The sequence below is a fragment of the Paenibacillus sp. DS2015 genome, assembly GCF_050433705.1.
GTDB lineage: Bacteria > Bacillota > Bacilli > Paenibacillales > Paenibacillaceae > Paenibacillus_AQ.
The window spans coordinates 173015-288357 of record NZ_JBNPWS010000002.1 but is presented as its reverse complement, the minus strand read 5'-3'; the positions used below and the strand labels follow the sequence as shown (position 1 = coordinate 288357).

The following is a 115343-nucleotide window of genomic DNA, read 5'->3' as shown; positions in this document are numbered from 1 at the left end:
CAATTTATCGAGCGCCTTATGAAGTAGCTTACGGTCTACTTGTTCTTCTATATTTCGATAAATCGTATCATTCTCTGTGCCAAGTACATCCGATAGTAGTAGCTCGTTCCCATCCCAATCAATGTTTAATGGTTCATCAAAAGAAACCTCACTACGAATTTTATTATTGCGACGTAAATACATTAATATCTCATTCTCAATGCAACGTGACGCATATGTTGCTAATTTAATTTTTTTCTCAGGGTCGAACGTATTTACAGCTTTAATCAGACCAATAGCACCAATAGATACTAAATCCTCAATGTTAATCCCTGTATTCTCAAATTTGCGAGCTATATAAACTACCAATCGAAGATTCCGTTCAATCAGCATGGCGCGAATAGCCGCATCACCCGTCGAAAGTCTTTGCAGTAAATATTCCTCTTCCTCACGAGTTAACGGTGGTGGGAGTGCTTCGCTTCCTCCTATGTAATAGACTTCATCACTTTTCATTCCTAAATAAAAGAGCACCCGATAATATTGAACCTGTAATACTAATCTCCATTTGACCACCATATTTACTCCTCCTAAAGTTTTCCGTAGGAAAACTGACTTCGTAAGCATGTGTTTAGTTTTCCGTAGAAAGATCGACTTTGCAATAGTTACGGTTCTTAGAGCTATCTATTCTTATAGAATATTAAATCGGGGGAACATGCACTGGCTTCGTGTGTTGCCCCTCTAAGGATGCACTGTCCTCCTGTACTAGATCAGGATGAATAATAGCCCTATATGCTCTCTCCGCCGATAAAATCCCACTATCCAGGCCTACAAGAACCCTAGAAGTCACCGTTACCTTCCCCTCCATTACAACCTCAACAGAATCAGGTTTCAGCGCAAGCATAAAAGCTGTTCCCCGGTTAACACCCCGGTATGGAACAAGCCTTAGGCGATCTTGCCAAGCAAAATGATCGTCTTCTCCAAGTTCGACCACTAGTTTGTCCGCTTCTCCTTCAGCTAATTTCCCTCTCCAAGAAGCAGGTAGATAATCTTCCCAAAGTGACACTTCCATGATCATTACGGGCATCCGAGTTAATGGATCACTCAATTGATTGCCTGTATCCAATAGTCCTGTACAATTTACACTTTGACCACCAATATGAACCGTCACTTCTCCTAAATAGGTGTGCCTATTAACTAGTTTATTTCTTGAAGACTGAACAATTTTGAACCAAATTATAACGATAAAAAAAACAATAAATATGAACCAAAACCCAATTTTCAATTCAAAAGAAAGACCCCCTGATGTTGTAAACCAAATTCCACTCCATAGCTCACTAGAATTTTGCAACAAATAATGTATCCCAATAATTCCACCAGCCGCTGCAAAATTGATAATATAGAAAGCACCTATATTACGAATATAGTTCTGAAGACTTCTAAAACCAAAAGCTATCCATAACATAATCAATGAAAGACCAAACTTTATTAGAAAGGTATACATAAAAGAAAGCTGTGGCACAAACATCATCATGACATACAGCGCCCCTAGTATTGCCGATAACAGTATACGCCACCACTGCATTGGGGTCTTACGCATCCAGCCTGTAAGCCATAAAAGGGTACCATCGATAAGTAGGTTAGTTATAAAGATAAGATCAATATAGACAATCATTGTCTTCACCTATCAACTTGGAATCTTCAAAGATGCCTCAAAATTGCTGAATCCAACTCGTTCTCTTTTGAATTTTGGGAGATGTGTTTAGTATAAGAAGTTTATGTTTCAAAGTCTGTCAGAACCTAGGAGGGAACATGGAACTTTTTTTGTCGTTTGATGTTATGAGGTTGTACAAAAAGAGGAGTAATCTTAGAAGAACAATGGACAACAAAAATCCCAGTATTTCTTTTAGAAAGAAATACTGGGATTTTCCATTGAACTATATAGATTGGACTAAAGAAGAACGGTCAGTTATATTCTAGTCTTACCATGAAAACAACACACTATCGCTCACTTTAGTTCAATCTATCTATCTTTCAATTAGTCATTATTCTGACGGGAACGATTGCGCAAGAACGTCGGAATATCCAACTGTTCATTACTTGGCTGATTACCAAAAGGTCGTAAAGTATTACTACGATTGTCTGTGGCTTCAGTCTCAGGTGTTCCTGTTGCCGGTTTACGAACGGGTGTATGTTGCATAGCTTGTTTGTGCTCAAATCCAGTAGCTATCACCGTCACCTTAATCTCATCCTTCATATCTTCTTCAATGATAGCACCGAAGATCATATTCACATCAGGATCTGAAGCAGAAGTGACAATTTCTGCAGCCTCATTCACTTCATACAGGGATAAATTAGAACCCCCTGTTATATTCATAATCACACCGCGAGCTCCTTCGATAGAAGTCTCTAGTAATGGACTCATGATTGCCTTACGTGCCGCTTCAGCTGCACGATTCTCGCCTGAAGCTTCTCCTATACCCATTAAAGCAGATCCACGCTCTGTCATGATTGTCTTAACGTCTGCAAAGTCAAGGTTGATAAGACCTGGAACTGCGATGAGGTCAGAGATACCTTGCACAGCTTGACGAAGAACATTATCCGCTTCACGAAATGCTTCGAGCATTGGTGTCTTCTTATCTACAATTTCCAACAAGCGATCATTTGGAATGACTATTAGAGTGTCAACTTTTTCTTTTAGAGCTTCAATCCCTAGTTCTGCTTGAGAGAAACGTTTACGACCTTCAAACGTAAAAGGACGTGTAACTACTCCGACTGTTAACGCTCCACACTCTCTAGCAATCTCAGCAATAACCGGCGCTGCACCCGTACCCGTACCGCCACCCATTCCTGCAGTTACGAATACCATATCGGCACCTTTTAATGTATTCGAGATCAATTCACGAGACTCTTCTGCTGCTTTCTTTCCTACCTCAGGGTTGGCTCCAGCTCCGAGACCTCTCGTAAGCTTGTCCCCAATCTGTAATTTGTGTTCTGATTTAGCCATGTGTAAAGCTTGAGCGTCGGTATTTACAGTAATGAATTCTACACCCTGTACACCATTCTCGATCATTCGGTTTACAGCATTACTGCCTCCACCACCTACGCCAATCACTTTTATTTGGGCTAAACTCTCCATTTCAAAGTCAAATTCCAACATACTATTCCATCTCCCCCTCTTTGTACATGGACGGACCGTTCACTGTTATATGAATGCCTTATATAAATTCACTAAACATGTTTTTAAAGCGTTCTACCAAACCCGGTTTTTGAGGTTTCCCTTGATTGGACGCAGGATTTGCTTTATTGTTGCGGTTTGGTGGTTTTTTATTACTCACATTAGTATTACTACGCACGCGAATATTACGTATCACATTATGGAGTACACCCACACCGCTAGTAAATCCTGGATCTCTCACCCCGATATAATCTGGTACAGCAATACGGACAGAAGCAGCAAGTTCCACTTGTGCTACCTGCAGAACGCCAGGCATAGAAACCGTTCCCCCCGTTAGTATATAACCTCCCGGAAGCTCGTTGTAACCTAGACGTTTCACTTCTTGATGAAGGAGATGGAATATTTCTTGGATTCGAGGCTCCACAATGGCGGCCAGATCCTGCTGTGTAAATTCCTTTTCTACGTTACTACCAATTCGAGTTACTTTAAAAATAACATCTGGAGCAGCGTCTTCAATTACAGCACATCCATATTTCAACTTCACTTTCTCAGCTTGATCCGTCAACGTCCTTAGCCCATAAGCAATATCGTTGGTTACATATTCTCCTCCAATAGGGAGTGTAGAAGTTGCTACCATCGTTCCGCCTTCAAAAATAGCAATACTCGTCGTACCTGCTCCGATATCTACAAGAACAGATCCCATCGTTTTCTCATCCTTGGATAAGGCCATTTGTCCTGCACCCAATGACATCAAGACTAAATCCTTGATCTTCAGACCCGATTTCTCTACACAACGCAAAAGATTATGTATGGCCGTCTTAGCACCCGTAATAATGATGGCTTCCACTTCTAGACGAACACCAATCATACCCCGCGGATCTTGAATTCCTTCAAGACCGTCCACTACGTACTGCTTAGCGACAACATCGATAATTTCCCGATCTGGAGGAAGTGCAACAACTTCAGCCGCTTTAAGCACACGTTCAATATCTTCTTCTCCAATTTCCCGATCCTCGTTCGACACAGCCACTACTCCGTGGCTAGATTGAAGTCCGATATGATTCCCAGAAATGCCGACATATACTTCAGATATTTGAATACCAACCATACGTTCCGCATGTTCAACTGCACTACGGATGGATTGTACGGTATGATCAATATCTACAATTGCGCCTTTGCGTATTCCTTCTGAGTCGGCAGATCCAACTCCAATAATATTAAAGGTTCCATTATTTACTTCCCCAATAATAGCACGAACTTTGGATGTACCGATGTCCAAACTAACAATGATGTCATTGTTGCTCAACTGTGGCACCTCCTATTTATCAAAGTAACTAACAGATTAAAGAATAAATGACTACAGCAGTATAGCTAGCTGCACGTTTACCTTCAGTAAAATTTAGAATGTATGACTTAAAAATCATACTTTCAAGTCTATTTAATAACACACTTAGTACCTATTCAACAAGCTTCTAATCTTTTCCTCTTTTTTCAACATTTTTTTTAATATTAGCGATAATTTTCTACTTATTTAAAATTCATAGAAACTAGAAAATTAGAATACTCTTATCCATAATTGTCATTGTAGCATTATTTGTTATTCATTAGTAGTACCTTCCTCATCTAGAACTTCAATTTTTGAAGATGGAAACGGTTCATAAGTATCCGCTTCGAGCATAGTGATGAGGCCAGCCTCTTGTGTTTCAATCACTTGATTGAGATATTCTACTTTGTCACTAAGTAATGATATCGCGGTAATCACTTCAAAACCAGACCTAGTATAGATCTTTATTCTGTCTGAAAAAGATGTTGTAGGTGAGGGTATGATTTCAGATATATCAGAAGTTAGTTGATCTGGAATTTGTCCAAGCGCCTGACTTAACTTGACTTTGTTAGGATCTTCAGGGCTCCACTGGGTCAATATAGGTTTCTCTACGGCAATACCCGTACTCCCTACTGAAACTAATGCTCCATTCGCTAGAATAGCTTCAAGTGACCCATCTTTTCCCAGTTCATAGGCAACCGTTTGGTATTCTTCAATTTGCACATGAATCTTACCTGGAAACTGCTTGTCCACTTTAACTAACTTAATTGAATTAATTCCCTCCAAACGTTGTGACACTGTAGATGTAGAAATACCAAAGAACTGATCTCCGACTGTAAGTTGGCTTTGTTGAAGCAATTGATCACGAGTGGTAAATGTATTTCCCTGAAAATTAATTTCAGAGATTTGGCTTATAGGAGAACGAAAAAAAAGTACAGCAAGCAACGCGATAAAAAGAAACATCAAAATGATAATGATTTTGCGGCTTGTCTTCATTTTTTTTGATTTTTTTTCTTTCAAAACTGGAATATGCGATCGTGTCATAGCAACTCTCCATAAAATGTCCCTATCCCCTCCTCATGTCGAAGGGGATAACTTAGGACGTTAATTGGCCAAATCTAACTGTTTGAGTACCGGAGTATGCCTCTGAATATCGGCTCCCAACTTCTGGAACAGCTTCTCAATATGATCATATCCTCGGTCAATGTGATGCACCTGTTCCACAATGGTTTTACCTTGTGCGGCTAAACCTGCAATAACCAATGCAGCACCTGCTCTAAGATCGGTAGCTTCCACGGTTGCACCATATAACCTTTGCACACCCCTTATGAAAGCACAATTGAGGTCAATGGAAATGTCAGCCCCCATCACTGCAAGCTCATTCACATGCTTAAAGCGTCCTTCAAACACTGTCTCTTTCATAACGCTGAATCCATCGGCCAAGGACAATAGGACCATGACTTGGGATTGCAGATCTGTTGGAAAAGATGGATAAGGCGAAGTAATAATCCGTTCTACCGCTTTAGGACGACTCATGCAGCTAATGTTCATTATATCATTGCAGACACCAATTTGAACACCAGCGCGTTTGAGGACATGAATAAGAGATGTGAGGTGAGCTGGATTACAATGCGTTAGTGTCACACAACCACGTGTTACTGCTGCAGCGATCATAACAGTACCCGCAACAATTCGATCAGGTATCACTTCATAACTACAGGGGAATAAGTGAGTAACCCCTTGTATAGTTATCGTATCTGTTCCAGCGCCGATAATGTTAGCGCCCATCTGATTCAGGAAATTCTGAAGGTCCTGTATCTCGGGTTCTCTTGCAGCATTAGTAATAGTCGTTGTTCCTTGAGCTGTGGCTGCTGCCATCATGATATTCTCAGTCGCACCTACACTTGGAAAATCCATATGGACATCCGCCCCTATAAGCTTGCTAGCTTTGCAATGGATTTGACCATCTACTTCTTGAATCTCCGCCCCTAGAGCTTTTAATCCCTGCAAATGAAGGTCAATTTTACGTTCTCCAATCGCGCAACCACCCGGTTGGTAAATATTAACTTCCCCGAAACGGGCAAGCAAAGGTCCCATTAGAAAAATGGATGATCGCATCTGCTTCATTAAATCATCTGGTACATGAAACGAATTGGCGGACGACGTATCCACAATGACATTCTCTTGTTCATGCCGTGTCTGACAACCAAGCCGACTCAGGATATTCAACATGACCTCAATGTCCAATAAATGTGGTACATTCGTCAAGTTAACTTCACCATCAGCTAGCAAACTTGCCGCTAATATAGGCAGTGCGGCATTCTTTGCTCCATGGATACGTACGGTTCCTGATAGAGATTTGCCTCCCTCAATCACCAATTTGTCCAATGTATCACCTCCGAGTTTACCGCTCACCCACTACGAACACTTCGGGTTCCAACGAGATACCTTGTTCAGCAAAAATTTTTGCCTGAATTTCGTGTATGAGGGTGAGCACGTCCTCTGCTGTAGCTTGACCAGTGTTTACAATGAAATTGGCATGCTGCACGGATACTTCTGCTCCACCAACACCATAACCTTTAAGATTAGCAGCCTCTATAAGTCTGGCCGCATGATCGCCTGGCGGATTACGGAACACACTTCCTGCACAAGGCAGTTGCAGCGGTTGAGTGCGGCGACGTCGGTCCTTGTTACAAGCCATAGCTGCTGCTATCTCCGTACGCACGCCGTGATTAAGCTCAAATGTAGCTTCAACTACAATTCCCTTGCGCTCATGCAGAATAGAATGACGATACGCAAAAGTCATATCCTCAGCAGCATAAGATACCATTTCACCTGTATTTAGTACAATCTCAGCGGACTTGAATATGCGTGACACATCAGACCCATGGGCTCCGGCATTCATATATACGGCTCCACCGACGGAACCGGGAATACCCGCTGCGAACTCCAAACCCGTTAACCCTCGCTTACCTGCCATGATGCTCAATTTCACAAAAGAGCAACCACCCCCCGCAGTTACAACATCCTCCTGAAAATCAGCGTATTCCAAATCCCCGCCTAGCTTGATGACTGCTCCACGTATCCCTTTATCAGACACAAGCATATTGGAGCCGCGACCCATCTGCATCCAGGGAATTTCATGCTGATGTAGTAGCTTAATAAGCTCCTGTAGCTGTTCTCTGGTCTCAGGGATGATCAGCGCATCGGCTGGTCCACCGATTTTCCATGTCGTATGTCTTGCGAGTGCTTCATCCAGGTAAATTGCCCCGACGTTTAACTCCGATAATAGCGATGTCCATTGCTGCAACGTAATACCTCCTAACTTCTAATCGAATAATGCCATCTCTCAGTAAATTAGGAGAAGATTGGGGTTCCTAGTGCGATATTGCCGTGTCCTTGGGCGATTGTCACGATTATATGATATCTTATGTAATCCCACATAGGTGTGTGACAATCTCCAATGTCTTTTAAACTCTTCTTGACAAACGTCGCATTTCTTCAACGATTAGATTGGCGGATTCCGGTTTGCCGAGCTTGCGAGAAGACTCAGACATTGTTCTATGAACGTCCAAATCTCCCATAATATTTGAAATGGCCTGAAAAAGCCGGTCGCCTGTTAATTCTTTCTCCACGATCACTTCGGCCGCTCCTGCCTTCTCCAACTGCCTAGCGTTAGCCTCTTGATGATTATTGGTCACATTAGGAGATGGAATAAGTATAGAGGGTATACCCAATGAATTAATTTCTGCCAAGAATGAAGCCCCCGCACGATTCACGATTAGGGAAGTAGCTGCAAGTACTTCCGGCATATTATGCACATAGGGAAGGACATGAAGATGATTAGGCAACCTTCCAAGCTTACTGCGGATTTCTTCACACGTTACATCAAAATAACGATCTCCCGTAACATATACGAATTGAAGATGCTTTAACGTATCTAAAAGGGGGGCCATTTGAATCATCGCTTCATTGATGGCTTTAGCCCCACGGCTCCCCCCTACAATCAGTACTACAGAACTGTCCATAGGAATACCTAAAGTTGCAAATCCTCTGTCTCTATTAGCTAAGTACACCGTTGTAGCTCTAGGATTCCCAGTATAAATAACACTCTTAGCCTTAGGAAAAAATGATTTTGAATCAGAGAAACTCACCGCAACCACACTAACATAGCGACTCAAGAAAGAGTTAGTCAGTCCCGGAATCGCATTCTGCTCATGAATCATTGTTGGAATACCCAATTTAGCAGCAGCATATACAACAGGCCCACATACATAACCCCCTGTGCCTACAACGATATCTGGCTTGAACTTAGATAAGAGACGCTTGGATGTTCTAACCCCTTTTAAAAATCGGAATACCGTCTTAACATTATCCAATGACAACTTCCGTCGAAAGCCCGTGATATCGATCGATTGGAAAGCAATATTCTCCTGAGGAATCAATTTACTCTCTAAACCTCTCTGTCCACCAATATATAGAAATTGTGAATGATCATCCTCTTGTTCACATTGTCTTACTATAGCAAGGGCTGGATAGATATGTCCGCCAGTTCCGCCACCGGTTAGAACAATTCGCATGCTGTTCACCTCGCATAACGGGATAAATTTAGTAGAATACCAAGAGCTGTTAACATGAGCGTTAAGGAAGACCCTCCATAACTAATTAAAGGAAGCGTGATACCCGTCACTGGCATTAAACCAATAACAACCCCGATATTAATGATTACCTGAACAGCAACCATCCCAGCTATGCCAACGGCTAGTAAGCTACCAAAACTATTCTGTATTGTCATAGCTATACGCATGCCACGCCACACTAGAATGAGAAACAATAAGAGTACAATCAATCCGCCAACAAATCCAAGCTCCTCAGCCAATATGGAGAAGATAAAGTCCGTTTGTGGTTCTGGGACATAGCTATATTTCTGTCTACTCATACCAAGCCCAAGCCCACCAAGACCTCCAGGACCAATAGCATACAGAGATTGAATAATTTGATATCCTGCCCCTAAAGGATCAGACCACGGATCGAGGAAAGCTGTAATTCTAAGCAAACGATAAGGTGCAGCGATAATTAATCCGGCAAAACCAACAGCGCCAGCTAAACCTAAGAATGCCAAATGTTTAAGCTTCGCACCTGCCGTAAATACAATCATGAGTGAAGCACCTAACATAACAGTACCTGTACCTAGATCTGGTTGTAACATAATGAGCCCAAAGGCCATTCCAATTAGACCCAAGGGAGGGAGTAGCCCTTTTGTAAAAAAAGTAATATTAAACTGCTCTTGACTAAGCCATTTAGCCAGAAATAGAATCATACCTAATTTCATAAATTCAGAAGGCTGAATACCAAAGGAACTGATTCCAAGCCAACTTCGAGCTCCGCCTCGAACATTGCCAATCCCCGGAATAAGCACAATTATCAGAAGAACAAAGCATACCATGAGTCCAATCTTCGCATACTTATGCCAAAAATGGTAATCGACGTTAGCTGTTATATACATGGAGATGAGTCCTAATCCGGCAAATAATAACTGACGTTTAACGAAATAGTAAGAATCTCCATAGTCATGGAAACCAAGTACTGAACCCGCGCTATAGACCATAACAATTCCAATCGTAAGTAAAGCCAAAATACATATAAGGAGCCATAAATCTGGCGCCGGGCGTGTCTTGTTCATGGAGAGGCCACCTCTTGCATTAAAGTAGGGGCTTATCCACACACCCCCCTACTTAAGATTATGCACCGCCTCTTTAAAAATGCGTCCACGCTCTTCATACGAAGCAAACATATCCCAGCTTGCACATGCGGGAGACAAAAGTACAGTGTCTCCCTCTTCCGCAAAGGCCTCTGCTTCCTTCACAGCTAGTATAAGTGTGGTGGCGGCGTCCTCATCAGTATCGACGAGGGAAATTTTCTTTAATCCTGCAAGCTCCGCTACTTTAGCTATTTTTTCTTTGGTCTCCCCAAGTAACACTACAGCCTTGACACGTTCACTAAAGACACCCAGAAGTTCCATATAATCAGAACCACGGTCGAGTCCCCCCGCGATAAGCACGATTGGATTATTAAAAGAAGTTAAAGCCATCGTCGTAGCTTTTGAATTGGTTGCTTTGGAGTTGTTGTAATAGGCTACTTTCTTACTATGCTTCACATACTCTAACCGATGTTCGACACCACGAAAAGAAGCAAGTGGACCCGACAACTGATGAATTTCAACACCCGCTGCTATAGCGATTGCGCAAGCTGCCAGTGCGTTCTCCACATTGAAACGTCCTGGGATACCAATCTCTGCAACAGAGATGATCTGATGGGTTATTCCTTGACGATCACGATACACAATATGACGTGACAACGTGTCCTCCGTATTCACAATGAAAGGCGGACTAACATACACACCCTCCACTAATTCTTCACTCATCGAAATAGGTAGAATGGTTGCTTTTACATAAGGCACAAGACTGCGACAGTAAGGATCATCCCAGTTGAGGATTGCGATATCTTCCGCTGTCTGATTGACAAACATATTCGCTTTAGAAGACACATAGTCTTCCATGCCTCCATGATAATCTAGATGTGTCTCTGCTACATTCAACAAGCACCCAATTCGAGGGCGAAACTGCTGCGTTCCTTTTAATTGAAAGCTACTTAGTTCAACTACCATCCAGTTGTCTTCCGATGCTTCAAGGGCAGCCTCACATAGTGGTGTTCCGATGTTTCCAGCTACAATAGGTGATAACCCCGCGGCTTCAAGAATATTACCCACCCAAGTTGTCGTTGTTGTTTTGCCATTTGAGCCCGTTATTCCAATAATAGGAGCTTTGCAAAGATAATAAGCGATCTCAACCTCTGTCACAACCTCAATATCTAATTCGATTGCTTTTTGCACAGGAGGGACTGAATAAGGGATACCCGGATTCTTAACGACTAGTGAAACCCCTTCATGAATAAGGTCATCCGGATGACCTCCGTATATAACACAAATTCCCAAAGCCTCTAACTCAGATGCTTCGGAACATTCTTCCTTTTCTTTACGATCATTAACAGTCACCAATGCACCTAACTTATGCAATACTTTGGCGACTTGTACGCCACTTTTGGCGAGACCAAGAACGATGACTTTTTTACCTCTGTATGACTCTAGATGATCCATAATTACAACCCCTTGTTAATATAAAGTCCAAGACCGGCAAGCACCAGACCTACAGCCCAGAATGTAATGACTACACGCCATTCCGACCATCCCGTAAGTTCAAAGTGGTGATGAATCGGACTCATTTTAAAAATACGTTTGCCTCGAGTCTTAAACGAAGCTACCTGTAATACAACGGATAGCATTTCAATAACAAATACGCCACCGATAATAAGGAACAATAACTCACTCTTCGTAACAATCGCAATCCCTGCAATAGCACCACCAATACCGAGTGATCCTGTATCTCCCATAAAGACTTTGGCAGGATGTGCATTAAATACAAGAAATCCTAGTACTGCCCCAATCATCGCCGCTGCTGCAAAGGCTGCTGGAAGCGATGTGGCTTGCATAGCAACCACAGCGAATGCGGCTAATGCAATGGCACTTACCCCAGACAATAACCCATCCAATCCATCCGTGAAATTAACAGCGTTACTAATAGCGAGCAACATAATCACAATAAAAGGATAATAGAAAAAGCCGCCCCAGTCCCAAGATAAAGATGTACCCGGAATACTGATCGAGGTATCATGACCATTTTGAAATAATAAATAACAGATCACAGCGGAACATAGTAATTGTCCCAACAATTTCTGACGTGCCGTTAAACCTAATGAACGCTTGAAGACCACTTTAATATAGTCATCTAGAAAACCAATCAATCCAAATCCTAGTGTGGCAACTAACAAAACATAGAAATCCGTATTAATAACAGAAAATTTCAAATAAGACAATGTAAATGCTAATAATATGACTATTCCACCCATTGTTGGAGTGCCCGATTTTTTCAAATGACTTTGTGGTCCATCATCTCTAACTTGTTGTCCAAACTTCATACGCCGTAACAAGGGTATGAGTAATGGTGCGGCTATAACCGCTAGAATAAAAGATACACCGATTGTAAGTAATAATAATTGAATATCCATGGATTCACCCCTTCATGACGTCACATCTGCTAATATTTCTCTTTTAGTGCATCTACTACTTCTTCCAGTTTCATTCCACGCGAGGCCTTCATTAGAATAATATCTCTAGGTTGCAGATGGTCCTTAAGGTGTCTTATCAGTTCCTGCTTATCTTCAAATGCATGTATGCTGGATTCCGGTAAATGGACTTTTGCTGCCTCAGCTGTATTCCGAGACAAAGGACCATATGTATACAGCAGATTCACTTTGTCTGCGGTCAGATAGCGCCCAATTTCGGCATGAAATTCCTGCTCTTGCAACCCAAGTTCAAGCATGTCCCCAAGCACTGCAATTTTTGTGCGATAACCCTTCATACTTTGAAGTACATCAATTGCCGCCTTCATTGAAGATGGACTAGCGTTATAAGCATCATTCAGCACTGTTAACCCGGTCGGCAGTACAATTTGCTCTATTCGCATCGCTGATAAACGTAACTGAGATAACCCTTTATGAATGTTCTCCTCACTTACACTGAAATGACGAGCAACAGCAAGTGCTGCTAAACAGTTCACAACATTGTGTCGTCCAAGCAGAGGCAAATCAATCCCTTGTTCCTTATATATATTCGTTGTGAATATAACGCCCTTATTGTGATTTAACATTCCCGTAGGGTATTCGTCGTTATCTGGATTCATACCAAAAGTATATGTCTTCATGTCGATGGGCTTAATGGTAGTGGACTCTGCGAGCACTTCCGAAATCAACGGCTCATCGCCATTATATATAAGCAGACCTCCTGACTTAAGTCCACTAGAAATTTCCACCTTAGCTCGGGCAATTTCCTCCCGGGATCCTAACTGAAGCAAATGTGCCTCACCAATATTTGTTATAACCGCTACATCTGGACTTGCAATAGCCGCAAGAACTTCAATTTCATGACGTTCACTCATGCCCATTTCAAGCACAATAATATCGACATCCCTATCCATAGCTAAAATAGTGAGGGGTAGACCAATGTGGTTATTGTAGTTCCCAACGGTTTTATGCACCTTGTAAGTTGTTTCAAGTAGAGCCGCTACCATATCTTTGGTCGTAGTCTTACCATTGCTACCTGTAATACCAATAACCTTACTACCCACTTCACGTAAATAGGCTTCGGAAAGCATCTGTAAAGCTACCAGTGTGTCATCTACTTCAATAACAGCGCCTTGTGGAGGCGTGCCCCGATCGCGTTGCCAAAGGGCTCCTCCAGCTCCTGTACGTAACCCTTCTGCGACAAAAACATGTCCATCATAGTTTTCTCCGACTAACGGAATGAATAAACATCCCTCCGACATATGACGTGAGTCTCGAATCACTCCGTGAATCACGATGTCACTGTCCTGTTGATGTACGAGATTCCCCCCGCACATCACAGCGATTTCTCTCAACGTTTTTGTAATCACATTAATATGCCCCTTATCGCTTCTTTGGCGACGATACGGTCATCAAATTCATGAATCGTCTGTCCAATCAATTGGTAGGTCTCATGACCTTTCCCCGCAATCAATACTACATCGTCAGGGCTTGCCATTTCAATAGCCTTTTGGATTGCAGTTCTCCGGTCCATAATCATTTGATATTTATCCTGAGATACCTGATCTTCCAGAAGTCCCGCTTCGATATCCTTCAATATCAATTCTGGATCCTCAGTCCGAGGATTATCTGAAGTCACGAATACAACATCACTATATTTAGCGGCAATTTTACCCATAATAGGTCGCTTTGTTTTATCACGGTCCCCACCACAGCCAAACACAGTCAAGATTCGCCCTTTGGCAAATTCATTAACTGTCTTCAATACATTCTCAAGCCCATCTGGACTATGCGCATAGTCAACGATCACTGCAAAGGGTTGCCCCGCATCAACAGATTCAACCCGTCCATCGACCCCCGAGATCGACTCAAGACTACGTTTAATTTCTTCTAGACTAACTTCTTCTAGTAAAGCAGCCGTAATCGCACCTAATGCATTATACACATTAAATTTACCAACCATTTTTAGTTGAATGTCTATACTTCCCTTGAAAGAATCAACATGAAAGTTCGTACCCTGTGCTGTAATAGATATTTGAGTGGCGCGCACATTCGCCCCGTCTTCCAAACCATACGTAATAACTTCAGCCGCTGTGATCTGGGCAAAGTAGTTGGAAGCTGGATCATCTGCATTAAGTACAACATACTTTCGCTTGTCAGGATTACTTATGAACGAGTTGCCCATACGAGAGAACAATAAGCCTTTAACTCTTTGATATTCCTCCATCGTGTTATGATAATCCAAATGGTCCTGGGTCAAGTTCGTAAAAATAACTGTCCGGAAATCGGTCCCTTTCACCCGACCCTGCTCTAAAGCATGTGAAGATACCTCCATTACACAGCACCGAGTCCCACTAGCTGCCATATCATGTAATGATCGTTGTAAATCTAACGATTCAGGTGTCGTTCCTGACATTGGAAATGTCCGTCCACCATAGCGCATCTGAATCGTTCCGATCAGCCCCGTCTTCACGCCATGATCATTCATAATTTTCTCTATGAGATAGGTTGTTGTTGTCTTTCCATTCGTCCCTGTTACTCCAATCACCTTCAATTGGCTACTTGGTGATCCGAGAAAGGCATTAGCAAACACAGCCATTGCATATCTACAATCCTTAACAATGACTTGAGGCAATTCTACGTCGAGCTCTCTTTCTACAACAAGTGCAGATGCTCCCCGCTCTGCTGCTTGGGAAGCATAATCATGTCCATCAACGGTATGTCCTGGTAAACAGATGAATAAATCGCCTGGTGTTACCTTGCGAGAATCAATCTGGATACCCGACACTGTTATATCCCCACTACCCATAATCTCTTTAATCGCTATCGATGAAGCCAATTCATTAAGTCTCATTAGTAATCCCTCGCTCTATTTCAATTGTCGTCCGAATTCCAGATACACTAAGGTACCTTGTTCACTTCATCATCTTCTGCAGAAGTGCCCATATAAATACGAATCGTTGAACCGCGTTCCACCCTGCTACCTGCCTTAGGTGCTTGACTAACTACAGTCTTTCCGCTTCCTGATTTAGTCAGCATGAAATTCATATTCAAATCCTCATAGAGATCCTGTATCGTCGCGCCGACTAAATCAGGCACCGTCTCTATAGGAGTCTCGCCATACTTGTATTCTTTCGTCAGTTGATCTTTGCGCTCTGGAACATTCATATACCGCAATGAATCCTCTAATATATTCTGGACAATAGGCGCAGCAACTACACCCCCAAATTGAATCCCCTTCGGATTATCTACAGCGGTATACACGACGATCTGAGGATCATCAGCAGGTGCGAATCCAATAAAAGAAACAATATGTTCTGTAGCGGAGTAACGCCCATTAACTACAATCTGTGCCGTACCTGTCTTCCCACCTACACGATATCCATCGATAAAGGCAGGACGCCCTGTGCCTTTAGCTACAACACTTTCTAAAGCCTCTCTTACCTTCTTCGATGTCTCTTCTGAAATAACCTGTCTTATAAGTTCAGGTTGCATTTCTTCAACCGTAGCACCTGTCTCGGAATTAATCCATGCCTTAGAGACATAAGGCTTATACAACTTACCACCATTAATAGCAGCAGATACAGCGGCTACCTGCTGAATCGGTGTAACAGATACACCTTGACCAAATGAGGTCGTAGCCAACTCCACAGGCCCTACTTGAGACAACTTAAATAATATCCCATTCTCTTCTCCATTAAGGTCTATACCGGTCTTAGAACCGAAGCCGAAATCACGAATATATTTAAATAGTGATTCTTTCCCAAGCTTCTGTCCGAGTAATACAAATCCAGGGTTACAAGAGTTCTCAACAACCTCAAGGAATGTTTCACTACCATGCCCCCCCCTTTTCCAGCATTTCAAGGTGGCGCCACCCACTTTGATATACCCTGGATCAAAAAAAGTATCCCGTTCTAGATCCACTTTCCCTTCTTGAAGTGCGGCAGCTAATGTAATGATCTTAAATGTCGAACCCGGCTCATATGTCATCCAGATCGGTAAATTCCGGTTATAGACCTCAGAAGCATATTCTTTGTATTTTCCTGGTTCATATCCAGGCCGACTTGCCATAGCTAGTATCTCGCCTGTCTTAGGATTCATTGCAATAGACCAACTACCCCGTGCTTGAAACTGCACCATTGCTTGGTCTAACTCACGTTCCATAATAGACTGAATAGACTTGTCAATCGTAAGTTCTAAATTCAATCCATCTTTGGGTTCAACATACTTCTCAGATGAACCAGGCATTAGCCTGCCCGCAGCATCAGAAAGGTAGGAAATACTACCGTTCATACCTAATAGTTTATCATTATATTTTTTCTCGACTCCTGTTATCCCTTGATTATCAATTCCTGTGAATCCTAAAATGTGTGCAGCGAGATCTCCATACGGATAATATCTTTTGTTATCTTCTGCAACAACAATGCCAGGTAGATCCAGATCCCGAATTTTTTGAGCAAGGTCCATTGTAATTTTGCGACCACCCGGCTGTAATTTTTCAATCATAGAACCTTTTTTAGTTATGACTTTGAATATTTTTTCTTGCGTCATCCCAAGCAGAGGGGACAACGCCTGCGCTATAGCCTCTGGCTCTTTAACCTGAACGGGTATCGCCATGATGGTTGGAGAGCTGATATTAAAGGCTAGAGGTGTTCCGTTCCGATCAAGAATTTCCCCTCTTTTTGCTGAATAAGGAATGTTTCTTCTCCATGAATCTTCTGCTTTAGCGGAGAGTTCACTACCCAACCCCAGCTGAACGTAAGCTAGTCTTATGATTAAAGCACCGAACAACACACAAAAGAACAGCAAGCTCCACAGTAGCCTCCGTCTAAGTGTCAAATTTGAAACTTTCATTGTATACCCTCCCTACTTGTCCTGAGCTCATGACATTGTTGTTATCATGAGTATTCAGGACAGCCAGGGGTTAGAACAAGCCCTGCAACTAATACACAGCACGTTACGGGTCTTCTTTCTCTGTCTCATTCTCATCCTTAAGCATAGTAGCCATCTCATCAGCAGGCGAAAGAATCAATAGCACTTTACGTTTATTACCTTCTTTTGTCTCCGTTTGCTCTGTAACATAACCTTCACCTTCTACGCTAGCTGTCAATTTCATTAAAGTCAACACTTGCAGTGCATCTCGCAAAGATTCTCCCTTTAAATTAGGAACTTCCATTTGATCATTTTCTTCAGTCAGAAGATAAATTCGCTGTCCCGAGCTCATTACTGAACCTTTAGCTGGGTATTGATTAACAACTGTACTACCGCTACCTAGTGTCTCAAATGCGATTCCGGTATTTAGAAGCTCTTTCTTAGCTTTGCCAATGGCTTTACCCACCATATTCGGTGTTGTATAACTTACCGTTACCGACGTAGCTTTCTCACTCGTGTTCTCTTTCGTTTGCTCACTTGTTACTATCTTCGGAACATTCATGTACTGCAAAGATTGAGATACAATTTTCTTGAAAACGGGAGCAGCAGCTCTTCCCCCACCCACTGTACCATCCATAGGTTCATCCATGATGACAATGACTGCAATTTTCGGATCATTTACGGGGGCAAATCCAGTAAAAGAAATAACTTGCTTCGTTTTATTATATACCCCATCCACCAATTTGACCGCGGTTCCTGTCTTGCCTGCAACACGATAACCTTCAATGAAAGCATTTTTCCCTGTACCTATGACCTGATCTGATACGACCTGTTCAAGATAACCACTTGTTTCTTTCGCTGATTCAGCAGAGATGACTTGTCGAATCATTACCGGGGAAATCTTCCGCGACTCTCCAGTATTAGGATCATCAATTTCTTTAATAATATGGGGCTTCATCAATTTCCCGCCATTTGCAACCGCAGCAATTGCAGCGATCTGTTGAATGGGAGTGACTAAAACACCGTAACCGTAAGAAGCTGTAGCGACCTCCGCAGGACCGGGTAAATTAATAGGCCAAGTAGACTCTCCCGGCAACTCAATCCCCGTTTTTTGGCCAAACCCAAAATTTGTAATATATTTCAATAATCTTTCTTTTCCTAACATTTCTGAACCTAGCTTAATAAAAGCTACATTACTAGAATGCTTGACTCCATCAAGATAAGAGATGGTTCCCCATCCCCCCCGCACAATATCAGAGAAAATCCGATTGGTTCCTTTAACTGATGTTTGACCCGAAACATATTTGTCATTAGGATTGAATAAATTCTCCTGTACAGCACCTGCAAGGGTAACAATTTTGAAAGTAGAACCAGGTTCATACAGTGATTTAACAGCATGGTTAGTAAAATTATCTGGCGTTTCCCAGTACGTATTCGGATCAAAGGTTGGAAGATTAGCCATCCCCAATATTTCCATCGTATTCGGATCCGCCGCAATAACCGTCATACTCACAGGCTTGTACTTCTCATAGGCCTCTTTCATCGCTTCCTCAATATAATACTGGATCGTCGAGTCAATTGTCAGTTGAACATTTTTACCATTGACAGCCGGAACATATAACTCATCCGCATTTGGAAGCTTATCCAATTGCCCATCACTCTGATAATTGCTTGAACCTGGCGTTCCTTTGAGGAACTCATCATAGAAGGCTTCAAAGCCCATAACAGCCTTACCATCACGATCTGTATATCCTAGAATATGGGCAGCTAAACTGTTCTTAGGATAGATTCGTTTCTTCTGACTAAGTGTACCAATACCAGCATCAGGAGTTTTCTTCTCATCCTTCAATTTCTTCTTCATTTCTTTCACTAATACATCAATCTGATCCTTCTTATCCTGATCAACCATCAAGCCCTCTGGCCGAACTTCACGACTTGTTAGATACTCTTTCCCTTTATCATCCTTAGCGGTAACGAGTGCGCGAAGTTCTTCTTCTGGCTTCCCTAGAATTTTATTTAGTTCTGTAACCACTTCATCCTCGATCCCATTTTCTTGAATGACTTTCGGATTAACAGTTACCGTATACGCGGGTGCATCAAGTGCCAATGCATCACCTTTGCGGTCTGTTATAGTTCCTCGAGTTGCCGAGATCACTTTTGTCCTAGACCAGCTAGATACTGCCTCTTCATGCCAAAAATCTCCATTCACAATTTGAATCCAAAATAATTTAGTAATTAAAACAACAAAGAGGAGGGTTATGCATCCTCCTATAAACAGTGTTCGAAGTTTTATTTTTTTTACCATATATCAACCCTCACAGACACTATTTTTGTGCTGAATCTATATTCGATATTTCTTTCTCCGGTGTAACCATAGAACGAGGCACATAAACGGTATCGTGCTCAGTCGGCTCCACATAACCCTCTTTGATTGCCGTAGCTAAGATTGTATTCTTTAATGTTTCTTTCTTAACTTCCAACTGCGTCACTAACAATTGGTTTTTTCTAATTTCTTCACCAAGCTTTTCGCTTTGTTTATTTATATCGTAGATATTCGCGTAGCGTGAAATAATAAGACCAGCCACAGCAACACAAATAACTACAGTTAACAAATACAGCATCTTCTCTTTCATAGGAAGTGTTGCACGTCGTGTGATTACTTTTGTCTGCTCGCGATATCCTGGAGATACGCGTTCTATCGGTTTAGGTTTAACTGCTAAATTACCCCGCGTATAAGCCATTGTATTTCTCTCACTCCTTCTCTTGTGCTACAGTTTCTCCGCTATTCTCAATTTGGCTGAACGCGCGCGAGAATTCTGTTCTAATTCCAATTCACTAGGAACCAATGGCTTTCGGTTCACAAGTTTCATTTGTCCTGTACCTCCACACACACACATGGGGAAATCAGTTGGACATGTACATTTCTCTAAATAACTCGCTAATATTTGTTTACAAATTCTATCTTCTAAGGAATGGAACGTAATGACTGATACTCTTCCGCCCGGTGCTAAGCATCGTACTGCTTGATGTAATCCTTCTTCAAAAGCACCTAGCTCATCATTTACTGCAATGCGCAAAGCTTGGAAACTACGTTTCGCAGGATGTCCACCTGTTCTGCGGGCAGCAGCTGGAATCCCCTCTTTAATAATTTCGACCAACTCACCTGTTGTTTTAATAGGCTCCTTGATTCGACGCTCCACAATGATTCTAGCGATTCGACGAGAAAATTTCTCCTCACCATACTTAAACAATATTTTGGCAATCTCATCCGCTGACCATTCATTAATAATCTCAGCAGCTGTGAGTTTAGCAGACTGATCCATTCGCATATCTAACGGAGCATCGTGATTGTAGCTGAATCCTCGGTCTCCTTCATCAAACTGTGGGGATGATACCCCGAGATCAAACAATATTCCATCTACCTGAGGAACACCATCCTTCTGCGGGACAGCGAGCTCCTTCAGTGCTTCTTCCAAGTATCGAAAGTTTGTCTTCATTAATGATATTCGATCACTATAAGGAGATAGCAATTCCTTCGCATGATCTAAAGCCCAATCATCTTGATCGAGTCCAATTAATCTTCCATATTCTCCAAGCTTAGATGCGATCAATGAGCTATGTCCTGCGCCTCCCAAAGTACAGTCGACATAAATGCCGTCTCTTTTGATGCGCAGCCCTTCTGTCGCTTCTTCTTTTAGTACCGTGATGTGATGAAACAAGCTGCAGCCCTCCAGACTATTATAAATCAAAGTTTAAATCGACTAATTTTTCAGCAATATCATTAAATGTTTGTTCGGATTGTTGGAAATACTCATTCCACATATTCTTACTCCAAATCTCCATTCGGTTCGATACGCCTAGCACGATACAATCTTTCTCAAGCTTAGCGTACTCCCGTAAATTTCCCGGTAGATTTACCCTGCCCTGTTTGTCCCATTCACATTCAGTTGCACCCGAGAAAAAAAATCGAGTAAACGCACGTGCATCAGATTTCATCAAGGATAGAGATTTGAGCTTCTGTTCCATAACAGCCCATTCTTCCTTAGGGTAAGCAAATAGACATTGGTCCAAGCCACGGGTAACAACGAATGAGGTTCCAAGAAGGTCGCGGAATTTAACCGGTATAATAATTCGGCCCTTATCATCAATGCTATGTTGATACTCTCCCATAAACATTGGCCCACTCACTCCTTTAACCTATTTCCCCCACTTTGCACCACTATTCACCACTAATAATATTAAATTCGCCACTTATGTTCAATATCCTTTTTCTAAAACCTATATTTTTTTGTTAATAAATAACAAGAGCCCCTCGAATGGATATCGAGGAGCTCCTAATTACAACCGTTTATAATCACAAGAGTTAGTTTGTATCCCAGCTCTTCACATATAATGCCTGTTCTTCACTCAAAGTATCAATGCTAATTCCAAGACTTTCTAACTTATACTTGGCAACTTGTTCATCCAACTCATAAGGTACATTAATGACATGTTTCCCTAATTCACGATAATGATCGTTCACGTATTTCAATGACATAGCCTGCAGCGCAAAGGTCATATCCATAATTTCTGCTGGATGACCATCCCCTGCACCTAAATTTACAAGACGCCCTTCTGCAATTAGATACATCTTACGACCATCGTTGAAATGATATTCTTCAATATTACGGCGTACAGTTCGTACAGATTGAGATCGACTTAAAAGTTCAGGCTTGTTTACTTCAACATCAAAATGGCCTGCATTTGCAAGAATAGCCCCATCCTTCATTACATCATAATGCTCGCCTGTAATAACGTCACGGTTACCTGTAACCGTAACGAAGAAATCCCCAAGCTTAGCAGCCTCAACCATAGACATGACATGAAAACCATCCATGTGCGCTTCAACAGCCTTAATTGCATTTACCTCTGTCACAATAACTTTAGCCCCTAGACCCTTTGCACGCATAGCGACACCTTTACCACACCAACCGTACCCAACAACGACAACCGTTTTACCCGCGACGACCAAGTTGGTTGTACGGTTAATAGCGTCAAATACAGATTGTCCGGTACCATAACGATTATCAAATAGATACTTGCAATAGGCATCATTCACAGCGACCATTGGCAATTTAAGCATGTTATCGTTATCCATAGCTTTAAGTCGTAATATACCCGTTGTGGTCTCTTCGGCTCCACCTCTGAGATTTTCGAGCAGGTCTGGACGTTCGGAATGAAGGATCGTCACTAGATCTCCACCATCATCGATAATAAGATCTGGTTTAATTTCAAGTAATTTAATCAGCATTTCTTTGAACTCTTTAGGGTCAGGATTATGTCGTGCCAACACGGTAACACCATCTTCTACCAACGCGGCGCACACATCATCTTGCGTAGACAATGGATTACTCCCTGCAATGGTAACCTCTGCCCCACCCGCCTGTACCACTTTAGCTAGATAAGCCGTTTTGGCCTCTAAGTGGAGTGAAATAGCCACTTTCAACCCTTTGAATGGTTGTTCTGCTTCGAATTGTTTACGAATCCTATTCAACACGGGCATATGAGCCTCTACCCAATCAATTTTCAAATGTCCTTCTGGTGCCAACCCCATGTCTTTAACGATACTATCCTTTAATGATCTAGCATTCATATTATTCCTCCTATTTTAGCTGTGTTCTCATAAATAAATTATCCGATGCTCCCCTGAATAATCAACAGGAATTTCCATCAAATTTCTAATGATAGATAATCCATAGCGATTCACATAATTGTATACATTATAGACTCTCTCCTGTGGTTGGCCTAAAGGGTATAGTAACGTACCTATTCTATCCCATTGACTTAATGCAGCTTCATGTCTCTGTTCTAATGCTTCCTTTGCTTTTCGTTCCATATAAGTAATCTGATCTAGAATCTTAGACTTATTCTTCTGTCCGAGTGTATGAAGACCCGCTTGTAAATCACCTAACTTATGAATCAAGGGCTCATAAAGTTGTTCAAAAGCTTTCCTAGTTGCCTCAAATTGCGTATCTAAATGCAAGACATCTTGTTCAGAGAGCCATTGGCTCCGGCGCTCTTGAAGATGATATTGTACATCCTGAAAGGATAACCCATACTTATCCATATATTTCAACTGTGTACCTTCTATAATTGTGAAAGACATCCGGGGTAATAGCATAGGCATCTTCAATCCAAGCACTTCAAATGCTTGACGTGTTATGGCCCAGTAAGAGATTTCTCCCTGACCCAGTACACTCGCAAGCACAGGTAATAAAGAGTCCTGCATGAGCGGTCTTGTTAGCACATTGTTACTAAAGCGCTCAGGATGACTGTGCAGCATGTCTAACAGTTGTTCTCGTGTGAAAGCTACTAGACCTTTACGATCCATAAAACGGCCTTCTACTCTTGTTAAGAGCAGTCTATTACCTTCATGAATATAAAATAAATTAGCCCCTTCATCTGCCACCTCAGCTTGCAACCCATATCCAAGTGCCGTAATCTGATCCGCTGAAGCTTGATAGGCCCGTCCCAGTTCTTCATTCTTTTCTATCATTGAATGAAATATAGGTTGTTCCAGTTTACGTAGATCCGGATCTGCTGAATCTAGTAAGACTAGACCATATTGACCAAACAACTCACATAGTAATTTAGCAAAAGCATCACTTAGATTATCGCTACTCTCAGTCGCTTGTCTGATTATGGCTATAATATCAGCTTTGAACTCACTGTCTTGAAGCGTAGCTATAACCATCTTTATTGTACGGTCCCATTCTTTATCCGATACAGGGGTCTGAGTAACAGAAGATCGAGTTTGCTTATGCTTATCCATTCTAATCTTCGTTAAGTTCATATCCCCTGTGAGTAAGTAAGTATGGTTCACTTCGTCCCAATCATGGTCCTCACCTGCAATCCAGAACACGGGCACTACGGACCGATTCAAACGCTTCTCGGCTTCTCTCGCTGCTTGTATAATGGTGATTGCCTTATATACAACTAGCATGGAACCCGTAAACAGTCCACTTTGTTGTCCACCCGCTATAACAAGCGTTCCTGGCTTCTCCAGCATATCAAGCGATGTATGTACAGCATCATGGGCATTATGCTTCCCGTTATATACTCTCAATATTTCAACCAAGGAATGACGATCAACCCGTCTATCTTCGGTATCATCGAGCCATTGTGCCCGTTCATTCCAAGTTGTCTCATGGCGATAATCTTTACCATACAAATGTTCAACTTTCTCGTAATGGTGAATATAATCATTTGCCAGAGCCGACCCACTCTTTAATGGATCTATAACCACATTCATGAGGTCTGCCTCCTATTCTGCTCCCAAAAAACCTACAATCTAGATTTATATCTAAAATTCTTTCTTGATTGTACCCAATAAATTCTTCTCAGTCAAAGGAAGTTAGATACTTCTGTAAACTTAAAAAGCCGTCGAATCTACCCGACGGCTTTTCCTTATATGAATCATTCGAAAGGCATTGCAACCCAATGTCCTTTAGAAACTTCAACTAGCTTAGGTTCTATTCTATTCCCCGAACTATCTTTACCAGAGAATATCGCACCCGATTTATCATCTGGCATAATAATACGTTTCTTATTAGCTTCGATTTCAGGATCTGGAATCGGTATAGCTGACAAAAGTGTTTTGGTATAAGGATGAATTGGATTATTATATAGTTCTTCACTATCCGCTAATTCAACCATTTTTCCAAGATACATCACAGCAACTCGATCACTGATATGTTTAACCATAGACAGATCATGCGCTATGAATAAATAGGTCAACCCTAGTCGATTCTGAAGATCCTTAAGCAAGTTAACCACTTGTGCCTGGATGGATACATCTAGAGCTGAGATCGGTTCATCACATATAATGAATTTCGGATTCACAGCAAGCGAACGAGCAATCCCAATACGTTGGCGTTGACCACCAGAGAATTCATGCGGGTAACGCGTAGCATGATCAGAATTTAGTCCAACCGTATCAAGTAACTCTTCAATTCTTTTTTTTCGTTCTTTCCGGCTTCCGGCTAAATTATGAATATCCAGAGCTTCACCGATAATATCAGAGACTGTAAAGCGCGGATTTAGCGATGCATAAGGATCTTGAAATATCATTTGCATATCGCGGCGCATAGCTTTCATTTTATTAGGAGGGAGCTTGTAGATATCTGTCCCGTTAAATTTGACGCTTCCACCAGTAGGTTCATATAAACGAAGAATTGTACGACCCGCAGTGGATTTACCACACCCAGATTCTCCAACCAACCCTAGCGTTTCACCTTCTTGAATAGAGAAGCTAATATCATCAACAGCTTTGACAACATTTCCTTTACCCACATTAAAATATTTCTTAAGACCACTTACCTCTATCAATGGTTGACTCATGATATTTGTCCCTCCTGCGCCATGGGATGCAAATTCCAGCATCTTGCCATCTGCGTTTCACTAAACACGGTAGCACTCGGATCTGTTCTTTCACAAACTCTCATCGCCTGATCACAACGTGCACAGAACGGACAACCTAGAGGAGGTTTAATAAGATCGGGTGGCGTACCCATGATAGGAATCAATGGCTCATTTTTCTTCTGATCTAGACGAGGCATTGAACGTAAAAGCCCCTTCGTGTATGGATGTTGAGGGTTCTTAAATATCTCCCACTTTGTACCCGTCTCCACAACTTCGCCTGCATACATAACAATCACTTTATCGCACATTCCAGCTACAACACCAAGATCGTGTGTAATAAGAATGATAGAGGTACCTAGACGTTCCTGCATCTCTTTCATGACATCTAGAATTTGAGCTTGAATAGTCACATCCAAAGCCGTTGTAGGTTCGTCAGCAATGAGTAGTGCCGGACGACAAGCTAATGCAATGGCTATCATTACACGTTGTCGCATACCGCCCGAGAATTCATGTGGGTATTGGTTGAAGCGAGCCTCCGCATTTTTGATGCCTACGATTTCCAACATCTCAATACCCTGTCTTTTAGCCTCACTCCATGACATTTTCTGATGCTTCATTAGAACCTCAGTAATTTGTTTACCCACTCTAATCGTAGGATTCAAAGAAGACATAGGATCCTGAAATATCATTCCAATATCTTTCCCACGTATCGCTTCCATCTCACTATTCGTCATGTCCAATAAATTCTGCCCTTGAAAAATAATTTCACCTTGCTTGATATGAGAAGGTGGAGTTGGAATCAGGCGCATAATCGTCTGAGCAGTAACACTTTTACCACTACCGGATTCTCCGACAATCGCAACCGTCTCACCCTTACCAATCTCAAAGTTCAACCCGCGTACAGCCTGAACTTCTCCACCCTTTACATGAAATGATACGTGTAGGTCTTTCACTTGTAAGATCGGCTCCATGGTTCCACCTCCTATTTCTTTAATTTAGGATCTAGTGCGTCACGAAGACCATCACCGAAAATATTAAAGCATAGCATTGTTAAACTGATTAGAATGACCGGAAACATCATGCGCCATGGGAAATACATCCAACCTGTTAATGCATCATTAATCATCGATCCCAACGAAGCTACAGGAGCTTGTACACCAAGACCTAAGAAGCTAAGGAAAGCTTCAGCAAAGATAGCACTTGGAACAGAGAGCGTGAGTGTAACGATAATAGGTCCCATTGCATTAGGTAGCAAATGTTTAAATAATAATCGCCCTGAACCCGCCCCCATGGAACGAGAAGCAAGTACGAATTCACGATTCTTCAACTGAATAATTTCACCACGAACAATCCAAGACATATTGATCCAGCCTGTGATCGTTAAGGCCAGAATAATCGTTCCTATACTTGGTTCAAGTACAACCAATAATAGAATTGTTACAAGCATATATGGAATGGAATATAGAATTTCTGAGAACTTATTCATGATTTCATCAACGCGTCCCCCAAAAAATCCCATTATAGCGCCATATATAACACCTATAAAGAGATCAATCAAAGCTGCTGCCAATCCTACAAGAAGAGAGATCCGAGCGCCCATCCAGGTACGAACAAACATATCTCGTCCTAGATCATCTGTACCGAACCAGTGTAAGGAGGAAGGTGACTGGTTGGTATTCATATAGTCATTAGAATAATAATTAAACTCAGAGAACCAAGGTCCTATGATGGATGAAATAATAATGAGCACTAGTATAACCAGAGCGGTCATTGCCAACTTATTCTGGCAAAGACGTTGCCATGCATCTCTCCATGCAGACAGGCTTTCTCTCTGAATAACCTCTGCCTCTTCCTCATTCATTCCCACTTTCTGGAAATCTTCAGGTGTCAATTGTAATTCGTTTAGTGGATTAGTAACCAACAGTTAGCCCTCCTTTCCTCGATTAAATGTAATCCGTGGATCAATCAGTACATAGGCAATATCCGTAATAAATCTTGCCAACATTAATAGAATTCCGTAAAAAATCGTTACACCCATAATCATAGTGTAGTCACGATTCGTAATACATTCGACAAATACTTTACCGATTCCACCGATCCCAAAAATCTGTTCAATGACGACAGAACCTGTAATAATATTCGCCGTCATAGGTCCTACATAAGTTACAACAGGTAGAATACCGTTACGAATGACGTGTTTGAACATGATTGAAAACCAATTCAGACCCTTAGCCTTAGCCGTCTTAATGTAGTCTGCGTGAAGAACTTCAAGCATACTAGAGCGTGTCAGACGTGCGATAAAGGCAATCGGTTGTGCGGATAAAGCTAATACAGGAAGTACATAATCCATTGGACCATCAAATCCCATGACATTAAACATGTTGAATTTAAGTGCCAACACATATTGCAACATCGTTGCGAGTACAAAGCTCGGTACAGCCATACCTAATACCGCAGCAATCATAGCAACATTGTCGATCAACTTACGATGATAAAGTGCCGCGAGCATGCCTAGCAATACCCCTATAATAACTGAGAACACAATAGCAACAGCACCCAGTTTCAAAGATGCTTGAAACGTATCCCCAATAATCTGTGAAACTTCCTGATTCTGATGCTTCATCGATAATCCAAAGTCCCCAGTAACAATATCACCCAAATACTTGAAGTACTGTTGATACACCGGCTTGTCAAGCCCATATTGCTCCATAAGACGCGCTTGAATTTCTGGAGAAACCATTTTTTCAGACATAAAGGGATCACCTGGAATAGCTTTCATTAGAAAGAAAGTAACAGAGATCAATATTAATAATGAAATTAACATATAAAAGAATTTATTAGCGATATAACGTATCATCAGTACACACCTCCCGTATCAGCCTTATCTTAGTATGCTTTACTTTTAATCAAATAATTAACAAAGCCTCTCGTCTATCGCAATATTTTCTTTTTTGAGAAATATTTGGAAAATATAGTGGCACAGACAAAAAAATTTCGGGTTATATATGGAGAATACACATATATATCCCGAAATAACTATAGACCAATCATCCGTTAACTATTCAATATAAGCGCGGGAAAAGTCAATTGCACCACTGTAATCAACGACAATACCTTTTACATTTTCCTTAGTCAACGATTTATTGGTGTAATAATAGAGCGGCATAATAGTCTGTTCATCTTCGATCAATATTTTTTCAGCCTTTTTGAAATCTTCCATACGTTGTGCGTTATCCAATGATTTATAAGCATCATTTATTAATGCATCATAATCGGCATTTGAGAAACCCGTATCATTGTTACCGCCACCGGTTTTCCATAAATCAATAAAACTCATTGGATCATTATAGTCTGTTGTCCAACCTGCACGAGCGACTTGATAATTCAAGTTATGACGATTCTGAATGAATACGCCCCACTCTTGGTTTTCTGTTTTCACAGTAACACCTAGGTTGTTTTTCCACATATCACCAATCGCTAGAGCGACCTTTTTATGGTTCTCATCAGAGTTGTAGATTAAAGTTACTTCAGGAAGCGTTGTATAACCTTCTTCTGCCATACCTTCAGCTAATAATTTCTTAGCTTCTTCTACATTTTCAGCGAAATAGTCATCTTTATTCTCAGTACGGAATTCGTCCTTCAAACCTTGGATGCCTGGAGGTACGAAACCAAATGCAGGGATTTGTCCGCCAAGTGTTACTTTATCAACAAGTACTTGACGATCGATCGACATCGCAAAAGCTTTACGGATCTTAACATTATCAAAAGGCTTAGCAGTTACGTTAAATTGGTAGAAATACGTACTAGCGATACCTTTTACATTAAATTCGTTGGGTAGTTCCTTTTTAATTGCTGGGAGTTGATCAGATGGAATTGAACCATTGGGTTCACCAGAATAATCTAATTGGCCACTCTTGTAACTTGCAAGTTCAGTCGCACCACTGTTCGTTAGTGATGATGTAATTTTACTTAACTTAATTGTGTCTTTAGACCAATATTTTTCATTTTTAGTGAATTCTAATTTTTGACCTTTGGTCCATGTTGCTAAATCAAATGCACCATTCGTCACCATAGATTTAGGATCTGTTGCCCAAGCTGCATTCCCTGTAACAGAAGAATGTACTGGATAGAACGTGTAGAGAGAAGTTAGACCCAAGAAATAAGGTGTTGGATTCTCTAAAGTTACTTCCAATGTCAAGTCATCCGTTGCCTTAACGCCTACTTGAGAGAAATCAGAAACATAATCTGGATTTTCCTTACCATCTGCTAGTTTAGGTGTGTTATAGTTTTCTGCATTCTTGATATAGAATAATTGGTATGCATAGGGTGCAGCAGGAGTAGTTGTAGGGCTCAATACACGTTCCCATGCAAATACGAAATCCTTAGCTGTCACAGGATCACCATTATTCCATACTGCATCTTTACGAAGGTGAAATACATATTTCAATCCATCGGCAGATACATCCCAAGTTTCAGCAACACCTGCGACCTCTTTACCATCTACAGAACGTGTTAAACCTTCATACATTAGCTTAAGTACAGTGTTCGTTTGGCTATCTTGAGCTTGTCCAGGATCAAAAGTTGGTGGCTCTGCGCTCATGTTAATACGTAATACTTGGTCTTTCCCTTCTACTGTTCCAGTTGCGCTCTCATTCTTCTTGTTGTCTGCACCACATGCTGAAAGCACAGTACCTACAATAAGGATGAGTGTTAGCATTCCCAAGAATTTTTTCTTCATCTAACGTTCTCCCCCTAGCAATATAGTTATGGTATATTATTATACAACCACTGGTTAAATAAATCCATAACTTGTTTCAGGGAATAATCACCATTTTCTGAAAATATGAGGAGTTTCACTCAATATAAACTTATTAAATGAAAGATTAAGTCACATCGATTTGAATATGTATCTAATTAATCCTATTATTGCAAATAAAATATAGCTTGTGCTCATCAATACAAAGGTCATACGCCATACCGCCCTACCCATTCTCTGTAAATCTACCCCACCCTTAATTCGATTCTGAGCTCCTCCTACTAATCCTACTGCAATCAATAGTAAGAGCAAAATGAGGTAAAATCCAAACGCCGTATTAAACGTATTATTAAATAGTGCAGAAACAGATAAAATAAGGAAAAACGTAGTGACATCCATAGCTAATAATAAAGCCGTACTCTTGTTATTCTTCCACCTATAATGTACAAAATATACTAATAAAAATGGAACGAAAGGTAGAATACTGAAAACGATTATTGAATTACGTAAAAAGTCCAATGGTTCTCTCCTCCTTTATCTCATTCCTTCAACTAACTTCATGATAAGCTTGTGGGTAGTAGCCTGAACCCCCATCTCCTCAGCCATGGTGACGATACGGCCGTTAATCCAACTAATTTCTGTAGGGGTACCTTCAAGCACATCCTTCAACATTGAGGACGTATTGGCTGCAGTAGCCCTACACACATCTAGAATCTGGTCCCACAAGTCGCTATTCCACCGAATCCCATAAGCATCATATACCGCTGTACCTTCTATGAATAAAGCCTTCATAAGTTCAATCCTTGCAGCAGATGCTAACAATTCACCATTCGGAATTCTCCAAAGGGCAGTTAGTGGATTTATTACAGCGTTTATTAATAATTTCCGGTAAATATTGTCCTCGATGTCATTCGACATAACACATGCAAATCCTGCTTTTTGAAATTCTAGGTTTAATCGTTGCTCACACTCGTGGTCACTAAGCGTGCCATTTCGATTTGTATCGTTCTGCTTTGAAGATTCACCTATCCATGTCTGCCCATGCCCTGTATGAAATACAACATTTGAAGCTAATCTTTTAGCTCCCTCTGTCGTTACAACTGAATATACACGCCACTCAGGTAATATGGAATGTATTACAGGGATATGCCCCGCACCATTTTGGAAGCAAAGAATACCATACGTCTCATGTAGAGATTCCTGACTCAGTTGTGCCAGCGAGCTTGTACATGCCTCTTTCACATCTCTTTGTTTCGTCATTAGAAATACCCAGTTACCCGGACTTAGCTTCCATGTTTCCACGAAACGAGATAGTGTATCGACTTGAAGCCTAGGCGCATTCAAATGCTGATCGTCCACTTCAGTAGCACTTTGAATATATAACCCCTGTTGGTTTAATTGAAGTGATTGCTTTTCACTTCGGCACCATATACGTACGTCATTTCCTGCCACAGCTAATTTGCCTCCATATAGCAAACCTAGTGCGCCACCACCAATAATATCAATTCTCATACAAGCTCCACCTACTTTACGAATATTAATCTATTTATTATATCACTGTGTATCAACAACGAAAAACCCATGTGGACGTATTTGGGTACGTTATCCACATGGGTTGAACTAAGACTTGATGCCAAATATTCTTCTAGAGTATTTCCTAATCCATAGATGACTTTTTGAACAACCTCTATAAGTTCTTCTCTTGAAGCTATTCCATTCGTTCTAAGTTACCATTGGCATCCATCTTGAATCTCGTTTTGTTTTCTTCTTCTTCCTCATTCAAGAATGCCAAACGTCTGGCGCGATCCATAATCTGAATTAAAGCTCTGTAGTCATCATTGACGACTCTGTAATCCGTCTGCACTGCATTCACTTGTTTAGACAATCTCTCATTTAGAATCCGAAGTTGATCTAGTTCATCATCTTTCTCGCGGAGTTCCTTCTCGAGCATCTTCAATTGACGACTGTTCTCTTGAACCGTTCCTTTCCACTGTCTAAGGAATCTTATGACCGCATCCATAGAAAGTGTTTCTTCGCTTGTTCCTTCGATTTTAAAATATCCAATATCATCCGCTGTCGTCAAACCTGCCAACTGTAATCCCGCTGCCGTCGGTTGCTTCTTATAGTAGCTCCTCTTTTGGCGCTGCGCCTTGGCAATACTAATCGCTTCTTCGTACTTTTTACGCACACAACTATTCCAACGAAATCCACATGCCGCTGAGGTCCTTCCAATTTTTTCCCCTACCTCTTCAAAAGCTGACAATTGCGTGCCACCTTCTCGAATATGGCGTAAAGTTACTTCTGCCAATATCAGGTCATCTTCTACACTCCATGCATCTTGTCTCACTGCTGTCATGCTATTGAGCCCTCCTAACAACGTCCTAAAATAACCATCTTCTTAACCGAGAGTTAACCCAGTATGAATAAGGTATGAAAACTGCTTAATACATTTCTATGCCTCTCATAGAGTTCATAGAATCTATTTGATACTATTTTGTATTTCCATTTTATCTCACCCTCATACACTCAACCTCAGAATTACCCATTTATTAACTTTAAATTCTTTACAATAACAAAAAGGATGAAATAAACGATAAGTTTGAATGTTTTGTTACGTTTTTCATTTACAGCTATTTATGTAAACGTTATAATGAAGCAAAGCATAATGACCGTACATATGGAAGGGGGATATCATTGTGGGACGCATGTTTCGAGTTCTAGGTTTTTTCACGCTCGTAATCGGGCTAATGGCATTTGCCGGAAACATGACTGAAATGGCTCTGTTATTCTTTTTACAGACTGCATTTTTTGTCATCTTAGGTTATCTGAAATTCACGGAGAAAACCTACATACTTCTCTTTTGGGGCTATATGATCGTGACTTTCACTGGTTTTAGCTATTGGACGATCTTTGAAATGGGTTTACCGTTATAGTCATTTGATATGTGCTACTAATCAACGAACAAGCGATCCAGCATTTGTGATGGATCGCTTGTTCGTTTTTTCGTTTCAAAAACACTTTAGACTGTTAATTATAGAGGTATGATATTTTTAACCAGTATCACATATATTTATTATAAGAGAGGGGAGATCACCTTGAAACATAAGCAATACATTTTCAGCATTATCTACATATTATTATTGGTAATTATAAATACATCCTTCCAAAATCAGAGTGCTATATACGCTGAACCGGTGCTTAATCCCCTTCCTACTTCAGATTTATATACTCAAAGACTACTCCAGGACAGCCTTTCAATTGTGGAGATCGATAACGAGATTCAACGTATAACTGATCGTCAGGAACAGATAGAACAAGAACAACTCAAGTTGGAGAATCAGCTTTCACTGAAAAAAGCACAAATTAAAGATCAGCAAACTCAAGCAGGGGAAATCATTCGTTCGTACTACATGGGAGAACGGGACTTTTTACTTGCTTCCATTATTTCGACTAAGAGTATTAGTAATCTTGTCATGGTCTACGGTTATTATGAAATGATAATACAACATGATCAGAAAGTACTTCAAGGTTATCAATCACAGCTTAAAGATATTCAAACTACACAACAGGTCATTACACAAAACGCAACCGAATTGGAAGAAATCTTGACTCAACTAATCCAGCAAAGAGAACGTGTCGTTGTTTTACATGAAAAAATAGAGGATGATTTAGCCACTAGTAGTAATCCTGAAGCTATGCAAACCATGATCGAGGAATTTACACTTTACTGGGAAAATGTAGGAATGTACGAGGTGAAACGCCACTTTAGTGCACTAGCTACAGCTATGCAGGACTTACCCCAATTTATTCAAAACAAAAAAGGAGCCATACGTATGAGTGGTACTAGCTACTCTATTGATTTAAAAGAAGATGAGCTAAATGAATTTCTACGATCTAAAGATAAATTATTCAATGTTTTTGCCTTCCATTTTAACGAAGGATCCATTACAGCTTCTGGTCAAAGTGGTAATTTAGAAATTGAGATTACAGGACACTACTCCATTGTGAATGAACCACAGAATGGCATTCTGTTCCACGTTGATAAAATATTATTCAATAAACTAGAGTTACCTGATACAACCTGCCGTATGCTAGAAAAAGAATTTGACCTGGGATTTTATCCACAACAACTCATTTCTTTTGTCAAAGCAACTGCAGTTAACATCACAGATAGTAACCTGCATGTTACCTTAAAGTTAAAATGATCCTATAAGAGGTTGCTCAAAAAGTCATCTTTTGATCACGAAGCATATCAAGAGGCCTAATCGACGTTGAAGATTGAATTCAGGCAGTCATTTCGGTTTAAGGTCCTCACCGTTCTTCATATACTCTTTAAATTCATCTTTCGTAATCGAACCTTTAAGAAGCTGATTTATATACGTTGTTAATGTGCTCAAGTCCTTTTTCTGAATAGCGTTCATGTTTAAATCACTACTATTCTCTAACAACTTATTTAAAGTAATAGACAAATCTACAGATACAAAAGTTGAGTGATTATACAAAGAGCGCACCACAGGCAAATGATGAGTGGCCCTGAACCGCTCCATTTCAACATTGGGAGATGTCATATAAGCAATCCATTCTGCAGACTGTTCGGGCAGTGAAGAATGTGAAGAAACAGCCAAAGCACGACTTCGCAATAGAATAGGATGACTAGCATACACACTCTCGGATAGTTCTAGTAGCATTCCCTCCTCTTGCACTAAAGCAGCAGTTGAATATGGAGATATAACTAATGGGATATCTTCTAGGGCAATCCCCTCCGACTCTTCCACGTGATTATCCAAGATATACATATAGGGTAATGCCTGTTCAATCCAGTTCAGTGGTTCTTCCTCGGGATTGGTGATATCTCCCCCAACTTGGTCCATCAAAGCGACTAATCCATAAGGCTGCTTAGATTCCATTGCCAGCAAATACTTGCCCTTGGATTCTTGAACCTTTACTAACAGATCGCTCCAATCCAGTAACGTTCTCGGAGGCTCTTTGAACCCTAATGTTTCTAAGACGAGAGACTGCCATTGCATTACGTAAGGGTCCATATCGTATGGGATTCCCCATTGGTACCCATTCCACTCCATTAATGAAAGCAGTGAACTTAGTGCGCTACTCTCAGGTGAGTGCGTTTGATATGATTCTACGGGTAGCAAATATCCCTTTGTCGCTAATGAATACACTTCTTCACTATTCACTAACATAACATCAGGCCCTTCACCTATGGCCAATGAATGAAATAACTTATTAGGATCATCTAAAGGAATGTTAGAGAGCTCGACTTGAATTCCTGTCCCTTGCATGAAACTTTTATTCTTCAATTCAAGTTGTGCGAACTCTTCTGTAGATAATTGTACCGTAATCTGGATGGGTTCTTGATTCGTTGCTTGGTCAGGTGAATCAGGATATAAGAGACGTGATGGATCTTTGGTGTCATTCAATCTATTATTGTAATCGAAATCAAGGCTTGGTGATAAACTTGTTAAGGACAATAAAAGAATAGCAAATAAGAACCAATAGTTTTTACGCTTCATCATGCCTTATAAGCTCCTCTCGATCCTTTATACCTATATTAGCAAATATATAACACGCTTGTCCTACCATATTTTGGTTATTTCAATTAAGAAATAAATAAAAACCCCATTACACGTGAATCCGTGCATTGAGGCTCTTACTTTGTGCAATACCTTCCACTTATGATTACACAGGATTATTACTCGGGAAATAAGGTATTAGAGCAAATCTGCAGCTAACTGTGCTAACTTAGAACGTTCTCCCTTTTCCAAAGTAATATGACCACTAATTTGTTCTTCTTTAAATTTTTCTACAATGTAGCTCAGCCCATTACTTGCAGCATCAAGATAAGGATGATCAATTTGTTCAGGGTCTCCCATTAGGATAACTTTACTACCTTCACCTGCACGTGAGACGATAGTCTTGACTTCATGACGTGAAAGATTCTGTGCTTCATCAATGATGATAAATTGAGAGGGGATAGATCTCCCTCTTATATACGTGAGGGCTTCCACTTGAATGCTACCTAGTCCCATTAGTATTTTATCAATATCACCGGAACGCTTTGTGTCGAACAGAAACTCCAAATTATCATAAATAGGTTGCATCCACGGTCTTAACTTCTCTTCTTTCTCTCCAGGTAGATACCCAATATCCTTCCCCATCGGAACTACAGGACGTGCAATCAGCAGCTTTTTATATTTGTGCTCATCCTCCACTTTCGACAGACCTGCTGCTAGTGCAATAAGCGTCTTCCCTGTACCTGCCTTACCCGTAATGGTCACAAGGGGGATATCATCGTTTAAGAGCAGTTCTAAGGCCATCCGTTGCTGCGCATTGCGTGCATTAAGACCCCAAATAGGTTCATTACTTAAAAACAGTGGTTCCAGCCTCGTAGCCTCAGCGTTCACCTTCAACATAGCGGACTTTGTGCTACCTAATTCATCTTTAAGAATAACAAATTCATGAGAATACAGAGGATACGACAACTGTAATGATTTCACAGGAAGAAACCGGCAATTATAGAACTCATCAATGACAGAAGGATGGACCTTAATTGTAGAGTTACCATTATATAGTTCACTAAGGCTACCCGTACGATCGGTAAGATAATCTTGGGTAATTAAACCAAGCACATCAGCCTTAATTCGTACTAGAACATCCTTACTCACAATAACTACGGGACAAGGCTCGGGCTGTTGCTCTTCTTCCACCTGATAATTAAGTCCAACAGCTAAAATGCGATTATCATTCGATACCTCTCCGAACATTTCTTGTACTTTGACGAAGCTACGATGATTAAGCTCAACCTTGAGCCTACCCCCATTAGCTAGTTTCACGCCACTGTGTAAATGTCCTTCTTCCCTTAATCCATCTAACAGCCTCGATACTGTACGCGCATTACGTCCAATTTCGTCAGGATTTCTTTTTTTAGAATCAATCTCTTCTAGTACTACGGCTGGGATAATCACGTCGTGTTCCTCAAAGGTAAATATTGAATTCGGATCGTGCAGCAGCACGTTAGTATCTAATACATAAATCTTTTTCATCTAAACCCCTCCACAGCGTGTTCATATTGGATACATACATTTGTCCGTCCAGGACATGCTAAGGTTAGTACAAAAGATAAGGTTGGATAATAAATTTTCCGTGAAAGGACGGATGTCATATGAGAACATACTTAACCTTAATCCTTATGCTCTCTCTGCTGACTAGCTGCGGTACGGCATCGAAGGACGCATCACCCTCTCCTCAAAGTAAACCTGCACCGATCACAATGAACAATCAGCAAGACCAACGAACGAACCAGCTATCCGTGAAATCAAACAACACGCAGGAGCAACAACAAGATTTATCTGTAAAAGAACATCTTGAAACGTTAGCCAAAAGAGTACCTGGAGTCAGTAATGCTCATTGTGTCATCATGGGTAATACCGTTGTTGTAGGTATTGATGTAGATGGCAAATTAAGCCGCTCTCGTGTAGGAACGATTAAGTACTCTGTTGCTGAAGCGCTTCGCAATGATCCACGCGGAATGAAAGCCCTGGTAACAGCCGATATGGATTTATCCCATCGAATCTCCGAAATGGGTAAACACATTGAAAAAGGACAACCTATTTCCGGATTCGCTTCTGAGTTAGCGGATATTGTCGGACGGATTATTCCACAGCTTCCTAAGGATGTCAAAACCCAACAAAATACTCCATCCACCAAAAACTTAACTACCCCAATCAACAATAAACGATAAAAAAAAGCCTAGTGATTACTCACTAGGCTTTTTGCATGGCAGAAAATACTTGTCCGTCTAACTTCTCTGCAGCACGCTGGTCATATGTTTTGACGTATTGAGGAGCAGCAGAGAGCTGTGCGCCATAAAACAAGGCGTTTCGCACAGCTTCTATACTAATGTCGAAGCAGCACATTCTAAAAGGAACATCCGGTAACAATTCACACGCAACGGCAGCTCTACCATTAATGGCATGTACCGTCCCTTCTCCAAATACCGTAATCGTCACCATCGGAATGCTCTTAATATTCTCGACTAATCGTGAACGATGATCAATCGCTAATCGTAATGTGGAAGCATTTAAAGCATAAATCCACGAAATAGCGCTGGAGGTTGGTCCTCCTGTCTCTGCATCAACAGTGCTTAGGAGTACAAAAGTTTCGGATTGTAACTGCGATAATAAATTATCAGTCATTTGTGTGACAGCTTCGGACATCATTCCAGCCCCCTATACAGTTGAATTCTTTATATTCTATTGTATTATAACACAGGTTAAAAATTGCATCCAAGTTTAAGGATTTGTCGTGTCTGCACCATCTACAGCCTCTACAGACTTCCCAGCAATCTCATCCTTCAGTGCCTGTTTAGCTTTATCTAGTTCTCCATTGTCAACATAGACATATGGGCTTCGCCATGTTCCAGTCACAGGCATGAATTTCACATTTTCCTTAGAAATATTCCAATAGGTTGCAATCACATTTCTCAACTGAGCATTCTCTAAATCAGTCTCCATGTTGTCAGCTACGGCATCGAGTACACTACCCAACCTTGTCACTCCACCTAATGTTTGCATTCGATCAATTAATGAATGTAGAACTTCATTCTGACGTTGGTTACGGCTGAAGTCATCGGATTCTTTCGTTCTCGGCTTACAACCTGAACTTGATTTACGATATCTTACATAACCCAGTGCATCTTCACCCTGAAGCTTCGCAGGACCTTGTTTGAGATTAATGTTCGTTCCATCAGCATTATCTATATAACACATATCCATGTTAATATTCACGTTTACGCCGTCCAATGAATCCACTACATCACTGAATCCTTGAAAGTTAATAACCGTGGCATAATCAATAGGCACGTCCATATATTTGCTGAACATCGTCTTCATCTCATCTGTAGCGACTAATCCCGAATTCTTCTCTTGACTCAAAAATTTAGGATAATAAGAATTAGCCTTACTCGGAACATATCCATCCAATTCAATTAAAGTATCACGTGGAATGGAGATCACTGTTGCTGACTTCGTATCCGGATTTAAAGCCGCTACCATCATAACGTCAGTTAAATGTGTTCCTGTTTTGGGACGATAATCTGAACCGAGTAAGAGCATCGTGAGAGGCTTTACTTTAGCCGATGCTTCAGGAGCTACTGGATTATCATTCCCTGTCTCTAGAACCGTATTCTCAGCTTTCATATATACGGAAACCCCATATCCTACAACCGCTAACACAACTAAAATAATGACAATAAGCATGAATTTCAAAAAGGTTTTAAAAGGACTCTTCTTTTTTTTCTTCTGCGGTACTTTACTTTGCGGCTTACTACCAGCTTTAGCCCTTGGAGGCAGTTGTGTATTGCTAGGACTCATCTTTAACACCTTTTTTCTTTTGGAATTAAAAAAGTGGCGCCCGATGTTACACGGGCGCACATTTATGAAGCTCACTATAATGATTCACTCAAACTTTACTTCGTGGAAGCTTCTGCCTTCTTCTTCTGCCGACCTTCCACAAAGTAACGAACACGAACCAGAAGCATCAACCCAACGGCAACTAACAGACATTGAATGATCGGAAGCTTATCATGTTGAAAAATAAGCAACATGCCGGAACCTAGAGCCATCAATATATAGAGTATGATCTCCTTCAATAACGGTAATTTCTGTTGAACACGAAATACCTTGTTATACACATAGGTGATCAGTACAAAGATGACAAGATAAGCAATAATTGGATGCGATGCAAACCATGCTTGCACTTAAGGTCACTCCTTTCATCAATGGACCTGAATTCTAACTAATTAGTTAGAGTTAGCCATCTTACGGTGTTTCTCGGAACGTTCACGTTCACTCTTATTTAGAATTTTCTTGCGCATACGAATGGATTTAGGTGTGATTTCACACAATTCATCATCATTCAAATATTCAAGAGCCTGCTCCATAGAGAAGATAATTGGTGTTTTCATTTTCACTGTTTCTTCTTTGTTAGCGGAACGAATGTTATTTACAGCCTTTTCTTTACATACGTTAACGACGATATCACTATCACGTGTATTCTCACCAACAATCATACCTTCATAAATCTCAGTACCTGGTTCTAAGAATAGCGTACCCCGGTCTTCAATACCCATCATAGCATATAATGTTGAGTTTCCGTTCTCACTAGAAATCAATACACCCTTCGAACGTCCACCCACTTGGCCAGATACGACAGGACCATAGCTATCAAATGCATGATTCATAACACCATACCCACGAGTTAGTGTCAGGAATTGAGTACGGTAACCGATTAGTCCACGAGCTGGAATAATGAATTCCAAACGCACGTTACCGGAACCGTTATTGATCATATTAACCATTTCTGCTTTACGTTGGCCAAGACTCTCCATAACTGCTCCCATATTTTCATCAGGAACATCAATCATAAGACGTTCAAGCGGTTCACTCTTCACACCGTCAACTTCTTTAACGATAACGGAAGGTTTCGAAACCTGTAATTCAAATCCTTCACGACGCATGTTCTCAATCAGAATCGTAAGATGAAGTTCACCACGACCTGAAACGATGAACGCTTCCGGTGTATCAGTATCATCCACTCTTAAACTAACGTCTGTTTCTAATTCTTTATACAGACGTTCGCGTAGTTTACGGGAAGTAACCCATTTACCTTCACGACCAGCAAACGGACTATTATTTACAATAAAAGTCATTTGCAGTGTAGGCTCATCAATTTTTAGAACAGGCAACGCTTCTGGGTTCAACGGATCTGCAATGGTTTCACCGATGTTGATATCTTTAATACCGGCAATGGCAACAATATCACCAGCACCCGCTTCTTCAACTTCGACACGTTTCAGACCTTGGAAGCCGAACAACTTCTCAATACGTGCTGTTTTACTTTTGCCATCACGCATAATGACAGTTACGGATTGACCCTGGCGAATAATACCGCGGTTAATACGTCCAATAGCGATACGACCCATATATTCATTATAATCCATCAGCGTTACAAGAAATTGAAGAGGTTCGTCCAATTTCTCGGTTGGTGCTGGAATTTTATCAATAATGGTTTCATACAATGCAAGCATCGTTTCATCCTGTTTCTCAGGATCCAAACTTGAAGTTCCGTTCAATGCAGATGCATATACAATGGGGAAGTTTAATTGCTCATCTGTCGCTTCAAGCTCGATGAATAAATCAAGCACTTCATCAATAACTTCGGTTGGACGTGCAGCCGGACGGTCGATTTTGTTCACGACTACGATCGGCGTTAAGTTTGATTCCAAAGCTTTACGCAGAACGAATTTAGTCTGTGGCATACAACCTTCATAAGCGTCAACGACTAGCAATACACCGTCAACCATCTTCATAATACGTTCTACTTCTCCACCGAAGTCAGCATGACCTGGAGTGTCCATAATGTTGATTGTGAAATCTTTATACGTTATAGCCGTGTTCTTAGCCAAGATGGTAATACCACGTTCACGTTCCAAATCATTAGAATCCATAGCTCTTTCTTGCACTGTTTCATTATCCCGAAAAATCCCCGATTGCTGCAGTAATTGATCGACAAGTGTCGTTTTACCGTGGTCAACGTGGGCAATAATCGCAATATTGCGAATCTGGTCTCTTGATTGCATGGGTAATATCCATATCCTTTCGTATTCAACTCATCTATTCTGTCTCACAAAAGAAGCGCCAGGCGTTCATGCCGACACTTCAACATATCCTTTATATTATAATTATTTTTATGAAATAATCAAGTTTTTTCTTGAAATAAAACATGGTAAATCAATGGATAATTACCAGTTCCGATTCAATTTACGCTTCGTTCTTTTCTTAGGGCCCCATATACACCAAGCACCAAAGACTATAAGTCCTAAGGCTAGTATATAAATTATACTTGAATATAACAAACTGAAAAAGAAAAAGATAAGCGTTAAAACACCCAATAAAACAGACACAGTCAGTGCAGCTCTCGCTCTTGGAGATTTATAAATATAATACTCATACAGTCCAACTGCAATACCTAGTATCCATGCAGGCCACAAGTTCTTCATTAAATGCCAACCCCATGTATTACAGATGGTAAATAGTATGCCCCACACCGTCAAAATTCCAGCTGGAATAAGGAGGATGGGTTGGCGACTAGGTCCAAAGAATACAGCATGAAGTAATAATCCAAGTATGACAATAACAAGCGGCCAAAGGGTGCGGCCAAGAAATCCGAATACTCCAAGCTTACCTAATAAAATCACCAACGCTGCGATGAGAATAAACCATCCAATTTTAACGTCATTTTTGGAGGACATCTCCACCTACACCCTCTTTCTTACATGATGAACTCACATCATGATCATAAATATTTACAATTTTCTATCTTTAGTTTATCTGACTCACGCAAAAAAAACCATATTTCTTTCATTTATTTTAATAAAGCAGAAATCGGTATTGATAATCCTAGATCGATGATCAATATTACCGATTTCGACAATAAATGAGAAAGTTATGGTTAGAGTTCGTAAGTACACAATGAATTACACTTTTAACAACCTTATTTTCCTAAATGATCCTGCCAGAATAACGATTATGGCTAGGGATATAGGTAACAGCAGGTGCATCTCAGGCCAAATGGACGTAAGAAAATGACCGAAACTTAAATCCTGAAACATCATGTCACCAGCAGTATAAGCCAATATTCCAGCTCCAATATAAATAAGTATTGGATAACGATGCAACGCATTCACAATAATACTACTACCATACACGACAATCGGGATACTAAGGGCTATTCCAATCACAATTAAAGATAAGTCTCCGTTAGCTACACCTGCAATAGCCAGCACATTATCTAAGCTCATAATGAAATCTGCTACCAATATGGTTCGAATAGCCTTCCATATAGATACGTTTTCCTCAACCTTGACATCTTTTTTATTCTCTACGATGAGTTGAAAGGCTATCCATAACAACATCATACCGCCCAAGGCTTGAACGTAGGGAATTTTCAGCATAATCACGGCTACAAAAGTCAATCCACATCTCAAAATAACAGCACCCATAGACCCCCACCATACAGCTAATCTCCGCTGCTTTGGTGGTAGATCTTTACTTGCCATCGCAATCACAACTGCGTTATCACCACTCAGCACTAAGTTAATCATTAGGATTTCCATAAGCACTCCTATTTCTCCCATGGTACAACCCCTCCCATTTACATCTATGAAGTTAAGGAGGAATGTATGCTTGACGTTCAATAAAAAATTACCCTATAATGAATCCACTTTGTTTACACTTCCGTATACAAAGATATAAGAGGAGTGACATAATCATGGACACATCAGTACTTAGTTTTCTTGCTGCGTTAGTTAATATCGTATTTCTTGATCTTGTTCTAGCAGGCGACAATGCCATCGTCATTGGGCTTGCTGCGAGAAACCTCCAAGCTTCTACTCAGAAAAAAGCTATCCTATATGGAACAGCTGGGGCGATTATACTCCGAATTGTTGCAACAATTATTGTAGTCTGGTTATTAGATATACCCTGGCTAATGCTCATAGGTGGGATTTTACTTGTCTGGATCGCCTATAAGCTTATGACAGATAACGACGATCACACCGATGTCAAAGCCGGTCAGACCTTATGGAGTGCTGTTCGCACCATTATTATTGCCGATGCTGCTATGGGTCTTGATAATGTTATCGCCGTAGCTGGAGCCGCAAACCACAATATTGTATTAGTCATTATTGGGCTATTTATTAGTGTACCCATTGTTGTGTGGGGGAGCACTTTGTTTATTAAATTAATCAATCGTTTCCCATGGATTATTTATTTAGGATCAGCGGTACTTGGTTATACCGCTTCAAATATGATAACGGAAGAAAAAAAGTTCACTGTATTTTTCGAACAGTATCCTGCTCTACGAATCCTATTTATTGTATTGGTTACCGGAGGCGTACTTGCCACTGGATTCATGAAAATCCGTTCCAATCAGCACAAAAAAGCCACGGCATAATTGAAGATATAACATAAAAAGGGCCTCTCGCGATTGAGAAGCCTTTTTTTGTTATATAAGCCCATTCTAGTACTTAGAACCAATCCTCTTGAATGTTAACCTGATCCTTCAGCTTCCCCTCTTTATTTGGAGATAAGACAATTGCCTCCGTACGCGAGACCGCCTCTTCTTCTAATTGTGTTAAGGCAGCCAATGAATCCTCAATTCTCTCCACGATCCGTAAACTAGGGTTAGTACTTGGTGACTTCGGAACAAATAATGTACAACAATCCTCATACGGCTGAATGGAAAGGTCATATGTTCCAATATCTCGGGCTATTTCAATGATTTCATTCTTATCCATCATGACCAAGGGTCTCAGTATTGGCAAATCCGTTGCTCTTCCAATTGCATTCATACTCGAAAGGGTCTGACTGGCGACTTGCCCCAGACTATCTCCTGTCACTAGTGCCAATGATCCTTCTCTTTCAGCAATCATTGTGGCAATTCTCACCATCGAACGTCTCATTAATGTAATGATAAGATCGTCCTGACCTGTCCCTGTGAATGAGGTCTGAACCTCTGTAAAAGGAACCAAGTGAAGCTTAATTTCTCCTGCATATCCTGATAATACTCTGGCAAGATCAATGACCTTTTCTTTAGCTAGTTGACTGGTGAAGGGGAAACTATAGAAATGCACGCATTCTACTTGTAAGCCTCTACGCATAGAAGACCATGCAGCCACCGGACTGTCTATCCCCCCAGAGAGCAACAGTATAGCCTTCCCATTACTTCCTCGTGGGAATCCTCCAACGGCTGCAATAACTTCACAGAAAATATAAGTATCTTTTTCTCTAATTTCTACACGTAGCTCAAGCGTAGGCTTGATCATGCTCACATTTAGCATTTGAAAGTTTGTTAATAACAACGATCCTACCAAATGATTCATTTCATGCGAGGAATGCGCAAACCCTTTCCAGACTCTTCTGGCATTCACTTTAAAAGTTGTATCTTCCTCAATATTCAACCGTTCTAAAAAGTCCTGACACGTTGTTAATATGTTTTCTAAATTTGAGGAACTAACAATAACTGGGCTAATGGATGCAATCCCAAATACTTTTTTCAGAACAGGTATGAGTTCGGAAGCTATCTCACCGTTCAGATGAACATAGATTCTCCCGAATTCGCTCCTAAGCTGAGCCTTAGGAAAAGGCGTTAATACGGATTTCACATGCAGATATACAGACTTCTCAAACCTTCTACGATTTTTACCCTTTAGTATAAATTCGCCAAAACGAAGCAACAACACATCATAGTTCATGATCTCTTCATCCCTCTCTGCAAGAACGGTTGTAAACGTTCAGCCACACTACGAATGGCATATTCTAATTGTTCTATATCATCTTCTGTATGACAATCACCTATGCTGATTCTAATTCCACTAGATGCCTCTTCGAAAGTTCGTCCCATTGAAAGTAGTACTTTACTGGGTTCTGCAAGCTTTGATGAGCAGGCCGATTTCGTGGATACAAGCATACCCATCTCTTCTAAAGCGTGTACGAACACTTCCGACTTCATACCGGGATATGAGAAGTTCACAATATGTGGTGCACTATCCTCGTCACTATTCAGCACGATCCCTGGTATTTCCCGCAGCGTCTGAAGTAGTCTATTACGCAACAAAGAAACACGAACATGAAAAGTTTCTTGTCGCTCCCCCGTCATCCTCATCGCTTTCGCCATCGCGACAATTTGTGGAATGTTTTCCGTGCCCGCTCTTAAGCCCTGCTCTTGAGAACCTCCAGTAAGAAGGGGAGTTAAGGCAACTCCTTCACGAACATATAACACCCCTACCCCCTTCGGACCTCTGAACTTATGTGAGGATAGTGTATATAAATCAACACCCCATTTACGAAGGTCCACTGATAATTTCCCAAAACCTTGTACCCCATCTACGTGAAATAAGGTTCTCGGGTGCTTCACCTTCATTAATTTACCAATAGCCTCAATAGGTTGAATCGTTCCGGTTTCATTATTGACATGCATAATACTGACTAATGTCGTATCTTTTCTTATTTCAGAACTAACAGCCACAGGGTCAACCTCTCCTCTTGAATTGACGGGAAGAAAGGTAACCTCAAACCCCCATTGCTGTAATTGAACGAAACTTTCATATACGGATGCATGTTCAATCTCCGTTGTGATGATGTGCTTACCACGACTCATATGCTGAAGAGCTGCACCCTTAATTGCCATGTTATTCCCTTCAGTTGCTCCGGAGGTGAACACAATTTCCGCGGGCTTAACCCCCAATGAACTCGCACAACCTTCACGTGCACGCCTGATCAATTTACCAGCATTCTCTCCTAACCCATGCATAGAGGATGGATTGCCATAATGCTCTTTCATAACCTCAGATACTATTCGAATAACATCTTCATAAGGTGGCGTACTCGCAGCATGATCCCAGTATATCAATGACATAACCCCCTTTCCTTCAGAACAACACAAAAAGATCAACCATTGGGGAGGATTCAAAAATGCTAAGTTGTTCATATGCTATATGCATCCCCAGTGTGATCCCTTGTTTAACGCTATATAATTGTCTGCTTACACTTCGTATTTAGAACGAGCATTCTGTACTTTAGTAATATAATTTCTAGTCTCCTGTGGAAGCAAGTTAAGATTGTTCATCAGTTCCGCATCAGTAGATAAGCCTAATCGCTGCACTCTTCCAGGACCTGCATTGTAAGCAGCTAATGCCATATTTTCTTGTCCATTAAATCGATTCAGCTGATAGGCAAGGTAACGGGTCCCTGCATCAATATTCTCTGCAGGATCAAATGAATTACTTACTCCTAGTCCCTCAGCCGTTCCATCCATTAACTGCATAAGCCCTTTGGCTCCTGCCGAAGAAACAACCTGTGGATTGAATGAGGACTCCGTATCAATAACTGCCTTAATCAAATCCTCTGGAACGCCATATTTAAGACTAGCCTGATGAATCAAGTCATTATAAGCTGTCGGCGATGATGATGTTGAACCTTTAGTAGAAACAACGGCTTGCACGGAAGACTTGTCCTCCCCAATATCGCCAAGTTGTTGCCATAACAGCCCATCACTCCAAGATACTCCTGGTTGTTTCGTTAATATAGTATCGGCGGACTGTACATTTAATTGTTCCATCGTCATAATCTGTTGTAACAGACCGTCAAAATCAGAACCTCCACCTGCGTTAAGAAGCTCTTGTAGTAACTCTTCTTTATTACGGATATTAGCTATTTCTTGTTGATCTATATATTGCTTTGTAGACACGGGGTCGATTTGCATGTGGATCTCCCATCTTCAACATAATCTGATTTATTCATTTTATCATGGGAAAGTGCCATATGCTACCTTCTGTAATTAAAAATTCAAAAAAACGAATAACCCCCTGGCCTCCAATCTAAGAGGATTTAGGGGTTATTCGTAATTGAGATCATTACATTCATTTATCTTGCAAATGGAATAAGAACAAAATAGCTTATCGTTGCGAGAATACCCAAGCCCATGGACCATGCTCCAGTTGTTTTACTTCCTTGGGAATAAGCATAGAAACCCGTTACCGCTGCAATAGGCCCCAAAACTATAGACCACATGAATAATGACGCAATTCCCAGCGCTAATCCGATATATCCTGCCATCGTTCCTGTTCCTGTTTTACCATTTACATCATCATCCACTGTTACATCAGAACGTTGTTCGCGTCCACCACGGATAGGTATCGGGGCTACCTCAGCTGCATATTCCTCTTCGTGATTATGATCGAGCCGAGGATAATCCACTCTGTTTTTTTCTTTTTTGTGTAGAATATTCTCATTCTGTAAACTTTCATCCTGTTTTACTTTATGATCCTTTTTATGTTCGCCCATACGAAAGCCCCCCTCTTTGTATTAGAAATAACGTCTTAAGACGACTTCGGTTTAAACGTCAGACAACAAGTTGCTGATGAACTTTTGGCTTGATCTTTGTGATCAACAAAATGTTCTCCCCCATACTCTTCCTTTAGATTGATGTTGGCATGGCTGTCGATTTCAATCATGATCTGATCCTCACGGCATACATTTTGTTCACCCCAATAGTTACAGTTACTCACACTACACTTAACGTATGTTCTGGGCTCATTAGTCATTATTATCACCTCTTCTACATTGTCTCCTCTACAGTAAATGACTATTCGACCACCCAACTGTTAGTTGATGTCAAAAAGATGATAACAACATAAAAAACGGTTGATTTATCCACTAAGGAATAAATCAACCGTAATATGAATCAAGAATATATCGTTATCGTTACTGTAAGACTCAACTTTTGACTTGCATCCGACGCTCCGTCAAATAATCACTTTCGTAATATACAAGGTCGTCCCTAAGTTCTTCATACACTTTCGTGATATTCATAATAAGATCACGAGCTGCCGGAACTGGCTTCATTCGGAAACGAATAGCTTCTTGTCCAGTATAAGCATAACGCCCATCTTCTGAATAGCTTTCATTTTTAGGGTAGAAGAAATTGTTAACGCAATGATGATATACGTTATATAAAGCTTTTTCCGCAAATTCAATATCAAAATTGGCACGGCGAAGAACTATACCTAATTTTTCATAGGAGACTTCGGAAAAGACAAGTAAGTGACGAAGTTCAGATAGAAAACCCTTGTAAAAAAGAATTGATTCTTCATCTTGTTGATCAATTGTCAGTTCGGGTAATGCATTTTCATTCAAGAAAATTTCCAGAGATGCAATTGAAGACATTAATTTTTCTCTCGTAGTTTCACACAATTTTTGAATACTGGCTGCTGACATAATTGTTAGCTCCCCCTTATTGTACCTTCATCAAGACGGTCAAAGATGAAGTTCATACTTACTTTGACCAACAATTTCCTTGTATTATCCTATCATATATCACGATAGAACGGTATCCTTTTTATGTCTGTAAACGGAGTTAGAATAGGTCCCCTTTTCCCTTAAATCTCCAAGTATAAAAGCTACGGAAATTTCTAACCCTATGATTAACTTTACTTACATATTAGGAGGTGTTGAGATGTCCCGTCGGTCAATGACTTTATTAGGTATTATAGCTAGTTTAGCTATCTTAACCTTAATATTTGTATTTCCTAATTTAGATTCCAACACGATCTCCAAGCCAGAAGCTCTAAAGCCACAGCAAGAACAGAAGGTGAAATTACAAATACGACAAAAGGATATTACCTCTACCGATTTATTGTCCCGAACAGATGCCCAGAGGCATATATCCACACTAGTAAACAAATTAGACAATGCTAATCCCAAGCAAATAACTAGCCATGTAGAGCAACTACTGAAATCACATGATCATATATTAAGCATTACCTGGTACGATTTCACCCATCATAAACAATACCCTTATACAACTAAAAATATGAACTTAATAACTAACAAACAGGCGAAATTGAACAATTACCTAAATATCGCTAAAAATAAGATTAGCTACCGACAATCTTATGAGTCGCCCTCTTTTGAAGAGAAAGGACAGCAATACTTTGTAATTGCCAAACCCTCGTCAAAAGGAACAGCAGGCGTCGTTGTTGTAATGAATCAAAGAATTCTAGATGAAGTTAAAAAACATCAGGATAAAAATTTACGTTTAATTCCATACCCAAAAGAGGGGAACTATCGCGTTGAATCTGTTCATACAGATACATTACGTGATATTAAAGTTAAAACAGGACATGACAACGAAAAAGCAAGCCATTATTACGAAAATGAAATTGTAGTCCACTTTCGCGAACCTATATCAGACAAAGAGTTGGTCAAAATCTCAACAGCAATCAGAAGTACATGGGTCCGCAAAATGGGTTACGCTTATGTTTTTCACTCCTCTGATATGGATTACCGTAAGCTTCAAGCTTATTTCATGAGTAAGTATAAACCTAAATATGTTGAGCCCCATTATCTCTACTTAACCAATGATGTTCTGGATAAACAGAACCCGAATACTTCTTCAAACATTCCAAACGACCTTCTGTACAGCAAATATCAATGGAATCTTCCTGCTATTGAGACAGGAAAAGGATGGGATATCTCTAAAGGTAGTGAAGATGTCATTATTGCTGTAGTGGATACAGGTGTTGAAGCGGATCATCCTGATTTACAGGGAGTCCTAGCACCAGGGTATAATGTCATTGATCCCGCAAGTCCTCCTGAAGATGATGTGGGTCACGGAACACATGTTACGGGCATTATCGCAGCGTCCGTCAATAATAATGAAGGGGTAGCGGGGATTAGCTGGTTCAATAAAGTGATGCCTGTGAAAGCTCTGGATAATTCAGGTGCAGGTACCACCTATTCTGTATCTGAAGGTATTATATGGGCGGCAGACCATGGAGCCAAAGTCATTAATATGAGCCTTGGCAACTACGCTGATTCAGAATTTCTACATGATGCTGTTAAATATGCTTATGACAGAGACATCGTATTGATTGCTGCAACGGGGAATGACAATACAGAGCGCCCAGGCTATCCTGCTGCTTACCCGGAAGTATTCTCGGTATCCGCTACGGATGCTAACATGCAGCGAGCCTCATTCTCTAATTATGGAGATTATGTGGATGTGGTTGCACCTGGAGAGAGTATCGCCAGCACCTATATGGGTAAGCAATATGCTTCCCTATCTGGAACCTCTATGGCCACTCCACACGTCGCTGCGCTTGCAGGTCTGATCCGTTCACGAAATCCTAAACTGACGAATGTCGAAGTCATGGACCTTATGCGTAATAGCGTAGTGGATTTAGGAACTAGTGGTCACGATAAGTATTATGGTTATGGACAAATTGATATTTATAAAGCACTTCAAGCTGCGGGGAATGGGGAAGCCTCCTTACAATTCTGGCCTCAGCATGTACAAAGCCAGCTACAGTCCGTTATACGTAAGAAACAGGTAGCTCATTAATTAGAGTACTTCAAAAAAAACAATCCGTTCTCTCCCGATGAGACGGATTGTTTTTGTGCTTTGTTGGTTACCTTTTTTTGTTTTTCTTCTTGGATTGAGATACTCTCGCATCAGGCTTTTTCCCCGTGCGTCCAGAGACGTTTAGCTCTTGCTCCTCAGTAACACAATTATAAATATGCTTTGGCACAGGAACACAATGATGTCTTTTAATTACTTTAACGGTATGAACAATGGGGACAATTTGTGGGTAATAATAATCTTCCACAACAACAATTGGGTCACATATGATGGGATCTGCTGGTGGACATTGGAAACAATTATCGCTCATATGAAGTAGCTCCTCTCATGATTTTGATATAGATTATTAAATATTAACCCATTTCGTTTGTACGATTGTCCTGCATTTATATATATTGGTCTAAAATAGGCTTCCTAGAGGCAACGATTTGCCGTCTATGTAGAGACGGTAAACGTCTCGAAAAATATAAGCAGCAAAGTATAGAGAACACTTATACTTTGCTGCTTATATTTAATAAATAAAAAAATGACCGTGCTCTTTCGGCTATTAACCGTAAGACACTGCCATTACATTGGTAGTTATATAGTTGTGAAAGTTTACCGTAAGCCGGGTTCTGTGCTATTCGTGGTATATACGGGAACTACCCTCCCACTCCAAGCGACAATCATCTATCTAGGCCAAACATTACTGAGTGGCTCCAGCGACCAACCTGAACGCGCCTCGGGCTAAGGATGTATTCTCTCGGAAGAGAAAGCATGCGTTCCATTAGGTCTTGCTCCAAGTGGGGTTTACCAGGAACGAAGTCACCAGCGTTCCTCGGGGTCTCTTACACCTCGGTTCCATCCTTGCCTGTGCACGCTTAAAAGCGGCCATCGGCGGTCCATTTCTGTGGCACTATCCTTCAACTCGCGCTGACTGGACGTTATCCAGCACCCTGCCCTATGGAGCCCGGACTTTCCTCTCGTGGCGCCTTAAACGCCACCAGCGATTGTCTGTTAAACTTTCGGGACAACATTACATATTCTACATTAATTTTAATAACTATACAACCCCGAAAGCCGTTATTACATAAATTGGAATGTTTCTGTATTGATTTCGGATACATGTATCTTCGTATCATACTTCTTTTCCTGCAGCTTATGTTCCATCCATTCAGCCACTTTTGATTTCATAATTTTCTCGGCATTATGACCGGGATCAATGAGGGCAATTCCCGCCATCAATGCGTCCTGTGCTGTATGATAATCGATATCTCCCGTTACCAGCACATCTGCACCACGAAATATAGCGGGAGAGACATATCGACTTCCTGATCCTCCAAGTACTGCAGCCTTTCGCACCAAACGATTCAAATCGCCAACGACACGCACATGATCGACTTGCAGATTTTTTTTGACCACATCTACAAATTCAGCTAGCGACATCGCATCTTTTAACTTCCCCACTCTACCCAAACCAAAGATCCTACCTTTAATATCCAAAGAATATAGATCATATGCAACTTCCTCATAAGGATGAGCTTTCAGCATAGCTTGTACTACTTTACTTCGGATACTTTGAGGTACAATCGTTTCAATTCTTATTTCTTCAGCTGTTTCAAGTTTCCCTACTGTGCCTAGATAAGGATCAGTCCCCACCTGAGGCTTAAAGGTTCCGTATCCTTCGTTACTAAAGCTACAATCGCTATAGTTACCAATGCAACCAGCTCCAGCCCCTAGAATGGCTTCCAGTACTTGCTCGTGATGGCTCTTAGGAACGAAAACGACGAGTTTAGATAGCTGTTCTATATGCACTTCATCGAGAGGTACACCCTGCTCAATACCCAGAGCCTCCGCCATCCAATCGTTCATACCACCTTCCGTTATATCAAGATTTGTATGACTAATATAGACGGAAATATCGTGTTTGATTAGCTTTTCATATATCTTACCCATAGGTGTATCTGTCTGCAACTGCTTAAGCGGACGAAATATAATCGCATGATGTGCTATGATTAGATCGACTTCAAGTTTGATGGCTTCTTCGACCACTTCATCATTTATATCTAATGCGATCAAGACATTGTGTATTTCCTTTTGCAAGCTACCTAGTTGAAGACCAATTTTGTCATCAGGTACAGCCAAATGTTTAGGAGCAAGCTGCTCCATGAGTTGAATTACAGTCTGTCCTTTTGCAAACATGCAAGCACCCCCTTGATCTGCTGGATTTCCTCCGACACCTCTTTAGACTTTTCCTCTGATGATGGTAAATTAGATGTATTAATGGATTCTAATATACGCTCCAATTTAAGTATCTCTGACATCCACTTTGTCACAAAAATAGGGTTAGGATTCTTAATTAGCCAAGGTCCCATCCGAAGTAAAATGCCCTTAGTAACCGCGACTTCTTGTTCCGATGTAGTGGCATTATGTAACCTATATTCTCGATATAGATCCTGGTTGGATTGATCATAATCTCCTTCAGACACTGGAACAGCTGTCAATACTTCATAAATCTTACGATCTTCCTCCATAATATGCTCCGATGTTAATACCCAATGATTGTCTAACAACCATCGCCGCAATATATCCTCACCCACATTGGGTTGAAGGACTAACATCTTGACACCTTGTAGCTTATCCTGTCCGCTGTTCAGGATACTAGAGATTAGGCTTCCGCCCATACCCGCTATCGTTATAACATCCACTTCTCCAGCAGATATAACCTCTAATCCATCACCAAGTCTAACCGATATTTGATCTTTAAGTCCGGCAGCTAACACTTGTTTAGACGCAGCATCTAGAGGACCTAAATTAACTTCACCTGCAATCGCTTGAATAACCCTACCACTCTTTATAGCAGCTACAGGCAACAACGCATGATCGGAACCGATATCAGCAAATCTGCTTCCGTGTGGAAGTTGTTCCATTATATATTGTAATCGTCTTGATAATTTCATGTTGCCACCCACGCAATCCATTTTTTTCGTGTAAAGAATAGCAGTCCCAAACCAACTACCACTTTAATCATACCTAAAACCATGATACTTTGCATCTCTACCTGACGTAACAATAAAGCGTCGATTTCAGGCATCAGCCATAATGTTAGGCCAATCGCAAAATAAACCTGAGATAATTTCCTCTGTCGATAATGAGTTAGCCAACTCATACATATCATTAAAACGCCGATGGGTAACCACTGAATTTGCAATTGTAGCCAGGAAGAATCGGGTCGATACATGTCTCCAAATCTTGCATACAATAAGATCCAACACCCTAAACCGCAATAATAAATTAATCCAATGCTTAACACATGCCCTAGCAGCACCCACAGCACGCCGCAGACACCAATAAGAATAGGGACCCACATCCTACTACTTAGGTTATGAAGGGCTATTAGCCATACACCAAACCCCATCATCATTAAACTAGCAGTCCCTGCTAAGCAAAGGCTTAATAAAGGTAAGCGTACACGATATACTCCGGAAAAGGTATAACATGTACTGACCATAATCAATGCTGTTATGATTTGCATTGGCCAAGGAAAAGAGCTAAAATAAAAACATGAAATACAAATCAAGGAAAAAATCCCAAAAGAAAGAAACCAACTTTTACCATTAAACTTCTGTGATGAGATCGTGGAATTTCCCTTAGGTTGTTTAGGTGTATCACTATATAAATTCAATAAAAACTCACAGTATTGTTCAGGTAATAGGCGACTAACCCGCCAATGTTCAATTTCATCCAATATGATTTTACGTTTTTCCTGATTCATAGTTCTTATCCTCAATCCTGACCGGTTAACCGGATTCTCATCACATCCTGATGGCAGTTGTATGAGCGCAGATGTCTTGTGTCTAGTCACTAGGTTCTGTTGATCCCTAGAAAAAAGACCTTGCTGCCTAGATAGCTGCAGAAGGTCCGACTAGTGATTTATTCTAGAAAATCCTTAAGCCTTTTACTGCGGCTTGGATGGCGTAATTTACGAAGAGCCTTAGCCTCAATCTGACGAATCCGTTCACGAGTAACTCCGAACACTTTTCCGACCTCTTCCAGCGTTCTTGTACGTCCATCATCTAGACCGAAACGGAGTCGAAGGACATTCTCTTCCCGTTCAGTTAATGTATCCAATACATCTTCAAGTTGTTCCTTAAGAAGCTCGTAAGCAGCAGCATCCGCAGGCGCCAAAGCTTCCTGATCCTCAATGAAGTCTCCTAAATGTGAATCATCTTCTTCCCCGATTGGTGTTTCGAGTGAGACGGGTTCTTGAGCGATTTTCATAATCTCTCGTACCTTTTCTACGCTTAGCTCCATCTCCAGAGCAATTTCCTCTGGTGCAGGCTCACGACCTAATTCTTGCAAGAGTTGACGTGATACGCGGATCAACTTATTAATCGTTTCCACCATATGGACGGGAATTCTGATTGTCCGTGCTTGGTCTGCAATCGCACGCGTAATTGCCTGACGAATCCACCAAGTTGCATACGTACTAAACTTGTATCCCTTCGTATGGTCAAACTTCTCAACCGCTTTGATAAGCCCCATATTACCTTCTTGAATTAAATCAAGGAATAACATTCCACGGCCAACATACCGCTTAGCAATACTAACTACGAGTCGCAGATTGGCTTCAGCGAGACGTCTCTTCGCCTCTTCATCACCATTCTCAATACGTTTCGCTAATTGAACTTCATCATCTGCCGATAATAATTGAACACGACCTATTTCTTTGAGATACATCCGCACAGGATCGTTAATCTTGATCCCTGGAGGCAACGATATGTCATCATTGAAACTCATCTCGTCGCCTTCACGACCTTCAGAGTCTTCATCCGGACGAAGAGTATTCACTTCTTCATCGTTCTCATTCACAACTTCAATCTCCAAATCGCTCAAATGTTCATAGAACTCTTCCATTTGCTCCGGGTCTTGGTCGAAGGGCGATAACTTTTCAATGATATCCTTGTAGTTTAGCTTGGACCTCTTTTTACCTTGCTCAATCAATTGGTCTTTTACTTGATCAAGTGTTAATTCTGTCTCTATTTCAGTATGCTGATCATTCGCCATAATTCGACTCCCTCCTCCCTAGAAACAACCATGTAATCATCTCATTCAATTACTGTCTCTCTAGGGCTATAATCTCACTTGCAATTTGTGCCGCACGTAGAAAATCACCAGAACGTTCTGCACTCATCATCTCTTCTTTTTTCTGATCAATTGCTCGTTGTTGTGGAACTTTAAGAACTTCTCGAATGCAATCATCAAGTACTTGGATATTCCATTCACGAGGTGTATCCATCATGGAGATAGAAATGAGTGTCTTCTCCAGCTGGTCGTCATGAAGTGATGACATAAAACGGCTAATATCCGGTTGTTTGCCCTGTGCATAATAGGCATATAGATAAGCAGCAATAGCTGCATGATCATCAATGTTAAAAGCATCTCCGAGGTGGTCTCCCACATAACGTGCAACTTCAGTATCCTGAAGCATTAAGGAGAGAAGTCTACGCTCAGCAGTATGATAAGCGGGTAATAAAATAGGTGTCGGAGCCTTCGCTTTTTTATGCCTACCATTATTCCACCCTGGATCAATATTATCCCCATCATGCATGTTTTTTTGCATCGACTGCCGAATCAAGTTGCAATCCTGCTTAAGACTTTCATAAGAAAGATGGTGTTCTGCAGATAACTCCCTTAAATATACTTCCCTCTCTGTCGAGGATGACAAAGCCGCAATGATTGGAAGAACTTCCTTCATATACGAAATTTTCCCATCTTCTTCTAGAAGTATATGGTTTTTCTTGAGATATATAAGTTTAAATTTCGTAGTTGAAACGGCGCCATCAATTATTTGATTCATAAATCTTTCACCGCCGTACTTTTGCACGAATCCATCTGGGTCTAGCCCATCACTCAGTACACATATCTTAATACTCAACCCAGCACTTTCAAGTAAAGGAATAACCTTCATTGCTGCAGCTTGTCCCGGACGATCCCCATCGAAACATACTAGCACTTCATCCGCCATGGTCTTGATCATAGCCGTATGGCTTTCTGTCAATGAAGTCCCCATTGTCGCTACACCATTGAGTACTCCGGCTTCCCAAGATGAAATGACATCACCATAGCCTTCAAAAAGAACGATTTGCCGCAATTTGCGAATAGCACTCTTCGATTGATGTAAATTATACAAGGTACGACTTTTGTTAAATAGCTTACTTTCAGGAGAGTTCAAATATTTAGGCTGTCCATCGCCGAGTATTCTGCCAGCAAAAGCAATGATCTTTCCGTTCCGATCCGTAATTGGAAACATGATGCGATCACGAAAACGATCAATACAACCACTACCATCACTGCGAGTTGACAATAAGCCCCCTCTTTCCATCTCTTCAAGATCAAATGAACGTTTAGTAAGAAACTGGACTAAAGTATTCCACGAGTCCGGTGCATACCCAATCTGAAATTGATCAATGAGCTTATCAGTGAATCCTCTTGATCGTAAATACTCCATTGCAGGCTTACCATGCTCTGTATTCTTAAGCAAATAATGATAAAATTTAGATGACCATTCATAAGCTTGAATCAAACGTTCTCGCTCCGGATTATGCGATACAGTGGAAGAACCCTGCATCTCTGGTACCGCAATATGACTTTCCTCCGCCATAATTTTCACAGCTTCTGGAAAAGATAATCCTTCAATTTCCATCATAAACTTGATGGCATTTCCACCTTTACCGCAACCATAACAATAAAAAATTTGTCTGTCAGGTGTCACGGTGAATGAGGGAGTTTTCTCCGAATGAAACGGACAAAGACCCTTCATATACTTTCCTTGTTTCGCTAAATGAACATATTTACTTACCGTATCCACGATATCATGATGCTCTAATACAGCGTCGATGATTTTTTCTGGTATATTGCCTTGCACGGCACTCAACCTTACCACCTTCATCTCTTTAGCACGTAAATATAATTCGCTATGGTTGGACAATCTCCTGCAAATGTAGCAAAAGTTTTGTCAGATTGTGTTGAAAATGTTTTTTATCCTCCGCTGTGATAGGCTTCGGACCTTTAGAGTATTTCCCCATTCTTCGAGCTTTAGCCTGATGGTGTCTACGATCGAGCATAAGTTCGATCTCGTCATTCCCATAGCGTAGTCCTCGATTAGAAATCACATAACAACTTTTAGCCAAAGCTAAAGCCGCTAACCCATAGTCCTGTGTAACCACAACATCGCCTGACATAATATGATTGGCAATATAGAGATCAGCACTTTGATCACTACGGTCAACCTGAACAGTAGTAACCCCTTCTTGTTCCCGAATAAGATGATCATACGATGACACCATAATAACAGGAATGTTAAAGCGGCGAGCCGTTTCTCCTATTTCTTGTTTAACAGGACATGCATCCCCGTCCACAACAATACGATGACTCAGAATATCACCTAATCTCACCTTAGAGTGTTTACTTATATACTATATACGCGTTCATGTAGTTAAAATCCTTCTTAACCGATACCAAACCTTTTAAAAAGAAAATAAAAAGGATATATAAGGAATAATATCCCTTATATTGTGTGAAAAGTAGAAAATCAGCACCGAGCCGGAGTTAAAGTCCAAGAAGGAATAGCTGAGTTACACGTTTTCGAAAAAAAACGACATGTAAGCATGTGCTCGCACATACCTACATGAGCAAACTGACTTCAAGAACTAAACGCAGATTCGATGCTGAATATTCTTCTTGTGTTACTTCGTGATCCGTTTAAACAATTACCATACTAGCTTCGTAAAGTCAGCGAATTTCTTCAAATCCTTATCTATTTCGGCTAATACAGCTAAACGATTATTCTTAACACTCTCATCCTCAGCCATAACCATAACTGAATCAAAGAACTTCGTGATCTCTCCACTGATTCGCCCTAATAACTGCAACGCTTGAGCGGCATCACGTTGAGTGATTGCCATATGATACGGTTCAGTAACAGCTTTCCAAGCCTGATAAAGATCCTTCTCACCCTCTTCTTCAAAAAAAGCTTCATTGATGACAGTCGGTTCTGCTTTGCTAGCTAAGTTACTGACACGATTAAAGGATTCTACTGTTGTTTTGAATTCTTCTTGGTTAGTTACGGCATTCATCAGTGACTCTCCACGTGATACTACAGATACAATGTCATCAAATCCCGATGAAATCACAGCATCCACGACATCATAACGGAGCTGCTCAGATAAGATTTTCTTAACACGTAGTCCAAAAAACTCTAACACATCGCTGCGAATTTCATCCGCAGGGCGCTTCAGTTTACGTAAGCTCTCATGTACATCCAGTGTAGTATTTATCAGGTGTGACAATGTAATTGGAAGCTGTTGTGCCAACATAATCTGCACAATCCCTTGCGCTTGACGACGAAGTGCATAAGGGTCCTGTGAACCTGTCGGGATAATTCCAATGGAAAAGCATCCAATAATCGTGTCTATTTTATCCGCAATACTCACTAATGAACCTACGATAGATTTAGGGGTTTCCTCACCCGCAAATCGAGGTTGATAATGTTCGAATACAGCTTTAGCCACATCCTCTTTCTCCCCTGCTTTGCGAGCATAATCCTCACCCATAACCCCCTGCAATTCAGGAAATTCATAGACCATTTGTGTAACTAGATCAAATTTACAAATTTCAGCCGCGCGGCTAACCGAATCTGCCTGATCATTCGATAGTTCTAAAGTAGCTGCAAGACTATCCGCAATTCGGCGGATTCTGCGAACCTTATCACCAATCGTTCCGATCTCTTCATGGAATACAATGTTCTCTAGCTTGGATAGAGCATCCGAGATGCGTAACTTCTGATCTTCTTGATAGAAAAATTTCGCATCTGACAAGCGCGCCCGCAGAACCTTCTCATTCCCTTTGGCAATGACGTCGATTGAGTTACTATCACCATTACGGACAGTAACAAAGAATGGCAACAATTGACCTTGATCATTCAAGACTGGGAAATACCGTTGATGCTCTCTCATGGACGTAATAAGTACATCCTGTGGAATTTCTAAAAACGCTGGATCAAAGGTTCCATAAAGAGCTGTCGGCGTCTCAACTAGAAACAACACTTCCTCTAGTAAATCTTCCTTCATTGCGATTTCCCAATTCTTTTCAGCCGCAAGGGATTTGATCTGATTCACAATAAGTTCTTTACGCTCGTTAACATCAGCAATAACAGACTGTCCACGAAGCACTGCAACGTATGAAGAAGCTTCTGGAATCACTACTTCTCCTCCAAGGAATCGATGTCCCCGTGTAATGTTTCCAGCCTTCACCCCAGTTATCTCCAGATTGATTATATCTGAACCAAATAGAGCTACGAGCCAGCGAATAGGACGAACAAATTTAAAGTCATGATTACCCCAACGCATATTTTTGGGAAAAGTCATGGAGGATACAAGATTAGCTAATCCCTCAGAAAGTATACTGGACGTTTCTACACCTATACTGCTCTTTGTAACGTATATATATTCTACACCGTTCAACTCTTTGAACGTAAATTGTTCTGGATCTACACCTTGACTACGTGCAAAACCTAAAGCAGCCTTACTCCAAGCTCCAGTGGCATCCTGAGCTATTTTGCGGGAGGGCCCCTTTACTTCTTCCTGTACATCTTCCTGTTTCTCCCCAACACCTTGTACAAATACAGCTAGACGGCGTGGCGTTGCATAAGCTTGAATTGAATCATAGGAAATTCGGGATTGTGTAAGCCATTTGACCCATTTATCTTCAAGCTGTTCCATCGCCGCACGAATGAATCTTGCAGGTATTTCTTCTAAGCCAATTTCAAATAATAGATCCTTAGCCAAGTTGAACATCTCCTTTCTTACACAGCGGGAAGCCTAGTTTCTCACGTTCTTCTAGATAAGTAGCAGCGACTTGGCGTGCCAAGTTACGCACACGCATAATATATCCTGTACGCTCGGTGACACTAATGGCACCACGAGCATCAAGTAAATTAAAGGTATGGGAACATTTCAATACATAATCGTAAGCTGGGAACACCAGATGTTCTTCCATAGCTCTTCTGGCTTCCTCTTCATACATATTGAACAATGTTAGCAGCATTTGAACATCCGACACTTCAAAAGAGTATTTAGAATGCTCATATTCGGCCTGATGGAATACATCTCCATAAGTAATGCCATTAACCCACTCTAGATCAAATACGTTTTCTTTATCTTGGATATACGAGGCTAGGCGCTCCATTCCGTATGTAATCTCAACAGCAACTGGACTTGCATCAATGCCACCTACTTGCTGAAAATACGTAAATTGCGTAACTTCCATACCATCAAGCCATACTTCCCAACCCAATCCCCATGCTCCTAATGTTGGGGCTTCCCAGTTATCCTCAACGAACCGGATATCATGCTTAAGAGGGTCAATACCTAATCTGCTTAGACTCTCTAAGTAAATCTCTTGGATATTGTCTGGTGAAGGCTTCAAGATAACTTGAAATTGGTGATGCTGGTAAAGACGGTTAGGGTTCTCTCCATAACGTCCGTCTGCTGGTCGGCGGGATGGCTCTACATAAGCAACATTCCACGGCTCTGGACCAATAGAATGCAGATAAGTCATCGGGTTCATCGTCCCCGCTCCTTTTTCCGTATCATACGGCTGGACAATAATACATTGCTGGTCTGCCCAGAACTGCTGTAGTGTTAGAATCATTTGCTGAAAATTCATCCGTGTCACACTCCTTTGTTCGTTTTTGGTCGCTATCCTTGAAATTTTTCGATCTCTGTACAGCAAAAAAGCCCTCGCTCCTACGCCTGCTGTACAGACATAGGGACGAGAACTAATATTCCCCGCGGTTCCACCCTACTTAATTACGCCTCAGCCCTTATGGCTTACTCGCAATTCACTTTTACTCATTCATTCTCATGCTCCCGAGATGCCTCTAACCATTACCCTCCCACTGGGCTTCCACCTTCCCCAGCTCGCTAATATTATAATAGGATGCTAACGGCTAATTTCTCGTTCAACGCATAAATTATGAAATCATGTATATGCTGAATATCGTACCATTAGTAATTTACGATTGTCAAACTATATCCAACGCTTATATTCCGTACTTATCCATCTGATCCAAAAAATTTCTGGACTTTAGTTGAAGTCCCAGCTGCTGATCAATAAAGGCTCTCATAATCACCTTTAACTCCGCCTTCGTTTCTTCCTTAACATCAATATTTCCAAGGTTTCTCAAATCAAGTCTTGAGAACACACGCAGTAATTTAAGCGCGCGTGGGCTCATCGTCATTGCCTGCATATCATGATGCTTACAATATTTACAAAGTACTCCTCCGAGCCGTGGACTAAGCAACAACTGATCATCACTTCGTTCCTGATCACAAAAAATACACGTGTCCATTTGTGGCGCATAACCAGCCGTTTGTAATATTTTCATCTCATAAATATTGAGGATGATACCGGGGTCCTTACCTTCCTCTAGAGCTGTAAGACAAGCTCTCAGCTGTTGAAACCAGAAGCTACCTGTTTCCTCATCATGGACAATACGATCAAGCAATTCACACGCGTAAGAAGCATATGCAGCCATCGTAAGGTCTCCCCTTAAACGGTGATGAGATTCATTAATTTCGCCTGCATTAAGTGTACCTAAGCCAGTGCCCGTCCTAAAAAATACATACTCACCTATTGTAAATAATTGTGTCAAGGCAGCGTGCCGGCTCTTTACTTTCTTTGCCCCTCTTACCAATACACCTATTTTACCCGTGTTTTCGGTGCAAAGCGTAATGATTTTGTTCCCTTCACCGTAGTCCATGCTGCGGATGACGATACCTTCCACCCTGTAGAGCATGATTCTTCCCCCAACCATTCACGGAGCAACCATTCATTCGTTTTCTTCATAATTTACCGTCTCTTCCCCTACAACGTTGTCAGCAATCTCATCGCTTATCGTGCTACCTGCTTCTTTAAAAAGCATGTAGGCATCGACATCTCCAGTCATTACAAAATACTTCCACGAGAAATCTCGCATACGTATTCATCCTCTCTTCGGAAATGACGTTTGCATCTTCGAAGTTAGCATGTGCGATGTCCGGTAATCTATGTGTTGCAAATCCTGACAAACTTGAGAAGATGTTATACTTCGCGGTGGAAGCCTAAATCACGGAGAACTCGATCTTGGTTACGCCAATCTTTTTTAACTTTAACCCATAGTTCCAGAAAAATTTTGGAGCCAAGCAAGTTCTGAATATCATGACGTGCCAATTGACCAATTTCTTTGAGCAAAGCTCCTTGTTTGCCGATAACAATCCCTTTTTGCGAATCACGTTCAACGAAAATAACAGCCGAGATGTTCACTACACCATTATCCTCGACACTCATAGCTTCAATAGTAACAGCGATAGAGTGTGGAATCTCCTCCCGCGTTAAACGCAGTATCTTCTCCCGAATTAACTCTGCGCATACAAATTGCTCTGGATGATCTGTAATCTGATCAGCGGGATAATACTGTGGACCTTCCGGTAAATAGTTATCAAGTTGCCCTAATAAAGTACTCACGTTGTTTCCGTTTTTTGCTGAAACCGGAATGATTTCCGCAAAGTCATACAACTTCCGATATCCTTCAATAAGCGGTAGTAAAGCAGGTGGATCGATCCGATCAATTTTGTTCAACACTAGAATAATTGGCGTTCTAACATTCTTCATTTGTTCTATAATATAACGGTCTCCGCCGCCCATTCCTTCAGAAGCATCTACAAGAAACAACACAACCTCAACCTCACCTAATGTGTTAAGAGCCGTCTGATTCATGTAATCGCCAAGCTTGGATTGACGTTTATGGATTCCTGGTGTATCTAGAAAAACGATTTGAGACGTTTCTGTTGTATACACGCCGTGAATCTTATTACGGGTGGTCTGTGGTTTATCTGACATAATTGCTATCTTTTGCCCAATCACTTGATTCATAAGTGTTGATTTACCTACATTGGGTCTGCCGACAATACCGACAAAACCTGATTTAAATTTAGTTTTAGCCATTACAATAACATCCTCCTGTGAAATCCCATCTATCTATATTATATCTTAACCATTAGTTCTTTCCAGATCTGAGGGTCCAAATGCATCTGGAAGTAAATCTTTTACTGTTGTTTCACGGATGTCACCCTTCATATTCCCCATTATAACAGGCATATTGGGGCCACATAACTCAATCATGACCTGACGACACACCCCACAGGGGGCAATAGGACCGTCTGTATCCCCTACAACGGCTAGAGCCTTGAAACTACCTGCTTGATGCCCGTCAGCGATAGCACGGAAGAGTGCAGTTCTCTCGGCGCAGTTTGAAGGACCATACGCAGCGTTCTCTACATTGCACCCATAATGTATCTGTCCATCAGCATCAACCAATGCTGCCCCGACAGCGAAATGAGAATAGGGAACATATGCCTTGGTTCTTGCCTTCATAGCTTCTTGTAATAAAGTTACCGAATCCATATCCATTCCTCCAAATCGTGATCCAACTTAAAACCTTGGATTAGAACCCTTTAATTCGGTAACTACCCTCTAAATAAGTCCATAATGGGTCTATAAAATACAATAATACCAACGACCACGGCAAAAGCCGCAGTAAGAAGCACAGCTCCTGCGGCAGTATCTTTGGCAGCCTTAGCTAAAGGATGAATCTCTAGAGAGGTCCTATCGACAACGGCTTCTAATGCCGTATTAAATAACTCCGCCATCATCACAAGTGTAATCGCAAGAAGAAGAAACAACCAGTCAACAGAAGATACATGTACGCAGGCAGCTACGGTTATGACAGCCACAGCAACTATAACATGAACTTTCATGTTAACTTGCGTTGTGACAGCGTAACGAATCCCTTCCGTCGCATATTTAAATGAAGATAGGAAGGATTTCATACCCATTACCTTCCCAAACCTACTTGAGTTAGAACGGCTTCCTGCTTGCCCATCATTTCATCCTCAGATGCTTTATCCTGATGATCATAGCCTAGAAGGTGCAAGAAACCATGAACAAATAGGAAACCAATTTCTCGGTCCAACGAATGCCCGTACTCTTCACTTTGTAATTTAGCTCGAGTTACGGAGATGATAATGTCCCCAAGCACATCAGGAACGTTCTCCAACTCCTCGCCTTCTTCTAATTCGTACACAATTTCTAATTCACCATCCAAAGACTCATTCATGGCAAATGAGAGCACATCTGTAGGTCGGTCGATGCCCCGGTAGTCACGGTTCAACTCATGAATTTGATCATCATTTACAAACGTTAGCTCCACTTCACCATCTAATACACCTTCAGACTCGCCTGCCTTTTCCAAGGCTGATTCCAGCATAGATATGAGGGTATCACTAATTTCCAGCTCATTCTGCTCGTTATTCCAAGCTAGTTGAAGACTCATATATTAAACGCTCCTTCTTGATATGATAGACACTCTGCCCTAGGACGTTTTCTTGATTTCTTCTGGATATTCAATTCGAGAATGGAATATTCCCATCACGCTTTCTTTAAGCGTTTTACCTATGATGTCTAGTTCTTTCAAGGTTAGATCACAATCGTTAAATTGATGATCATCCAGACGGCTCTTTATAATTTTTTCAATCATAACCTCGACTTGCTCTACCGTTGGATTCCTCAGTGACCTTACTGCAGCCTCTACACTATCTGCAATCCCTACCACAGCAGACTCTTTAGATTGAGCTTTGGGACCTGGATAACGGAAATCAAGTTCCGTGAAATCCGGCTCTATGCCTTGGTCTTCTGCCTTTTTGAGTGCCTTCTGATAAAAGAAATGCAAAAATGTCGTCCCATGGTGTTGTTCTGCAATATCCCTGATCGGCTTTGGAAGCTTATAGTCCTTCAGCATTTCCACACCATCTCTAGCATGGGCAATAATAATCGACTTACTCAGCTTAGGATCGATGGAATCATGTGGATTCTCGATATTGTTCTGGTTCTCAATGAAATAACTTGGGCGTTTAGTCTTCCCAATATCATGATAATAGGAACCTACTCTACACAGCAACCCATCACCACCGATAGCTTCTGCTGCCGCTTCTGATAGATTACCCACCATTACACTATGATGATATGTTCCCGGCGTCTCCGTTAACAACTTCCGTAGCAAGGGATGGTTCGGATTCGATAGTTCCACTAGCTTCAGAGCTGACAGAATACCAAAGGTGACTTCAAAAAACGGCATCAGTCCGATCACAAGAATCGCCGTTAACAATCCACCCGCAAATGCAAATCCAATCGTATATAATGTTTGAATCTGATCCCACTCCCCAGCATCAATAAGAGTCAGAATAAAGACAATTAATGAACCGAAGAGACTCACCATAATCCCCCCCTTAAGCAAAGAGGAACGTTGACTCGCCCGATGAATGGCAAATATAGCAACATAGGAAACCGTCAAAGTAAAAAATCCAATATTAAAATCAAATATTTGACCTTGATACACATTCAAGATGATGCTTGACAGAATACTAAAGATCATCGTACAAAAGAACGCAAGTGTCATATCCAAGAGTAATGTGACTAACATGGCACCTACGGCTACAGGAGCTAGGAATCCAATATTGAAACTCACATTGTTCTGAATAATACCTATGACATGCATCGATACAATCGTGATCGTAAAGATTAAGATAAGCATTAGCAACTGGGCATTATTATATTTAAATGTATGGGTACTGAAATGCCGAATAAACATATATAATCCAAAAGAAAGCAAAGCAGAAAGCATTAGCAACCCTAGCTGCGGCCAATAATTGACTTGATTTTTGAGCAGCTCATTCTCAGATAAGAGCGCATAGGTTTCCTCTGTTATCATTTGTCCTTTTTTCACTAAGATGTCGCCTTGCTTAACAAATACAGTCGCCGTATTCTCACGCGCTTGTACTTTAGCTTCCTTCGTCTTCTCATCGTCATAGAACTTGTTCGCAGTAATCGCTAGCCGTGCAATTTCCTGCACCACTTCTCTAGCTGTTCGTTGAGTAAGCGTACTTGTACTCACCAATTCCGCCACTTTAGCTCTTGCAATCTGAGCATCAATTACCTGATCCGTGTTTAGCTTAGAGACGATTTCTCTAGCTACAGGTTTCATTTCCTGAATGTCCTCGTTACTCAGCCTTGGAATCTTAATAAAAGTCTCTTCAGGGATACGATAGATTTGCTGATCGATGACTTGTAGCATTTCATCTATTAGCTTGTCCGAGTATGTACCAGAGCTATTATTGGAATTCACAAAACTCTGAATGAAATCCTCTGCCCTCTGTGGAATTTCTTGTCGATAAATCGATACTTTATCTTGACTAGATACTTGATCATCTTGATTCAACCGATCAATTCGATCAAGAATTTGTACAGCTAAGCTCTCATTCCGCAATGGAATGATGCTATACATTGGCTGTACTTTATCAGCGGCCTCTTCCTGAGCTTTCAATGTCGCCTTATTGTTCGGAATTTGCATAGGCGACGTAATTTCTTTCTCACTATGTGTTCCAACCTGAATATCGTAGCGTTCAGGCAGGAGCTGAGGTGCTAGACTAATATAGAATAACAACACAAGAAATAAAAACAGAGTATAGCGTGCCATCACGCTATACTTGAGACCATTATTTTTAATTGACAATGATTTTTCAGTCAATAGTTGCTTCGAAGCCATAGAGACAATCCCCTCTATCCTTGGTTTTCTGCAGCTCGATCATAAGCGACTATAATTTTCTGTACCAATGAATGTCGGACCACGTCCTGTTCCGTGAAGTACACGAAACCAATCTCATCAATGATGCTGAGGATAGCATTAGCTTCTACAAGCCCAGACTTTTTACCTCGTGGTAAGTCGATTTGAGTCACATCACCTGTGATCACCATTTTGGAGCCAAATCCTAGCCGTGTTAGGAACATCTTCATTTGCTCAGGCGTCGTGTTCTGTGCTTCATCCAGAATAACAAAGGCATCTTCAAGCGTCCGTCCCCGCATATAAGCAAGAGGTGCAATTTCAATAAGCCCTCTTTCAAGAGACTTAGCCGTCTGGTCTGGACCCATGACATCAAATAAGGCATCATACAACGGCCGGAGATATGGATCTACTTTTTCCTGCAAATCACCTGGAAGGAATCCTAAATTCTCTCCAGCTTCAACAGCTGGACGAGTAAGAACGATCTTTTTAACAGAACCTTCCTTCAGCGCAGCCACTGCCAATACAACCGCCAAATATGTTTTCCCTGTTCCTGCAGGTCCAATGGCGAATACGATATCACGTTTCTTGATCGTCGTTACATAATGCTTCTGACCGATCGTTTTAACTCTAATCGGCTTCCCACGATAAGTTGTAGTAATTTCTCCCTTGAAAAGATCTAGTAATTGATCTGCTCTAAAATCCTTAGCCAAGTCAATCGCATACAGCACGTCACGTTCCGTTAAAACGTATCCATTACGAACAAGCTGAAGCATCACCTCGAACAATTGCTGTAGCATTTGTACTTCGCGGTCTTGTCCACGAATAGTGATCTCAGCTTCACGTGAATCAATCTGTGCGGGTATTTGGGCCTCAATCATTTTTAGAAAAGTATCCTGGGGTCCGAATATAGCTAAGCCTTCCCCCGCGTTCTGAAGTGATATTTGTGTGCTGTGCGTGTACTCTGACAAAAGCCTCATTCTCCTTGGTCGTATACTATAGTTCGTTCTTCTGTTATCTTCTCTTCCACTTCAAAAAGCACTTTCATATAAACTTTACCATTCTCTTTCTTCTCATGCAAAATTTTTTGGCTAATCACCTTAGAATCATTTCCATATTTGGCTAAAATATCACGGATTGCGCCTTCAAATCCTAGCTTTTTAGCTTTCTCGCTCGAAATGGTCTCACTTGTGATTTCTGTTTCCATTATTTTCTCTGTCATCCAACCTACAGAAAGCTTCAACGAACGCCATGTTAATGGATCTTGCTCCTCTACTATATCATACTTCTCATATGGAACTTTACCGTACCCCCAAAATTGAATACCCCAGTTACCCAATACAAGGTAATTCCTATTTCTGGATTCGCCTGTATATACCTTATGCTTCTGCACAATAGGTACTTGTATATTATATTCATGCCACACTAAGCCCTTTACTTCCCCCTTAGCCACAACAGCCTGTGAGTTCTCTTCATCACCAAGGAGTCCAGATATTAGTATCTGGCCTTTCTTCACCCTAATATTCTTAGCCACAAGCGGCTTGCCCTGCTCCGCATATATTTCTGTAATCACCGCATCGCTTTTACTTATCAAATGCCTTGGGCTCACAAGCGGCTTAGGCTCGGGCTCTGAGGCCTCCACGATGTGAATCGTGATACTCGTCCCTTTTTTATCTACCCCGACCCAGGAAGTGCCCGGAAGCTTCATATTCAGCTCTTTAGATAACTTGTCCAGATGCTTTAGACGAAAAGTCCACTGAAAAGGATATATCCCTTCTTTCTGAGCGGCTTCTAATATATCTTCTGATGCTATCGTCACGTTACCTTCAACCTTCACATCCCAGACTAGAGAGGAGAAGAGAAAGAGTAATAGAACAAAGGTAATCATCCCTACGGCAAAAAACTTACGCTGTTCAAGCTTAGCCATTTGAAAAGGAATACCCACCCGCTTCTTAACATGCACACGGCAGCCTGTCCGTTTCAACAAGGGACGGAGATCATGAAAATCTTTTATCAGCACTTTCATTTCCGCAGTATTCATTCCAGACGGATTCACATCCCATACGTGAATACCTGATTGTGTTAAGGCGTTAATAAACGATTCTAGATTCCCTTTAGAAATGAGTATAACAACATATCCACGTAAATGAGTTAGCGTTGGGATTTTCAAGGAGTCCCCTCCGTTCCTATGTATTTAATATTTACAATCGTACCCTCTATCATCACTTCCTGAGACAAAATAGACCGAATCATCAGCTCCGATCCCTCGACCTCAAGTGAGCCTTGGGTAAGCGAAAGAGTTAACTTCTCTGACGAGAAATGAAGTACACCGCGATGGTTTTCAATAAGTAGCTCTTTATTACCGACCATTGTCAACCTTGGCAAATCAAATATGATATCCTGCGGTAAATCAAACAACTCATATGTCCAATTTCGCAGCTTACGGCTGATCCGGGTCATACGAATGTCTTCCCCTTTCCTGTACTGTAAACCATATGCTATGATGATGACTTTTATGTAAGCATTTACGGATCGACAGCAAAGTCAGCACAAAAAGAAGATGCCCCCAGCCATTCTCATGGCTTGTGGGACACCTTCTTTTCAGAAAAATTTAGTTCAAACTATAGACAATACTTTTATAATTTACGACGTACGTACGCAATCTTAGATCGTGGTGGACCTAAAATTTCTGCCCACATGACCCCAGTTTTTAAATTTTCTGCATTGTAAATCGCAGAGTGCCGATTTAACGAATCATCCGACAACCTATACGCATCTTCAACTTGAGCATTTCCACCTGCAATCTTATCGAGCGCAGCGGTTACACGATTGATATCGTTCTGCATCATCTGCTGGCGACCTTCCATGGAGTCCTCGAGTGAACTTTCTTGCCACATCTGAGATACACCTTCACCACTCTCGTAATCAACCGATGATACAGACTGATATTCAGGAACATCAGTGAAGCGCCGATCATCCATCTCCATCATTGGTGAAGAAGATGATGGATAATCATTTCTTCTATCGTCATTCGTTCTAGCAGGACGTTCTGCGACATCGCGCGGTCCACCAAATGTCGGCATACCACTTGACTTGTCTCCTTGATTTGGTTTGCCTTTTTTTCCAATTGCAGAATAAATAGCAAATCCGACAACAGCTATAATATAAATAATACTCATGGGATATCATTCCCTATTCATTATTTTTGTGGATTGTTAGAACTATCTCCACCGTCTCCTGTTTTACCGATAGATCCTCTCATTTGAGTATCCGCCTCGATATTTTTGAGATTCATGTAATCCATAACACCAAGCTTTCCAGAACGAAGTGCCTCTGCCATGGCAAGCGGTACGTCTGATTCAGCTTCTACAACCTTCGCTCTCATCTCAATAACACGAGCCTTCATTTCTTGTTCTTGTGCTACAGCCATTGCACGACGTTCTTCAGCCTTCGCTTGAGCAATTCTCTTGTCTGCCTCTGCTTGCTCGGTTTGCAAATACGCACCGATATTTTTACCAACATCCACATCCGCGATATCAATGGACAGGATTTCAAACGCCGTTCCAGCATCCAATCCTTTAGAAAGAACCGTGCGGGAGATCATATCTGGGTTCTCTAATACGTCTTTATGAGAATCACTAGAACCAACGGTTGTTACAATCCCTTCACCAACACGAGCAATAATTGTCTCTTCACCCGCGCCACCGACCAAACGATCGATATTCGCGCGTACGGTAACCCGTGCCTTAACTTTTACTTCAATCCCGTTCTTCGCAACTGCAGCTACAATTGGAGTTTCGATGACACGTGGATTAACACTCATTTGAACAGCTTGTAACACATCACGACCAGCTAGATCAATGGCAGCCGCACGTTCAAATTCCAATGGAATATTCGCACGTTGTGCAGCAATCAATGCATTAACTACACGGTCTACATTACCCCCTGCTAAATAGTGACTTTCCAACTGGTTAATATCAAGTCCTAGGCCGGCTTTAGTAGCCTTGATCATAGGATTAACAATTCTACTTGGTGTAACACGACGCAACCTCATGGCTACCAATGTGATAATGCTAATGCGTACGCCTGATGATAGGGCCGCAATCCATAGCATAACTGGGAAAAAGCTAAAAAATACGCTTAAAACAATGATCGCTACTACAGCAATCAACAGAATAGGAATTAATGTAGCATCCATAGATTTGTTCATCCTCCATTTTTTCTATTTAATTTGGAATATAGTAAATAATATGACTGATATTGATGCTTGCTAGATACTAGACAGCTTAATCAATAATCGGTTTTACAACAATACGAGAACCCTCGACCTTCACAACATGAATAGTCATGTTACTTCCGATAAATTCTCCATCTGTAACTACATCATACCGCTCTCCATCAATTAATACGGTTCCCGCAGGGCGAAGGGGGGTAACACTAACACCATTCTTGCCCAGTAGATCTTCTTTACTTGCAGCGGGGATATATCCCTTTTCTTTGGTTAGAGAGTCCTTCAGTATGAATCGATTCCATATACCACGTTTCTTAAAGAGCATGGCTACAATAATGATTACTATTAGGGCAGATACGCTAGCGACTCCCAATGATAATGCAACATGAGAAGTACTATAAGCTGCACGAACTACGCCGACAATAAGACATGCTGATCCCAGTAAACCTAGTATACCGAAACTTGGAATAAACAATTCCAGTGCTAACATAACCAGACCAATGATAAAGAGTACCCATGTTTCTGATCCAGCGAATCCTGCCACATAGTTACCGAAGAAATAGAGACCGAATCCAGCAATACCAAGAATACCTGGAACTCCAAATCCAGGAACAATTAATTCAATAATCACACCTGCAATCCCCATGAATAGAAGTAGGGTCATCACAATACGGTTGGTTAGAAACTCCGCTACTTTTTCAGCACCCGTATGTTCAATTCGAAACACATCATCCGTAGAATAGCCCATTACAGCTATGGCTTCTTCTACAGTATTAGCGATCTCATCTGCATAACCAACTTTACGAGCCTGATCACTCGTCAAGGAAATAATATCTCCTTTGCCCTTGATGTAATCAATTTCGGGCATATCGACTACTATATTGACGTCAGTCATACCTTCAGCTATTTTAGAATTACGTCCATTAATTTCAGCTGCACCTTTCATCTTGGACTTCCAAAATGCGACTGTCTTCGGATCTTCAATGGGGTTACCTGTCACCCCATCTACAAGGACAGCTGCCCCGATCATACTCCCAGGTGCCATCACAATATTGTTCGCATTTAAAGCGATGTAACTTCCAGCAGAAGCAGCATCACCACTTATGTATGCCACGGTCTTGATTGGACTCTGGCGAATCATCGTACTAATCTTCTCTGCTGAATCTACCCGTCCACCCGGGGTATTAATCTCAAGCACAATAAGTGATGCGTTCATGCTCTCGGCTTCCTTAAACCCCCGCTCCATGAATTTCTCAAGTCCTTGTTCGATATTCTGATCCACTGGAATAATGTATACAGCCCCACTTTTAACATCTTCTTTAGGTGTTACTGTAGTAGCATTAACCGTTTCGCCAAGTATCGGAAGAACCAGACCTATCACAAGCAGAGTCAAAACTAAGGATGACACAATCCTTTTCATAAAATTCATCGTTTACCTCCTTTCTCTCTTCAATAATTCAACCCTCTAAGGGGTTGTTCAAAAAGTCATTGAACCTCACCTCTTGGTGGGTGCTGAATTGTCGACTAATTGATCCCGCTTTTAAGTATTATGTGTCCAACTTATGTGAGTTAGTACGTTTCAGTCTATTTGAAGTTTCAAAAATAAAAAACACCCCTTAAGAATCAAGGGGTGTCTCTGTTATGTTTATTGCAGAAATTGTTGAACCAATTGGTTCACTAGTTTGCCGTCAGCGAGTCCCTTTACCTTAGGCATAAGGGCACTCATCAATTTCCCCATCTCGGCTTTCGAAGAAGCACCGGTTTCATGGATGGTCTGCTGTACAATGACTTTAATTTCTTCTTCAGAAAGCTGGGTTGGGAGATACTGGCTAATCAATTCAATTTCTGTTTTTGCATTTGCGGCAAGTTCATCGCGTCCTGCTTTTTCATACTCATAGAGGGCATCTTTGCGCTGTTTGATTTCACGACCTAAGATATCAAGCACTTCGTTGTCATCCAAAGCTCTTTTTAAATCTATTTCAAGATTCTTTATAGTCGAACGAACCATTCGAATGGTGGAGAGTGTGAATTTATCTTTACTCTTCATTGCTTGCTTCATGTCTTCGTTCAATCGCTCGCTAAGATTCATAATTGTTAAATCCTCCTAGAACTTTCTTTTACGAGCAGCCTCAGACTTTAGCTTTTTCTTAACGCTTGGCTTTTCATAATGTTTACGTTTTTTCACCTCAGCCAAGACGCCATCTTTAGCGATGGAACGTTTAAAGCGACGAAGTGCAGCATCGATTGTCTCATTTTTACGAACTTTCGTTTCAGACACCAGTTTTCCCTCCCTCCGACCAGACCGTCCAAGAGTATAACACGGTTCATCAACTTATATTATATGTGAAAGGGAAATAGAGTGTCAACCTTACAACTTTTTTTTTATAAAATTCTTATACTTAAAAATAGAAGCTTATGATTGATGTGAGCTAGATATGCCTGTTAGAGCACCTATTTTAGCTCCTCCAAGCAAATGATAGTGAAGGTGTTGTACGGCCTGTCCACTATCGGGTCCACAGTTATTGATTAGTCTATAACCCGATTCATTGACACCTAGATCCTTAGCGACCTGTTGTGCTACTTGATGAATCTCAGCAATTAAAGGTAGATCTTCTGTAGTCACTTCGTTCATCGAATCGATATGTTTCTTGGGTATAATTAACACATGCACAGGAGCTGCCGGCACAATATCATGGAATACCAATAGATTCTCGTTCTCAAATACTTTATTCGAAGGGATGCTCCCCTCGACAATTTTGCAAAATAAACAATCCATTCACTCCGCCTCCTTAATCTATATACATATATTACATCATAACGGATTCTGAATCGAATCGTCCAATAGACTTAAATGTTACAAGGAATGATAATAAACAGTATGCAAAAAGACCGCCGCGAAATTTTATCCGGACGGTCTTTTTACATGAAAATAAAAACATTTCAATAATAAGGTAGCAAACTTAATGCCGCCAGTGCAGCAAGCGGTAAAATCAAACGATTAAATCTACGTCCATATGGGGGATAGCCATACCCTCCATATCCATACCCCGGATAACCATACCCTGGGAAAACAGGGTAGCTCCGACTTGGATCACTTGGATCGCTTACAGCAGAGGCGTAATAGCCTTGAGACAGCGCTCGTGTCTGAATGCCGGGGTACCCCCCGTAATTACCATGATGATCATTCCATCCCACCTGATGTCCCGCATTCTCTGCACCCATCTGTCCACTTTGGGGTACTTCGTGACATACTGGAACAGCTAAATATAACTGTTCATCATCCACACTCTCCACAAATCCATCGTAATTTCTTCCGTCAATTAACCATACGCGCACGTAACGATGGATATGGTCATGACACAACTTTTGGGGATCTATCTTTTCCATTTCATCTAATCCTCCTAATATTCCATGAATGCCTACTCACATCATATTCAGGTCTAGGCGGATCGATCCTAAAAATACAAAAAAAAAGGAAGCACCCAATCAGCAGTGTATGCTGATAGTCGTACGAACTTGTGTTAAGAAAGTAACTTTCTCACTCATAAGTTCGTCCACTGTGCTTCAAACGATGTCGGTTTTATGTCTGTATTATAACAACAGGTTGTTACTGTTACTGTGACGTACATCACTAACTATAATAAACTCTACATATTTTCTTTGATAATGCGAGAACCGCCTCCAGCTTGCTCAGCAGGGAGGATGACTAGCTTCCGTGGTAGTCTTGCTCTCAACTCCGGAACATGACTAATAATACCAACAGACAAATGATCACTATGAAGACGTTCCAATGATGTAATAACCATATCTAGAAGCTCTGGATCAAGCGTTCCGAAACCTTCATCTAAGAAAAAGAATTGAAGCGGGTATTGACCGCGAAGCTGAATTTGCGCGGATAAAGCAAGAGCGAGCGATAGTGATGTTAGGAACGTTTCCCCACCAGATAACGTCGATACAGGTCGGCGTATTCCACCATTCATGTCATCACGAATAACAAACCCTCCACCAGAATCTACCTCTAGGGAATAACGCTGTCTTGTTAGAAAGCGAAGGCGCTGAGAAGCATCCTGACTAACTTGCATAAGTTGTTCTTCGGCAATGTATTCAACAAAAGCATTCCCGCGTAAGCAGGATTGAAGTTTAGAGAGTTGCTCTCCCTTAGCTCGCTTCTCCACTCTCATTTCCTCAAGTTGCTTCCAGCGTGTATGCCGATGCTCTACATCTTCTAAATCACGTTCTGCTCTCGCTCGGGCTTGAACCGCTTGTTCATCTTCATTCCGACTTTCATCCAATAATCGAGAACTATCATTCCATTCTTCTTCTGTTAACGAAGAACCTGCCAGCTTCTCTTCCAGATGCCTAAGCTTCATGGTCATTTCTTTCTCTTGTTCTCGATGCCATCTTACCTGCTCTGCATACCGTGCTTCTTCCTCACTCTGTAGACAGTAACGCTCAACCTCTTCCGAAGTAGACAAAGGTGAAGCTTCTAACTGTTGCTGCCATCTTAAGGTTGATGCCTCGTTATGCTCAAATGCTGATTCTACGGCCTGCTGTGACATAACCAATAACTTCATCACTTCGTGTTTCGCATCTTCAGCCGTTCGACGGAGTTGCTTGGATTGTTCAACTGCTTGCTGTAGATATTGTAATTGTTGTTTACAGTCTGACAGGAGCTCTTTAGCAGACTCCTCACCAATCCAAGAGATAAGTTTAAGGTCCATCTCGTGTAATTGTTCCATTTTAACGTTCCACTGCGTATGCAACTGAATAAGCAATTTATCCAGTTCTCTCATTTGCTGATCAATGGATTGGACTGAAGTTGTTTTACTAGTTATAAAAGGAATACTGACCTCGAGCCGCTCTTTAATCGCATCGGCTTCTTTATCCTTTTCCTGCATTTCCCTGAATCTAAGCTCAGATTCTGCCATCGGTAGTCCAGGAAAGTCTTGATTCCAAGCTTGTTGTAGCTTAGTCAACTCAGCTGTAACTTGCACAAGCTTTGACTTCGTCTGTTCATAGAAACTTCGCAGAGCTTCTGTTTCCGCGGTATATTTCAGATGTTGTTGTTGAATCTTATCTAATCTCTGCTTCAATCCAGTAGCTTCCTGTCGCAACGTTGTTATAGCCTTTGAACTTAACGTGGCTTCTTCTTCCAGCTGGATCAACTGTTTCTCCCAATTTTCTACCGAGAACGATTGCGGTGCCCATCCATCTTCAATTGCTTCTTCAACCGTTGATGCCACCATGGAATTCTGAGATATAACAGGCTCAATTTCCACGGATTCAAGTATCGTTCTACCTTCGTGTGCCAGTTGACGTAAAGTAAAAGTAAGCTCTCTCAATCGTTCTTGCAATCGGCGGATCGAATCACTTTGTGCTGGGCCAATAAATTCAAGTGAATGATCTCCTACAGGATGTGGATGGTGCTCTGAACCACACACAGGGCATGCATGTCCTTCTTCTAGCTGTGATGCTAACGTGAGTGCAAGAGCCTGAGACTCCTGTTGCTTGAGCTGTTTACGTAGCTGCTCTTCCTCTGTTTCCAACCTTAGAACCGCTTGTTTAACTCGATCTTCCTGCTCTGTTACACTGGCTACAAGAAGAGAGATGTTAGCTATGAAACTTATATTCATAACATTAATCGCAGATTGTTCTTGCTGAAACTCAACTAATCTGGATGATATTTCTGCCAGTTTACGTTCTTGATCTGAGCATTCCTTAGCCATCACATGCTCTTGCTCTTCGAAGGAGAGTATCATTTGTCTGCGCTGTACAGCACGCCCTAGGATATCTCGATCCTGAGAACGGACCTCTAGTTTCTTTAAAGCTTCTTGTAGTTCAGTCTGCCTTTTTTGTCCCTTAATCAGTAACTCTTCCTCTTTCACAAGTGTCGCTTGAAGATCTGTATACTGAGTTGTAGTCTCCACTCGTTTCTTATCTATTTGGTGACATTCATCCCGAAGAATATCTCGCTCCTGTTGAAGCTTCACAGCCTGCTCCAATTGATCGTGTCGTACCCGTAGCTTAGGTTCTTCACTTGATAACTTGATCTGCGCCGCATCATCTACTTCGATGGCACGAAGCGCCGACTCTTCGGATTCCTTTGCTTTTAACGTTAGTTCACCAAATTTAGTTATACGAGCCTCATGCTCTCGCTTACTCTCCTGCCATTGTATTAACAAGGGCATCAGTTGCTGTGCCACTTTAGCCTTAGCTAGCCTGTCCTCCAATGAGATGATCTGACTTTCTGCAGAAGCAAGTTCTTTCAGTTGCACCTGACCATAGTTTCGCTCAATCTGCCATTCCCAAATCTTAGAGAGTTGCTCTGACTGCTGAGTCATTTTTTTGAATCTTCGTCGAGAAGTTTCAGCATGTGCAATAGTCTCTTCGAGGTGCTTCTTCACTTGGTCCAATGCTTCACGTCCTGCATTTCCAAGTCCTTGTTGCTCGGCTTCTATTGTCTTTAGCGAAGATTCGTTCTCTTTAACACGTCGACTAAGCTTCTGCCCCAATTGATCGCCATACTGTTCTAAATGAAATAAGCGCTGTAACATTTGTCTACGATCGGTACCTTTTAGAGACAAGAACTCTGCAAATTTCCCTTGAGGTAGAACGACTGCCCGTGTGAAATCATCCATTTTGAGCCCAAGTTTATCTTCTACACAGCGTGTCACTTCTACAAGTTTGTCCGCAAGAACTAGATCTCCATCTGCCGTAATCTCAATAAAACGACTGATAGTATTACTGATGGAAAGTTCATTTGACCTTTTGAATCGACGCTCTACACGATATTGTTCTGGCCCTGCCGATGAATTCAGCTCAAAGGTAAATGAGACAAACAAAGAGTCCTCGGAATGGTTCATAATGCCTTGTGTTCCGTTAACTGCTCTCTCTACCTTGCCATATAGAGCTAACGTAATAGCATCTAGTAATGTTGACTTCCCACTCCCCGTAGGCCCAAATATACCGAACAGGCCCATCTGTGTTAAGTCCTCAAAATCAATCTGCTGCACTTCACGATAACTTTGTAATCCAGAGAGTTTCAGTGTGATCGGCTTCATCTATACGTCCCCTTCTTCCTGAACAGTGGCATCTTCCTCAATCAAATCAAGAAATAATTGAACCATTCCCTCATCTGGCTCCGCTCCCCCTGTCTGACGCTGGTAAAACTTACGAAACAGCTCATGGACTGGCATACGTGAACGTTCCATATCGAGCTCTGCCACTTCCATTTCTGGGTAAATGGGACGGATATGTACCAATCCTTCACGACTTTTACGTAGTCTTTGAATTTCGCCAAGCGACATCGCATCGGTTAAGGAGATTTCTAAATCGATAAATGCATGGTCGTCTAGTCCCTCATCCAGCCAACGATACACTTCCTCTAGACCATGTTTAGCTTTCCAACGCACAAGTGGTCGTCCACAAGATAGAAATAGTTCCTCAAACCGAGGTTGCCCACCCCCAGGGGAAATGTCTAGCATCGCAACTGATTTGGCTTGCCCAGCCTCAGAAAAGCTATAAGCCAGTGGAGAGCCACTATACCTAACCATTCCATCTCCTTTAACTGCTTGCGAGCGGTGAAGATGACCTAGTGCAGTATACTGAGCACCTATAGACAGCGCAGATGGATCTACTGTGTAGGCTCCCCCGACTTGAATAGGACGCTCCGAGTCAGATTCTACGCCACCTAATACATAAATATGGCTCATCGCTAAATTCACGGTCTGTGGCGTAAATTCGCTAGCTAACATCTCCATTAATTTGCCAACACGAGCGCTGTATGCTCGTCTTAAATCATCTTCACTTCCCTCTACCATAAGGAGTTCATTAAGTCGAGCTTCAGAAGGATAGGGAAGTGCGGCTATTTTGGCAATTTCACCTGTCCGCTTCGCTTGAACGGTTATCGCATTTGCCACAGGTAATCCCACTAGCGTTATACCCTGCCTAGTGACAAGTGGAGACACGGAAGACACACGCTCCGGCTGGTCGTGATTACCTGCTATGACAACAAGAGGACGTCCATTCGCAGTCAACCTTGCGGCAGCCTCATAGAAGAGTTGCTCAGCGGCAGCCGGAGGATTGACAGAGTCATACACATCGCCTGCCATGAGGATTACGTCTGCTTGTTGATCGTCAGCCATTCTCACGAGCTCATCGACGAAATCCTCCTGTTCTTTCATGCGACTTCTTCCCTCTAGCGTCCGGCCGAAATGCCAATCACCTGTATGCAATATTCGCATGTTATCTCTCCTCTTTCTATTATTTCATTGATCAATAGATGATTTTTTGAACATCCTCTTATAGTCCGTGTTCAAAAAATCAACTATTCAGCACCGAGAAGGTGAGTACAGACCGAAGAAGGAGTAGCGGAATGTAGGAATGCCTACATGAGCAACGGACTTCGAGGGTTGAACTCAGATTCGATGCCGAATAATCTACTAGTGTTACTTCGTGATCAATAGATGATTTTTTGAACATCCTCTTATAGTTGGATGACGTGTGAACCGTCAAAGAAATATAACCACATCTCACCCACGGGTTCACCTAGAATATCTTCTAACGCTTTACTGTACAGTTCTAGTTGGAATCGATATCGTTCCATCAAGGCTTCCACACCACCGCGCTCTTCTATAACGCGATCTGTTTTATAATCAAGAAGAATCAATTTCCCTTCCACTCGAAAAATACAATCTACAACCCCCTGAATAAGCACTATCTCCTTGTCCAGTTGCTCAGCAATCATCATCCTACTCTCATCCTGGAGCTGATTCTTCACGAAATGAAGTCCTTGGTGGGCCTCCACTGCTGAGATTCCATAACTAAAGGGCATCTCTCGAGCTACCCAAGTGGCTGACATTAACCTTGCTCCAATATCGCTAGCAAACATAGCTGCTACTTCAGTGGGTTGGATCATATCTGCTTGCTCTTTAGTCACAATTTGGCGGTCAACAAGCCGATATAACGTAGCTTCTACGATATGCATGTCCACAGATCCCTCGTTGAGCGGAATATGCTGCATCAGTGTATGATACACGGTTCCACGTTCTGTAGGGCTCATGTTTTTCTTTTCCATAAACTTAGGTCGTTGAAGCTGCAACGTAGGTACATTCTGCGATCCAGCTGCACTCGCCATTTCCTGCTGTAGTTGTTTCTCTTCTAACCAATCTAGGGAAGGATGCTCCTGTAATGTAATAAGCTTTTTCATTTCCGTTACGGATGTTTTAGCAGATAGCGTGCTCGATAACAAATAGGGATAACGCCAATCAAGCTTGTTGTCTACTGATATGACTGCCCCCTCCAGATTACCCTCACTATTCAGTAATCCCGTAGGAATAAGTTGCTTCTTCAGTATCGCTTGTAGCTTCATTTCGCGATCTTGTGAAGGCGCCTCTGCTTCATCTGTTCCCCTCAATATTCCTTTGGACAGCTCATCGGCGGTCAGTATAGATACTCTCCATGATGAAGGATCATCGTTCAATACAGCCGAAGGTAACTCACTAGCCCCTCCTAACTGACGCAGTACTTCTGCCCCTGGATGACGTATAAGCGCAGGCCCTACCCAATCTAAGTAACTACGTCCCCTAGAGAGAATATGATCGGGCAACATAAATTCCTTGTGTCCTTGAACTTGAGTCCATGCGGTCACTTTTTTGACTAAATCTTTGGCCGTACCCACAAGAACTAACTTCTCCTTAGGACGTGTCAATGCCACATAGAGGACCCGCATTTCTTCGGCTAGTAACTCTAGCTGCGAACGGCGTCGTATAGCGAGATTAGGCAGCGTTGGATAACTCACACGCATCTGTTGATCCACAAATTTAGGACCAAAACCAAGCTCCTTATGCATTAAAAATGGCGAATTTAGATCCCTCTGGTTGAATGTTTTAGCCATTCCTGCTACAAAAACGACTGGAAATTCCAATCCCTTACTCTTGTGGATCGTCATGATCCGTACTGCATTGTCTTGTTTGTCTGCTCTTCCAGGACTTCCTAAATCTGAGCCATTATCACGTAGTCTTGATATAAACGTCAAGAACCGAAACAAGCCACGCGAAGCCGTCGTCTGCTCATATTGCACCGCTCTATCATAGAGCGCTGTCAGATTGCTCTGTCTCTGTACTCCACCAGGAAGTCCCCCAACCCAATCCATGTAACCAGTCTCACGATAGAGATGCCAGATCAGATCGCCTAGACTCCCCCTCCGCGCTTCATTCCGCCAGCCCTCTAACTTACGTAGAAAAGTCTCAAGCTTATGTTGGAGTTTGGTTTCTATTTTGGCCTCATTATTAGTCTCTATATCTGAGGGTAACTGTAGTGAATAATCATCTAAAATGAGATGTTGCTCTGCCGCAGATGGTGAGCTTGATAGATCTTGAGTAACAACCTGTTCCGTAGCAGCGACTTCGCTATGGGTCGATTGTATTTCTTCAAAAACAGCTGAGTGTGAACCGGGTTCACTTAATTTTCCCATCCCTGCAGCTGCTATTAATGCCTCATAGAAAGGTCCCTTAGCACATAGTCGAATCTGTGCGAGTTCTTCCTCAGACAGACCTACAATTGGCGAACGCAATACGCTAGCGAGTGGAATATCCTGTTGAGGATTATCAATGATTTGTAATAGTGAGAGCATAATCTCCACTTCTGTCGCCTCGAAATAACCTTGGTTCTGTTCTCCATCTGCGGATATCCCCTGCTGACGTAGTTCTTCCATGATCAACGGACCCCAAATATAAGCAGAACGAAGTAAAATGACCATATCGCCATAACGTACCGGACGCATGATTTTTAATGACTTATCGTAAATATCCAGGGGATTTCCACCTGTTTCCCCTGTCATCTCCTTGATCTTCCGTGCAATTGCGCGTGCTTCTAACTGCGCCGTCTCCATCTCGAGCCATTCGCCCTCTTGCAACAAGGAACTTTCTTCGTCTTCGGCAGGCTCAGCATCTCTAGCTCCTCCGCTATCCCGATCTATAAGTAAAAGTTCTGGATCATATGTGGAATCCATTTCACTTCCTTCTGTACTTGGAAAAGAAGCCCCATACACCAGCTCTGCTCGCTCATCATAGTTAATTTCGGCCACAGTCTCATTCATAAGTTGACGAAAAATCACATTCACCGCATTGACTACTTCCATACGACTTCTGAAATTACGAGCCAAGTCGATAACGATACCTTCACTATCAACTGTACCATACCTACTATATTTTTCTAGAAAAAGACCCGGTTCTGCTAGACGAAAGCGATAGATACTTTGCTTCACATCTCCTACCATGAATCGGTTACCAGGTAAATCTCTAGATATCAAATTCACGATATTTTCTTGAACACTATTCGTATCCTGATACTCATCTAGCAATACCTCATCAAATTGATTCCGATATTCCATGGCTGCATCTGACGGGTACGTCTGATCTGGCGAAGAATCAGGATGACGTAAAATTTGTAAACAGTAATGCTCTAGATCGCTGAAATCAACAAGTCCTCTACCTTGCTTCGCTTCCTTATATCGCAGCCCAAAAGTAATCACAACCTCAGACAATTCCTCCATAACAGGAGCAATCTCATGTAGCTCAGCCAGAAAATCCTCTGCAGGACGCCCGAACAAAGCCCCTTTTAGCTCATTCAATGTTTTCTTAACACTATCCCGTAGCTCTTTGACACGTTCCTGTATTTCAGGATCTGTCTCATCTTTACGACAACTCTTTAATTTACCGAAGGAGACACTTTGAAAAGCGTTATACAGTGCATCCCACGGGAAATCCTCGAGGCACTCTCTAAGGGACTCGACCATTTCGAGATCATCCGTAAGGTTATCCACATAAGGAGCCGGCCCCCCCGGTGACTTAGCCAGTGTTATCGCTTGATGAAGCAACCCCGCTGCACCGGCGAGTGATAATTTAGCATCCTGAATAATACTTTCTACCCACAGACTTTGCCCAAGTGTTGCTGTATCTGATACAGTGAATGCGGATGCCATCTTCCTCAGCCAATCATCAGGCCAAGGATGACTCCGTGAGAAATCATATAATTTCTGAACGAGTATATAAACAGCATCATCGCTACGTTCACCACTGAACCAATCTGCTAAGCGCAGAAAGAGACCGCCTTCTTCTGCTTCCCCGTATTTCTCTTCAAATAATTCCTCAAGTATTTCCTGTCTCATCATCTCAGATTCATTCTCATTAAGAATTCGAAAGCCCGGATCAAGCGGTATTAACTGATAGTATCGGCGAATAACCTCCATACAAAATGAATGTAACGTAGTGATAGACGCTCTGCCCAATAAAGATAACTGTCGACGTAAATGTCCATTACTCGGGTCTTGCTCTAATGCTCTATCCAGCGCTTCACGAATCCGCTGACGCATTTCTGCTGCGGCTGCCTTGGTGAAAGTGGCCACTAACATCCTTTCCACACTAAAACCCTGTTGCTCGTCGGTAATTTTACGAATAATTCTCTCTACTAGAACCGCTGTCTTACCTGAACCTGCGGCTGCTGCAACAAGGATATGATCACCACTAAGCGAAATAGCCTTCCACTGGTCATCGCTCCACATGCTGTTTTCGGGTTTGACTATTTCGTGCACGGTGTATCTCCTCCTTGGTTCTGCTCCAATAAATTCCATACCTGCGCTTTGTCTGGTTTGCCTAGCACATGATATTCGCTACCTTCAATAGCTTCGTCAAATTGGCATACGGGCTTAAAGGAACAGTAAGTACAAGCCGTCTCATGCTGAATACGATAGGGCTCAATCGCGACGTCACCTTCAGTGATTCTCGTCCCAATATTCACAATATTATTGCGAACCGAAGATAGTAGTGTATCCCACTGCTCTGGCGTCGCTACAGCGGCACTACTGTAGAAGCTTCCATCTGACTTCACGGCTACCGGAAGAATCGCAGAGTGACCCTTATCAAGGGTAGAATCCATCTGAGCAATGGCATCACGATCAGACAGAAGTAACCCTTTCATTTTGAACCGTTTGAGTAGTTCATCTGCCGCCTGTTCATTACTCATGCCATTCGCAGACTGTAGAATGGGATCATGGACATGGAAATATAACGTTCCTGCAGGAATAGCCGCCTTACCCAGCCATTCCTCCGCATAAGTGAGAAGGACATCAAGATACGTCAATAACTGAAGGGATAGCCCATAATAAACCTCATGAAGTCGTAGATCATTCTGACTTGACTTATAATCGATAACCCTTAGCATCATCCCTTGCTCTCCCTGAGCCATATCCACACGGTCAATCCTTCCAATGACTTCCATGACAGAACCATTCCGTAAAGGAAAGGTTAAAGGAGGTAGTGTCTTACCCGGTCCGAAATCAAGCTCCAGTCCTACTGGCTCAAAACTGCCCCGTCGAGCATGTTCCCCTAGGATGACGGAAGCTCTGCCTACGATATTTTTTAATTTACGAGAAATATATCCGTAACGTTTGGTACTAAGTAGTATTTCACCCTGTAGGAGTGGCGTCAGGCGATCTACAGCAATCCCCGCTTCCTGACGGCACTCTTCGGCTGTCAGGCTTCCCCAGCTTATATTACGGGTCTGTAAGCGTGTAGCCATATCACTAAGAGCCGCATGGAACAATTGACCGATATCTGGTGCTTTCAGTCGATAGATTTGGCGCTCCTTCAGCTTCAATCCATGTGAAGCAAAGTGCGAGAATGGACATGCTGTGAATTTCTCCATTCGAGATACGCTTGTTCGTACCTTGGCCCCGTATAATTTGCGGCTGGTATCGGCATACAATGCCTTCGTATCATTTCGATAGAACAGTGAACGTAGCAACATCGCTAAAGGCCCCTGCCATTCTTCACGTGCTAAGAACCAGTTATACGCATCCCACCAGAATACAGGCATCTCCGTTCCCTGCTTCCACTGCCTAAGTTGAACAATCAAGTGGCTCAGTGTTTGTTGTGGGCTGGTTATGAAAGCTTGTTGTTGCTGCGGAGTCTGACCCCGTAGCGGTTGCCCTAATAAAGGACTCTCCTCTAACTTTCCAAACATCTTCCTTATATGTCTAATGACATCGGAAGCGAGTAGCGCTTTCCCCTCTTCATCAGCTGCTGCATAACTTATCCACACATGACGACTAGCCGAGGTAAGCGCATTATAGATAAGAAATCTTTCATCAAGTAACTTACGGGAAATACTAGGCGCAAGCTCCATACCTGAATCTATGAGTACACTTCGCTCTTGTTCCGTAAGTACACCATCTTCTTGATAAGCTGCAGGTACAACACCTTCATTGAACCCCAATAAAAACGTATACTTCACTCCACTCGCCCGTGTCCGATCCATATTCCCGATCAACACTTGGTCAAGAGAAGGTGGGACTAGAGCCAACTTTAATTCCGTCAGCCCCGTTTCTAGAATGCCAATAAACAATTCAAGCCCAATCTTCTCGTCACCCATCATCTCTACAATTTGATCCAACAAGCCGAGAAATGCGCCCCATAATTGACGATGTTCCTTAGCCAGTTCTGGTTGTCCATTTTGCAAGGACTCATGACTAAATAAATCCAGTTTTTGCGGAACATCAGCCTCTTCTAGGAGATTATAAACCGCGGTACAAAAGTCACGAGCCGTTGTACCCTTCTTAAGTTTTTCTTCAAAAGAAAACAAGGGCCCTGTTACCGCACCACGACATCGTTCCATGAACTCAAGCAGTTGCTCCCCACTCTTTTCCCGGTCAGGGTCACCCTCTTCGAGTGACAGACTTGGCACTCGCTTCCAAGGATAGGCATCGCCCCAGCGGTAGCCCTGAATACCACTTGCCATCACATAATTCTCTAACCGATCCATATCCGACCGATCTAACGAACCATCCAGTGGAAGTAATAGATCTGTCTTAATACAGCGAAATACATCCTCATATCGCCAGTGCCGCTGCACGATATCCAAAGAGGATCTTATAAACTCTATCAACGGATGATGTAGTTCGCTTCTCTTCTGATCCAGAAAGAAAGGGACGCCATAGTCACGGAAAATAGGCGCAATAATAGGCTCGTAATCTCCTAATTGGCGTACGAATATGGCCATATCACGATATCTCACACCTTCATCCCGTGCCAGACGTATCATTTCACGCAGTGCACCTTCTACCTCGATCCGGCGATTCACGGCGACATGCAATGAGATTCCAGAACGAGTCCCCTCCTCTTGCTTCTCATACTCATGCCATGGAATCCGACGATCAAACCCACGTTCAAGATGCGCAAGCTCAGGACTCTCTGCGAACCTTGGGAGTATGTCTGGCTCCAATACGGTATCATAAGAGTCCACACATAACTCAGATGCCATTCCTTTCATCTTCACGTACGTTGTAGCTGTTGGATGAAAGAGATCAAGCTCATGAGGAAGCATTCCTAAACTGTAGGATCTATCCAATGTTAGAGCGATGGTCACAGAAGAAGCACATTTCATTAACTGCTGGATAACAACAAATTCTTGGGGAGTAAAGCCATGAAATCCATCAATCCATATCTCTGCATCTTCGATATATTTAGATAGTGGAACAGCTTCCGATAGCGCCACCAGCGTATCTTCATTATCGATATAAAGAGGAGAAAGCTCCTGCTCAAAATCCTGATACAATGTTAGAATGTCACCGAGCTTATCCCGTAAAATGGGCGTTCCTCCACCGGTTACTCTCATGCTAGCGAGCTGTCCTTCTACTTGATCAGCATCTATACAGTATCTCTTCATTTCTGTATAGAGCTGCCCTAGTCTGCCTACGAATCCCATTTGATCTCCTGATGCTCCGAATAATTTCAGCTCATCTTTACGGCGTTGGATGATTTTATAAAGAAGCATTCTTTTACCTTCTTCACTAATCCCTATGCGAGCTGCTCCACCTGTCTCCTGCATCACCCGATAGGCTAGACGCTGAAAACTAAGCACTTGAGCTCGTACGCTCCCTTTGATCGTTCCTGAGGTTACTAGACTATGCTCCGCTTGATAGGAACCCTGCTCCGGTACAAGCAGAATGATAGGTTTGCCTTGCGGTTGCTCACAAAGTCGTGCAGAGATGTCCTGCAATATAGTCGTTGTCTTACCGCTTCCCGAACGTCCGATAAGAAAATGAACTGACATGGGAATACCTCCTTTATATGTAAACTAACAGCTTATCTATATAGAATGAACTAAAGACCAATTACTATTATTGATTATCTTTGGAATCTACTGTGCCTTGGGGAGAAAACTTTAGTTCAATCTATCAACCTAATAAAATAGTTATCTCTCAGTATAACATATCATCCCCTAGATGGAACGTACGTTTGGTAAACCTTCTCTTCTTTGGATATAATAAAAAGCCCCATCCTTTATTAGGAGGGGCACAAGCAATGCTCACATTTAATTATTTACTACGCACTTCGAAGATGGCGAATTTCAAGTAATGACCTTCATCCACACCGAGAATTTGCGGATGGTCTTTACCCGCCGCGCGCCACTCGATAAGTCGAAGTATTTTGCCAGCATCTGCGGCAGCTTCTTGGATCGTCTGCAAGAACAATTCTGGACGCATATGATAAGAGCAACTTGCCGTCACTAAATACCCACCTTCATTAACGAGCTTCATGCCATGAAGATTGATATCCTTATATCCACGACTAGCGCCTGGAACAGCATGTTTCGTTTTGGCAAAGGCAGGTGGATCAAGAATAACAACATCCCATGTTCTTCCGCCGCCAGAAGTCATAGGTTTCGAAGTATCTACCTTCGCTTTAGCCCCACTGACAACAGCTCGTTTGCTGCGTTCTTCGACACCTTTAACCTGTGTACGCAAATATTTAAAAGCATCATCAACTACAAATTCCACACGATCTTCGAAACCATTCAGTTTCACATTTTCCTGAGCACTTTCGATCGCATGCTCTGAAATATCGAGACAGGTCACTTTCTTAGCTCCATATTTACAAGCATGAAGCGTAAAACTACCTGTATGTGAGAAACATTCTAGCACAGTAGCTCCATCCCAGTACGGGAACGACACGACACTTCCACTTTTATTCACTGGCAGTTGTTCAATGGTTCCGTCCTGATCTATTTCCTGCAACGAGATTCCACTTTTGGCACCCCATCCCGTCATTAGCGGCTCAATAGATGCACGATTCTCCCGTTGATCAAAGAAATATCCTGTTTTCTGACCCTCGACAATGTCCACACGAATGGAAAGTCCATTCTCCTTCACCGTGACATAACGGGGGCATTCTCCATACACAGGCCCCTTAAGTTGTTCCAGTCCTTCCAATTCACGCACAGAAACATCACTTCGTTCATATATCCCCTGTGGCTGCATAACCTCAACTAATGCATCTACAATGGCTTTCCGACATCCATCCATCCCCAATGTCAGTAGCTGGACCACCAGGATATCGTTGAATCGATCCACAATGAGGCCAGGCAGAAAATCAGCCTCTCCATAGACTAACCGATACGCGCTTTCTCCCTTGATGAATCTTTCGCGATGCTGGAGACAGTTGCGGAAACGTTCCACGAAAAAATCCTGATCCATTACCTCAAGCTGATGGTAAGAAACAATTCTTACCGTGATTTGCGAAGCTGGATTATAATATCCTGTCCCAAGATATCGCTTCTGATGATTAAGTACATCCACCAATTGCCCTGCCTCAAGTTCACCTTCCACAGATGCGATTTCACTTTTATACACCCAAGGATGACCTTGTTCAATTCTTTTCTTGTGACTGCGGTGTAGAATGACCGATGCCAATATACTTCACTCCCTAATATAATTATCTGTCATGATCTTCACACTCAAGCAGATTTAGTCATGGCTTGCTTTTCATATACATATAAGTAGAACAAGGACAAGATTACCAAAGGAGAACCTGCCCATGTTCCAATCCATCATTATCCCCGTAATCTACGGGCTTGTCATTTTTCTGGCCGGCATGAAGGTTATGGAGAAAGCACTCGCAAGCTTCGCAGGTCCTCTCATGACCTCGTTTCTAGACAAAGCTACCCAATCACCCCTCAAAGGTATGGTGTTCAGCGCACTTATTACTGCCATTATACAGAGCAGCACCGCCGTTACAGTGATTACCATTGGCCTAGTTACTGCCGGCCTGCTGAGCTATGAGCGTACACTTGGTATTATTCTTGGTACTAATATCGGTACATGCCTTACAACAGAACTCATTGGCTTACAAATAAGTCAATTCGCTGCTCCATTGTTACTCATATCAGTCTTCCTCTGGGTAGCCACCGTAATACTTAGCGAACTGACTCCTTGGCGTCTACATCGTCTTGAACCCATACAACATCTGGCTCTAGCTGCTGCTGGTTTTGCACTCGTCATGTTTGGCATTCGTGTCATGCAATCGATTGGGCCCTCACTAGAAAGTTTCGGCGTATTTGAATGGTTCATACATCAAGCTAGTCAGAATGTACTTTGGGGTATCGCAGCAGGAATATGCCTCACAGCCATCGTACATAGTGGTGCAGCTGTCATTGCCTTAGCTATGGGACTCGCCAGTTCCGGTTTACTACCTGTAGAAGTAGGCATTAGCATTGTCCTCGGTTCTAACATCGGAACTTGTGTGACGACAGTGATTGCCTCGATCGGAAGCTCCAAATCAGGGAAATTTGTGGCTTGGACCCACGTTGCACTAAATGTTGGAGGTGCCACATTGTTCATGCCCTTTATCCCACAACTTCAGCAAGTATCTGCTCTGATCTCAAATGACTTTGGGAGTCAAATTGCCCATGCACAGACAATTTTTAATATCGTCTGTTCCCTTATTGCATTACCTTGTTGTTATCTGCCTATATGGAAAAGGATTGGACGAGTAGCCTAATTTAGAATGATTTATAAGTCCACTTTTAATAAAGAAAGGGCCTTGTGTAAGATTCTATTGTTATTATCATACCCACCTTGTTGTTGCCGGCTCCAAGCCTCATGAGGATCGTACCAAGCGACCTCATTGATTTCTTCTATTTGCGGTTTCAATTGACCCGCCTTAGCTTCTACTAGGTAATAATGCACTTCTTTATCCACTTCACCATAGACCGTGTTGTAATACTTATACGCAATAATATCTACAGGGGAGATAATCTCACCAATGACGCCCGTCTCTTCTTCAATTTCACGAAGAGCTGTCTGCTCGATCGTTTCTCCTGGTTCCATCTTCCCTTTTGCTAAAGAGATTTTCCCATAACGATCTAGTATAAGTTGAATGTGCAGCTCACCATTCTCTTTACGATATACAACGCCACCTGCTGATATTTCTTTTCTAGCCATCGACGGGTCCTCCCTAATGATTAAATTACGGCGCTAAGAGCAACAACAAGGATCTCACCTCCTACCTACTGGAAATGAAATCCTTGTATCTATATAGATTGAACTAAAGACAAACCACATATTCTTCATGTTGACTATAATCGATAGCATTTGGGGAGTATAAACTTTAATACAATCTAACTATCGAAGTACGATCTCCGGACTATGATCTAGCACACTAATCAATTTGCCTTTAGATTCATTGACACCCGCTTCTGTAATTTGAACACGACATATTTTACGATGTAAATCCTCAGGTCCATTAAATAATACTTGTAAGTAGTTATCACTGAAACCCTGTAGCTTACCGGTTCCCTCGTCACCCTTGCGAATACCTTCAGGAATGACATCAAGCACTTGTCCTACAAATCTCTTCGCATAGGTAAGCTGCATTTCTTCAGATAAGTCGATTAGGTCATGAACACGCGCATGCTTAATTTCTTCATCTACTTGATCTTCCATGCGCGCAGCGGGTGTACCTGTTCTTTTAGAATAAGGGAATACATGCATTTCGGAGAATTGAATTAGTTTCATCAGATCATATCCGTTACGGAACATTTCATCTGTCTCACCTGGAAAGCCTACAATAACATCTGTCGTAATTCCTACATCCGGCATCGCTTGACGAATAAGACCCATTTTATGATAAAATTGCTCTGTCGTATATTTCCGTCTCATCCGCTTCAGCACTGTATCATCCCCCGCTTGAAGCGGAATGTGAAGGTGACGGCACATTTTGGAGGAACGATTTAGAACATCAAGCATTTTCTCATCGATTTGACTTGCTTCAATAGAACTAATCCGAATCCTCTCTAGACCGTCTACCTTATCTAAATCCCACAATAAATCAGAGAGATCATACTGATCTAAGTCATCTCCGTAACCACCTGTATGAATTCCCGTTAATACCATTTCCTTGTATCCAGCTTCAACTAGCTGATGCGCTTGCGTAATAATACTCTTCGCATCACGACTTCTTGATAGCCCACGTGACCACGGTATGATACAAAACGTACAGAAGTTATTACATCCATCTTGAATCTTGAGAAAAGCCCGTGTACGGTCGGTGAATTCAGGCACGTCCATTTCCTCAAATACACGATTCTTCATCACGTTTCGCACGGCATTGATGGGTTGCCGTGATTCTTGTAATTGCTTAACGTAAGGTAGAATCTTATCTCGATCCTGAGTACCAATAACTAAATCTACACCCTCAATATCCATAATCTCTGCTGGAGACGTTTGAGCATAACATCCTGTAACGGCAATAATTGCATTCGGATTACGGCGAACCGCACGACGAATGATTTGCCGACTCTTCTTATCCCCTGTATTCGTAACGGTACATGTATTAATTAAGTAAACATCTGCTGTTTGCTCATAATCAACCTGTTGATAACCCTCATTCTTGAATAGTTGCCAGATGGCTTCCGTATCATAAAAGTTAACTTTGCACCCCAAAGTATAAAAAGCTATAGATGGCATAGCTCAAACTCCCCCCATTTCACCAGACTCGTATAATATACAGGAAAGTGCGACCATTCCCGCAGTTTCACAACGTAAAATGCGACGTCCTAGCCCTATGCTAGTGGCCCCTGCCTCCTCAGCCTTACGACATTCTTCTTCACTAAATCCACCCTCTGGACCTACGATAAGGAGAATTTTAGAGTCGGTATTAGCCCCCCTTACATCTACGAAAGGCTTTACAGCATCACGTAATTGTAAACCATGCTCTTTCTCATAACAGAAATAGATAGCATCGTACTGAGCAAATGTATTCAATAGCTGTTTCCATGTGAGTGGGGACTCCAACTCAGGAATAACGTTACGATGACTTTGCTCTGCCGCTTCCTTAGCAATCTTCCGCCAGCGATCAAGTCGTTTTTCTTCTTTCTTCGCATCATATTGCACAATCGTACGTTCAGATAAGAAGGGAACAAAGGAAACTGCACCAATCTCGGTACACTTTTGAATCACCGTTTCCATCTTGTCGCCTTTAGGTAGGCTTTGCGCAATGGTAACCTTCATCTTCGCTTCATGAGTCATCGCTAAAACCTCAACTACATGAGTTGTAACCAACCCCTGTTCAATCACATCAATTTCAACCAGCGCTTCACGAGTATGACCATCACTAACGATAAACTTATCGCCAGGTTTGCCTCGCATCACTTTAGAGATATGACGTGCATCTTCGCCCGTAATATCTACTGTATCCTCTTTAAATTGTTCTGGTTGCACGAAATATCGTTGCATCTTATATCAGCATCCTATCCATAACATGATTCAATGACCAAGCATCATTGTGAACATATGACCGAAACTTACATACAAACCTCGTGCCGCCTCATAGAGCGGTGTAATGGTAATTGCACGAAGCGGGGGAATGAACACGATCAACAAAAAGATAAACATCGACCATTGCTCGAACTTTCTCAACGTTATTCTAGTCTGTGGGGGTACGATATCTTCAAGAATACGATATCCATCCAACGGAGGCAATGGGATAAGATTAAATAGAAACAATACAAAATTCATTAGAATAAAGAGTTGAAGGAATGTATACAAAGCCTCTGCTAATTTCGCATTAGTAATGGCATCGAATACTCCAAACTGAACAAGCGATACATAAATAAGAGATCCCAATACCCCTAACAAGAAATTGCTTACGGGTCCTGCTGCGGATACGATGATCCCCATCAAACGTGGTTTACTGAAATTTTCACGATTCACTGGAACAGGTCTCGCCCATCCAAATCCAGCAATTAATAATAGAACGATACCGAAGAAATCAAAGTGCACGGTAGGGTTCAAGGTAACACGACCTAGTAGTTTAGCTGTAGGGTCACCGAATTTATTCGCAAAGTATGCGTGAGAGAACTCATGCACCGTAAATGCGATAATGATGGCCAACAAATAAAATGGCATTTGCTCGATGGGAAATATAAGTATTTGGTTCAAAAACTCCATTAGTTACCTCTTTCTTGCCACGAAGGCGATCCATTCTTCTTCACGGTTCACAGATATCACTTCAAAATTAGAATTGATCAGTGCCTGTTGCACTACCTCTTCTTTGTTGCTATAGATTCCAGATGTAATAAAGATCCCGTCTGGCTCTAATACTTGGTATACATCATCAATAAGCAGTAATATGATCTCTGCCAAAATATTTGCCACCACGATATTCACTGGCAAAGTGACTCCTAAGTTCTGTCCCTCTGACTGTTTAGTAAACACAGAGAGTAGATCACTCTCCTTAATCGTTATTTTCTCAGCCATCTCATTTAAAGCCGTATTTTCTTTAGCACTATCTACAGCAACAGGATCCAGATCAAGCGCCAATACGTGCTTCGCACCTAGCAGTATCGAGCCAATTGCCAATATCCCAGAGCCTGTGCCCACGTCTATGATTTCTTCTCCACCTTGAATCACACTCTCCAGTGTACGTAAACAAAGTGATGTTGTCGGATGCGTTCCTGTACCAAAGGCCATGCCTGGATCTAGATGAATTAATTGCTCTCCAGGTTCTGGTGTATAATCCTCCCAAGTAGGCTTAATGGTAAGTTTATCCGTTACACGTAGTGGTTTGAAATATTGCTTCCACTGGTTAGCCCACTCATCTTCGTTCACGATTCTAACTTCATAACGAACCTCACCCGTATCTATACCATACTGACTAAGTTCCTCGATTCGTTGTTTCACTGTAGTGACAACTTCTTCAATCCCTGTCTCTTCATAGAAATAACCCTTGATATCAGCATGACCTTCTGGAATGTCGTTCAGTGGCTTGTCATACAGCTCACCATATTTCGTATCCCTTACTTTATTTAGTGTTCCAGACTCTTCAATGGATACGCCACCTGCTCCTGCTTCATGCAGGAAATTAGAAATCATCTCAATCGATTCCTCCGTGGTATGTATCGAAAATTCATGCCATAACATTATGTGTTTTCTTCCTTTCTGTAACATTGCATACGTATTATTGTACTATACATGGTGACCTGTGTACAAAAATTTAACGACTCAAGAAGAAACGACATTGTCATCTTTTAAAGATGACAACCGTTTCTCGTAGAAATATAAGGATCATTTATTATGTACAACATATAAATTCTTATATTTGCATAAAAAACGGCTACGACATCCTCATAGGGACGTCGTAGCCGTATTCATTTCCACTTTAAACTCCTCTTATTTAGATTCCATTTTTCTTAGCTGACGTGTGTCAGCTTCCTCACTACGAACCAGTGCCTCCACATCATCTTTATCAGCAGCTAGAGCAGAGAATTCTACATCCTCTCGCTTTAAAGACATTAATTCTTTGATCTTCTCAGTCTTCGTCATAATGCCATTCGTATGTTCTTTACGTGCCATTCTAAACACCCTTTCCAATCATTAATGCAAGCATTTATATTATTCCCCCAGCCTCCTCAATAATTCGTATAGCAGGTTCTGCTGATGACTCATCAAGGACCAAGGTTAACAGAATATCATACCCTTTTGTCATATCATCATATACCCCATTACTCCACTCACTTACAGAGCTAAGGCTGTACCCGAATCTCCAAAACGGTCAATAGACATATCTATAATTCGTAAGGATTGAAGTTTTCTGGAGACACTGTCAGCTTGTTCAGGACTTTTGAAATAAGCTAATATATTCTTCTCAACCATATGCAATCCACCCATTCTTCATTGGACTATTAAAGGTGTTAATCAACTACGAACTGTAACCCTACTTGTAGGTTGCCGCAGTAGCATTTTTTTATGCTTCATACATCACAAAAAGCCCGACCTTTATGGCCGGACTTTTTGTTTGGAAATTCACGATCTATATTCTCTTTTTTTGGCTATCAATCACCACGGAATGCCTTTTTTACACGGTCAAAAAAAGATTGTTCATGCTCATGTGTCTTTTCACCGTCTAGTGAAGCAATTTGCCGTAGTAAATCCTTTTGTTCATCGCTTAAATTACTTGGTGTAACGATGACGACCTTAACATGTTGATCCCCTTGTCCGATCCCCCGCAAGCGCGGTACTCCTCTTCCTTTTAGACGGAAGAATGTTCCTGTTTGCGTACCTGCTGGAACTTTGAGCTTAACCTTGTCGGATAAAGTTGGAATTTCAATCTCATCACCGAGCGCCGCTTGTGCAAAGGTTAATGGAATCTCGCAAAATATATCGTCTCCTTCACGTTGGAAGAATTCGTGAGACTTCACACGAATCACAATATACAGATCGCCTGCAGGTCCTCCGCGAAGCCCACCTTCACCTTCACCCGTCATGCGTAGTTGTGCGCCATCATCTACACCGGCTGGAATTTTAACATGAATTTTGCGTTGTTTTTTGACTTTCCCTTGACCTTGGCAAGTTGTACAACGGTCTTTAATAATTTGACCTGTACCACTACAATTAGAACATGCACGACGGTTCGCCATTCTACCAAATGGTGTGTTCTGCACGACTTCTTGTTGCCCGCTACCATTACATACGGAACATTTATGAGGCTTAGTTCCTGGCTTAGCACCAGAACCAAAACAAGTATCACAGGTTTCTGTACGCGGAATGGTAATATCACTTTCTTTACCAAATACAGCTTCCTTAAATTCAATGGTCATCGTGTATTGTAGATCGTTCCCACGTTGTGGTGCATTCGGATCACGACGTCCACCACCACCGCCACCAAAGAACATGTCAAAGATATCACCGAGGCCTCCACCACCAAAGTCTCCGGAGAATCCACCGCCGCCCATACCTTGATTAGGATCTACATGTCCATACTGGTCATATCCCGCTCTCTTCTGACCATCACTCAATACGTCATATGCCTCTTTTACCTCTTTGAACTGAGCTTCAGCATTTTCTGCCTTATTGACATCTGGGTGATACTGACGAGCCAATTTGCGATAAGCTTTCTTAATATCTTCATCTGAAGCGTCTCTACCCACGCTCAGTACTTCGTAATAATCTCGCTTCTCAGCCACTCTTCCACCCCCACTAACCTTCGTAATAGTAATCATTATGATATAAGAATAGATCTCTTAAGACTTCGGACAAAAGGAAAGTCAAAGCATGGGATGCCCCCGGCTTTGACCTTCCCTGTTATCCTCCCTCAACTTATGAAGGAAACTATATATATAGATTGAACTGAAGTTCACGCCTCAAGTTCTAACGATTCTAAAGAAATCAGGAATATGTGCATTCGTCTTTAGTTCATCCTATATAGGTTACTCTTGTTTCTTATCTTCGTCAACAACTTCGTAATCTGCATCAACGACTGTATCCTTTTTAGCTCCAGCTCCAGAATCGCCTTCAGCTCCCTCAGCTTGTTGCGCATCAGCAGCAGCTTGCTCATACAACTTCATAGACAATTGTTGTACGATCTCTGTTAGTTCTTCTGTCGCTTTAGTGATTTCTTCAAGGTTGTCACTTTCTAGTGCAGCCGTCACTTTCTCTTTAGCTGCATTAGCTTTATCAACTTCAGCTTCGTCTACTTTATCACCTAAATCTTTGATGACTTTATCTGTAGAGTATACTAGTTGGTCAGCATTATTCTTTGCTTCGATCAATTCTTTACGCTGACGATCCTCATCGGCATGTGCTTCAGCATCCTTCATCATGCGTTCAACTTCTTCGTCACTCAAGCCACTTGAAGATGTAATTGTGATTTTTTGACTCTTATTAGTACCTTTATCCGTTGCAGATACGTTAACAATCCCGTTCGCATCGATATCAAAAGTTACTTCAATTTGAGGAATACCACGTTGCGCTGGAGGAATATCTCCAAGGATGAAACGTCCAAGTGTTTTGTTACCGGCAGCCATTTGGCGTTCACCTTGTAACACATGAATCTCAACGCTTGGTTGATTATCAGCATATGTGGAGAATGTTTGTGATTTACTTGTAGGAATCGTAGTATTACGCTCGATCATCTTCGTAAATACCCCACCTGCAGTTTCAATACCAAGGGATAATGGCGTTACATCAAGTAACACGACATCCTTAACTTCTCCTGTCAAGACACCTGCTTGTACTGCTGCACCAAGTGCTACGACTTCATCCGGGTTAACCCCTTTATGAGGATCCTTACCTGTCAATTTCTTAATCGCATCTTGAACGGCAGGAATACGAGTAGATCCACCTACAAGTACGATTTTGTCGATATCGTTAGGTGTCATGCCTGCATCAGTAAGAGCTTGACGAGTAGGTCCAAGCGTACGTTCAACCAAAGAATTTGTTAGTTCATCAAACTTAGCACGAGTTAGATTAAGCTCTAAATGCTGTGGAACTCCATCAACAACAGTAATGAACGGCAATGAAATAGTCGTTGTCAATACGCCAGACAATTCCTTTTTCGCTTTTTCTGCAGCATCTTTCAGACGTTGAACCGCTGACTTATCTTTACTAAGATCAATACCTTGATCTTTCTTAAATTCACTAACGAGGTAATCAATAACAAGTTGGTCAAAATCGTCTCCGCCCAGGCGGTTATCTCCACTTGTTGCTTTTACTTCGAAGAATCCATCTCCCAATTCAAGGATTGATACGTCAAACGTACCGCCACCAAGGTCATATACAAGAATGGTTTGATCTTCTGTTTTCTCAAGACCGTAAGCTAATGCCGCAGCAGTTGGCTCATTGACAATACGTAGAACTTCAAGTCCTGCAATTTTACCTGCATCTTTAGTTGCTTGACGCTGGCTATCATTAAAATAAGCTGGAACCGTAATAACCGCTTGAGTTACTGGTTGGCCAAGGTATGCTTCTGCATCAGCTTTTAATTTTTGCAAAATGATTGCAGAAATTTCTTGTGATGAATAGTCTTTACCATCAATAGTTTCTTTATGGGAAGTACCAATATGACGTTTGATTGACATTACAGTACGTTCTGGATTCGTAATGGATTGACGCTTTGCTGTTTCACCAACTAGGCGTTCGCCATCTTTCTTAAATCCAACGATAGATGGAGTTGTGCGTGCACCTTCTGGGTTGGGAATAACTACGGCTTCGCCGCCCTCCATTACTGCCACACAAGAATTTGTTGTTCCTAAGTCAATACCAATTACTTTACTCATTGAATAATTCCTCCTTAAATTATGGACAAAATTTTAATTTATTAAGTTATTTAAACAGCTATACGCTGGTTTTAACCATTGCTGGGCGAAGCACTTTGTCTTTCAACATATATCCTTTTTGTACTTCTTCAACAACTGTAGCTTCTGGATATTCTTCGCTCTCAACTTGCATAATGGCTTGATGAAACTCTGGATTAAAGGGTTGACCTACCGTTTCCATCGCACTCAATCCTTCAGCTTGAAGTACACCCTCCAATTGACGGAAGATCATATTCACACCTTTGGAAAAAGATTCAAAGGTAGTGTCATCTCCACCCGTTGCGATTGCGCGTTCAAAATTATCCACAATCGGCAATAACCCGGTTATAAGCTGAGTTGATGCATATTTAGCGAAATCTTCCTTTTCCTTTTGCGTACGTTTGCGATAGTTATCGAAATCTGCCTGAGTACGAAGAAGTCGTTGTTGATTATCATCCGCAAGTCCTTGCAGTCGACTTACTTCAGCTTGTAAAGAAGACGCGTCCTGATCTAGCGACGACGTCGCTTGTTCGGCATTTAATTCCGGTTCTGTGGTCTGAGTATCTGTTTCTTCTACAATTTCGTTTATGTCCTGTTGTTTATCTTTCAAGATATCTTTACCTCCTTATACTAACTAAATATAAAAATGATTATTCAATTCATATGAGTCTGTGAAGAACATGTTCGAATGTTAATCTTCTTTCATCCGTCCATCCTCTTCCCTCATTTTAATCACATTATGAATACGAAGTACCGCTGCTGCAACCTCGCCTGCAGCTTTTAGACCGTGGATCTTGACGAGTGCTGGATCAACAATACCTTCTGTCACATAATTAATGACAAGACCTGTATCACAATCCATGCCCATACTATCACAATCTTCTACAAGTTGCGCGGCTCGCGCTTCTTCAACTTTCTCCAGAGGGTTATATCCAGCATTCAATAGGATTTGCGACATAGGTTTACGTAATGCCGCTGCAACGGCTGCGATTCCGAAAGCTTCCATTCCCTTAACCGCTTCTCGCCGACGCTCCAATTCATAGGATACAGAAATTTCCACTGTCCCTCCCCCGGGTAAAATCCCCCCAGCCAAAGCTGCCTGAACAGCTGAAGCTGCATCACCTGCAATTCGAGCCGATTCTCCTACAATCTCGGTAGTACTAGCTCCGACAATAACGGTTACCATAGGCACAGGATTAGTTTCATCACAGTGGATACGAACTCTTTGCAGCTCTTCGTCATAGGCGACCCTAGGTGAACAACCTAATAAAGGCTCCAGTTGTTCATAATCCTTATGTAACGCTGTACGACGAAGTGGAACCGCACCCGTCATCTCGCATATTCGACTTAACTCATGGCGTCCTACACGCTGAATAACCATCATTCCGTGATCTAAGCAGAACTGCTCCGCATCTGAATGAATTCCACGCTCTAGCAAGATCAGTCCTACACCAAGTTCAGATAACCTTAACAGTTCTCTGCCGAATTGTTCACGAAGCTCCATATAGCGTGCAAAGCCAGCCTCTGTAGTCAGCACTTCTTCATCCAACAGTTCAGGTTCAAGTGCATCATGGAGCACCAATATACGAGTATTATCTAATACAGGTTTCCCATGAAGATAAAGCGGCTTCTGCCGTAACAGTAGACCTTCAAAAACCTCGTTATCAGCTTTCTCAATCGCCACAACAGAATCAGCAAGAACAAACGATGGATCCATGAGCTTTGGTATTCCAATCTTAGAAGCGGCCTTCATGATTAGATCAACAACATCACTACGTTCACGACCTGCAACGTAAGCCGTCTTCTCCAACAAAGGATCCGCAAGTCCTGAAATCACATGAACACGGCGATGCAACGATTCAATGGCCAGACTAATACCCTGAAGCATGCCTGTGACTACTTTAGATGCAGGTACGCCCTTTACGATCTGTGCTACACCTTCTTGCACTAACGCTCCAGCTAATACCGTGGCTGTGGTTGTCCCATCGCCTACCTTCCTTTGCTGTGATCTTGCTACTTGTATAAGCAAACTCGCTGCGGGATGGCTCACATCTATTTTGTCCAAAATTGTAACTCCGTCATTGGTAATAATAACTTCTCCTCGGGCACCTACTAACATGACATCCAGTCCTTTAGGACCTAATGTGCCCTCGACCGCAGAAGTAATGGCGCGGACTGCGTTGCTGTTGTTAAGTAAGGTAGCATAGCGCTCCTCACCTTCGCGAACTGGCTGCTGTCCTTGGCTCATTGTATTCACTCCCTATTTATACCAATGTGACAATAATGTCGTTAAATCTCTGGAGAGTATCCCAAGAATATTCATGACTCTCGCATATTCCATGCGCGTGGGCCCCAGAATTCCAATGGTTCCTAAAGCCTCACCTTCCAGTGAATATGTTGCCGTAATCAAGCTGCAATTAGCAAATGCTTCATGATTATTCTCGGTACCAATTCGTACATGGATACCCTCACCGCCCAAGGTTGGCGACATCATTTTCATTAGTGTAGGTGTCTCTTCAAGCAAATCCAGAATATTCTTAACTTTATCTACATCTTTGAACTCAGGCTGAGTCAGCATATTCGTCGTACCGCTAAGATACACGCGTTGCTCATTATCATTATCAAGCACAGAATCAAGCACGAGGAGCAACTCCTCATAGTGCGAAGTATGCCGTTCCAACTCCTGACTGATCTCCGAGTATAGACGAGATTTCAACTTATAGAGAGGAACGTTAATCAACTTGCTATTTAGCAAATTCACCACTCTCTCCATTTCTGAAACAGAAACTCCTTGAGGAATTTTTACCGTCTTATTCTCTACTTGGCCCGAACTAGTTACTATAATAGCAACGGCTGTCGTCTCATTAATCGAAAGTAATTGAAAATGACGTAACGATGTATGAAATACTTCTGGACCAAGAAGGATCGAGGTATAATTCGTCATATGAGATAGAATCATTGCAGATTGTTGAATCACTTGTTCCATAGCATTTAATTTTTCGGCAAAAAATGTACGCATCGTGTCTAGCTCAGCAGGCTCAAGTAAATTCCCAGGAGCGATATGATCCACATAGTAACGGTAACCCTTATGGGAAGGAATCCTTCCGGCGGAGGTATGCGGTTGTTCTAAAAATCCTAATTCCTCCAGGTCAGCCATTTCATTACGAATTGTTGCTGGGCTATAACCTACGTCTCCTCGCTTGGAAATGCTACGAGAACCGACAGGTTCGGCAGATCGGATATAATCGTCAACTATAGCATTTAGTATCATTCTTTGGCGTTCGGTTAACATATCTTTCCCCCCTCACAGTCGGCTAAGTTTCACCATCGTTAGCACTCACATTCAATGAGTGCTAACTGCTAATACAAAAATACCAAACTGACATGATCATTGTCAAGTCAGTTCAGTATCTTAAGTACCGCGATTTCATCACAACAATCTTGTTTACTACAAAAGACGCAGTCAGTCCACACCTTCTCTGGAAAAATCTCTTTCTCGACAATAGTGAATCCATTCTTCTGAAAAAAAGAAACTGCATATGTTAAGGCCATGATTTTTGGAATTTGTTGTGCTCTGGCTTCATTGATCAGAGCATCGACGAGCAGAGAGCCAATACCATGTCCTTGATGCATAGGTGATATTCCCAAAGAACGTATCTCCACTAGGTCCTCACCCAATCTACACAATGAACCGCATCCTACCATTTCCCCAGCCATTTCAGCTATAACGAATTGATCTAACTGCTTCTCCAACACCTTACGTGAACGAGGAAGCATAATCCCTTGTTCTGCATAACCTTCTATCATTTTAAATAGATGCTCTACATCGTCAGGTACAGCTTTTCTACATATCGCCGACATGACTGTCTCCCCCTTACACACGCTGTCCATATTATGAATAAATATACAACAACGCGCATAAAAGTTCAAGATGTTATTAGCTTATATTTTACGATGTAATGGAACCAATAAATTCACCAAAAACATCATTACCAAACAAGATGCCTTGCTCACTTAGGCAATAACCGTCTTCCGTAACTTCAAGAAGTCCGGCACTAACCATCTTATGAAGGGGTTTAGCAAAAATCTCATCTAATTGCTCTTCAAATTGTTCCTCAAAATGAGTGCGAGAAATCCCCTTCATGACCCGAAGGCCCACCATAAGGAAATCTTCCATCGCTTCCTCTTTAGATATAGGATTAACGTCTAAGCGAGGTAGACCTTGCTCCACGCCGTCGACATATGCGTTAACCCCTTTAATATTCATATGACGCTGCCGTCCTACATATCCGTGAGCTCCTGCCCCAAGACCATAGTAATCTTCATTTAACCAGTAAGTCATGTTATGACGGCTGTGTAAGCCAGGTTTGGCAAAATTACTAATTTCATATTGCTCGTAACCTGCTTCTTTCATCCGACTCATTAACAACAGGTACATTTGCAACTCATCATCTTCATGAGGCAGCGGTAGCTGATTCTTCTGGTACATCGTATGAAAGAGTGTATTCTCCTCAACCTTCAAGCTATATATAGAATAATGGGGTAAGTCTAATGCTAACGCCTTCGTGATACTCTCATCCAACATCTCAACCGTCTGATTCGGTAGACCGAACATCAGGTCAATGGACATATTATCAAACCCGGCCTTACGTGCGTTCTCCAGACTACGATATACATCATCTGTATTATGAATACGACCAATCCCTGAGAGTAGATCGTTCTGAAAAGCCTGTACCCCGAAGCTGAGACGATTTACACCGCCTTCTTTCATAACCGTCAACTTCTCTAAATCCGTTGTGCCTGGATTAGCTTCCATAGAAAACTCGATATCATCGGCCCAATCAGGAAAATGCTTGCGAATAGACTTTAAGAAGTATTCCATCTCATTCGGCTTAAGGACGGTAGGCGTGCCTCCTCCAACAAAAATACTTTTAATCTGTCCCGGAGGGTTAATAGCTACTGTAAGTTCCATCTCTCGATCCAATGCAACCAAATAGTCCATGACAGGCTGATCCTTCAGGACATATGAATTAAAATCACAATAAAAACATTTATTCGTACAAAAGGGAATATGCAAATAAACCGCTTGTGTTCTATGGCTTCCCTGATGTCCACGTGCTGGCTGTTGCTGAAGTTTAGACATAATATTCCCTCCACCCTAGAAAAGGGAAGCCGCATCCGGCTCCCCCCTAATGTGATCACTTGATATTTTGCGCTTTATTCGTCAATCTTCAGAACCGCCATGAAGGCCTCCTGTGGAACCTCTACGCTTCCGACTTGCTTCATGCGCTTCTTACCTTCCTTCTGCTTCTCAAGAAGTTTCCGTTTCCGTGAGATGTCACCACCGTAACATTTCGCGAGTACGTTCTTTCTCATCGCTTTAACGGTTTCCCGAGCCACGACTTTGGTTCCTACAGAAGCTTGAATCGGTACTTCAAACATTTGACGTGGTATAAGCTCACGAAGCTTCTGACAAACAATACGACCCCGATTATACGCACGTTCACGGTGTACAATGAATGATAAAGCATCGACTTGCTCATTGTTAAGTAAAATGTCCATTTTAACCAGATTAGAAGCTCGATAGCCGGAGATCTCATAGTCATAAGACGCATATCCTTTGGTCCCTGATTTCAATTGATCAAAGAAATCATATACAATTTCGGACAACGGGACCTGATATGTTATCGTCACTCGCGTGGTATCCAGGTATTCCATATTCACGAACTCACCACGTTTATTCTGACAGAGCTCCATCACTGTTCCCACATAATCGTTGGGTACGATAATAGCTGCTTTGACAAAAGGCTCTTCAATGCGTTCAATCGTTCCGATTTCCGGATAGTTAGAAGGGTTATCGATCTCAATAATCTCCCCATTGGTCAATGCGATCCGATAAATAACACTTGGTGCCGTCGTAATGAGTGGAATATTAAATTCCCGCTCAATTCGCTCTTGAATAATCTCCATATGAAGTAATCCTAAGAATCCACACCGGAAACCGAATCCAAGTGCGGTCGAAGATTCAGGTTCGAAACTAAGTGAAGCATCATTCAATTGTAGCTTCTCTAGCGCTTCACGCAAATCGATGTATTCCGATGTCTCGATTGGGTAAAGACCACAATACACCATCGGATTAATTTTTCGATAACCTGGAAGTGCCTCTGGTGCCGGATTCTTCGTATTCGTTACGGTATCACCTACGCGAGTATCACCGACATGCTTAATACCAGCAACAATAAAACCGACATCACCTACATGTAATTCGTCCACAATCGTCATACTAGGCATGAAAGCGCCCACTTCAATAACCTCAAAGGTTTTCTCAGTTGCCATCATTTTGATCTTGGTTCCTGCCTTGATGCTTCCGTCCACGACTCGTACATAGACGATAACACCCTTGTATGGATCATAGTGAGAATCAAATATCAACGCTTTTAAGGGTTGGTCTGGATCTCCCGTAGGAGACGGAACCTGTTTCACAACCTGCTCCAATATTTCCTTAATGCCTATCCCTGATTTAGCAGAAGCTAACACAGCTTCACTCGTATCTAGGCCAATAACATCCTCAATCTCCTGCTTGACGCGTTCCGGATCTGCATTCGGCAGATCAATCTTGTTGATAACAGGTAAAATTTCAAGGTTGTTATCTAGTGCCAAGTACACATTGGCAAGCGTTTGTGCTTCAATCCCTTGTGCGGCATCCACGACAAGTAATGCACCTTCACAGGCTGCAAGGCTGCGAGACACCTCATATGTGAAATCCACATGCCCTGGTGTATCGATCAAGTTCAGAATATACTCTTCTCCATCATCTGCACGATACTTAAGGTTAACAGCTTGCAATTTAATTGTAATACCGCGTTCGCGTTCCAAATCCATCTTATCCAATACTTGTTCTTGCATTTCACGGGACGTCAGTGCCCCAGTAAATTCTAAAATTCGGTCAGCTAATGTTGATTTACCATGGTCTATATGCGCAATAATACTGAAATTGCGGATTTTCTGTTGTCTAGTCATTACGTCTAACATGCCTTACCCCCACAAAACAGCCTGATATTTCAATCAACTCATTATAGCAGTTGTATGTTAGAGCGGCAATCCCGTGTATGGAGCAATCTCAATTTTGTTGTTAGACTTCCATTATTCTGTAGCTGAACTAAACAATGAGACTACAAAACGAATGCTCTTCTGAGATGCTTGTTGTAATAAGTTTGCCGTCTTATCTGCCAATACATCCACTGTTGGCTTGGATGTATCTGGTATTAAAATTTCCTGAGGTGTTGCATCTTGAAAATCTGGCGTTTGTTTCTCATTCTGTTCAGGTTGCGCTGGATTCGGCTGTAATGTAATGGTATAAGAAGTTACTCCCGTAGCTTGAGCCTGCTGGGGAATAGGTACAGTGATCTGTTGTTGCTGTCCAACATTTGGAACTACTTGAACGTTCGCTTCAGCAGAGGATGTCTTTCCTAAACCAGCTAACTGCATTCCTAGTAGAATACCAATCCCTGTCCAGATGCCTATCGCCCATACTTTCCCACCACGAGACATATAGCCTCCTCCTAATCGTTTAATATATCGTGTTAACTAAAGCTACCTTTAGCTATTTGGGGTTCAATACCAAGATCAGTGCGTGATAAATGTATCGAGTTGATAGACGACCGCTACGCGGATGGATTGTCCTTCTGATCGCTGTTGCCCCCAAATTTTTTTGAATATACCACTATTTGTGGTAATAATTCAGGGGCAAAGGCGAACGCTACGCTTCTCCACGACAATTCCATCCTCTCCGCTACCATCAACATAGATTTCTTTTTACTACAAGCACTGATTATGAATTTGACCCAGCTTTAGTAGCGACATTTTCATTTTTGTCTGTCTTGTCTGTCTTGTCTGTCTTGTCTGTCTTGTCTGTCTTGTCTGTCTTTACAGTACTCGCTTTCTGTGCTTTTTGATCAGCGAAGTAAATATCTGCGATAATACCTGCTAGAATTTGGGACGTTCGCTGCAGCTCTGCCTCCGTGCTATCCACTCCACCGATCTCAATCACAATACTATTAGGAGAAAGAGATTGATTATATTCGCCATTTCCTTGTTCCGCCGTCTTCCCCCAAATCCCCCGGGATATTCCGGGATATGAGACTTCTAATCGTTTATTTATAGCACTCGCATAGGCTTCATTCTGCCGCCAGTTTTTATTTTCATGACCAATGATGAAATACATTTGTGCGTAGCTCACATTATTAATAACCGTTGTCGTTTTTTTATGTCGCTGAGAATCACGATGTATATCTAACAAGTAAGTTAATTGATCGTTCTGAGATAAAGCTTCTTTCACGGTCTGTCGTGAATATTTATAGGAGTAATTCCAGTTATAATCTTGTATATAGGATGCATAGTCCTGCTCAAGATGAAGAGCACCAATCCCTCTTACCTTTAACTCCTTCGCTATAAAACTTCCAACGCGCATAATATTTTTAGAAGGAACAGCCGAATTCGGATTACTAATATTTATGCCGAGTAAGGGATTAAAAGACTCTCTTGGATGAGAATGATAGATTAACACTTCATTCCCCCCCACTGTAGGCTCATTCTTTTTCCCACCCGGTTCTGGTGTAACCACTTCAGTAACATCAGGTTTGGCTATCGGCTCTGGCGTTACTCCTTCTCCTTGTGGTGCTTCAGAGTCAGCTACTATCTTACCAGAATCGGGATGATAATCTTCAGGTGCTTCCACGTCTTCATTTCCTGAACCTGTATGCAAGAGAACAGGATCATTACTTCCCATCCCCGGCATCTCTCTAGCCAACAAACTTTTCGGATCATTTGGATTGACACTCGTAAGTAACTGGAACGCAAAAGTAGTCATTTTCTCAGCTGATAATGTAGAAGGATCCTTTCCTTTGTTCAGATGGGGCATTTCCATACCAAGCATATCCATAAAAACGCCACTAGAGAGTGAAACTGCAAAACCTTTCATGGAAGACACTGGAGACGAGTTAAATCTCTGTTCTACCATTCCACCAAGACCAAGCAATACGAAAAATACCATTGAACTAAAAGTAAGCAATAAAAATGTACGCCCCATCGTCAGGACATGCAGCAATTTGACTCTCCATTTGGCAATATTCCAAATTTGAAAACCCTTTGTTCTCATCGTAGTGTCCTCCTGAAATCTCTTATACTTCAAATCTATGAACTGGAGACAATTACTAGAACCGAAAACAAAAAAAAGAAGCTCCGCTATATAAATTAAACTGAAGTTTCGCTCCACATTTCTATCGATTCTAAAGAGAATCAATATTCATATGGTTGGTCTTTAGTTCTTTCTATATATTCGGAGCTTTCTTAGCGATCAAGAGGATTTAGATCTAATCAGTGAGTATACGCCCCTACGTTCGAAGGGTCTACAGCATCATGTAATGCTGCATTCAATCCAGTTGCCACAATATTCGCCATATCTTCTACGAATTCATCGATTTCTTTAGGTGTCACAATAAGATCGTGCCCTAATGGCTCAAGGACCTCTTTCACTAAAGCTAATCGCTCATTCTCGGGCATATCATCTAACAGCCCCATAATTTGCTTCGTATTCCCTTTCTCTTGCTCAAAATGACTCTTCATCATCTCGATCGCATTATTGACAATGGTCGAAGCATAACAGACGGTCGGTACGCCTATAGCAATACAAGGAACCCCCAAAACTTCTTTTGTTAGAGCTCTTCGCTTGTTACCAATACCAGAGCCAGGGTGTATTCCAATGTCAGCAATTTGAATGGTCGTATTCACACGCTCCAAAGATTTAGATGCTAACGCATCAATGGCAATCACTAAATCCGGCTTCGTACGATCAATGATCGCTTGAACAATTTCACTTGATTCAATCCCCGTTACACCGAGTACCCCAGGAGCTATAGCGCTGATGTCGCGATATCCTGGGGCCACCTGGTCAGGCACCAACTCGAAATAATGACGGGTCACCAGAATGTTCTCCACGACAAGCGGACCTAATGAATCCGGCGTAACATTCCAGTTCCCTAGTCCAACTATTAGGACAGAGTTAGCCTTGTTAATCCCTACCAGTGTTAAAAAATCTTCAAATTCTTGAGCAAAAGCTACCGCTACTCGCTCTTGTAAACCCGTATCTCCCCCACGTAGAGCCGGAACCTCCAACGTAACGTAATGTCCTTTAACACGCCCAATACTTTGTGAACCCTCATCATTAAGGACATTTAGTCTAGTTATTGTAATACCATCCTGTTCAGATACTTCCTCATCCACTCCCGGAATCGGACGATTTGACTTATTCTGTGCGATTTCCTTCGATTCTAAGGCTAGATCAGTCCGAATTGTATAATTTTTCAAATCTAATGTCATAACCCTCAACCTCCTTTTTCTTTCTATGATAGTGTGCGAGAGGAAGCGGATGTTTATACGTAGCCTTTTTGGTATTGCTTTTTAAAGTACGTCATGCTAAAATATTTTAAGTTATGAATGATTTCGATGCACTTGAATGTCTTACAGGAGGTGAATGCAATGCCGAATATTAAATCCGCTATCAAACGCGTTAAAACGAACGACAAACGCCGTGCGCTCAACGCTTCCCAAAAATCCGCTCTACGTACAGCAGTTAAAGCCGCTGACAATGCGCTGGTAAATAATGAAGTTGAAGCTGCAAATGCTGCCATTCAAACCGCTTCCCAGAAGCTGGATAAAGCTGTTACTAAAGGTTTGATCCACAAAAATGCAGCAGCTCGTAAGAAATCTCGCTTGGCGAAAAAACTTAACGCCCTTAATGCACAAGCATAAGAAGAGCGCTATCCATACGACAATGGAAAAGTCCTGAACAGCATGTTAGCTGATCAGGACTTTTTAGTATACTCTTTAGTCGTTCTTTTATGCAGCGAGCCTCAATAGAAATAATTCCAATCCTAACACCTTATCAATTCTACCTGTTTTCATCTGATAATCCAGATCAGCCATTCTACTCAATATATCACGTAAATCTCCCGCTTGGAACTTTCGAGCTTGTTCCCCAGCGATTTTAACTGCATATGGATGGAGGCTAAGCTGGGAAGCGATTTGCTGCTGTGAATAGCTCTGAGCCGCCAGATCCTTCACCTGCATAATAATTCGAAATTGCCTTGCAATCAGTGCAGCAATTTTAATAGGCTCTTCGCGTTGCTTGAGCAGATCATAATATATTCCTAAAGCCTTATCTATACGGAGATTTGCAATATCTTCTACAAGGACAAATATATTCTGCTCTGTAGTGCGAGCTACAAGCTGTTCAACTGTATCACATTCTATCGTTCCACCATCTCCTGCATATAAGCAAAGCTTATTGATTTCAGCAGATAAGGTCTGGAGTAATGTACCTGCATTTCTAATAAGTATATCAGCGGCACCAGGTGCCCAAATACACCCATTAAGCTTCGCCTCCTTGTCCACCCACCGCAACAGTTCTTCTCCACCTAATGGAGCAAATGAGAGGACTACTCCCGCCCCTTTAATCGCTTTAACCACTTTCTTACGTTCATCTAATTTATCATGCTGTACTACAAAAATAATAACGCTATACTCAGCCGGATTCTTCACATATTCTAAAAGTGATTCTATACGGTGTTCGATCTTCCCACTTTCTTTACCAGCCGTAAATACTGAAGCATCACGTACAAAGATTAACTTACGCTCAACCATAAAAGGTACGGTCTCTGCCTCTTCTACAATCGCTTGGATCGGAACTTCAGATAGATCATAGTTCACGATGGCAAAGTCACGATCCTCTTTCTTAATCAAATGCTCTTCCATCAAAGAAGTAAATTCCTTCATTTGATACTTTTCCGTACCATAAAGAAGATAAATAGGTGATACTTCACCTTGCCTAATCGTCTTAGCGGCTGTCTTAACATCCACGGCAGATCCCCTGCTCTCTATTGTATTTAGCTATATAGATGAACTAAAGCTGCCCCCCTCCAAGTTCTAGATATGTTAAAGCAAATTAGGAATATGAGGGTTCATCTTTATCTCATTCTATATCATGTATATGTTAATGTTCGGTCATTCTTATAATTCTACCAAATAAAAGAGATTTCAACCACAACAAAGAGACCTCAGCGGCGCATGGCTTAAGGTCCCTTTGTTCCAGCTCATCTATATAAACATCAGTAAGGAGAACTCTAGAAATCCCCCCACCAATGGTCATAATGACATTAAATTTCTATATGGATGGCTGATAATGTGGGTCATTTGTTGTGTAATATAATGTATTCAGCTGCTTAATGAATAGTGCATGCGCAGAACTTTTATTTATGGTGACTTCACTGTCGCACTATTCACATGATAAGTGTATTCAGCAACTTTCCCCTCATGATCCAGCTGATACGTAAAAATCAGACTATCCGAAGACCATTCTCCCGATATCCACGTTCCTACTAAATCAATCGTCTGGATTGCTTCAATCTGCGCTTCCGATCCAACAATAGGTAATGGATTAATGCTTAGCTTCGCTCCTTCAAGAACTGCCAGATACTTATTATTAGGTGAGCTCCATACGGAATAAGCAGATGTATTATTGACACTGGTATCCTGGTCATCTAATGGTTCAGAAGCCATTCTACTACTGAATAGATCTTGTACAGGGTCTGTTTTTTTCGGATTAGGCACTGGACCTTCTTTTGCAGCATCATTCACATCAGCAACTTCTCCGAGTCTAGGATCGTTGTTTCCTGAAACTGCACTGCCATTATTACTTGCATCATTCGAAGCAACATTCTGACTTCCATTTAAAGAGCTATCTGTTGCTTCATTCGAAGAAGTTAGATCCCTGCTGTTTAAATTCGCAGCGTCCTGTTTATTATCTTGTATAGTCGGATTCTGTTTGTCAGGCTGGATAACCGATACCTCAGTATCTATTTCGGGCTTCGGCTGATCACTTTCAGCAGTATCACTCGCTGCCGGTACTTCCTCTGTCTCTGTAGCGTTTTCACTCATTATGGATGAGGTAGCAGAGTCCTGTTCACCAGAATTAGTCTCCTTCGGAAAAGCTTCCGACGCCCCCTGGGTAGCTGTCGTATTTCCTCCTGTCTCCATGGCATTACTACTTGAAGTAGCTTCACTCATCTCCACTTGTGCATCAGACAATTGCTCTGGTGAATAATCCAAAATAGCTACTCCCAAAATAACACCTGCAGCCACTACCCCAATCAGGGCACGTCCTGCAGTTGAGCCCATAAACCTTCTTCTCCGGTCTTTAAGTTGCGGTATAGGCGTTGGGGTCATCTCAGCAGGAATGTTATCCAATGAAGCGCTTTTCTCTTTCCGTGCACGGTCCAAAGCATCAAGTTGTGGCATAATAGCATCCACCAAACTATACTTAGGCACTACTATAGGAAGAGCTTCTAATTCACGAGAGAGCAATTTAAGCACACGAAATGTATCCGCACATTCTGCACAAACAGCAATGTGTTCAAACATGTCCGCTGTTTCTTTTTGACTAAGATCATAATCCAAATATCGGTGCATCCATTCCACCACCTCTGGACAATTCATCCTGACACACCACCTTTATGATACTCTTGGAGCATACTCTGTAACTGTTGCCTAGCTCTGAATAGATACGATTTAACCGTATTTAATGGAAGATTCAAACAGTCCGCAATTTCATTGTAAGAGAAATCCTGTAAGTACCTAAGGACAATAACTGTCCGATGATGTTCAGGCAACTGATTAATGGCTTCTTGAATGTCCTCTGCCATATAAGCATTTAGTATCTCCTGTTCGACATTCTGTTTATCACTAAATACAAGTTCATGCTCGTCAATTGAAACCGTAGGCTTATTGCGACGAAATTTATCAATACAAATATTCGTTACAATGCGTTGCACCCATGTTTTAAATTGTGCCTTTTCTTCATAAGAATTAATTTTCGTATATATACGAACTAAGGATTCTTGGGCTGCATCTAAGGCATCCTGTTCATTATTCAAGATATAAAATGCAGTTCGATATACATGTTGCTCAATATCTCTTAATAGGGTAATTAGAGCGTCGCGATCGCCCGATTGAGCTGCTCTAATGAGTTCAAGCTCTACCACAAAGGATCCCCCTCTCCCTGCAATCTTACAGACGAGTAAGACCAGCAAATTGTTGCAATTATTACGACTTATTTTTCTGAATCATCCTTTTATTATATATGTAATCTAAAATATACATAGTATGATAAGAGAAACAATGTCGAGTGTATTATTAGTCAGTCAAAAGAATAGCAAAAAGTCTAATTGGGGTAATCTGAAGCATCATAAAATAAAGACCCAAGATAGACTCTCTATGGGAATCTTACAAGAGTACAGCATGAAGTTCAAGCCCCTTCCAAGAATCTTACAATATCTTCACTTCTTAATTTAATGATTCAGCTCTTATCCCTATTTCATTTAAGCTTGTTTCTTACCCATACCTTATTCTCATATACTTTCATCTGAATCTCACCTTGTAGATCAGTACGATATATATCCATATCTTGCTTCATTATGCGCGTGACCACATCAGAGTTCGGATGCCCATAAAGATTATTCACTCCTGCTGAAATAACCGCTGTTGATGCGTTCCACGCGCTAAGCCACTCCTCAGAGGTAGATGTTTTACTTCCGTGATGGGCGATCTTGATAACTTCTACCCCTTGTGTTCTTAATGATAGCTTAGATTCATCCTGAAGTATATTATTCTCGCTTGCTATATCCATATCACCAGTAAACAACATTCGTACGCCATTCATATTCAATATAAAAGCTATCGAAGAATGATTTTGCTCCTTTACAAGGGGTAGCCCAGCTTGTTCGTCTCCTGTTACTTCAGGTGATAAGAACGTCATTTCTGTATATTGATCTGTTTGAAGAAACATACCTTCATGAATAGCATAAGTTGGTATACTCTTTACAATAGCTGTGATCAATAATTGTTCAATACCCTTTGTCCCCGATGTCGTTCCATTGAATAGAAATGCTTTTACAGGAATTTGATTCAGAACAGCCTGTAGCCCCCCTGCATGATCTTGATCACCATGCGTTAGAACAACAGCATCTAGGTGATGGATTCCGCGTTTTTTCAACAAAGGAACCACAACTTTGGCTCCAACTTCAAACGGATCCTTCCGAGTTCTCCAATTCTCCTCAGGTTTGCGGAAATTCACTGTTCCACCGCCATCTACCAGAATATTTTTCCCTTCAGGTGTTGTAATAAGAATACTATCGCCTTGGCCGACGTCTAGGAACTGCACCACACCTGCACCCCTTAAAGAATCCGGTCGATATCCTATATACAATAAAACGATAA

102 protein-coding genes and 1 other RNA gene (2 of these 103 running past the window's edge) are annotated in these 115343 nt (G+C 41.7%); 7 read left to right on the top strand and 96 right to left on the bottom strand.

Annotated features, from left to right (window positions below; all coding sequences use genetic code 11):
* The 28 genes from sigE to J2T13_RS02990 form a co-directional block, all read right to left on the bottom strand.
* A protein-coding gene (sigE, locus tag J2T13_RS03125) for an RNA polymerase sporulation sigma factor SigE (RefSeq protein WP_429368233.1) crosses the window boundary here: on the bottom strand, positions 1–555 show its 5' portion. The gene continues 168 nt to the left of window position 1, outside the view; 555 of the gene's 723 nt are visible here — the first part of the coding sequence; it begins with the start codon at positions 553–555; its stop codon lies beyond the left edge, outside the window.
* Between the two features lie 121 nt (positions 556–676).
* Entirely contained in the window at positions 677–1651 is a 975-nt protein-coding gene (gene spoIIGA, locus J2T13_RS03120) for a sigma-E processing peptidase SpoIIGA (protein ID WP_429368231.1), read from the bottom strand.
* A gap of 363 nt (positions 1652–2014) precedes the next feature.
* Entirely contained in the window at positions 2015–3136 is a 1122-nt protein-coding gene (ftsZ, locus tag J2T13_RS03115; RefSeq protein WP_429368229.1) for a cell division protein FtsZ, read from the bottom strand.
* A gap of 58 nt (positions 3137–3194) precedes the next feature.
* A complete protein-coding gene (gene ftsA / locus J2T13_RS03110; RefSeq protein ID WP_429368227.1) occupies positions 3195–4460 on the bottom strand; it encodes a cell division protein FtsA in 1266 nt (421 codons plus the stop codon).
* Between the two features lie 291 nt (positions 4461–4751).
* Positions 4752–5522 (bottom strand): cell division protein FtsQ/DivIB, encoded by a 771-nt coding sequence (locus J2T13_RS03105; protein WP_429368225.1) that lies wholly within the window; start codon positions 5520–5522, stop codon positions 4752–4754.
* Positions 5523–5582: 60 nt separating this feature from the next.
* Positions 5583–6866 (bottom strand): UDP-N-acetylglucosamine 1-carboxyvinyltransferase, encoded by a 1284-nt coding sequence (gene murA, locus J2T13_RS03100; RefSeq protein WP_429368223.1) that lies wholly within the window; start codon positions 6864–6866, stop codon positions 5583–5585.
* Between the two features lie 16 nt (positions 6867–6882).
* Positions 6883–7788 carry a UDP-N-acetylmuramate dehydrogenase gene (gene murB, locus J2T13_RS03095; RefSeq protein ID WP_429368221.1) on the bottom strand — a complete coding sequence of 302 codons (906 nt, stop codon included), beginning with the start codon at positions 7786–7788 and terminating at the stop codon, positions 6883–6885.
* Between the two features lie 160 nt (positions 7789–7948).
* On the bottom strand, positions 7949–9058 hold the full coding sequence (gene murG / locus J2T13_RS03090) for an undecaprenyldiphospho-muramoylpentapeptide beta-N-acetylglucosaminyltransferase (RefSeq protein WP_429368323.1): 1110 nt from the start codon (positions 9056–9058) through the stop codon (positions 7949–7951).
* A 5-nt stretch (positions 9059–9063) separates the two neighbouring features.
* Positions 9064–10161 carry a stage V sporulation protein E gene (gene spoVE, locus J2T13_RS03085; protein WP_429368219.1) on the bottom strand — a complete coding sequence of 366 codons (1098 nt, stop codon included), beginning with the start codon at positions 10159–10161 and terminating at the stop codon, positions 9064–9066.
* A 48-nt stretch (positions 10162–10209) separates the two neighbouring features.
* Positions 10210–11634 carry a UDP-N-acetylmuramoyl-L-alanine--D-glutamate ligase gene (gene murD / locus J2T13_RS03080; RefSeq protein ID WP_429368217.1) on the bottom strand — a complete coding sequence of 475 codons (1425 nt, stop codon included), beginning with the start codon at positions 11632–11634 and terminating at the stop codon, positions 10210–10212.
* A 2-nt stretch (positions 11635–11636) separates the two neighbouring features.
* Complete coding sequence (mraY, locus tag J2T13_RS03075) at positions 11637–12602, bottom strand: phospho-N-acetylmuramoyl-pentapeptide-transferase (RefSeq protein ID WP_429368215.1); 966 nt, start codon at positions 12600–12602, stop codon at positions 11637–11639.
* A gap of 29 nt (positions 12603–12631) precedes the next feature.
* Positions 12632–14023 (bottom strand): UDP-N-acetylmuramoyl-tripeptide--D-alanyl-D-alanine ligase, encoded by a 1392-nt coding sequence (locus J2T13_RS03070; RefSeq protein WP_429368321.1) that lies wholly within the window; start codon positions 14021–14023, stop codon positions 12632–12634.
* Positions 14023–15510 carry a UDP-N-acetylmuramoyl-L-alanyl-D-glutamate--2,6-diaminopimelate ligase gene (locus J2T13_RS03065; protein ID WP_429368213.1) on the bottom strand — a complete coding sequence of 496 codons (1488 nt, stop codon included), beginning with the start codon at positions 15508–15510 and terminating at the stop codon, positions 14023–14025. The genes J2T13_RS03070 and J2T13_RS03065 overlap by 1 nt, the downstream gene beginning before the upstream one ends.
* A 47-nt stretch (positions 15511–15557) precedes the next feature.
* Complete coding sequence (locus J2T13_RS03060; RefSeq protein WP_429368211.1) at positions 15558–17510, bottom strand: stage V sporulation protein D; 1953 nt, start codon at positions 17508–17510, stop codon at positions 15558–15560.
* Between the two features lie 103 nt (positions 17511–17613).
* Positions 17614–19737, bottom strand: coding sequence for a penicillin-binding transpeptidase domain-containing protein (locus tag J2T13_RS03055; RefSeq protein ID WP_429368209.1), 2124 nt, complete (start codon positions 19735–19737; stop codon positions 17614–17616).
* A 115-nt stretch (positions 19738–19852) separates the two neighbouring features.
* The gene (locus tag J2T13_RS03050; RefSeq protein WP_429368207.1) at positions 19853–20269 is read right to left on the bottom strand and encodes a hypothetical protein; all 417 of its coding nucleotides are present in this window, start codon (positions 20267–20269) and stop codon (positions 19853–19855) included.
* 27 nt (positions 20270–20296) lie between these two features.
* Positions 20297–21247 (bottom strand): 16S rRNA (cytosine(1402)-N(4))-methyltransferase RsmH, encoded by a 951-nt coding sequence (gene rsmH / locus J2T13_RS03045; protein WP_429368205.1) that lies wholly within the window; start codon positions 21245–21247, stop codon positions 20297–20299.
* Between the two features lie 19 nt (positions 21248–21266).
* The gene (mraZ, locus tag J2T13_RS03040) at positions 21267–21704 is read right to left on the bottom strand and encodes a division/cell wall cluster transcriptional repressor MraZ (RefSeq protein WP_429368203.1); all 438 of its coding nucleotides are present in this window, start codon (positions 21702–21704) and stop codon (positions 21267–21269) included.
* 187 nt (positions 21705–21891) lie between these two features.
* Positions 21892–23160: an adenosylhomocysteinase gene (locus J2T13_RS03035; protein WP_429368201.1), complete on the bottom strand. Its 1269-nt coding sequence runs from the start codon at positions 23158–23160 to the stop codon at positions 21892–21894.
* 27 nt (positions 23161–23187) lie between these two features.
* Positions 23188–24819 (bottom strand): bacillithiol biosynthesis cysteine-adding enzyme BshC, encoded by a 1632-nt coding sequence (gene bshC, locus J2T13_RS03030; protein WP_429368199.1) that lies wholly within the window; start codon positions 24817–24819, stop codon positions 23188–23190.
* A gap of 164 nt (positions 24820–24983) precedes the next feature.
* Positions 24984–25907, bottom strand: a complete 924-nt coding sequence (locus J2T13_RS03025; protein WP_429368197.1) for an ABC transporter ATP-binding protein — start codon at positions 25905–25907, stop codon at positions 24984–24986.
* Positions 25904–26899, bottom strand: a complete 996-nt coding sequence (locus J2T13_RS03020) for an ABC transporter ATP-binding protein (protein ID WP_429368195.1) — start codon at positions 26897–26899, stop codon at positions 25904–25906. Before J2T13_RS03020 ends, J2T13_RS03025 begins: the two co-directional genes overlap by 4 nt.
* 11 nt (positions 26900–26910) lie before the next feature.
* The gene (locus J2T13_RS03015) at positions 26911–27849 is read right to left on the bottom strand and encodes an ABC transporter permease (protein ID WP_429368193.1); all 939 of its coding nucleotides are present in this window, start codon (positions 27847–27849) and stop codon (positions 26911–26913) included.
* Between the two features lie 3 nt (positions 27850–27852).
* Positions 27853–28785, bottom strand: coding sequence for an ABC transporter permease (locus J2T13_RS03010; protein WP_429368191.1), 933 nt, complete (start codon positions 28783–28785; stop codon positions 27853–27855).
* Between the two features lie 201 nt (positions 28786–28986).
* Positions 28987–30666: a peptide ABC transporter substrate-binding protein gene (locus J2T13_RS03005; RefSeq protein ID WP_429368189.1), complete on the bottom strand. Its 1680-nt coding sequence runs from the start codon at positions 30664–30666 to the stop codon at positions 28987–28989.
* A 150-nt stretch (positions 30667–30816) separates the two neighbouring features.
* Positions 30817–31203 (bottom strand): DUF3397 domain-containing protein, encoded by a 387-nt coding sequence (locus tag J2T13_RS03000; RefSeq protein ID WP_429368187.1) that lies wholly within the window; start codon positions 31201–31203, stop codon positions 30817–30819.
* Between the two features lie 15 nt (positions 31204–31218).
* Positions 31219–32196: a ketopantoate reductase family protein gene (locus tag J2T13_RS02995; RefSeq protein WP_429368186.1), complete on the bottom strand. Its 978-nt coding sequence runs from the start codon at positions 32194–32196 to the stop codon at positions 31219–31221.
* Between the two features lie 196 nt (positions 32197–32392).
* The gene (locus J2T13_RS02990) at positions 32393–33040 is read right to left on the bottom strand and encodes an RsfA family transcriptional regulator (RefSeq protein WP_429368184.1); all 648 of its coding nucleotides are present in this window, start codon (positions 33038–33040) and stop codon (positions 32393–32395) included.
* A 340-nt stretch (positions 33041–33380) separates the two neighbouring features.
* Here J2T13_RS02990 and J2T13_RS02985 point away from each other — a divergent pair, with 340 nt between their 5' ends.
* Together J2T13_RS02985 and J2T13_RS02980 are read left to right on the top strand one after the other, a co-directional pair.
* Positions 33381–33617, top strand: a complete 237-nt coding sequence (locus tag J2T13_RS02985; protein WP_429368182.1) for a DUF2626 family protein — start codon at positions 33381–33383, stop codon at positions 33615–33617.
* Positions 33618–33779: 162 nt separating this feature from the next.
* Positions 33780–34889, top strand: a complete 1110-nt coding sequence (locus J2T13_RS02980) for a hypothetical protein (RefSeq protein WP_429368181.1) — start codon at positions 33780–33782, stop codon at positions 34887–34889.
* Positions 34890–34976: 87 nt separating this feature from the next.
* Here the strand turns inward: J2T13_RS02980 and J2T13_RS02975 are convergent, their stop codons facing one another.
* Both J2T13_RS02975 and J2T13_RS02970 read right to left on the bottom strand, forming a co-directional pair.
* Entirely contained in the window at positions 34977–36215 is a 1239-nt protein-coding gene (locus J2T13_RS02975; RefSeq protein ID WP_429368179.1) for an extracellular solute-binding protein, read from the bottom strand.
* A 195-nt stretch (positions 36216–36410) separates the two neighbouring features.
* Positions 36411–37742 carry a PhoH family protein gene (locus tag J2T13_RS02970; RefSeq protein ID WP_429368177.1) on the bottom strand — a complete coding sequence of 444 codons (1332 nt, stop codon included), beginning with the start codon at positions 37740–37742 and terminating at the stop codon, positions 36411–36413.
* Between the two features lie 119 nt (positions 37743–37861).
* On the opposite strand from J2T13_RS02970, the gene J2T13_RS02965 reads away from it, so the two are divergent.
* Complete coding sequence (locus tag J2T13_RS02965) at positions 37862–38440, top strand: YhcN/YlaJ family sporulation lipoprotein (protein WP_429368175.1); 579 nt, start codon at positions 37862–37864, stop codon at positions 38438–38440.
* 22 nt (positions 38441–38462) lie between these two features.
* Here the strand turns inward: J2T13_RS02965 and J2T13_RS02960 are convergent, their stop codons facing one another.
* The 6 genes from J2T13_RS02960 to J2T13_RS02935 form a co-directional block, all read right to left on the bottom strand.
* Positions 38463–38915: a pyridoxamine 5'-phosphate oxidase family protein gene (locus J2T13_RS02960; protein WP_429368319.1), complete on the bottom strand. Its 453-nt coding sequence runs from the start codon at positions 38913–38915 to the stop codon at positions 38463–38465.
* A 75-nt stretch (positions 38916–38990) separates the two neighbouring features.
* Positions 38991–40070: an LCP family protein gene (locus J2T13_RS02955; RefSeq protein ID WP_429368173.1), complete on the bottom strand. Its 1080-nt coding sequence runs from the start codon at positions 40068–40070 to the stop codon at positions 38991–38993.
* A gap of 95 nt (positions 40071–40165) precedes the next feature.
* Entirely contained in the window at positions 40166–40456 is a 291-nt protein-coding gene (locus J2T13_RS02950; RefSeq protein WP_429368171.1) for a YlaH-like family protein, read from the bottom strand.
* A 42-nt stretch (positions 40457–40498) separates the two neighbouring features.
* A complete protein-coding gene (typA, locus tag J2T13_RS02945) occupies positions 40499–42337 on the bottom strand; it encodes a translational GTPase TypA (RefSeq protein ID WP_429368169.1) in 1839 nt (612 codons plus the stop codon).
* 162 nt (positions 42338–42499) lie between these two features.
* Positions 42500–43009 (bottom strand): hypothetical protein, encoded by a 510-nt coding sequence (locus J2T13_RS02940; protein WP_429368167.1) that lies wholly within the window; start codon positions 43007–43009, stop codon positions 42500–42502.
* Positions 43010–43234: 225 nt separating this feature from the next.
* On the bottom strand, positions 43235–43894 hold the full coding sequence (locus J2T13_RS02935; RefSeq protein ID WP_429368165.1) for a TerC family protein: 660 nt from the start codon (positions 43892–43894) through the stop codon (positions 43235–43237).
* Between the two features lie 134 nt (positions 43895–44028).
* Here J2T13_RS02935 and J2T13_RS02930 point away from each other — a divergent pair, with 134 nt between their 5' ends.
* The gene (locus J2T13_RS02930; RefSeq protein WP_429368163.1) at positions 44029–44712 is read left to right on the top strand and encodes a TerC family protein; all 684 of its coding nucleotides are present in this window, start codon (positions 44029–44031) and stop codon (positions 44710–44712) included.
* Between the two features lie 73 nt (positions 44713–44785).
* Here J2T13_RS02930 and thiI read toward each other — a convergent pair whose 3' ends face one another.
* The 6 genes from thiI to J2T13_RS02900 form a co-directional block, all read right to left on the bottom strand.
* A complete protein-coding gene (gene thiI, locus J2T13_RS02925) occupies positions 44786–46012 on the bottom strand; it encodes a tRNA uracil 4-sulfurtransferase ThiI (protein WP_429368161.1) in 1227 nt (408 codons plus the stop codon).
* The gene (locus tag J2T13_RS02920) at positions 46009–47175 is read right to left on the bottom strand and encodes a cysteine desulfurase family protein (protein ID WP_429368159.1); all 1167 of its coding nucleotides are present in this window, start codon (positions 47173–47175) and stop codon (positions 46009–46011) included. The genes thiI and J2T13_RS02920 overlap by 4 nt, the downstream gene beginning before the upstream one ends.
* Positions 47176–47301: 126 nt before the next feature.
* Positions 47302–48021, bottom strand: a complete 720-nt coding sequence (locus tag J2T13_RS02915) for a lytic transglycosylase domain-containing protein (RefSeq protein ID WP_429368157.1) — start codon at positions 48019–48021, stop codon at positions 47302–47304.
* A gap of 161 nt (positions 48022–48182) precedes the next feature.
* On the bottom strand, positions 48183–48602 hold the full coding sequence (locus J2T13_RS02910) for a hypothetical protein (protein WP_429368156.1): 420 nt from the start codon (positions 48600–48602) through the stop codon (positions 48183–48185).
* A gap of 35 nt (positions 48603–48637) precedes the next feature.
* On the bottom strand, positions 48638–48862 hold the full coding sequence (locus tag J2T13_RS02905; RefSeq protein ID WP_429368154.1) for a DUF1540 domain-containing protein: 225 nt from the start codon (positions 48860–48862) through the stop codon (positions 48638–48640).
* 172 nt (positions 48863–49034) lie between these two features.
* Entirely contained in the window at positions 49035–49535 is a 501-nt protein-coding gene (locus J2T13_RS02900; protein ID WP_429368152.1) for a YpuI family protein, read from the bottom strand.
* Between the two features lie 238 nt (positions 49536–49773).
* Here J2T13_RS02900 and J2T13_RS02895 point away from each other — a divergent pair, with 238 nt between their 5' ends.
* Positions 49774–51660, top strand: coding sequence for a S8 family peptidase (locus J2T13_RS02895; protein ID WP_429368150.1), 1887 nt, complete (start codon positions 49774–49776; stop codon positions 51658–51660).
* Between the two features lie 67 nt (positions 51661–51727).
* Here J2T13_RS02895 and J2T13_RS02890 read toward each other — a convergent pair whose 3' ends face one another.
* The 32 genes from J2T13_RS02890 to J2T13_RS02735 all read right to left on the bottom strand — a co-directional run bounded on the left by J2T13_RS02890 (position 51728) and on the right by J2T13_RS02735 (position 90354).
* Entirely contained in the window at positions 51728–51988 is a 261-nt protein-coding gene (locus tag J2T13_RS02890; protein ID WP_429368148.1) for a hypothetical protein, read from the bottom strand.
* A 278-nt stretch (positions 51989–52266) separates the two neighbouring features.
* An RNA gene (rnpB, locus tag J2T13_RS02885) (RNase P RNA component class A) lies at positions 52267–52683 on the bottom strand.
* A 60-nt stretch (positions 52684–52743) separates the two neighbouring features.
* Positions 52744–53859 carry a Nif3-like dinuclear metal center hexameric protein gene (locus tag J2T13_RS02880; protein WP_429368146.1) on the bottom strand — a complete coding sequence of 372 codons (1116 nt, stop codon included), beginning with the start codon at positions 53857–53859 and terminating at the stop codon, positions 52744–52746.
* The gene (locus tag J2T13_RS02875) at positions 53835–54617 is read right to left on the bottom strand and encodes a tRNA (adenine(22)-N(1))-methyltransferase (protein ID WP_429368144.1); all 783 of its coding nucleotides are present in this window, start codon (positions 54615–54617) and stop codon (positions 53835–53837) included. The genes J2T13_RS02880 and J2T13_RS02875 overlap by 25 nt, the downstream gene beginning before the upstream one ends.
* Positions 54614–55432 carry a hypothetical protein gene (locus J2T13_RS02870; protein WP_429368142.1) on the bottom strand — a complete coding sequence of 273 codons (819 nt, stop codon included), beginning with the start codon at positions 55430–55432 and terminating at the stop codon, positions 54614–54616. The genes J2T13_RS02875 and J2T13_RS02870 overlap by 4 nt, the downstream gene beginning before the upstream one ends.
* A 158-nt stretch (positions 55433–55590) precedes the next feature.
* On the bottom strand, positions 55591–56724 hold the full coding sequence (gene rpoD / locus J2T13_RS02865; protein WP_429368140.1) for an RNA polymerase sigma factor RpoD: 1134 nt from the start codon (positions 56722–56724) through the stop codon (positions 55591–55593).
* Between the two features lie 49 nt (positions 56725–56773).
* Entirely contained in the window at positions 56774–58609 is a 1836-nt protein-coding gene (dnaG, locus tag J2T13_RS02860) for a DNA primase (RefSeq protein WP_429368138.1), read from the bottom strand.
* A gap of 25 nt (positions 58610–58634) precedes the next feature.
* Positions 58635–59114, bottom strand: coding sequence for a YaiI/YqxD family protein (locus J2T13_RS02855; protein ID WP_429368136.1), 480 nt, complete (start codon positions 59112–59114; stop codon positions 58635–58637).
* A gap of 315 nt (positions 59115–59429) precedes the next feature.
* Positions 59430–61505, bottom strand: coding sequence for a glycine--tRNA ligase subunit beta (gene glyS, locus J2T13_RS02850; protein ID WP_429368134.1), 2076 nt, complete (start codon positions 61503–61505; stop codon positions 59430–59432).
* Entirely contained in the window at positions 61498–62385 is an 888-nt protein-coding gene (gene glyQ / locus J2T13_RS02845; protein WP_429368132.1) for a glycine--tRNA ligase subunit alpha, read from the bottom strand. The genes glyS and glyQ overlap by 8 nt, the downstream gene beginning before the upstream one ends.
* 376 nt (positions 62386–62761) lie before the next feature.
* Entirely contained in the window at positions 62762–63517 is a 756-nt protein-coding gene (recO, locus tag J2T13_RS02840) for a DNA repair protein RecO (protein ID WP_429368130.1), read from the bottom strand.
* A gap of 33 nt (positions 63518–63550) precedes the next feature.
* Entirely contained in the window at positions 63551–63697 is a 147-nt protein-coding gene (locus J2T13_RS02835) for a YqzL family protein (RefSeq protein ID WP_429368128.1), read from the bottom strand.
* 104 nt (positions 63698–63801) lie between these two features.
* The gene (era, locus tag J2T13_RS02830; RefSeq protein WP_429368126.1) at positions 63802–64704 is read right to left on the bottom strand and encodes a GTPase Era; all 903 of its coding nucleotides are present in this window, start codon (positions 64702–64704) and stop codon (positions 63802–63804) included.
* 45 nt (positions 64705–64749) lie between these two features.
* Positions 64750–65163, bottom strand: coding sequence for a cytidine deaminase (gene cdd / locus J2T13_RS02825; protein ID WP_429368124.1), 414 nt, complete (start codon positions 65161–65163; stop codon positions 64750–64752).
* A gap of 62 nt (positions 65164–65225) precedes the next feature.
* Positions 65226–65588, bottom strand: coding sequence for a diacylglycerol kinase (locus J2T13_RS02820; RefSeq protein ID WP_429368122.1), 363 nt, complete (start codon positions 65586–65588; stop codon positions 65226–65228).
* A 5-nt stretch (positions 65589–65593) separates the two neighbouring features.
* On the bottom strand, positions 65594–66091 hold the full coding sequence (gene ybeY, locus J2T13_RS02815; protein ID WP_429368120.1) for an rRNA maturation RNase YbeY: 498 nt from the start codon (positions 66089–66091) through the stop codon (positions 65594–65596).
* A gap of 39 nt (positions 66092–66130) precedes the next feature.
* Positions 66131–68359: an HD family phosphohydrolase gene (locus J2T13_RS02810; protein ID WP_429368118.1), complete on the bottom strand. Its 2229-nt coding sequence runs from the start codon at positions 68357–68359 to the stop codon at positions 66131–66133.
* A gap of 14 nt (positions 68360–68373) precedes the next feature.
* Complete coding sequence (locus tag J2T13_RS02805) at positions 68374–69345, bottom strand: PhoH family protein (protein WP_429368116.1); 972 nt, start codon at positions 69343–69345, stop codon at positions 68374–68376.
* Positions 69346–69350: 5 nt separating this feature from the next.
* A complete protein-coding gene (gene yqfD, locus J2T13_RS02800; RefSeq protein WP_429368114.1) occupies positions 69351–70544 on the bottom strand; it encodes a sporulation protein YqfD in 1194 nt (397 codons plus the stop codon).
* Complete coding sequence (yqfC, locus tag J2T13_RS02795; protein WP_429368112.1) at positions 70541–70834, bottom strand: sporulation protein YqfC; 294 nt, start codon at positions 70832–70834, stop codon at positions 70541–70543. The genes yqfD and yqfC overlap by 4 nt, the downstream gene beginning before the upstream one ends.
* Before the next feature lie 176 nt (positions 70835–71010).
* Positions 71011–71553, bottom strand: a complete 543-nt coding sequence (locus J2T13_RS02790) for a hypothetical protein (protein ID WP_429368110.1) — start codon at positions 71551–71553, stop codon at positions 71011–71013.
* Positions 71554–71573: 20 nt separating this feature from the next.
* Positions 71574–72572, bottom strand: a complete 999-nt coding sequence (gene floA, locus J2T13_RS02785) for a flotillin-like protein FloA (protein WP_429368108.1) — start codon at positions 72570–72572, stop codon at positions 71574–71576.
* An 88-nt stretch (positions 72573–72660) separates the two neighbouring features.
* Entirely contained in the window at positions 72661–74034 is a 1374-nt protein-coding gene (locus J2T13_RS02780) for an NfeD family protein (RefSeq protein ID WP_429368106.1), read from the bottom strand.
* Positions 74035–74250: 216 nt separating this feature from the next.
* A complete protein-coding gene (locus J2T13_RS02775; protein ID WP_429368104.1) occupies positions 74251–74694 on the bottom strand; it encodes a GatB/YqeY domain-containing protein in 444 nt (147 codons plus the stop codon).
* Positions 74695–74709: 15 nt separating this feature from the next.
* A complete protein-coding gene (gene rpsU / locus J2T13_RS02770) occupies positions 74710–74883 on the bottom strand; it encodes a 30S ribosomal protein S21 (RefSeq protein WP_036657994.1) in 174 nt (57 codons plus the stop codon).
* A 135-nt stretch (positions 74884–75018) separates the two neighbouring features.
* Positions 75019–75381, bottom strand: a complete 363-nt coding sequence (locus tag J2T13_RS02765) for a histidine triad nucleotide-binding protein (RefSeq protein ID WP_429368100.1) — start codon at positions 75379–75381, stop codon at positions 75019–75021.
* 164 nt (positions 75382–75545) lie between these two features.
* Positions 75546–75992: a hypothetical protein gene (locus tag J2T13_RS02760; protein WP_429368098.1), complete on the bottom strand. Its 447-nt coding sequence runs from the start codon at positions 75990–75992 to the stop codon at positions 75546–75548.
* Positions 75993–76252: 260 nt separating this feature from the next.
* Positions 76253–79666 (bottom strand): SbcC/MukB-like Walker B domain-containing protein, encoded by a 3414-nt coding sequence (locus tag J2T13_RS02755; protein WP_429368096.1) that lies wholly within the window; start codon positions 79664–79666, stop codon positions 76253–76255.
* Positions 79667–80848, bottom strand: a complete 1182-nt coding sequence (locus J2T13_RS02750) for an exonuclease SbcCD subunit D (RefSeq protein WP_429368094.1) — start codon at positions 80846–80848, stop codon at positions 79667–79669.
* A 242-nt stretch (positions 80849–81090) separates the two neighbouring features.
* Positions 81091–85236 (bottom strand): helicase-exonuclease AddAB subunit AddA, encoded by a 4146-nt coding sequence (gene addA / locus J2T13_RS02745; RefSeq protein ID WP_429368092.1) that lies wholly within the window; start codon positions 85234–85236, stop codon positions 81091–81093.
* Positions 85185–88715, bottom strand: a complete 3531-nt coding sequence (gene addB / locus J2T13_RS02740; protein WP_429368090.1) for a helicase-exonuclease AddAB subunit AddB — start codon at positions 88713–88715, stop codon at positions 85185–85187. The genes addA and addB overlap by 52 nt, the downstream gene beginning before the upstream one ends.
* A gap of 265 nt (positions 88716–88980) precedes the next feature.
* Positions 88981–90354: a class I SAM-dependent rRNA methyltransferase gene (locus tag J2T13_RS02735; protein WP_429368089.1), complete on the bottom strand. Its 1374-nt coding sequence runs from the start codon at positions 90352–90354 to the stop codon at positions 88981–88983.
* 124 nt (positions 90355–90478) lie between these two features.
* On the opposite strand from J2T13_RS02735, the gene J2T13_RS02730 reads away from it, so the two are divergent.
* Positions 90479–91441, top strand: a complete 963-nt coding sequence (locus tag J2T13_RS02730; protein ID WP_429368087.1) for a Na/Pi cotransporter family protein — start codon at positions 90479–90481, stop codon at positions 91439–91441.
* Positions 91442–91452: 11 nt separating this feature from the next.
* On the opposite strand, the gene J2T13_RS02725 is transcribed toward J2T13_RS02730, so the two are convergent.
* The 18 genes from J2T13_RS02725 to gpr all read right to left on the bottom strand — a co-directional run bounded on the left by J2T13_RS02725 (position 91453) and on the right by gpr (position 110390).
* Complete coding sequence (locus J2T13_RS02725; RefSeq protein ID WP_429368086.1) at positions 91453–91884, bottom strand: NUDIX hydrolase; 432 nt, start codon at positions 91882–91884, stop codon at positions 91453–91455.
* A 180-nt stretch (positions 91885–92064) separates the two neighbouring features.
* Entirely contained in the window at positions 92065–93408 is a 1344-nt protein-coding gene (gene mtaB / locus J2T13_RS02720) for a tRNA (N(6)-L-threonylcarbamoyladenosine(37)-C(2))-methylthiotransferase MtaB (protein ID WP_429368084.1), read from the bottom strand.
* Between the two features lie 3 nt (positions 93409–93411).
* Positions 93412–94176: a 16S rRNA (uracil(1498)-N(3))-methyltransferase gene (locus J2T13_RS02715; RefSeq protein ID WP_429368082.1), complete on the bottom strand. Its 765-nt coding sequence runs from the start codon at positions 94174–94176 to the stop codon at positions 93412–93414.
* Between the two features lie 30 nt (positions 94177–94206).
* Complete coding sequence (locus J2T13_RS02710; RefSeq protein WP_429368080.1) at positions 94207–94890, bottom strand: site-2 protease family protein; 684 nt, start codon at positions 94888–94890, stop codon at positions 94207–94209.
* A gap of 3 nt (positions 94891–94893) precedes the next feature.
* Positions 94894–95862, bottom strand: coding sequence for a 50S ribosomal protein L11 methyltransferase (gene prmA / locus J2T13_RS02705; protein WP_429368079.1), 969 nt, complete (start codon positions 95860–95862; stop codon positions 94894–94896).
* Between the two features lie 249 nt (positions 95863–96111).
* Positions 96112–96294: a YfhD family protein gene (locus J2T13_RS02700; RefSeq protein ID WP_429368077.1), complete on the bottom strand. Its 183-nt coding sequence runs from the start codon at positions 96292–96294 to the stop codon at positions 96112–96114.
* Positions 96295–96456: 162 nt separating this feature from the next.
* Positions 96457–96594: a hypothetical protein gene (locus tag J2T13_RS02695; RefSeq protein ID WP_429368075.1), complete on the bottom strand. Its 138-nt coding sequence runs from the start codon at positions 96592–96594 to the stop codon at positions 96457–96459.
* 179 nt (positions 96595–96773) lie between these two features.
* A complete protein-coding gene (gene dnaJ / locus J2T13_RS02690; protein ID WP_429368317.1) occupies positions 96774–97904 on the bottom strand; it encodes a molecular chaperone DnaJ in 1131 nt (376 codons plus the stop codon).
* A gap of 243 nt (positions 97905–98147) precedes the next feature.
* Positions 98148–99995 (bottom strand): molecular chaperone DnaK, encoded by a 1848-nt coding sequence (gene dnaK / locus J2T13_RS02685; RefSeq protein WP_429368073.1) that lies wholly within the window; start codon positions 99993–99995, stop codon positions 98148–98150.
* A gap of 58 nt (positions 99996–100053) precedes the next feature.
* On the bottom strand, positions 100054–100623 hold the full coding sequence (gene grpE / locus J2T13_RS02680; protein WP_429368071.1) for a nucleotide exchange factor GrpE: 570 nt from the start codon (positions 100621–100623) through the stop codon (positions 100054–100056).
* Positions 100624–100704: 81 nt separating this feature from the next.
* Positions 100705–102261, bottom strand: a complete 1557-nt coding sequence (locus tag J2T13_RS02675; protein ID WP_429368069.1) for a TCP-1/cpn60 chaperonin family protein — start codon at positions 102259–102261, stop codon at positions 100705–100707.
* Between the two features lie 12 nt (positions 102262–102273).
* The gene (hrcA, locus tag J2T13_RS02670) at positions 102274–103305 is read right to left on the bottom strand and encodes a heat-inducible transcriptional repressor HrcA (RefSeq protein WP_429368068.1); all 1032 of its coding nucleotides are present in this window, start codon (positions 103303–103305) and stop codon (positions 102274–102276) included.
* A gap of 107 nt (positions 103306–103412) precedes the next feature.
* A complete protein-coding gene (locus J2T13_RS02665; RefSeq protein WP_429368066.1) occupies positions 103413–103874 on the bottom strand; it encodes an N-acetyltransferase in 462 nt (153 codons plus the stop codon).
* 88 nt (positions 103875–103962) lie between these two features.
* A complete protein-coding gene (hemW, locus tag J2T13_RS02660; RefSeq protein WP_429368064.1) occupies positions 103963–105156 on the bottom strand; it encodes a radical SAM family heme chaperone HemW in 1194 nt (397 codons plus the stop codon).
* Positions 105157–105230: 74 nt separating this feature from the next.
* The gene (gene lepA, locus J2T13_RS02655) at positions 105231–107045 is read right to left on the bottom strand and encodes a translation elongation factor 4 (protein ID WP_429368062.1); all 1815 of its coding nucleotides are present in this window, start codon (positions 107043–107045) and stop codon (positions 105231–105233) included.
* A 111-nt stretch (positions 107046–107156) separates the two neighbouring features.
* Positions 107157–107564: a hypothetical protein gene (locus J2T13_RS02650; RefSeq protein ID WP_429368060.1), complete on the bottom strand. Its 408-nt coding sequence runs from the start codon at positions 107562–107564 to the stop codon at positions 107157–107159.
* Positions 107565–107844: 280 nt separating this feature from the next.
* Complete coding sequence (locus tag J2T13_RS02645; RefSeq protein WP_429368059.1) at positions 107845–109170, bottom strand: stage II sporulation protein P; 1326 nt, start codon at positions 109168–109170, stop codon at positions 107845–107847.
* Positions 109171–109388: 218 nt separating this feature from the next.
* A complete protein-coding gene (gpr, locus tag J2T13_RS02640; protein ID WP_429368057.1) occupies positions 109389–110390 on the bottom strand; it encodes a GPR endopeptidase in 1002 nt (333 codons plus the stop codon).
* A 159-nt stretch (positions 110391–110549) separates the two neighbouring features.
* Between gpr and rpsT the strand changes: the two genes are divergently transcribed.
* Positions 110550–110822 carry a 30S ribosomal protein S20 gene (gene rpsT, locus J2T13_RS02635; RefSeq protein WP_429368056.1) on the top strand — a complete coding sequence of 91 codons (273 nt, stop codon included), beginning with the start codon at positions 110550–110552 and terminating at the stop codon, positions 110820–110822.
* Between the two features lie 87 nt (positions 110823–110909).
* Here the strand turns inward: rpsT and holA are convergent, their stop codons facing one another.
* The 4 genes from holA to J2T13_RS02615 form a co-directional block, all read right to left on the bottom strand.
* Positions 110910–111929 (bottom strand): DNA polymerase III subunit delta, encoded by a 1020-nt coding sequence (gene holA, locus J2T13_RS02630; RefSeq protein ID WP_429368054.1) that lies wholly within the window; start codon positions 111927–111929, stop codon positions 110910–110912.
* Between the two features lie 393 nt (positions 111930–112322).
* Positions 112323–113564, bottom strand: a complete 1242-nt coding sequence (locus tag J2T13_RS02625) for a zf-HC2 domain-containing protein (RefSeq protein WP_429368052.1) — start codon at positions 113562–113564, stop codon at positions 112323–112325.
* A complete protein-coding gene (locus tag J2T13_RS02620; RefSeq protein WP_429368051.1) occupies positions 113561–114109 on the bottom strand; it encodes an RNA polymerase sigma factor in 549 nt (182 codons plus the stop codon). Before J2T13_RS02620 ends, J2T13_RS02625 begins: the two co-directional genes overlap by 4 nt.
* A gap of 332 nt (positions 114110–114441) precedes the next feature.
* Positions 114442–115343, bottom strand: the end of a protein-coding gene (locus J2T13_RS02615; protein WP_429368049.1) for a ComEC/Rec2 family competence protein. Its footprint extends 1657 nt past the window's final position; only the last 902 of its 2559 coding nucleotides appear in the window; its start codon lies beyond the right edge, outside the window; it ends in the stop codon at positions 114442–114444.

What these genes read in the sequence shown, in the direction of transcription:
- J2T13_RS02810 (WP_429368118.1), bottom strand. Translation starts at nt 68,359, where the DNA reads ATGGCTTCGAAGCAACTATTGACTGAAAAATCATTGTCAATTAAAAAT.
- recO (WP_429368130.1), bottom strand. Translation starts at nt 63,517, where the DNA reads ATGCTCTACAGGGTGGAAGGTATCGTCATCCGCAGCATGGACTACGGT.
- J2T13_RS02760 (WP_429368098.1), bottom strand. Translation starts at nt 75,992, where the DNA reads ATGGAAAAGATAGATCCCCAAAAGTTGTGTCATGACCATATCCATCGT.
- J2T13_RS02665 (WP_429368066.1), bottom strand. Translation starts at nt 103,874, where the DNA reads ATGTCGGCGATATGTAGAAAAGCTGTACCTGACGATGTAGAGCATCTA.
- J2T13_RS02965 (WP_429368175.1), top strand. Translation starts at nt 37,862, where the DNA reads ATGAGAACATACTTAACCTTAATCCTTATGCTCTCTCTGCTGACTAGC.
- J2T13_RS02955 (WP_429368173.1), bottom strand. Translation starts at nt 40,070, where the DNA reads ATGAGTCCTAGCAATACACAACTGCCTCCAAGGGCTAAAGCTGGTAGT.
- bshC (WP_429368199.1), bottom strand. Translation starts at nt 24,819, where the DNA reads ATGAATGTGGTTATAGATCCATTAAAGAGTGGGTCGGCTCTGGCAAAT.
- J2T13_RS02895 (WP_429368150.1), top strand. Translation starts at nt 49,774, where the DNA reads ATGTCCCGTCGGTCAATGACTTTATTAGGTATTATAGCTAGTTTAGCT.
- J2T13_RS02710 (WP_429368080.1), bottom strand. Translation starts at nt 94,890, where the DNA reads ATGGAGTTTTTGAACCAAATACTTATATTTCCCATCGAGCAAATGCCA.
- J2T13_RS02730 (WP_429368087.1), top strand. Translation starts at nt 90,479, where the DNA reads ATGTTCCAATCCATCATTATCCCCGTAATCTACGGGCTTGTCATTTTT.
- J2T13_RS03005 (WP_429368189.1), bottom strand. Translation starts at nt 30,666, where the DNA reads ATGAAGAAAAAATTCTTGGGAATGCTAACACTCATCCTTATTGTAGGT.
- yqfC (WP_429368112.1), bottom strand. Translation starts at nt 70,834, where the DNA reads ATGACCCGGATCAGCCGTAAGCTGCGAAATTGGACATATGAGTTGTTT.
- addB (WP_429368090.1), bottom strand. Translation starts at nt 88,715, where the DNA reads ATGTCAGTTCATTTTCTTATCGGACGTTCGGGAAGCGGTAAGACAACG.
- era (WP_429368126.1), bottom strand. Translation starts at nt 64,704, where the DNA reads ATGGCTAAAACTAAATTTAAATCAGGTTTTGTCGGTATTGTCGGCAGA.
- J2T13_RS02755 (WP_429368096.1), bottom strand. Translation starts at nt 79,666, where the DNA reads ATGAAGCCGATCACACTGAAACTCTCTGGATTACAAAGTTATCGTGAA.
- J2T13_RS02820 (WP_429368122.1), bottom strand. Translation starts at nt 65,588, where the DNA reads ATGAAATCCTTCCTATCTTCATTTAAATATGCGACGGAAGGGATTCGT.
- dnaG (WP_429368138.1), bottom strand. Translation starts at nt 58,609, where the DNA reads ATGAAGGTGGTAAGGTTGAGTGCCGTGCAAGGCAATATACCAGAAAAA.
- J2T13_RS02645 (WP_429368059.1), bottom strand. Translation starts at nt 109,170, where the DNA reads ATGAGAACAAAGGGTTTTCAAATTTGGAATATTGCCAAATGGAGAGTC.
- J2T13_RS02900 (WP_429368152.1), bottom strand. Translation starts at nt 49,535, where the DNA reads ATGTCAGCAGCCAGTATTCAAAAATTGTGTGAAACTACGAGAGAAAAA.
- cdd (WP_429368124.1), bottom strand. Translation starts at nt 65,163, where the DNA reads ATGGATTCGGTAACTTTATTACAAGAAGCTATGAAGGCAAGAACCAAG.
- J2T13_RS02935 (WP_429368165.1), bottom strand. Translation starts at nt 43,894, where the DNA reads ATGGGAGAAATAGGAGTGCTTATGGAAATCCTAATGATTAACTTAGTG.
- murD (WP_429368217.1), bottom strand. Translation starts at nt 11,634, where the DNA reads ATGGATCATCTAGAGTCATACAGAGGTAAAAAAGTCATCGTTCTTGGT.
- thiI (WP_429368161.1), bottom strand. Translation starts at nt 46,012, where the DNA reads ATGAACTATGATGTGTTGTTGCTTCGTTTTGGCGAATTTATACTAAAG.
- J2T13_RS02905 (WP_429368154.1), bottom strand. Translation starts at nt 48,862, where the DNA reads ATGACTAATGAGCCCAGAACATACGTTAAGTGTAGTGTGAGTAACTGT.
- J2T13_RS02890 (WP_429368148.1), bottom strand. Translation starts at nt 51,988, where the DNA reads ATGAGCGATAATTGTTTCCAATGTCCACCAGCAGATCCCATCATATGT.
- floA (WP_429368108.1), bottom strand. Translation starts at nt 72,572, where the DNA reads ATGGATGCTACATTAATTCCTATTCTGTTGATTGCTGTAGTAGCGATC.
- hemW (WP_429368064.1), bottom strand. Translation starts at nt 105,156, where the DNA reads ATGTCTAAACTTCAGCAACAGCCAGCACGTGGACATCAGGGAAGCCAT.
- J2T13_RS03105 (WP_429368225.1), bottom strand. Translation starts at nt 5,522, where the DNA reads ATGACACGATCGCATATTCCAGTTTTGAAAGAAAAAAAATCAAAAAAA.
- J2T13_RS03060 (WP_429368211.1), bottom strand. Translation starts at nt 17,510, where the DNA reads ATGAAAGTTTCAAATTTGACACTTAGACGGAGGCTACTGTGGAGCTTG.
- lepA (WP_429368062.1), bottom strand. Translation starts at nt 107,045, where the DNA reads ATGTTAGACGTAATGACTAGACAACAGAAAATCCGCAATTTCAGTATT.
- J2T13_RS02940 (WP_429368167.1), bottom strand. Translation starts at nt 43,009, where the DNA reads ATGTCCTCCAAAAATGACGTTAAAATTGGATGGTTTATTCTCATCGCA.
- J2T13_RS02650 (WP_429368060.1), bottom strand. Translation starts at nt 107,564, where the DNA reads ATGTCTCGTGGTGGGAAAGTATGGGCGATAGGCATCTGGACAGGGATT.
- J2T13_RS03025 (WP_429368197.1), bottom strand. Translation starts at nt 25,907, where the DNA reads ATGAGTCAACCATTGATAGAGGTAAGTGGTCTTAAGAAATATTTTAAT.
- J2T13_RS02920 (WP_429368159.1), bottom strand. Translation starts at nt 47,175, where the DNA reads ATGTCATTGATATACTGGGATCATGCTGCGAGTACGCCACCTTATGAA.
- addA (WP_429368092.1), bottom strand. Translation starts at nt 85,236, where the DNA reads ATGGAATTTATTGGAGCAGAACCAAGGAGGAGATACACCGTGCACGAA.
- J2T13_RS02835 (WP_429368128.1), bottom strand. Translation starts at nt 63,697, where the DNA reads ATGCGAGATTTCTCGTGGAAGTATTTTGTAATGACTGGAGATGTCGAT.
- J2T13_RS03020 (WP_429368195.1), bottom strand. Translation starts at nt 26,899, where the DNA reads ATGGAGCCGATCTTACAAGTGAAAGACCTACACGTATCATTTCATGTA.
- mraZ (WP_429368203.1), bottom strand. Translation starts at nt 21,704, where the DNA reads ATGTTTATGGGAGAGTATCAACATAGCATTGATGATAAGGGCCGAATT.
- J2T13_RS02700 (WP_429368077.1), bottom strand. Translation starts at nt 96,294, where the DNA reads ATGGCACGTAAAGAACATACGAATGGCATTATGACGAAGACTGAGAAG.
- J2T13_RS02880 (WP_429368146.1), bottom strand. Translation starts at nt 53,859, where the DNA reads ATGTTTGCAAAAGGACAGACTGTAATTCAACTCATGGAGCAGCTTGCT.
- J2T13_RS02765 (WP_429368100.1), bottom strand. Translation starts at nt 75,381, where the DNA reads ATGGATTGTTTATTTTGCAAAATTGTCGAGGGGAGCATCCCTTCGAAT.
- typA (WP_429368169.1), bottom strand. Translation starts at nt 42,337, where the DNA reads ATGCAATCAAGAGACCAGATTCGCAATATTGCGATTATTGCCCACGTT.
- J2T13_RS02675 (WP_429368069.1), bottom strand. Translation starts at nt 102,261, where the DNA reads ATGAGCCAAGGACAGCAGCCAGTTCGCGAAGGTGAGGAGCGCTATGCT.
- ybeY (WP_429368120.1), bottom strand. Translation starts at nt 66,091, where the DNA reads ATGAGTCTTCAACTAGCTTGGAATAACGAGCAGAATGAGCTGGAAATT.
- rpsT (WP_429368056.1), top strand. Translation starts at nt 110,550, where the DNA reads ATGCCGAATATTAAATCCGCTATCAAACGCGTTAAAACGAACGACAAA.
- spoVE (WP_429368219.1), bottom strand. Translation starts at nt 10,161, where the DNA reads ATGAACAAGACACGCCCGGCGCCAGATTTATGGCTCCTTATATGTATT.
- J2T13_RS02975 (WP_429368179.1), bottom strand. Translation starts at nt 36,215, where the DNA reads ATGATGAAGCGTAAAAACTATTGGTTCTTATTTGCTATTCTTTTATTG.
- murG (WP_429368323.1), bottom strand. Translation starts at nt 9,058, where the DNA reads ATGCGAATTGTTCTAACCGGTGGCGGAACTGGCGGACATATCTATCCA.
- J2T13_RS02970 (WP_429368177.1), bottom strand. Translation starts at nt 37,742, where the DNA reads ATGAAAAAGATTTATGTATTAGATACTAACGTGCTGCTGCACGATCCG.
- J2T13_RS03035 (WP_429368201.1), bottom strand. Translation starts at nt 23,160, where the DNA reads ATGAATGCTAGATCATTAAAGGATAGTATCGTTAAAGACATGGGGTTG.
- J2T13_RS02995 (WP_429368186.1), bottom strand. Translation starts at nt 32,196, where the DNA reads ATGAGAATTGATATTATTGGTGGTGGCGCACTAGGTTTGCTATATGGA.
- J2T13_RS02780 (WP_429368106.1), bottom strand. Translation starts at nt 74,034, where the DNA reads ATGAATTTTATGAAAAGGATTGTGTCATCCTTAGTTTTGACTCTGCTT.
- ftsZ (WP_429368229.1), bottom strand. Translation starts at nt 3,136, where the DNA reads ATGTTGGAATTTGACTTTGAAATGGAGAGTTTAGCCCAAATAAAAGTG.
- J2T13_RS02715 (WP_429368082.1), bottom strand. Translation starts at nt 94,176, where the DNA reads ATGCAACGATATTTCGTGCAACCAGAACAATTTAAAGAGGATACAGTA.
- mtaB (WP_429368084.1), bottom strand. Translation starts at nt 93,408, where the DNA reads ATGCCATCTATAGCTTTTTATACTTTGGGGTGCAAAGTTAACTTTTAT.
- J2T13_RS03050 (WP_429368207.1), bottom strand. Translation starts at nt 20,269, where the DNA reads ATGGCTTATACGCGGGGTAATTTAGCAGTTAAACCTAAACCGATAGAA.
- J2T13_RS03065 (WP_429368213.1), bottom strand. Translation starts at nt 15,510, where the DNA reads ATGAGACTTAATGAATTGGCTTCATCGATAGCGATTAAAGAGATTATG.
- J2T13_RS02910 (WP_429368156.1), bottom strand. Translation starts at nt 48,602, where the DNA reads ATGGGCGAACATAAAAAGGATCATAAAGTAAAACAGGATGAAAGTTTA.
- J2T13_RS02875 (WP_429368144.1), bottom strand. Translation starts at nt 54,617, where the DNA reads ATGAAATTATCAAGACGATTACAATATATAATGGAACAACTTCCACAC.
- J2T13_RS02915 (WP_429368157.1), bottom strand. Translation starts at nt 48,021, where the DNA reads ATGCAAATCGACCCCGTGTCTACAAAGCAATATATAGATCAACAAGAA.
- J2T13_RS02930 (WP_429368163.1), top strand. Translation starts at nt 44,029, where the DNA reads ATGGACACATCAGTACTTAGTTTTCTTGCTGCGTTAGTTAATATCGTA.
- dnaK (WP_429368073.1), bottom strand. Translation starts at nt 99,995, where the DNA reads ATGAGTAAAGTAATTGGTATTGACTTAGGAACAACAAATTCTTGTGTG.
- rpoD (WP_429368140.1), bottom strand. Translation starts at nt 56,724, where the DNA reads ATGGCGAATGATCAGCATACTGAAATAGAGACAGAATTAACACTTGAT.
- glyQ (WP_429368132.1), bottom strand. Translation starts at nt 62,385, where the DNA reads ATGAATTTTCAGCAAATGATTCTAACACTACAGCAGTTCTGGGCAGAC.
- mraY (WP_429368215.1), bottom strand. Translation starts at nt 12,602, where the DNA reads ATGGATATTCAATTATTATTACTTACAATCGGTGTATCTTTTATTCTA.
- J2T13_RS02870 (WP_429368142.1), bottom strand. Translation starts at nt 55,432, where the DNA reads ATGAATCAGGAAAAACGTAAAATCATATTGGATGAAATTGAACATTGG.
- J2T13_RS02790 (WP_429368110.1), bottom strand. Translation starts at nt 71,553, where the DNA reads ATGAGTATTATTTATATTATAGCTGTTGTCGGATTTGCTATTTATTCT.
- J2T13_RS02695 (WP_429368075.1), bottom strand. Translation starts at nt 96,594, where the DNA reads ATGGTTGAGAAGAATATATTAGCTTATTTCAAAAGTCCTGAACAAGCT.
- gpr (WP_429368057.1), bottom strand. Translation starts at nt 110,390, where the DNA reads ATGACATTAGATTTGAAAAATTATACAATTCGGACTGATCTAGCCTTA.
- prmA (WP_429368079.1), bottom strand. Translation starts at nt 95,862, where the DNA reads ATGTTATGGCATGAATTTTCGATACATACCACGGAGGAATCGATTGAG.
- hrcA (WP_429368068.1), bottom strand. Translation starts at nt 103,305, where the DNA reads ATGTTAACCGAACGCCAAAGAATGATACTAAATGCTATAGTTGACGAT.
- J2T13_RS02960 (WP_429368319.1), bottom strand. Translation starts at nt 38,915, where the DNA reads ATGTCCGAAGCTGTCACACAAATGACTGATAATTTATTATCGCAGTTA.
- J2T13_RS02775 (WP_429368104.1), bottom strand. Translation starts at nt 74,694, where the DNA reads ATGAATCTTAGCGAGCGATTGAACGAAGACATGAAGCAAGCAATGAAG.
- J2T13_RS02990 (WP_429368184.1), bottom strand. Translation starts at nt 33,040, where the DNA reads ATGACAGCAGTGAGACAAGATGCATGGAGTGTAGAAGATGACCTGATA.
- J2T13_RS03010 (WP_429368191.1), bottom strand. Translation starts at nt 28,785, where the DNA reads ATGATACGTTATATCGCTAATAAATTCTTTTATATGTTAATTTCATTA.
- spoIIGA (WP_429368231.1), bottom strand. Translation starts at nt 1,651, where the DNA reads ATGATTGTCTATATTGATCTTATCTTTATAACTAACCTACTTATCGAT.
- J2T13_RS02725 (WP_429368086.1), bottom strand. Translation starts at nt 91,884, where the DNA reads ATGGCTAGAAAAGAAATATCAGCAGGTGGCGTTGTATATCGTAAAGAG.
- J2T13_RS02625 (WP_429368052.1), bottom strand. Translation starts at nt 113,564, where the DNA reads ATGAATTGTCCAGAGGTGGTGGAATGGATGCACCGATATTTGGATTAT.
- J2T13_RS02750 (WP_429368094.1), bottom strand. Translation starts at nt 80,848, where the DNA reads ATGCGAATATTGCATACAGGTGATTGGCATTTCGGCCGGACGCTAGAG.